Origin of the sequence: Sphingopyxis sp. USTB-05 (genome assembly GCF_023822045.1) — a bacterium.
Taxonomy (GTDB): domain Bacteria; phylum Pseudomonadota; class Alphaproteobacteria; order Sphingomonadales; family Sphingomonadaceae; genus Sphingopyxis.
Window position 1 is genome coordinate 1,823,980 of record NZ_CP084712.1, and the last position, 113,933, is coordinate 1,937,912.

The 113,933-nt window shown below is 63.5% G+C and carries 103 protein-coding genes, 1 tRNA gene and 1 pseudogene; 42 read left to right on the top strand and 63 right to left on the bottom strand.

Annotated features, from left to right (window positions below; all coding sequences use genetic code 11):
* Positions 1-81 precede the first annotated feature (81 nt).
* Positions 82-1,533: a magnesium transporter gene (mgtE, locus tag KEC45_RS08220; protein ID WP_152682358.1), complete on the bottom strand. Its 1,452-nt coding sequence runs from the start codon at positions 1,531-1,533 to the stop codon at positions 82-84.
* Positions 1,534-1,690: 157 nt separating this feature from the next.
* Here mgtE and KEC45_RS08225 point away from each other — a divergent pair, with 157 nt between their 5' ends.
* A complete protein-coding gene (locus KEC45_RS08225; RefSeq protein ID WP_062180859.1) occupies positions 1,691-2,137 on the top strand; it encodes a peptidylprolyl isomerase in 447 nt (148 codons plus the stop codon).
* A gap of 94 nt (positions 2,138-2,231) precedes the next feature.
* Here the strand turns inward: KEC45_RS08225 and KEC45_RS08230 are convergent, their stop codons facing one another.
* Positions 2,232-3,365 carry a nitronate monooxygenase family protein gene (locus KEC45_RS08230; protein WP_252171925.1) on the bottom strand — a complete coding sequence of 378 codons (1,134 nt, stop codon included), beginning with the start codon at positions 3,363-3,365 and terminating at the stop codon, positions 2,232-2,234.
* Positions 3,366-3,470: 105 nt separating this feature from the next.
* Here KEC45_RS08230 and nadC point away from each other — a divergent pair, with 105 nt between their 5' ends.
* The 3 genes from nadC (at position 3,471) to KEC45_RS08245 (ending at position 5,341) form a co-directional block, all read left to right on the top strand.
* Entirely contained in the window at positions 3,471-4,319 is an 849-nt protein-coding gene (gene nadC, locus KEC45_RS08235; RefSeq protein ID WP_062180854.1) for a carboxylating nicotinate-nucleotide diphosphorylase, read from the top strand.
* On the top strand, positions 4,306-5,022 hold the full coding sequence (locus tag KEC45_RS08240) for a ribonuclease T(2) (protein WP_062180851.1): 717 nt from the start codon (positions 4,306-4,308) through the stop codon (positions 5,020-5,022). The genes nadC and KEC45_RS08240 overlap by 14 nt, the downstream gene beginning before the upstream one ends.
* Before the next feature lie 94 nt (positions 5,023-5,116).
* Positions 5,117-5,341: a hypothetical protein gene (locus KEC45_RS08245; protein ID WP_062180848.1), complete on the top strand. Its 225-nt coding sequence runs from the start codon at positions 5,117-5,119 to the stop codon at positions 5,339-5,341.
* A 255-nt stretch (positions 5,342-5,596) separates the two neighbouring features.
* On the opposite strand, the gene KEC45_RS08250 is transcribed toward KEC45_RS08245, so the two are convergent.
* The 3 genes from KEC45_RS08250 to gyrA form a co-directional block, all read right to left on the bottom strand.
* Entirely contained in the window at positions 5,597-7,672 is a 2,076-nt protein-coding gene (locus KEC45_RS08250; protein ID WP_062180844.1) for an amidohydrolase family protein, read from the bottom strand.
* Between the two features lie 161 nt (positions 7,673-7,833).
* Positions 7,834-8,145 (bottom strand): DUF952 domain-containing protein, encoded by a 312-nt coding sequence (locus KEC45_RS08255; protein WP_062180841.1) that lies wholly within the window; start codon positions 8,143-8,145, stop codon positions 7,834-7,836.
* Positions 8,142-10,823, bottom strand: a complete 2,682-nt coding sequence (gene gyrA, locus KEC45_RS08260) for a DNA gyrase subunit A (protein WP_238586724.1) — start codon at positions 10,821-10,823, stop codon at positions 8,142-8,144. The genes KEC45_RS08255 and gyrA overlap by 4 nt, the downstream gene beginning before the upstream one ends.
* Before the next feature lie 305 nt (positions 10,824-11,128).
* Between gyrA and KEC45_RS08265 the strand changes: the two genes are divergently transcribed.
* Genes KEC45_RS08265 through KEC45_RS08275 form a run of 3 tightly spaced genes read left to right on the top strand, consistent with a single transcriptional unit; the run spans position 11,129 to position 14,696 of the window.
* Positions 11,129-12,343, top strand: a complete 1,215-nt coding sequence (locus KEC45_RS08265) for a hypothetical protein (protein WP_062180835.1) — start codon at positions 11,129-11,131, stop codon at positions 12,341-12,343.
* Positions 12,344-12,402: 59 nt separating this feature from the next.
* Positions 12,403-13,329, top strand: coding sequence for a hypothetical protein (locus KEC45_RS08270; RefSeq protein WP_062183908.1), 927 nt, complete (start codon positions 12,403-12,405; stop codon positions 13,327-13,329).
* The gene (locus tag KEC45_RS08275; RefSeq protein ID WP_062180833.1) at positions 13,326-14,696 is read left to right on the top strand and encodes a sensor histidine kinase KdpD; all 1,371 of its coding nucleotides are present in this window, start codon (positions 13,326-13,328) and stop codon (positions 14,694-14,696) included. The genes KEC45_RS08270 and KEC45_RS08275 overlap by 4 nt, the downstream gene beginning before the upstream one ends.
* A gap of 482 nt (positions 14,697-15,178) precedes the next feature.
* Here the strand turns inward: KEC45_RS08275 and KEC45_RS08280 are convergent, their stop codons facing one another.
* Positions 15,179-16,462, bottom strand: coding sequence for a citrate synthase (locus KEC45_RS08280; RefSeq protein ID WP_062180830.1), 1,284 nt, complete (start codon positions 16,460-16,462; stop codon positions 15,179-15,181).
* 38 nt (positions 16,463-16,500) lie between these two features.
* Positions 16,501-17,967, bottom strand: coding sequence for a glutamate--tRNA ligase (gene gltX, locus KEC45_RS08285; RefSeq protein ID WP_062180827.1), 1,467 nt, complete (start codon positions 17,965-17,967; stop codon positions 16,501-16,503).
* A 58-nt stretch (positions 17,968-18,025) separates the two neighbouring features.
* Here gltX and KEC45_RS08290 point away from each other — a divergent pair, with 58 nt between their 5' ends.
* A complete protein-coding gene (locus tag KEC45_RS08290; protein WP_062180824.1) occupies positions 18,026-20,185 on the top strand; it encodes a ComEC/Rec2 family competence protein in 2,160 nt (719 codons plus the stop codon).
* On the opposite strand, the gene lexA is transcribed toward KEC45_RS08290, so the two are convergent.
* From lexA to KEC45_RS08310, 4 genes are all read right to left on the bottom strand, one after another.
* Positions 20,139-20,822, bottom strand: coding sequence for a transcriptional repressor LexA (gene lexA, locus KEC45_RS08295; protein WP_062180821.1), 684 nt, complete (start codon positions 20,820-20,822; stop codon positions 20,139-20,141). The two genes, KEC45_RS08290 and lexA, sit on opposite strands and share 47 nt — an antisense overlap.
* Positions 20,823-20,887: 65 nt before the next feature.
* Entirely contained in the window at positions 20,888-22,078 is a 1,191-nt protein-coding gene (gene glp, locus KEC45_RS08300; protein WP_252171926.1) for a gephyrin-like molybdotransferase Glp, read from the bottom strand.
* Entirely contained in the window at positions 22,075-22,548 is a 474-nt protein-coding gene (gene moaC, locus KEC45_RS08305; RefSeq protein WP_062180815.1) for a cyclic pyranopterin monophosphate synthase MoaC, read from the bottom strand. The genes glp and moaC overlap by 4 nt, the downstream gene beginning before the upstream one ends.
* Positions 22,549-23,098: 550 nt before the next feature.
* A complete protein-coding gene (locus KEC45_RS08310; protein ID WP_062180809.1) occupies positions 23,099-24,370 on the bottom strand; it encodes an MFS transporter in 1,272 nt (423 codons plus the stop codon).
* 159 nt (positions 24,371-24,529) lie between these two features.
* Here KEC45_RS08310 and pgsA point away from each other — a divergent pair, with 159 nt between their 5' ends.
* Genes pgsA through KEC45_RS08325 form a run of 3 tightly spaced genes read left to right on the top strand, consistent with a single transcriptional unit; the run spans position 24,530 to position 25,804 of the window.
* Positions 24,530-25,102, top strand: a complete 573-nt coding sequence (pgsA, locus tag KEC45_RS08315; RefSeq protein WP_062180806.1) for a CDP-diacylglycerol--glycerol-3-phosphate 3-phosphatidyltransferase — start codon at positions 24,530-24,532, stop codon at positions 25,100-25,102.
* 10 nt (positions 25,103-25,112) lie between these two features.
* A complete protein-coding gene (gene moaD / locus KEC45_RS08320) occupies positions 25,113-25,367 on the top strand; it encodes a molybdopterin converting factor subunit 1 (RefSeq protein ID WP_202966795.1) in 255 nt (84 codons plus the stop codon).
* Positions 25,364-25,804 carry a molybdenum cofactor biosynthesis protein MoaE gene (locus KEC45_RS08325; protein ID WP_062180803.1) on the top strand — a complete coding sequence of 147 codons (441 nt, stop codon included), beginning with the start codon at positions 25,364-25,366 and terminating at the stop codon, positions 25,802-25,804. The genes moaD and KEC45_RS08325 overlap by 4 nt, the downstream gene beginning before the upstream one ends.
* A gap of 107 nt (positions 25,805-25,911) precedes the next feature.
* On the opposite strand, the gene KEC45_RS08330 is transcribed toward KEC45_RS08325, so the two are convergent.
* On the bottom strand, positions 25,912-26,817 hold the full coding sequence (locus tag KEC45_RS08330) for a hydrogen peroxide-inducible genes activator (RefSeq protein ID WP_062180799.1): 906 nt from the start codon (positions 26,815-26,817) through the stop codon (positions 25,912-25,914).
* Between the two features lie 134 nt (positions 26,818-26,951).
* Here KEC45_RS08330 and KEC45_RS08335 point away from each other — a divergent pair, with 134 nt between their 5' ends.
* The gene (locus KEC45_RS08335) at positions 26,952-27,419 is read left to right on the top strand and encodes a hypothetical protein (RefSeq protein WP_062183901.1); all 468 of its coding nucleotides are present in this window, start codon (positions 26,952-26,954) and stop codon (positions 27,417-27,419) included.
* 14 nt (positions 27,420-27,433) lie between these two features.
* Here the strand turns inward: KEC45_RS08335 and trmFO are convergent, their stop codons facing one another.
* A complete protein-coding gene (trmFO, locus tag KEC45_RS08340) occupies positions 27,434-28,780 on the bottom strand; it encodes a methylenetetrahydrofolate--tRNA-(uracil(54)-C(5))-methyltransferase (FADH(2)-oxidizing) TrmFO (RefSeq protein ID WP_062180796.1) in 1,347 nt (448 codons plus the stop codon).
* 75 nt (positions 28,781-28,855) lie between these two features.
* Here trmFO and KEC45_RS08345 point away from each other — a divergent pair, with 75 nt between their 5' ends.
* On the top strand, positions 28,856-29,521 hold the full coding sequence (locus tag KEC45_RS08345) for a lysoplasmalogenase family protein (RefSeq protein WP_062180793.1): 666 nt from the start codon (positions 28,856-28,858) through the stop codon (positions 29,519-29,521).
* Here KEC45_RS08345 and KEC45_RS08350 read toward each other — a convergent pair.
* Positions 29,518-30,039, bottom strand: coding sequence for a hypothetical protein (locus KEC45_RS08350; protein WP_152682357.1), 522 nt, complete (start codon positions 30,037-30,039; stop codon positions 29,518-29,520). The genes KEC45_RS08345 and KEC45_RS08350 overlap by 4 nt on opposite strands.
* A gap of 98 nt (positions 30,040-30,137) precedes the next feature.
* A complete protein-coding gene (locus KEC45_RS08355; RefSeq protein ID WP_062183898.1) occupies positions 30,138-31,007 on the bottom strand; it encodes a TauD/TfdA family dioxygenase in 870 nt (289 codons plus the stop codon).
* Between the two features lie 135 nt (positions 31,008-31,142).
* Here KEC45_RS08355 and KEC45_RS08360 point away from each other — a divergent pair, with 135 nt between their 5' ends.
* Positions 31,143-31,703: a peroxiredoxin gene (locus KEC45_RS08360; RefSeq protein ID WP_062180788.1), complete on the top strand. Its 561-nt coding sequence runs from the start codon at positions 31,143-31,145 to the stop codon at positions 31,701-31,703.
* A 175-nt stretch (positions 31,704-31,878) separates the two neighbouring features.
* Here the strand turns inward: KEC45_RS08360 and trpC are convergent, their stop codons facing one another.
* From trpC to KEC45_RS08385, 5 genes are all read right to left on the bottom strand, one after another.
* Positions 31,879-32,664, bottom strand: coding sequence for an indole-3-glycerol phosphate synthase TrpC (gene trpC / locus KEC45_RS08365; protein ID WP_062180785.1), 786 nt, complete (start codon positions 32,662-32,664; stop codon positions 31,879-31,881).
* Positions 32,661-33,659 carry an anthranilate phosphoribosyltransferase gene (gene trpD, locus KEC45_RS08370; protein WP_062180782.1) on the bottom strand — a complete coding sequence of 333 codons (999 nt, stop codon included), beginning with the start codon at positions 33,657-33,659 and terminating at the stop codon, positions 32,661-32,663. Before trpD ends, trpC begins: the two co-directional genes overlap by 4 nt.
* Positions 33,656-34,246 carry an aminodeoxychorismate/anthranilate synthase component II gene (locus KEC45_RS08375; protein ID WP_062180779.1) on the bottom strand — a complete coding sequence of 197 codons (591 nt, stop codon included), beginning with the start codon at positions 34,244-34,246 and terminating at the stop codon, positions 33,656-33,658. Before KEC45_RS08375 ends, trpD begins: the two co-directional genes overlap by 4 nt.
* 70 nt (positions 34,247-34,316) lie before the next feature.
* Positions 34,317-35,834, bottom strand: a complete 1,518-nt coding sequence (locus tag KEC45_RS08380; RefSeq protein ID WP_062180776.1) for an anthranilate synthase component I family protein — start codon at positions 35,832-35,834, stop codon at positions 34,317-34,319.
* A 7-nt stretch (positions 35,835-35,841) separates the two neighbouring features.
* Positions 35,842-37,788: a peptidylprolyl isomerase gene (locus tag KEC45_RS08385; protein ID WP_062180773.1), complete on the bottom strand. Its 1,947-nt coding sequence runs from the start codon at positions 37,786-37,788 to the stop codon at positions 35,842-35,844.
* 178 nt (positions 37,789-37,966) lie between these two features.
* Here KEC45_RS08385 and tpiA point away from each other — a divergent pair, with 178 nt between their 5' ends.
* The 4 genes from tpiA (at position 37,967) to KEC45_RS08405 (ending at position 41,740) form a co-directional block, all read left to right on the top strand.
* Positions 37,967-38,719: a triose-phosphate isomerase gene (tpiA, locus tag KEC45_RS08390; protein WP_062180770.1), complete on the top strand. Its 753-nt coding sequence runs from the start codon at positions 37,967-37,969 to the stop codon at positions 38,717-38,719.
* Between the two features lie 129 nt (positions 38,720-38,848).
* On the top strand, positions 38,849-39,292 hold the full coding sequence (gene secG / locus KEC45_RS08395; protein ID WP_062180767.1) for a preprotein translocase subunit SecG: 444 nt from the start codon (positions 38,849-38,851) through the stop codon (positions 39,290-39,292).
* A gap of 107 nt (positions 39,293-39,399) precedes the next feature.
* Positions 39,400-41,031, top strand: coding sequence for a CTP synthase (locus tag KEC45_RS08400; RefSeq protein WP_062180764.1), 1,632 nt, complete (start codon positions 39,400-39,402; stop codon positions 41,029-41,031).
* A gap of 25 nt (positions 41,032-41,056) precedes the next feature.
* Positions 41,057-41,740, top strand: coding sequence for a Crp/Fnr family transcriptional regulator (locus KEC45_RS08405; RefSeq protein WP_062180761.1), 684 nt, complete (start codon positions 41,057-41,059; stop codon positions 41,738-41,740).
* A 179-nt stretch (positions 41,741-41,919) separates the two neighbouring features.
* Here the strand turns inward: KEC45_RS08405 and KEC45_RS08410 are convergent, their stop codons facing one another.
* The 3 genes from KEC45_RS08410 to KEC45_RS08420 all read right to left on the bottom strand — a co-directional run bounded on the left by KEC45_RS08410 (position 41,920) and on the right by KEC45_RS08420 (position 43,945).
* Complete coding sequence (locus KEC45_RS08410; protein ID WP_062180758.1) at positions 41,920-42,621, bottom strand: DUF899 family protein; 702 nt, start codon at positions 42,619-42,621, stop codon at positions 41,920-41,922.
* A 93-nt stretch (positions 42,622-42,714) separates the two neighbouring features.
* Positions 42,715-43,293 (bottom strand): DUF2846 domain-containing protein, encoded by a 579-nt coding sequence (locus tag KEC45_RS08415; RefSeq protein WP_252171927.1) that lies wholly within the window; start codon positions 43,291-43,293, stop codon positions 42,715-42,717.
* Between the two features lie 13 nt (positions 43,294-43,306).
* On the bottom strand, positions 43,307-43,945 hold the full coding sequence (locus tag KEC45_RS08420; RefSeq protein ID WP_062180752.1) for a carbonic anhydrase: 639 nt from the start codon (positions 43,943-43,945) through the stop codon (positions 43,307-43,309).
* Positions 43,946-44,007: 62 nt separating this feature from the next.
* On the opposite strand from KEC45_RS08420, the gene lipA reads away from it, so the two are divergent.
* Both lipA and KEC45_RS08430 read left to right on the top strand, forming a co-directional pair.
* Positions 44,008-44,955, top strand: a complete 948-nt coding sequence (gene lipA, locus KEC45_RS08425; protein WP_062180749.1) for a lipoyl synthase — start codon at positions 44,008-44,010, stop codon at positions 44,953-44,955.
* A 7-nt stretch (positions 44,956-44,962) separates the two neighbouring features.
* On the top strand, positions 44,963-45,442 hold the full coding sequence (locus KEC45_RS08430; protein ID WP_062180746.1) for a type II toxin-antitoxin system RatA family toxin: 480 nt from the start codon (positions 44,963-44,965) through the stop codon (positions 45,440-45,442).
* Here the strand turns inward: KEC45_RS08430 and KEC45_RS08435 are convergent.
* Together KEC45_RS08435 and KEC45_RS08440 are read right to left on the bottom strand one after the other, a co-directional pair.
* The gene (locus tag KEC45_RS08435; protein WP_062180743.1) at positions 45,385-45,942 is read right to left on the bottom strand and encodes a CinA family protein; all 558 of its coding nucleotides are present in this window, start codon (positions 45,940-45,942) and stop codon (positions 45,385-45,387) included. The two genes, KEC45_RS08430 and KEC45_RS08435, sit on opposite strands and share 58 nt — an antisense overlap.
* Positions 45,943-45,945: 3 nt before the next feature.
* A complete protein-coding gene (locus KEC45_RS08440) occupies positions 45,946-47,124 on the bottom strand; it encodes a bifunctional 2-C-methyl-D-erythritol 4-phosphate cytidylyltransferase/2-C-methyl-D-erythritol 2,4-cyclodiphosphate synthase (protein WP_252171928.1) in 1,179 nt (392 codons plus the stop codon).
* A gap of 96 nt (positions 47,125-47,220) precedes the next feature.
* Here KEC45_RS08440 and dusB point away from each other — a divergent pair, with 96 nt between their 5' ends.
* The 7 genes from dusB to hflX all read left to right on the top strand — a co-directional run bounded on the left by dusB (position 47,221) and on the right by hflX (position 56,443).
* Complete coding sequence (gene dusB, locus KEC45_RS08445) at positions 47,221-48,219, top strand: tRNA dihydrouridine synthase DusB (RefSeq protein ID WP_062180737.1); 999 nt, start codon at positions 47,221-47,223, stop codon at positions 48,217-48,219.
* Positions 48,216-49,298, top strand: a complete 1,083-nt coding sequence (locus tag KEC45_RS08450; RefSeq protein ID WP_252171929.1) for a nitrogen regulation protein NR(II) — start codon at positions 48,216-48,218, stop codon at positions 49,296-49,298. The genes dusB and KEC45_RS08450 overlap by 4 nt, the downstream gene beginning before the upstream one ends.
* A gap of 5 nt (positions 49,299-49,303) precedes the next feature.
* On the top strand, positions 49,304-50,722 hold the full coding sequence (locus KEC45_RS08455) for a sigma-54 dependent transcriptional regulator (RefSeq protein WP_062183895.1): 1,419 nt from the start codon (positions 49,304-49,306) through the stop codon (positions 50,720-50,722).
* Positions 50,723-50,815: 93 nt separating this feature from the next.
* Positions 50,816-53,107 (top strand): ATP-binding protein, encoded by a 2,292-nt coding sequence (locus KEC45_RS08460; protein ID WP_238586645.1) that lies wholly within the window; start codon positions 50,816-50,818, stop codon positions 53,105-53,107.
* The gene (locus KEC45_RS08465; protein ID WP_062180728.1) at positions 53,097-54,476 is read left to right on the top strand and encodes a sigma-54 dependent transcriptional regulator; all 1,380 of its coding nucleotides are present in this window, start codon (positions 53,097-53,099) and stop codon (positions 54,474-54,476) included. Before KEC45_RS08460 ends, KEC45_RS08465 begins: the two co-directional genes overlap by 11 nt.
* Positions 54,477-54,593: 117 nt before the next feature.
* Positions 54,594-55,094 carry an RNA chaperone Hfq gene (hfq, locus tag KEC45_RS08470; RefSeq protein ID WP_062180725.1) on the top strand — a complete coding sequence of 167 codons (501 nt, stop codon included), beginning with the start codon at positions 54,594-54,596 and terminating at the stop codon, positions 55,092-55,094.
* Positions 55,095-55,102: 8 nt separating this feature from the next.
* Positions 55,103-56,443, top strand: a complete 1,341-nt coding sequence (hflX, locus tag KEC45_RS08475; protein WP_083435779.1) for a GTPase HflX — start codon at positions 55,103-55,105, stop codon at positions 56,441-56,443.
* On the opposite strand, the gene mazG is transcribed toward hflX, so the two are convergent.
* The 10 genes from mazG to KEC45_RS08525 form a co-directional block, all read right to left on the bottom strand.
* Entirely contained in the window at positions 56,421-57,194 is a 774-nt protein-coding gene (gene mazG / locus KEC45_RS08480; protein WP_062180719.1) for a nucleoside triphosphate pyrophosphohydrolase, read from the bottom strand. The two genes, hflX and mazG, sit on opposite strands and share 23 nt — an antisense overlap.
* 65 nt (positions 57,195-57,259) lie before the next feature.
* Positions 57,260-57,436, bottom strand: a complete 177-nt coding sequence (locus KEC45_RS08485) for a hypothetical protein (RefSeq protein ID WP_252171930.1) — start codon at positions 57,434-57,436, stop codon at positions 57,260-57,262.
* Complete coding sequence (locus tag KEC45_RS08490) at positions 57,433-58,197, bottom strand: MBL fold metallo-hydrolase (RefSeq protein WP_062180716.1); 765 nt, start codon at positions 58,195-58,197, stop codon at positions 57,433-57,435. The genes KEC45_RS08485 and KEC45_RS08490 overlap by 4 nt, the downstream gene beginning before the upstream one ends.
* A gap of 13 nt (positions 58,198-58,210) precedes the next feature.
* On the bottom strand, positions 58,211-58,987 hold the full coding sequence (locus tag KEC45_RS08495; RefSeq protein ID WP_062180713.1) for a TatD family hydrolase: 777 nt from the start codon (positions 58,985-58,987) through the stop codon (positions 58,211-58,213).
* Entirely contained in the window at positions 58,988-60,577 is a 1,590-nt protein-coding gene (gene metG / locus KEC45_RS08500; protein ID WP_252171931.1) for a methionine--tRNA ligase, read from the bottom strand.
* A 38-nt stretch (positions 60,578-60,615) separates the two neighbouring features.
* Positions 60,616-61,605 carry a DNA polymerase III subunit delta' gene (locus KEC45_RS08505; RefSeq protein ID WP_252171932.1) on the bottom strand — a complete coding sequence of 330 codons (990 nt, stop codon included), beginning with the start codon at positions 61,603-61,605 and terminating at the stop codon, positions 60,616-60,618.
* Positions 61,593-62,216: a dTMP kinase gene (gene tmk, locus KEC45_RS08510; protein ID WP_062180704.1), complete on the bottom strand. Its 624-nt coding sequence runs from the start codon at positions 62,214-62,216 to the stop codon at positions 61,593-61,595. The genes KEC45_RS08505 and tmk overlap by 13 nt, the downstream gene beginning before the upstream one ends.
* A 75-nt stretch (positions 62,217-62,291) precedes the next feature.
* The gene (locus tag KEC45_RS08515; RefSeq protein ID WP_193749148.1) at positions 62,292-63,200 is read right to left on the bottom strand and encodes a D-alanyl-D-alanine carboxypeptidase family protein; all 909 of its coding nucleotides are present in this window, start codon (positions 63,198-63,200) and stop codon (positions 62,292-62,294) included.
* A 72-nt stretch (positions 63,201-63,272) separates the two neighbouring features.
* A complete protein-coding gene (locus tag KEC45_RS08520; protein WP_062180697.1) occupies positions 63,273-64,247 on the bottom strand; it encodes a septal ring lytic transglycosylase RlpA family protein in 975 nt (324 codons plus the stop codon).
* Positions 64,231-65,226 (bottom strand): lytic transglycosylase domain-containing protein, encoded by a 996-nt coding sequence (locus tag KEC45_RS08525; protein ID WP_062183893.1) that lies wholly within the window; start codon positions 65,224-65,226, stop codon positions 64,231-64,233. Before KEC45_RS08525 ends, KEC45_RS08520 begins: the two co-directional genes overlap by 17 nt.
* 213 nt (positions 65,227-65,439) lie before the next feature.
* On the opposite strand from KEC45_RS08525, the gene KEC45_RS08530 reads away from it, so the two are divergent.
* Positions 65,440-65,529: transfer RNA gene (locus KEC45_RS08530), tRNA-Ser, on the top strand.
* Here the strand turns inward: KEC45_RS08530 and KEC45_RS08535 are convergent.
* The gene (locus tag KEC45_RS08535) at positions 65,530-66,615 is read right to left on the bottom strand and encodes a flavin reductase (RefSeq protein ID WP_062180520.1); all 1,086 of its coding nucleotides are present in this window, start codon (positions 66,613-66,615) and stop codon (positions 65,530-65,532) included.
* Positions 66,616-66,729: 114 nt separating this feature from the next.
* Positions 66,730-67,710, bottom strand: coding sequence for a nitronate monooxygenase family protein (locus KEC45_RS08540; protein WP_062180517.1), 981 nt, complete (start codon positions 67,708-67,710; stop codon positions 66,730-66,732).
* A gap of 121 nt (positions 67,711-67,831) precedes the next feature.
* On the opposite strand from KEC45_RS08540, the gene KEC45_RS08545 reads away from it, so the two are divergent.
* The 6 genes from KEC45_RS08545 (at position 67,832) to KEC45_RS08570 (ending at position 74,673) form a co-directional block, all read left to right on the top strand.
* Complete coding sequence (locus KEC45_RS08545) at positions 67,832-69,010, top strand: acyl-CoA dehydrogenase family protein (protein WP_062180514.1); 1,179 nt, start codon at positions 67,832-67,834, stop codon at positions 69,008-69,010.
* A gap of 108 nt (positions 69,011-69,118) precedes the next feature.
* The gene (locus tag KEC45_RS08550; protein WP_252171933.1) at positions 69,119-70,213 is read left to right on the top strand and encodes an acyl-CoA dehydrogenase family protein; all 1,095 of its coding nucleotides are present in this window, start codon (positions 69,119-69,121) and stop codon (positions 70,211-70,213) included.
* Entirely contained in the window at positions 70,210-71,415 is a 1,206-nt protein-coding gene (locus tag KEC45_RS08555) for an acyl-CoA dehydrogenase family protein (RefSeq protein WP_062180500.1), read from the top strand. Before KEC45_RS08550 ends, KEC45_RS08555 begins: the two co-directional genes overlap by 4 nt.
* 11 nt (positions 71,416-71,426) lie before the next feature.
* Positions 71,427-72,209 (top strand): SDR family NAD(P)-dependent oxidoreductase, encoded by a 783-nt coding sequence (locus KEC45_RS08560; RefSeq protein WP_252171934.1) that lies wholly within the window; start codon positions 71,427-71,429, stop codon positions 72,207-72,209.
* A 66-nt stretch (positions 72,210-72,275) separates the two neighbouring features.
* Positions 72,276-73,526, top strand: coding sequence for an acetyl-CoA C-acetyltransferase (locus tag KEC45_RS08565; RefSeq protein WP_062180494.1), 1,251 nt, complete (start codon positions 72,276-72,278; stop codon positions 73,524-73,526).
* 16 nt (positions 73,527-73,542) lie between these two features.
* Entirely contained in the window at positions 73,543-74,673 is a 1,131-nt protein-coding gene (locus KEC45_RS08570; RefSeq protein WP_062180492.1) for a CaiB/BaiF CoA-transferase family protein, read from the top strand.
* Between the two features lie 3 nt (positions 74,674-74,676).
* Here the strand turns inward: KEC45_RS08570 and KEC45_RS08575 are convergent, their stop codons facing one another.
* Complete coding sequence (locus KEC45_RS08575) at positions 74,677-75,378, bottom strand: acyl-CoA dehydrogenase family protein (RefSeq protein WP_062180488.1); 702 nt, start codon at positions 75,376-75,378, stop codon at positions 74,677-74,679.
* A complete protein-coding gene (locus KEC45_RS08580) occupies positions 75,375-76,514 on the bottom strand; it encodes an acyl-CoA dehydrogenase family protein (RefSeq protein ID WP_062180485.1) in 1,140 nt (379 codons plus the stop codon). The genes KEC45_RS08575 and KEC45_RS08580 overlap by 4 nt, the downstream gene beginning before the upstream one ends.
* 51 nt (positions 76,515-76,565) lie before the next feature.
* Between KEC45_RS08580 and KEC45_RS08585 the strand changes: the two genes are divergently transcribed.
* Complete coding sequence (locus KEC45_RS08585; protein WP_062180482.1) at positions 76,566-77,369, top strand: crotonase/enoyl-CoA hydratase family protein; 804 nt, start codon at positions 76,566-76,568, stop codon at positions 77,367-77,369.
* A 2-nt stretch (positions 77,370-77,371) separates the two neighbouring features.
* Positions 77,372-78,151, top strand: a complete 780-nt coding sequence (locus KEC45_RS08590; protein WP_062183888.1) for a tyrosine-protein phosphatase — start codon at positions 77,372-77,374, stop codon at positions 78,149-78,151.
* Between the two features lie 92 nt (positions 78,152-78,243).
* Here KEC45_RS08590 and KEC45_RS08595 read toward each other — a convergent pair whose 3' ends face one another.
* The 4 genes from KEC45_RS08595 to KEC45_RS08610 all read right to left on the bottom strand — a co-directional run bounded on the left by KEC45_RS08595 (position 78,244) and on the right by KEC45_RS08610 (position 83,336).
* Positions 78,244-79,578 carry an amidohydrolase family protein gene (locus KEC45_RS08595; RefSeq protein WP_062180479.1) on the bottom strand — a complete coding sequence of 445 codons (1,335 nt, stop codon included), beginning with the start codon at positions 79,576-79,578 and terminating at the stop codon, positions 78,244-78,246.
* Between the two features lie 73 nt (positions 79,579-79,651).
* Positions 79,652-80,272, bottom strand: a complete 621-nt coding sequence (locus tag KEC45_RS08600; protein ID WP_062180475.1) for a phosphatase PAP2 family protein — start codon at positions 80,270-80,272, stop codon at positions 79,652-79,654.
* A 131-nt stretch (positions 80,273-80,403) separates the two neighbouring features.
* A complete protein-coding gene (gene lpdA, locus KEC45_RS08605) occupies positions 80,404-81,801 on the bottom strand; it encodes a dihydrolipoyl dehydrogenase (protein WP_062180472.1) in 1,398 nt (465 codons plus the stop codon).
* A gap of 209 nt (positions 81,802-82,010) precedes the next feature.
* Positions 82,011-83,336, bottom strand: a complete 1,326-nt coding sequence (locus KEC45_RS08610) for a pyruvate dehydrogenase complex dihydrolipoamide acetyltransferase (protein ID WP_252171935.1) — start codon at positions 83,334-83,336, stop codon at positions 82,011-82,013.
* A gap of 160 nt (positions 83,337-83,496) precedes the next feature.
* Here KEC45_RS08610 and KEC45_RS08615 point away from each other — a divergent pair, with 160 nt between their 5' ends.
* A complete protein-coding gene (locus KEC45_RS08615) occupies positions 83,497-83,949 on the top strand; it encodes a universal stress protein (protein WP_062180463.1) in 453 nt (150 codons plus the stop codon).
* Here the strand turns inward: KEC45_RS08615 and KEC45_RS08620 are convergent.
* On the bottom strand, positions 83,946-84,335 hold the full coding sequence (locus KEC45_RS08620; protein WP_252171936.1) for a hypothetical protein: 390 nt from the start codon (positions 84,333-84,335) through the stop codon (positions 83,946-83,948). The two genes, KEC45_RS08615 and KEC45_RS08620, sit on opposite strands and share 4 nt — an antisense overlap.
* 117 nt (positions 84,336-84,452) lie before the next feature.
* Between KEC45_RS08620 and KEC45_RS08625 the strand changes: the two genes are divergently transcribed.
* Positions 84,453-85,235 carry a helix-turn-helix domain-containing protein gene (locus tag KEC45_RS08625; protein ID WP_062180457.1) on the top strand — a complete coding sequence of 261 codons (783 nt, stop codon included), beginning with the start codon at positions 84,453-84,455 and terminating at the stop codon, positions 85,233-85,235.
* Between the two features lie 11 nt (positions 85,236-85,246).
* On the opposite strand, the gene KEC45_RS08630 is transcribed toward KEC45_RS08625, so the two are convergent.
* The 4 genes from KEC45_RS08630 to phaR all read right to left on the bottom strand — a co-directional run bounded on the left by KEC45_RS08630 (position 85,247) and on the right by phaR (position 90,649).
* The gene (locus KEC45_RS08630; protein WP_062180455.1) at positions 85,247-87,577 is read right to left on the bottom strand and encodes a ribonuclease R family protein; all 2,331 of its coding nucleotides are present in this window, start codon (positions 87,575-87,577) and stop codon (positions 85,247-85,249) included.
* Positions 87,578-87,630: 53 nt separating this feature from the next.
* Positions 87,631-88,368, bottom strand: coding sequence for a hypothetical protein (locus KEC45_RS08635; RefSeq protein WP_062183885.1), 738 nt, complete (start codon positions 88,366-88,368; stop codon positions 87,631-87,633).
* Between the two features lie 169 nt (positions 88,369-88,537).
* Positions 88,538-90,064 (bottom strand): proline--tRNA ligase, encoded by a 1,527-nt coding sequence (gene proS / locus KEC45_RS08640; RefSeq protein WP_252171937.1) that lies wholly within the window; start codon positions 90,062-90,064, stop codon positions 88,538-88,540.
* Between the two features lie 42 nt (positions 90,065-90,106).
* Positions 90,107-90,649: a polyhydroxyalkanoate synthesis repressor PhaR gene (gene phaR, locus KEC45_RS08645; RefSeq protein WP_062180448.1), complete on the bottom strand. Its 543-nt coding sequence runs from the start codon at positions 90,647-90,649 to the stop codon at positions 90,107-90,109.
* A gap of 500 nt (positions 90,650-91,149) precedes the next feature.
* Here phaR and KEC45_RS08650 point away from each other — a divergent pair, with 500 nt between their 5' ends.
* Positions 91,150-94,131 carry a TonB-dependent receptor gene (locus KEC45_RS08650; RefSeq protein ID WP_062180445.1) on the top strand — a complete coding sequence of 994 codons (2,982 nt, stop codon included), beginning with the start codon at positions 91,150-91,152 and terminating at the stop codon, positions 94,129-94,131.
* A gap of 110 nt (positions 94,132-94,241) precedes the next feature.
* Here KEC45_RS08650 and alr read toward each other — a convergent pair whose 3' ends face one another.
* Complete coding sequence (gene alr, locus KEC45_RS08655; RefSeq protein ID WP_062180442.1) at positions 94,242-95,288, bottom strand: alanine racemase; 1,047 nt, start codon at positions 95,286-95,288, stop codon at positions 94,242-94,244.
* 43 nt (positions 95,289-95,331) lie between these two features.
* Positions 95,332-96,972: an MFS transporter gene (locus tag KEC45_RS08660; RefSeq protein WP_062180439.1), complete on the bottom strand. Its 1,641-nt coding sequence runs from the start codon at positions 96,970-96,972 to the stop codon at positions 95,332-95,334.
* Positions 96,973-97,214: 242 nt separating this feature from the next.
* On the opposite strand from KEC45_RS08660, the gene KEC45_RS08665 reads away from it, so the two are divergent.
* Positions 97,215-97,979 carry a cyclase family protein gene (locus tag KEC45_RS08665; RefSeq protein WP_062180436.1) on the top strand — a complete coding sequence of 255 codons (765 nt, stop codon included), beginning with the start codon at positions 97,215-97,217 and terminating at the stop codon, positions 97,977-97,979.
* A gap of 85 nt (positions 97,980-98,064) precedes the next feature.
* Here KEC45_RS08665 and KEC45_RS08670 read toward each other — a convergent pair whose 3' ends face one another.
* The 10 genes and pseudogenes from KEC45_RS08670 to KEC45_RS08715 form a co-directional block, all read right to left on the bottom strand.
* On the bottom strand, positions 98,065-98,472 hold the full coding sequence (locus KEC45_RS08670; RefSeq protein ID WP_083435766.1) for an MAPEG family protein: 408 nt from the start codon (positions 98,470-98,472) through the stop codon (positions 98,065-98,067).
* A gap of 111 nt (positions 98,473-98,583) precedes the next feature.
* Complete coding sequence (locus tag KEC45_RS08675; protein WP_062180430.1) at positions 98,584-98,955, bottom strand: tRNA-binding protein; 372 nt, start codon at positions 98,953-98,955, stop codon at positions 98,584-98,586.
* A 108-nt stretch (positions 98,956-99,063) separates the two neighbouring features.
* Positions 99,064-101,070, bottom strand: a complete 2,007-nt coding sequence (locus KEC45_RS08680; protein ID WP_062180417.1) for an acetyl/propionyl/methylcrotonyl-CoA carboxylase subunit alpha — start codon at positions 101,068-101,070, stop codon at positions 99,064-99,066.
* A gap of 5 nt (positions 101,071-101,075) precedes the next feature.
* A complete protein-coding gene (locus KEC45_RS08685) occupies positions 101,076-101,468 on the bottom strand; it encodes a lysozyme inhibitor LprI family protein (protein ID WP_062180414.1) in 393 nt (130 codons plus the stop codon).
* Positions 101,465-102,496 (bottom strand): biotin synthase BioB, encoded by a 1,032-nt coding sequence (bioB, locus tag KEC45_RS08690; protein WP_062180411.1) that lies wholly within the window; start codon positions 102,494-102,496, stop codon positions 101,465-101,467. The genes KEC45_RS08685 and bioB overlap by 4 nt, the downstream gene beginning before the upstream one ends.
* A gap of 19 nt (positions 102,497-102,515) precedes the next feature.
* Positions 102,516-102,962 (bottom strand): hypothetical protein, encoded by a 447-nt coding sequence (locus KEC45_RS08695; RefSeq protein ID WP_062180408.1) that lies wholly within the window; start codon positions 102,960-102,962, stop codon positions 102,516-102,518.
* The gene (gene scpA, locus KEC45_RS08700; protein WP_062180405.1) at positions 102,959-105,106 is read right to left on the bottom strand and encodes a methylmalonyl-CoA mutase; all 2,148 of its coding nucleotides are present in this window, start codon (positions 105,104-105,106) and stop codon (positions 102,959-102,961) included. The genes KEC45_RS08695 and scpA overlap by 4 nt, the downstream gene beginning before the upstream one ends.
* Positions 105,107-105,215: 109 nt before the next feature.
* Entirely contained in the window at positions 105,216-105,665 is a 450-nt protein-coding gene (mce, locus tag KEC45_RS08705) for a methylmalonyl-CoA epimerase (RefSeq protein WP_062180402.1), read from the bottom strand.
* A gap of 10 nt (positions 105,666-105,675) precedes the next feature.
* Positions 105,676-106,425: a hypothetical protein gene (locus KEC45_RS08710; protein ID WP_152682343.1), complete on the bottom strand. Its 750-nt coding sequence runs from the start codon at positions 106,423-106,425 to the stop codon at positions 105,676-105,678.
* 116 nt (positions 106,426-106,541) lie between these two features.
* A pseudogene (locus KEC45_RS08715) lies at positions 106,542-108,074 on the bottom strand (acyl-CoA carboxylase subunit beta).
* Positions 108,075-108,182: 108 nt separating this feature from the next.
* Between KEC45_RS08715 and KEC45_RS08720 the strand changes: the two are divergent.
* Entirely contained in the window at positions 108,183-109,592 is a 1,410-nt protein-coding gene (locus KEC45_RS08720; RefSeq protein WP_152682342.1) for a short-chain fatty acyl-CoA regulator family protein, read from the top strand.
* Here KEC45_RS08720 and KEC45_RS08725 read toward each other — a convergent pair.
* On the bottom strand, positions 109,589-110,485 hold the full coding sequence (locus KEC45_RS08725; RefSeq protein WP_062180394.1) for a LysR family transcriptional regulator: 897 nt from the start codon (positions 110,483-110,485) through the stop codon (positions 109,589-109,591). The genes KEC45_RS08720 and KEC45_RS08725 overlap by 4 nt on opposite strands.
* Positions 110,486-110,596: 111 nt before the next feature.
* Between KEC45_RS08725 and KEC45_RS08730 the strand changes: the two genes are divergently transcribed.
* Positions 110,597-111,382: an SDR family NAD(P)-dependent oxidoreductase gene (locus KEC45_RS08730; RefSeq protein WP_062180391.1), complete on the top strand. Its 786-nt coding sequence runs from the start codon at positions 110,597-110,599 to the stop codon at positions 111,380-111,382.
* A gap of 39 nt (positions 111,383-111,421) precedes the next feature.
* Here KEC45_RS08730 and KEC45_RS08735 read toward each other — a convergent pair whose 3' ends face one another.
* Both KEC45_RS08735 and gor read right to left on the bottom strand, forming a co-directional pair.
* Positions 111,422-112,438, bottom strand: coding sequence for an NAD-dependent epimerase/dehydratase family protein (locus KEC45_RS08735; RefSeq protein ID WP_062180388.1), 1,017 nt, complete (start codon positions 112,436-112,438; stop codon positions 111,422-111,424).
* A gap of 61 nt (positions 112,439-112,499) precedes the next feature.
* The gene (gene gor / locus KEC45_RS08740) at positions 112,500-113,846 is read right to left on the bottom strand and encodes a glutathione-disulfide reductase (protein WP_062180385.1); all 1,347 of its coding nucleotides are present in this window, start codon (positions 113,844-113,846) and stop codon (positions 112,500-112,502) included.
* Positions 113,847-113,933 lie beyond the last annotated feature (87 nt).

Genomic DNA, 113,933 nt, shown 5'->3' on the forward strand with positions numbered 1-113,933 from the left:
CGAATAAGTTCCCGAAAAAAATCGCGCCGATGAACTTTTTTTCGAAAATTTTTGAATCGCTTGGATTTCAGAGGCTTGCCCTCAGAGTGTCGTCAATCCGCTGAGCACTGCGAGGCCGAGGAAGGCCAGAAAGCCCATGGAATCGGTTGTCATCGTAACGAAAATCGAGCTCGCGACGGCAGGATCCTGATCGAGCCGGTCGAGCAGCAGCGGGATAGCGACGCCCGCCACGCCGGCCACAAAGATATTCACGATCATCGCCGCAGCGATCACCATGCCGAGCTCTGGATTGCCGAACCACAGCGCGGTCGCGGTTCCCGCGATCAACGCGATCGTCCCGCCGTTGAGCAGCGCGATCTTCATTTCGCGCCAGATCGCGCGCCAGCTATTTGAATCGGTGAGCTGGTTCATGGCGAGCGCGCGCACCGTGACCGCAAGCGTTTGCGTCCCGGCGTTGCCCCCGACACCCGCGACGATCGGCATCAGCGCGGCGAGCGCGACCATATGCTCGATAGCACCGCCGAAAAATCCGACGATCGATGAAGCCAGCAGCGCAGTGCCGAGGTTGGCGATCAGCCAGCGGACGCGCGCGCTATATGTTTCGCGGATCGGCTCGTTGATGTCGCCGTCGCCGGCGCCCGACAGGCGCAATATGTCCTCGCCAGCCTCTTCCTGAATGATGTGGACGATGTCGTCGACCGTGATCATGCCGACGAGCCGTCCGCTCTTGTCGACGACCGCCGCGGAAATCAGCGCATATTTCTGGAAACGCAACGCAACTTCTTCCTGGTCCATATCGACCGGGATCAACGTTTGTTCGCGCTTCATCACATCGCTGATCGCGATGTCCCGCGGCGTGCGGAGGATCCAGCTCAACTGGCACGTGCCGACCGGCCTGTGCATCGGATCGACGACGAAAATTTCCCAGAAATCGCTGGCGAGGTCGGCGTCTTCGCGCAGCCGGTCGATTACGTCCCCGACGGTGACATGTTCGGGCACCGCGACGAGGTCGCGCTGCATCAAACGCCCGGCGGATTCTTCGGGGAAGGAAAGGGCGTCCTCGATCGCGGCGCGATCTTCGGGTTCCATCGCCTGGAGGACGGCTTGCTGTTCGTCCTCCTCCATGTCCTCGATGATCGCGACGGCGTCGTCGGTGTCGAGTTCGGATGCGAGTTCGGCGACCTGCTCGGGCGCGAGGAGGTCGATCAGCTCCTCGCGGACATAATCGTTCATCTCCGCCAGCACGTCAGCGGAGAGCATGTCGCCGAGGACCGCGGCCAGCATCGGCCGCTCGTCAGTTCGCGCAAGCTCGAAAAGGTCGGCGATGTCGGCGGGGTGCAGGCGGCCGACGCGCTCGCGTGCGGCTTCGCCTTCGCCGGCTTCGGCCAATTCGATCACGTCGCGAACGAACTCTGGCTTCAGCCGGTCGTCTTCGTCGAGTTCGGTCTCGGCTTCGCGCGGCGTCTGTTCGCGATCGCGGTCGTCGGTGATGACAACATCTTCCGGCGGCAGGGAATCTTCGCGTTTGTCCATCGCGCGGTCCTCCCTGGTCTCTTGCGGCGCCCGAGCCTTGCCCTAGTGCCGCCGCCCGCCGAAGGCAACGCCGCGAACGCCTTTTCGAGATTTAATGCGTGGCTTTGCCGGCTCGCGCGGCTATGGGACCGCCAACATAGACTGCAGGAGTTCTACCATGTCCGACACTCTCACCCTTTCGCTGTCGACCGGCGATGTCGTCATCCGCCTCCGCCCCGACCTTGCTCCGCAGCATGTCGAGCGCATCACCGGCCTCGCAAAGGACGGTTTCTACGACGGCGTCGTGTTCCACCGCGTCATCCCGGGCTTCATGGCGCAGGGCGGCGACCCGACGGGCACCGGCATGGGCGGCAGCGATCTGCCCGATCTGCCGCAGGAATTCAGCGGCGAACCGCACGTCCGCGGCGTCTGCTCGATGGCCCGTGCGCAGAACCCGAACAGCGCGAACAGCCAGTTCTTCATCTGCTTCGACGACGCGCGCTTCCTCGACAAGCAATATACTGTTTGGGGCGAAGTGATCGAAGGCATGGAAAATGTCGACGCGCTGCCCAAGGGCGAGCCGCCGCGCGAACCCGGCAAGATCGTCAAGGCGACCGTTTCCTGACCTGCGTCCCCGCGAAGGCGGGGATACAGAGCGTTCTCGAACGACGTTAGCGCCGATGGCTCTGGGCCCCCGCCTTCGCGGGGGTTCAGTGATGCTAGTCGCCGATGAAACAGTTCAGCCGCTCGCACGCGGCGATCCAGTCCTCCTTGAATTCCTGTACGACCTGTCCGGCGCCCATCGCTTCATTCATCAGTCCGACGCCCTGGCCGACCCAGTAGGTTGCGAGCGCCTTGGCGCCTTCGTGGCCGCCCTCGGACAATTTATCGACCTTGCGTAGCGCGGGTTCGCTGACCAGCGATTGCAGCGGCATCGGCAATGGTTTGGGCGCGCCTTCGGCCTCCCATGCATCGGTCCAGGGCGAGCGGAGCTGGCGCGACGGCTTTCCCGTGCGGCTTTTCGACCGCACCGTGTCGCGCGAAGACGCGGCGAGCATCTTTTCCTTCACAATCGGGTTGGTTTCCGCCTCGGCCGTCGTCAGCCAGACCGAACCGGTCCACGCGCCGTGCGCGCCCATCGCCATCGCGGCCGCCATCTGGCGCCCCGTGACGATGCCACCGGCGGCCAGGATCGGGGTGTTCGCCCCGACCGCTTCGACCGCCGCAGCGACTTCGGGGACGAGCACCATCGTCGCGACTTCGCCGCAATGGCCGCCAGCTTCGCCGCCAGCGACGACAAGGATGTCGACCCCCGCGCGGACTTGCGCCAGCGCATGATCGCGGGTGCCGACGAGCGCCGCAACCGGGACATCATGTCGCTTGCCAAGATCGAGCATCAACTGTGGAGGGACGCCGAGCGCGTTGGCGATCATCTTGATCGGGTGTCGAAAGGCGACTTCGAGCAGCGCCGCGGCGCCATCGTCGCTCATATTATCGCCGAGGCTGGTGCGCGCCGCGCCCGGCGACGCGAGATCGTCGTTGTCGACGCCGTGCTTTTCCAGCAGGCCCGCGACGAACGCCTTATGTTCGTCGGGGATCGCCGGTGCCTCGCGCTGGACTTCTCCCTTGCCCGCAAAGCTGTTGGGTACGATCAGGTCGACGCCATAGGGACGGCCGCCGATATGCGCATCGATCCACGCGAGTTCCTCCTCCAACCGCTCGGGCGGCAGCGAAGCGGCGCCAAATACGCCCATGCCGCCCGCTTTCGAGACGGCAACGACGACGTCGCGGCAGTGCGAGAAGGCGAGCAGGGGGAATTGGATGTCGAGCATCGCGCAGATGGGGGATTGCATGAGGACCTCTCCGATGTTGGCTAAAGTGCCGCGTAGCGTGCATGTCAGCGCCAGTTGACGTAAACGTCAAGTTGATTTGCTGGGCAGGCAGATTATCGCGGGTTCATGACCCAGTTCACGCTCCCCGATTTCGACCTCGATGCCTTTGTCCGCTCCACTCTGGCCGAGGATTTGGGGGCGGGGGGCGACATCACCTCGATGGCCACGATTCCTGCCGACGCGCGTTTCGGCGGAGTGATGGACAGCCGCGACGCGATCACCGTCGCGGGATTGCCGATCGCCGAGCGATTCTTTCGTGCGCTCGAACCGGCCATGGAGATCGAAATATTGGTCGCAGAAGGGTCCGAAGTTGCCGTCGGCAGCGATCTGATGCGCCTGTCGGGCAATGCACGCGCGATGCTGACCGCCGAACGGTCCGCGCTCAATACGGTGCAGCATCTGTCGGGGATCGCGACCATGACGCGGCAATATGTCGACGCGCTTGCCGGAACCGGCGCGACCCTGCTCGACACGCGCAAGACGATCCCGGGCCTGCGGGTGCTCGAGAAATATGCGACGCGCATGGGCGGGGCGAAGAATCACCGCATGGGCCTGTGGGACGCGGCGATGATCAAGGACAATCATGTCGCGGTCGCCGGGTCGGTCGAGGAAGCGGTGCGGCGCGCGGTCGCGGCGGGGATCGCGGATATCATTGTCGAAGTGGACCGCGTCGCGCAGGTCGAACCTGCGCTCGCCGCCGGTGCGACGCACCTGCTGCTCGACAATATGGACGTCGCGGAATTGCGCGAATGCGTCAATCTGGTCGGGGGCAAGGTGCCCACCGAGGCGTCGGGCGGTGTCCGGCTCGACACGATCGGCGCGATCGGTGAGACGGGGGTGACTTATGTGTCGGTCGGGCGGCTGACCCAGTCTGCGCCGGCAGCGGATATCGGGCTCGACTTTGCGCTGGCTTAGCGCCGCTGCGCTGGCGTTAGTGCCGGTCGCGGGGCAGGCGCAATCGCTGGCGTGCTCGGCCCCCGACCGGATAGCGGTGCCGCGCCTCGAACAGCCGAAACGCGGCGAGCCCGTCCGCAAGCCGGCGATCACCGGCTATCTGCTCGCCATGAGCTGGTCGCCGCAGCATTGCGCCGACGTACGCAATCCAAAGGACGCGCGCGACCGTTTCCAATGTTCGGGCGCGAACGGGCGTTTCGGCTGGGTATTGCACGGCTTATGGCCTGAAACCGACAATCCGGGGTATCCGCAGTGGTGCCGCCCGGCGAAGATCGTGCCCCAGCCGGTGTTGAGACAGCATATGTGCATGACGCCTTCGGCGCAGCTCCTCCAGCACGAGTGGGCAAAGCATGGGACATGCATGAGCCCGAATCCTGCCGCCTATTTTCGTTCGGCCGAACTATTGTTCCGCGCGGTGCGATTTCCCGACATGAAAGCGCTCGCTGCAAGGCCGCAGACAGCGGCAAGCATCCGCCGCGCCTTTGCCGCGGTTAATCCGGGCGTGAGCGCCCCAATGATCGCGGTCTCTATCGACCGACAAGGATGGCTCGACGAAGTGCGCTTATGCCTTGGCCCGCGCATGAAACCCGCGCGCTGCAAGCCCTTTCAAGCTGGCGCGAAGGATGCACGGCAGCTTCGCGTGCGTCCCATGTCGACACGTTAAAGCACGCGCGAAAAAGCGTGCCAGTGCGGGACGCCGCCGCGTTAACACTCTTTTAACCTTATCGACTCGTTAACATCGCCCTAGCTTTGGGTTCATGGACTCGGACAATCATATCAATATTCGAACGCGCGTTCGCGAATATGGTGCGCGCCGGTTGGTCATTGCGCGGTTGAATGCACCCGCGGACTGGCAGAGTGAATTGCGGACGGCGCTTGCCGCGCACCGCGAACCGGCGACGATCTTTTCGAACAATGATTTCCGCCTGTTTCTTCAAAGCTTCGCAATCTTCTTTACCGCGGCGATGATGTTTTTGATTTAGCCACGGCTTCGACCGGAGGCGGCCCGTTCGAAGTCGAAGTCGGTGAGTGTGTCGAAAAAGCGGGATCCCGGGTCAAGCCCGGGATGACGAACGGGGAACCGACCGCAAGTTGTCGATAGAGAGGTGCGCCCGAGCTTTCGCCAAGGTGCACTTAGGCAACGCTAGCGTCCGAACATCACCCCAACGCTACACCAATATTGCCGGTAGGCGGGACGCCCCCCGATCTCGCCGGGGGGCGTACGGACGGCCTGCTCTTTACTTTGGCCGACCGCTATACCCCGCCGCCTTGCGTAGCGCGTCGGCGTCCATGACATAGCCGTCGCTGACCACCGTCACGACGCGGCGGAGTGCGCCAAGGTCGGTCGAGGGGTCGCCGTCGACCAGCACCATATCGGCCTCTTTGCCCACCGCGATCGATCCCGTGCGCTTGTCGGCGCCGACGATGCGGGCAGGGATGATCGTCGCGCTCTGAATCGCCTCGGCAGGGGTGAAGCCGGCCTGGCGGTAGATTTCCAGTTCGCGGACCAATTCGATGCCCCAGCCGTCGGTGCCCGCGACGATCGGCACGCCCGCCTTGTGCAGCCGGCCAACCAGATCGACCATCTTCGCATAGCTTTTGCGATAATCGTCGCGCGTCAGCCCCTCGACCAGTGGATAACCGGCGGAGGTAAAGACCGAGCGTTCGATGACGGGCGAGATGATGCCCATATAGGGGGCGTAAGCGGGCTGGGCTTTGCCGCCGTCCTGCGTCAGCATGCCTTCGAAGATGACGATCGTCGGATCGACGATGGTGTGTTTCTTCGCCAGGTCGGCGACGAAGCCCTTCATCAGCGGGGCGTCGAGATCGACATCCTTGAAGAAGCGTGCCGGCCCCTCCATCCGCATCCGCGTGTTCGCCTTGTCGATCACCTCACGCGGCATGGATTCCATCACGACGAAATTAAGATGGGTGAGTTCGTCATAACCCGCCGCGACCGCCTCGCTCGGCTTCATGCCCGCCGGGACATGGCCGTGGACGTGAAGGCCGAGCTTGTGCGCCTCGGCGGCGGCGGGCGCGATCCAAGCCGGGTTCATCGAGGTGTAGAATTTGACGCCCCACAGACCAGCATCCTTGACGCGTCGCACGGCGGCGATCGCTTCTTCGGCGCTGCTGACGACTTCAGACCCTTGCGCTGCCAGCGGATCCTTTTTGTCGACGATGACCGAGATGAAGGGCTCGCCCATCAACAGGGTGCCGTCAGCGCGGCGCTTTGTCGCATCGACCGCGCGGTCGAAGGTCGTTCCCGGGCTGCGGAAGCTGGTGATGCCGTTCGCCATGTTCGACAGCACATCCCAGTCGTCGCCGATATGCAGGTGGCTGTCCCAGATGCCCGGCACCAGCGTCTTGCCGCTGCCGTCGATCCGCTGCGCACCCGCCGGCGCCTTCAGCGATCCTGCGGGGCCGATCGCGGCAATCTTGCCATCCTGCGCCAGCACGGCGCGGCCTGTCAGAAATTCCCCCTTGTCGGCGTCGAACAGCCGGACATTGTCGAACAAAACGGGGGCCTTGGCGGCGGGGGTCAGGAATCGTTTCGCGACCCCCGCAACAGCTTCGGCCGTTGCCTTTTCCTGCGTGTCGCGCAGTTGTTTGAGCGCGCCTTCATATCCCGCGGGAATGACCGAGATGAAACTGATGTCGGCAAAATAGCGCCTATTCTCGTCGAGCCAGACCAGATAGGGCGACGGTAAAATGCCGCTGACGAAAGCAAGCTGGACGGTCTTGGGACCGGTCGGGCCCTGGATCACCTGCGTCGGGCCAAAGGTCATGCGTCCTTTGCCGCTGGGCAGGAAATCGATCCCCGCGTCGCCCGCGGCCGCGAGCGCATCAATCAGAGGAGCGCTGGCGATGCCAACGCCGCCTGCGGGAATGTACCAGCCGCCGGCGGGTGCTTCGCCGCTATCGGTTGCGGTCTTCCAGCTCGCGCGGCCGTCCGCCACGCGATATTCCTCCGCAGCGTCGCCAGACATGGTGACACCGCGCACGGTGGTCGCGGCGATTGTCCCACCGGGCGCGAAGGTCGTGACCTGATCCATCTCGGTGATCCAGCCGCGCAGTTCCTGCGACCAGCGATAGGCGGTGCGGCCGTCGGGAAGCTGCCAGCGCCACTGGTCGCCATGTTTGCCGGCTTCGGACACGACGACATAGTGCGCCGCGTCGGCAGGCGGCTTCAGCAAGTCTTCCTTGGGGACGGGTTTCGATGCCGCCGCGGAAGCGGGAGCTGCGTCATGCGCGAAAGCGGGAACGGTGGCGGTCGAGGCCAGTAGGGCGGCAGTCAAAAGCAGGCGCATCATCGTCTCCCCTGTGCGCGGACGTTGGTAATGTTCGACAATGGGTGGGGAATTTCTGAGCGCGAAGCAAGATGCGACCAACACCGATCGAGCGTCGATGAAAGCCGGTCGCTGTAGGTGTCAGCCTATCCGTCTAACGGCCCCCGCCTGGGCAGGGGCGGCGGTTATTGGTCGCGCCTTTGCAGCCCCACCACCGCATGCATCGGCAATTCGGCATAGATATGCGGAAACAGGTCGCCGCCGCGCGCCGGTTCCCAGCGCACCTTGTCGCCAAGGCAGACGAGGTCCACCTCGGCGATCATCAGGCCGGTCTGTCCGGCGAAATATTTGGCAATCGTGGTTTCGAGCTGCTCCGCGGTCGACAGGTGGATATAGCCGTCGGCAATATCCACCGGTGCGCCGCGGAACACGCGTTCGCGCTCGAAATCGACCCATTGCTGCTGGGTCAGCACCTTGAAGGCCGTCGACGCGGTCATTCGGAGGGCGCCTCGCTCGGGGTTTCGGCTGCGGGCGCATCGCCTTCGCCGACATCCACGCCTTCGACCTCTTCCTCGTCGCTCTCTTCGATCAGCGCGGCTGAAACGACATGCTCGTCCTTCGCGACGTCGAACAGGCGCACGCCCGCCGAACCGCGGCCGATGACACGCATCGAATCGAGCCCCATGCGGATCAGCTTTGCCTGATCGGTCACCAGCATCAACTGATGTTCCTTGGTGGCCGGGAAGCTGGCCACGACAAGGCCGTTGCGCGCAATATTGTCGATATTGGTGATGCCCTGACCGCCGCGGCCCGTACGGCGATATTCATAGGCGGACGAAATCTTGCCGTAGCCATTGGCGCAAATGGTCAGGATAAACTCCTCACGCGACGCCAGTTCGGCCATGCGCTCACCATCGAGCGTCGGTTCGTTCTCATTGTCCTTCCACGGCGCGGCGCGGAGATAGGCTTCGCGTTCGTCGCTGGTGGTGCCGACCTTATGGAGGATCGACAGCGAGATGACCTCGTCGCCGTCGGCGAGCCTCATCCCGCGCACGCCGGTCGAATTGCGGCTCTGGAATTCGCGCACGTCGTCGCCGGCAAAGCGGATCGCCTTGCCCTGGCGCGTGGCGAGCAGAACATCGTCGCTTTCGTCGAGCAGCGCGACGCCGATCAGGCGGTCGTCTTCGTCCTCGCCTTCGAACTTCATGGCGATCTTGCCGTTCGAGGGTACGTTGGTGAAGGCGTCCATGCTGTTACGACGCACATTGCCCTTTGCAGTTGCAAACATGACGTGCAGCTTGCCCCATTCGCCTTCGTCCTCGGGCAGCGGGAGCACGGTCGAGATGGTTTCGCCCTGCGCCAGCGGCAGCAGGTTGATCATCGGGCGGCCGCGCGTCGCGGGCCCGCCCTCGGGCAGGCGCCACACTTTCATGCGGTATACCTTGCCTGCGGTCGAGAAGAAGAGCACCGGCGTATGCGTCGAGGTGACGAACAACTCGGTGACGACATCCTCGTCCTTCGTGGCCATGCCTGCGCGCCCCTTGCCGCCGCGGCGCTGGGCGCGGAAGGTGTCGAGCGGAGTGCGCTTGATATAGCCGTCGAGGGTAACGGTGACGACCATCTCTTCGCGCTCGATCAGATCCTCGTCGTCGATGCCGTCGGCAGCGGGGGCAACGAGCGTCCTGCGCGGGGTGGCAAATTCTTCGCGTACTGCGACGAGTTCCTCACGCATCACGCCATAAAGCTTGACGCGGTCGGCGAGGATCGAAAGCAGCTCCTCAATCTCGGTCGCCAACTCACCGAGTTCCTTGCCGATTTCGTCACGGCCGAGCGCAGTCAAGCGGTGGAGGCGAAGGTCGAGGATCGCCTTTACCTGCACTTCGGACAGGCGATAGGTCGCGGATTCTTCCATCTCGCCCTCGATCGCCTCGACGAGGCGGATGTAGGGGGCGATTTCACCGATCGGCCATTCGCGTGCGAGCAGAGCTTCGCGCGCCGCCGCGGGCGAGTTCGATCCGCGAATGATGCGGACGACTTCGTCGAGATTGCTGACCGCGACGACGAGGCCGAGCAAGATATGCGCGCGGTCGCGTGCTTTCGCGAGTTCGAATTTGCAGCGCCGCGTGATCACTTCCTCGCGGAACGTGATGAAGGCCGACAATATGTCCTTCAGGCCCAGCATTTCCGGGCGGCCGCTGCGGATTGCGAGCATGTTCGCGGGGAAGCTCGATTGCGCGGGCGTGTGACGCCACAGTTGGTTGAGCACGACTTCGGCGGTTGCGTCGCGCTTCAGTTCGACGACGACGCGCACGCCTTCACGGTTTGACTCGTCGCGGATGTCGGCGACGCCCTCGATGCGCTTGTCGCGCGCCGCCTCGGCGATTTTCTCGACGAGGCCCGATTTGCCAACCTGAAACGGAATCGACGTTAAAACAATCGATTGACGGTCATTCCTGCCTTCTTCGATGATATGCGTTGAGCGCATCATGATCGAACCGCGTCCGGTGGCATAGGCGTTGCGCGCGCCGCCCTGGCCGAGCATCATCGCACCGGTCGGGAAGTCGGGGCCGGGGACGATCGCCATCAACTCCTCGAGCGTGATGGCCGGGCCGCCTTCGAGCTGGCGATCGATCATCGCAAGCGTCGCGTCGACCACTTCGCCAAGGTTGTGCGGCGGAATGTTGGTCGCCATGCCGACCGCGATACCGCCCGCGCCGTTGACGAGCAGATTCGGGAAGCGCGCCGGGAGCACCGTCGGCTCATCGCGGCTCGCGTCGTAGTTTGGCTGGAAGTCGACCGTATCCTTGTCGAGGTCGTTCAGCAGCACCATCGCGGTCTTCGCGAGCCGCGCTTCGGTGTAACGCATCGACGCCGGCGGATCGGGGTCCATCGACCCGAAATTGCCCTGACCGTCGATCAGCGGCACGCGCAGCGACCAGTCCTGCGTCATGCGTGCAAGCGCGTCGTAGATCGCGCTGTCGCCGTGCGGGTGATAGTTACCCATCACGTCGCCGACGATCTTCGCCGACTTCTTGTACGGACGGCCCGGAACGAAGCCGCCTTCCTGCGCGGCATAGAGGATGCGGCGGTGCACCGGTTTCAGGCCGTCGCGCACGTCAGGCAGCGCACGGCTGACGATCACGCTCATCGCGTAATCGAGGTAACTGGTCTTCATTTCGTCGACGATATTGATCGGCGAAACGCCATCGTCGGACGGCGGAACAGGCGTATTTTCTTCGGTCAAGACCCGGCCTTTTTTCTGCTTATCGGGAGATGGATCGGGCCTAGCCCATGGGGGCGGTAAAGGCCAGCGATTCGGTAGTTTTCCGGGCAATTTTTTGCGCGCGAAAATGACCTGGAAAGTACCGGAAAACAGGGTGAAGGCGTGACGTCGCCGCGCGCATTTTCGGGGGCTTGCCAATCGCTTCACCGGCCCTAAAGCTGCGCATCGATGACCGCTGCTGAAAACCCGCGGCGCCAATGGCGCTGATTGCGCTGGTCGGCGCCAGCGAGACGCTGCCCGACGGGTCGCTTCGCGCGCTCGTCACCGTGGCGGGCGAAACGCTGATCGAGCGGCAGGCGGCGCGCCTTTCGGACGTCGGGGTGACACATATTGCCGTCGCGGTCGCCGCGGTCCCCGCCGAGCTTGTGGCAACTTGCGACCGTATCCGCCGCCGCGGCGTGAAGGTGACACCGGTGCGGTCGGCGGGCGACCTGGTGCCGCTGGTCGAAGCCGATGATCGGATTATCCTCGTCGCCGACGGCCTCCGCGCCGGGGGCACCCATTATGCGGCGATCGCCAAACCCGGCTCGCCCGCGATCCTCGTCACCGGCGACACGATGCTGACGCAGGGATTCGAGCGGATCGACGCGACGCGGCGATGGGGCGGGCTCGCATCAATCTCGCAGCCGATGGCCGCCGAGCTTGCAGCGATGCCGGGCGAGTGGGACATGATGCTCACGCTGCTGCGGCTCGCCGTGCAATCGGGTGCGCGGCGGCTCTATTGCGAGCCCGCGCTGTTCGAACAGGGGGAGATCGCGATTGTCACCGATCGCCCGACTGCGGCGCTGATCGAGCAGTCGAGCCTGCAGCAGGTCGAATATGGCGGCATGGGGCTCGGCCGATCGGCGATTATGATGCCGCTGATCCGGCTGGCAGGGCCGTTGCTCGTGAAATCGCCGATGACAGCGAAATATCTGCCTTGGGTCACCGGCCTGCTGTGGGTGATGGTCGCGCTACTCGCGGCGAGCGGGCTTGCCGCCGCCGGAGCGCTGGTCGCCATTTTCGGCGGACTGGGGCTTGCCGCGATGCGCTTCCTCTCTGCCTTTCGCGCGGAAAGCGCGGCGCAGGACCGTGCGCGCGATATCATCCGCATCTTTGCATGGGTACTGCTCGCGCTGTTCCCCTGGCTTCTATCGCTCGGCGGGCAGGGGCACAGCATGCCGCCGTTTTCGGAAGCCGCACTTGCACCGTGCCTTGCGGCAACGATCCTGCTCGCTCGCGCGCTTTACGAGGATTCCGGGGAACGCCGGCGGTTTCACTGGCTGCTGCCCGATGCCGATCAGGCGTGGATAATGCTCGCGCCGGCCTTGCTCTTTGGCTTTGCGCCACCGATGTTCGCAGTTCTCCCGCTGCTCGCGCTGTTCCAGATTCTGCTCTGGCTACGGCTCGCGCGGCGTCCGGAAACCCGTTAAAACTTATACGCTTGAAGGTTTAACGCCTATTAACGCTATGCTGTTATTGGCGGATGCGCATGAATGAATCCGTCTCCCCTCCCGGCATCGACACGCCGTCGCCGACGCTGTCGGCGCGTCTGCGCGAGTTGGCGGGTTATCTGGCGGCGCCCGCTGCCGGACGGTTGACCGAAGAGCAGCGCGCGCTTTCGCTGGGCATTGCGCGCCGACTGGTGATCGACGTCGCGGCTCGGCTCGATCCCGGAATCGATCCGGGCAGTCTGTGGGAAGATTGGCTGCGTGGCGGATTGCCGTGCGCAACACGGCTTGCCGGCATCTGTTTCGCGCGCGCCGAGGAGCATCGCTGGCGCGAGCAATCGGCGCTGCGGACGAGCCCACCTCCGATCCTGTCCGAGCCCGATCTTTCGAATGGCGAGGCGCCCGCGGTCGGCGCTCCGCTCTCCGATGTCGACCGCGCCTATCTTGCGCTGCAGATCGCCGACCGCCGCCGCTTCGACGCGCTGGGCAATCCCGCGCTCGCGCTGGCCGATGTCGATCGCGAAATTTTCCGCGCGCTGCTGCTCGATATCGCCGCCTGGCGGCTGTCTGAGTTGAGCGGCGACAAGCGGCGCGCCGCAGGCTTGGGCGAAGCGGTGCGGATCGCGACCGAACGACAGGCCGCCGAAACGGGAATGACGGAGGCCGGGCAGGCCTATTGCGAAATTCTGGGCACCGCATTGCCTGACGCGGCGGCGACGGCAATTGCGCGCCACAACTGGCCGACGCTGATCGCGCTCGCCGCATCGGCGCATCGCCGCACGTATGACGATATGGCGATGGCGCTGCTGACGGCGGAGAGCGCGACGCTGCCTTCGCTGCTCTCGCCCCTGCGCCTCGACCATGCAGCGATCGCACCGCTCGAAGCCTCACTGGCCATGCTGCCCGCGCGCGCGGTCGCCGACGCGGGGCATATGGAGTTTTCGGCGTCTGGAGCGACGCCGCGATGAGCGAACGCATCATCCGCGGGCGAGTCGATCGGGCAGGGGCTTTGATCAGCGCCGATACGCCGCTGCTCCGCCTGCAACAGCGCGCGGGCTCGGGCCTCGAAAAGCCGCTGGCGCTGCCACATCTCGCGCGGCTCGTCGCGCTGGCGCAACGGCTTCACCGCGACATCAGCCGGCCTCTTTACGCCGCCGACGATCACAGTGACATCCACGCGCTCGTTCGCATCGTGCCCGATGCCGACGGCGCGAGCCTGGAGATCAGCGACTGGCGCACGCGTCCCGTGACGCTGCCACAGGTGCCGGCGATCGCCGACGGCGCCGCCGTGCCGCAAAGTTGGACATGGGAATGCGATCCGCAACTGCGCTTGGTCGCATTGCGTGCCGGCTCGGATGCACCCGCCATCCCCGACGGCTGGGAGGGCCGCTCGCTCTCCGAGTTGTTCGAACTACAGCCTGACGAGGACGGGCGCTTTCCCGTGCTGCGAGGGTTGGCGCGGCAATCTCGCTTCGAAAGCCAGCGCGTGCACGCGGCGGGAATGGCGATGAACCTGTCGGGCGAAGCCCAGTTCGATGCCACTGGACGTTTCACCGGATTCCGTGGGCTTGCCGCGGTGGCCGAAGGCGAAGCTATCGTAGAGCCCAAAGCTGCCGGAACACTCGTCGACCCCGCGTTCGGATCGCTTCCGCTGTCCGATCCCCAATTCGGTCGCCGCATCGACGGCGCGCTGCGCGGGCCGCTCAGCCGCATTATCGCGACGGCTGAGACGATTTCGGGACAGTTCGACGGCCCCATTCGTGCCGATTATGCACGTTACGCGGGCGATATCGCGCATGCCGGACGACATCTGCTCGGCCTCGTCGACGACCTCGCCGATCTGCAGAATATCGAACGCCCTGGCTTCAAGGCGGCACGCGACGAAATCGATCTTGGCGATCTGGCGCGCCGTGCCGTCGGCTTGCTTGGCATGAAAGCCGAGGAAAAGGGCATTCGCATCGACGCACCGCGTACCGACGATCGCGCGCCCGCCACGGGTGAATTCCGCCGGGTGCTGCAGGTGCTGCTCAACCTGCTCGGCAATGCGATCCGCTATTCGCCTGAAAGTTCGCAAATCTGGATCCGCGTCGACCGCGAAGACGACCGCGCGATGGTCACTGTCGCCGATCAGGGGCAGGGGATCGACGCGGACCAGCAGGCGGTGGTGTTCGAAAAGTTCGAACGGCTGGGGCGTACCGACAGCGGCGGTTCGGGCCTTGGCCTCTACATCGCACGCCGACTCGCGCGTGCGATGGACGGTGACCTGACCGTCGACAGCGCCCCGGGGCAGGGTGCGCGTTTTACGCTGAGCCTGCCGGCGCGGGATGTCGCTTAGTCTGCTTTGTCGGTTTCGGGGTGGGGAGCTGTCGTTACCCTCTTTGGACATCGCCCGGCTGGATATTCCAAAGTTCAGGAAAGTTCAGCCCTATGAGCGCCCCCATTTGCAAGTCGGGGAGCGCTGGATGTGCGCGGCACGTCCGATCATGGTTGAACCCGCAAGCGAGGCAGCGACCGCATTCTGTTCACCGAATGAAAGAGCCGGATGAGGGCTGGCACAGCCGGATAATGTAGGAAAGGCCTATTTGAAGGCTATGTCTGTTTGGGGTGGGGAGTTTCCGCTGCTTCCCTATCTTTAGTCATCCCGGACTTGATCCGGGATCCCGCTTTTTTGCGCCTCGACCGGTTTCGACTTCAAGCGGCACCCCGGATCAAGTCCGGGGTGACGATATTGAGAAGTCAGCTATCGGTCGTTAACGGCCTCTGCGCAAAAAAAAGGGGCCGCGGAACGGCCCCTTTTCCTATTTTCGGTAGAAGCGTTTAGCGCTTGTCGACCGGAACGAACGGACGATGCGTCGGGCCGGTGTAGAGCTGGCGCGGGCGGCCGATCTTCTGCGCGGGGTCCGAGATCATTTCGTTCCACTGCGCGACCCAACCGACGGTGCGGGCCAGGGCGAAGAGCGCGGTGAACATCGTCGTCGGGAAGCCGATCGCCGACAGGATCACGCCCGAATAGAAATCGACGTTCGGGAAAAGCTTCTTCTCGACGAAATAGGGATCGTTGAGCGCCATTTCCTCGAGCTGAAGAGCGACTTCGAAGACCGGATCGTTGACCTTCAGCGCGTCGAACACTTCGCGCACGGTTTTTTGCATCACCGTCGCGCGCGGGTCGTAATTTTTGTAAACGCGGTGACCGAAGCCCATCAGGCGGAACGGATCGTCCTTGTCCTTTGCGCGCGCGATATATTCGGGAATGCGCTCCGGACGTCCAATTTCGCGCAGCATGTTGAGCGCCGCTTCGTTCGCGCCGCCGTGCGCGGGCCCCCACAGGCAGGCGATGCCCGCTGCGATGCACGCGAAGGGATTGGCGCCCGACGAACCGGCGAGGCGGACCGTCGAGGTCGACGCATTCTGCTCGTGATCGGCATGGAGGATGAAAATGCGGTCGAGCGCGCGCTCGACGGCAGGAACGACCTCATATTCCTCGGCGGGAACGCCGAAGGTCATGCGCAGGAAGTTGCCAGTGTAGCTCAGCTTGTTGTCGGGATAGACGAACGGCTGGCCGACCGAATATTTATACGCCATCGCGGCGATCGTCGGCATTTTCGCGATCAGGCGGTGGCTCGCGATCATCCGCTGGTGCGGATCGTGAATCTCAGTCGAGTCGTGATAGAAGGCGCTGAGTGCCCCGACCACGCCGCACATGACCGCCATCGGGTGCGCGTCGCGGCGGAAACCGCGATAGAAGGTCGCGAGCTGTTCGTGCAGCATCGTGTGGCGTGTGATCGTATTGTCGAAATCGGCCAGTTCCTGCGCGTTCGGCAGTTCACCGTTCAGCAGCAGGTAGCAGGTTTCCATGAAGCTCGAATGTTCGGCGAGGTCGCCGATCGCATAGCCGCGGTGCAGCAGGACGCCTTCGTCGCCGTCGATGTAGGTGATCTGCGATTCGCAGCTCGCGGTCGAGGTGAAGCCCGGATCATAGGTGAAAGCACCGGTCTGCGCATAGAATTTGCGGATGTCGACGACGTCCGGGCCAACGGTGCCCGACAGGACAGGGCTGTCGACAGTCTTGTCGCCCAGCGTGATTTTTGCGGTGTCGGTCATATTTTGTTCCCTGTACTGACGGCGGGGAGAGAGAGTGGCTACGCCCCTGCCGGATAATGTTGCGCTGCGTCAAGTCGCGCCAGACTCACATCGCGTCCGAGCAACAGCAGCACGTCGAAAATTCCCGGGGAAACGGTTCGGCCGGTTAGTGCAGCACGTAGGGGTTGCGCCAATTTTCCGAGCCCCAGTTCGGCGGCTTCGGCTTCGGCGCGCACGGCGGCATCCAGCTCTTCTGTCGTCCAATCGTTTAGCCCACGAAGTCGCTCCGTGACGGCAGCGAGCAGGCCTTCGGGCGCGGCCTTTAGCACCTCGGCGGCCTTTTCGTCCACCGGCAACGGATCGGGCTGGAACAGGAAAATTGCGCCATCGGCGATTTCGTCGAGCGTCTTGGCGCGCGGTTTCAGCGACTCCATCGCACGCGTCAACAAGTCGCGATCGGCGCCGTCGAGAGCGCGCCCGACAAGCTTCTCCACCCGCGGTGCAATCAGTTCGGCGAGCCGGGCATCATCGGCTTCGCGCAGATAGTGACCGTTGAGATTTTCGAGCTTTTTGAAATCGAAACGCGACGGTGAACGGCCGACATGGTCGAGGTCGAACCACTCGGTCGCCTGTTCGCGGCTTATGATCTCGTCGTCGCCATGTCCCCAGCCGAGGCGAAGCAGATAATTGTTCACCGCTTCGGGCAGATAGCCCATCTCGTCGCGATAGGCATCGACACCAAGCGCACCGTGGCGTTTCGACAGTTTCGCTCCGTCGGCGCCGTGGATCAGCGGGACATGCGCATAAACGGGCTCACGCCAGCCCATCGAGCGGATGAGCGCAAGTTGGCGGAACGCGTTGTTGAGATGGTCGTCGCCGCGGATGACGTGCGTCACGCCCATGTCGTTGTCGTCGACGACGACGCTCAGCATATAGGTCGGTGTGCCGTCGCTGCGCAGCAGGACGAAATCGTCGAGTTCGGCATTCTGGACGGTGACTTCGCCCTGAACCTTGTCGGCGATGGTCACCGCGCCCTCCTGCGGAGCACGCAGCCGGATCACATGCGGAACCGATGGGTCGCCATCATCACGGTCGCGCCAGGGGCTGCGGACGCGGAAGGGAAGCCGCTTTTCCTGCGCCTCGGCGCGCATCGACGCGAGTTCGTCCTGAGTCAGGTAGCAGCGATAGGCTTCGCCCTTTGCGAGCAGTTCGTTCGCGACTTCGGCGTGGCGCGGCGCACGCGCGAACTGGAACACGGTCTCGCCATCCCAGTCCAGATCGAGCCATTGCATCCCGTCGAGAATCGCGTCGATCGCGGCATCGGTCGAGCGTGCGCGGTCGGTGTCCTCGATGCGGAGCAGGAATTTACCGCCGTGATGGCGGGCAAACAGCCAGTTGAACAAGGCAGTACGGGCGCCGCCGATGTGCAGATAGCCGGTCGGCGATGGTGCAAAGCGCGTAACGACATCCGCTCCCGTCGCTTCGGGGGGCGTTGCTTCCACTTTGGTCTGGTTTTCGGTTGCCACTCCGGCCTCTTTCACTCAATTTGCCGCCTTCCGGGCGGGGATCGGGGGAGCCCCTAGCATGGCGACAAGGCTGCTTCAAACGCCCATTGCTGCTCGTTGGGCAACAATCTGGCACCGGACCGGCAACGCGCTGGAGGCACGGCTCGAAGTCGAACGCGAACGGATCGGGCTCTGGCTGCCGGTCGCGATGGGCGCCGGCATTGCAGCCTGGTTCGCCTTACCCGGCGAAGCACAATGGATCGGGTTCCTCTTGTCGCTTGCGGGTGGTTTGTGCGCGGGCCTCCTGATCGGCTGGGATAGCCGGTTCGGGCGGATGGTCGTGGTTGGATGCGGCGTGATGGCGGTGGGCATGTTGTTGATCTGGACGCGCGCCGTCTGGGTCGCGGCGCCGGTGCTCGCGGCGCCCGTGATGACTGAATTTTCCGCGATCGTCGAGCGGGCCGAGCCGCTGCCGGCCAAAGGGCAGATCCGTATTCTCGCATTGCCGCAGAAGCGCAGCGACCTGCCGCCGCGGGTGCGATTGACGCTAGGTAGCGAGCAGGCGGTGAGCCTCACCGACGGTGAAATGATCGGCGTCCGAGCGCGATTGATGCCGCCGCCTACGGCCAGCCTTCCCGGGGGCTATGATTTCGCGCAGCGCGCGTGGTTCGACAGGATCGGGGCCGTTGGGACTGTGCTCGGCGACATCTCTCGGACGTCGGCGTCCGGGCCGACTATGCCGCCGCTGCGTACGCGGCTCAGTGCGCATATACACGATCAGATCGAGGGTTCGTCCGGCGGCATTGCCGCCGCGCTGGTAACGGGCGACCGCGGCGCGATCAGCGAGGCGGATGAGGAGGCGATGCGGCGCAGCGGGTTGGCGCATCTCCTGTCGATCAGCGGGCTGCATGTGACCGCGGTCGTCGGATTTGCGATGTTCCTGACCCTGCGCCTGTTTGCGTTGAGCCGGCGGCTGGCGCTCGCCGGCTATGTCCTGCCCCTCGCCGCTGCTGCCGGGGCGCTGGCCGGCGGCGGCTATACATTGCTCGCAGGGGCGGAGGTGCCGACGCTGCGGTCGTTCATCGCCGCCTTGCTCGTGCTCGTGGCGTTCCTGATGGGACGCGAAGCGCTGACGCTGCGACTGGTTGCGGCGGGCGCGCTGATCGTGCTGGTCTGGCGCCCCGAATCGCTTGCGGGTCCAAGCTTTCAACTGAGCTTCGCGGCTATCACCGCGATCATTGCGCTGCATGAAAGCCGCCCGATGCGCGCATTTCTGGCACGCCGCGATGAACCGTGGCCTTTTCGAACCTTGCGCGCTGTCGCGGGGCTCTTGGTCACCGGACTGGTCGTCGAAGTCGCGCTGGCGCCGATTGCGTTGTTTCATTTCCATAAGGCGGGGGTTTATGGGGCCATGGCCAATGTGGTGGCTATTCCGCTCACGACCTTTGTCATCATGCCGTTCGAGGCGCTTGCGCTGCTGTTCGATTGCATCGGGCTTGGCGCGCCCTTGTGGTGGGTGACTGAGCAGGCGCTGCGCCTTCTGCTCGGGCTCGCGTATGTTGTCAGCGATGCACCCGGGGCCGTCGCTACCTTGCCAAGCTTTCCGCCCTGGGGTTTCGCGCTCGCGGTCTTTGGCGGGCTGTGGGTTTTGCTCTGGCAAACGGGCTGGCGCCGGGCAGGCTTCGTTCCGCTCGCGATCGGCGCGGCGACATTGCTCTTTCAGCCGCGCCCCGATCTGCTCGTCACCGGCGACGGCCGCCATATTGCCGCGGCGCTGCCCGATGGCAGCTATGCGCTGCTGCGCGACCGGTCGGGCGACTATATTCGCGACACGATGGCGGAAGCCGCAGGGACCGATATGCCGCTCGCGAGCCTGGCCGACCTCGATCATGTCGAATGCAATCGCGATTTCTGCCGCTGGAGCCAGGGGCAGGGGGCCGCGCGTCATGTCATTCTCGCCTCGCGCGGGCGCGACCGGATCGAGGGTGCAGATATGGCCGATGCCTGCGCCGCGGCCGATATCGTTATCAGTGACCGCTGGTTACCGCGCGAGTGCGCCGGGCGCTGGATGACAATCGATCGCGACAGTCTCGCTACCAGCGGCGGCCTTGCAATCTACCTCGGCAAGGTACCCGAAGCCGTCGCCACGCTTAAGGCGGGCGACGGCCATCCCTGGCGGCTGCCGCAGCAGCTTAGTGGTAACGACGAAGCAGTCCCGACAGGCGGCCCTGAACGATGACGCGTTCGGCGGGATAGCGCTGCGGTTCATAGGCCGCGTTCGCCGGGTCGAGACGGATCATCTGCCCCTCACGGCGGAAATATTTGAGCGTCGCATCCTGCCCGTCGACGAGCGCAACGACGATGTCACCTTCGCGCGCGGTGCTCGCTTTCTGGATCAGCGCATAGTCGCCGTCGAAAATCCCCGCTTCGACCATCGAGTCGCCCGATACTTCGAGTGCATAATGTTCGCCCGAGCCGAGCAGCGCGGCGGGAACGGCAAGGTTGTTGTGATCCTCGAACGCCTCGATCGGGACGCCTGCAGCAATCTTGCCGTGGAGCGGGATCTCGATAACGTCGTTCGCAGCGATCGGCTTGAGCGCCGGGGCTGGCTTGCGGAGCGGGACGATATTGTCGCGATCGTTACGCACGACAGGTTTCGCGGCTTCGGGCACCTTGAGCACTTCGAGAGCGCGGGCGCGATTTGGAAGACGGCGGAGAAATCCCCTTTCTTCCAAGGCGCTTATCAGTCGATGTATACCCGATTTCGATTTGAGGCCCAGCGCCTCCTTCATCTCCTCGAACGAGGGCGAGATGCCGCTCGAATCGAGGCGTTCCTGGATGAAGTGGAGCAGTTCATGCTGCTTCGCGGTCAACATCGGTCGTTCTCCATGATGCCAATTCCGGACATATTGAGAACGATAGTGGAACAAAGCGGAACTTGTCAAGCGATGACAAGATAATCCGCGATGTCGCCCACATTGCGTGGGGGCGCGCCGATATCGCGGATCAGCAGCGCGTTCGCCGAGGCAAGGGGCAGGGTGCGGCCGCTCTCCTGCCCGATCATTGGCGTCAGGCGACCGCTTTCGAGTCGCGCGCGAAGATAGTCGCGGCGCGTACCGCCTTCGGCGAGGGGAGCGGCTAACGGCGCCCGATGGACAGGCGGCAGAGGCGCGCCCGCGCCCGCAAGGTGGCGGACGAGAGGCAAGAGGAACAGCGTAGCCGTGACGAAGGCCGACGAGGGGTTGCCCGGCAGGCCGAGCAGGATTGCGTCGCCGAGCGTTCCGGCGATCAGCGGCTTGCCGGGACGCATCGCGATCTTCCAGAAATCGAGCTGCCCGCCGGCATCGTCCAGCGCGCCGCGTACATGGTCGTGATCGCCAACCGACGCACCGCCGACGGTCACGATGACGTCGTGACGTCGCGCCAACTCCTTGAGAATCTTCGCAAGGGTTTCGCGGTCGTCGCGGACGTGATGCGGAAGAACCATATCCTCGACCTCGCCCGCCAGCATCGCCGCGAGCATCACGCCGTTGCTGTCGGGGATCTGCCCTGGTGTCAACGGGCGTCCGGGCTGGACGAGTTCGTCGCCGGTGGTGAGGATCGCGACCCGCGCGCGCCGGCCCACCGCGAGTTCGCTCGCGCCGCTCATTGCCGCAGCAGCGATCGCGCCGGGGGTCAGGCGGGTACCTGCGGGGAGCAGGCAGTCGCCGGCTGCGAAATCGGCGGCTTGCGACCGGATATGGCGCCCGCGCGTGCCGGGGCCGTCACCGGTCAGCCGCAGAGTATCGCCTTCACGCGCGACATCTTCCTGAACGATCACCGTGTCGGCGCCGGCAGGAACCATCGCGCCGGTGAATATCCGCATCGCTTCGCCGGGCCCGACCGCCTGGTCGGGCGCAGCGCCCGCGGCGGTTTCCCCGATGACGGCCCACGGACCCGGAAGGTCGCCGAACCTGATCGCATAGCCGTCCATCGCCGATAGCGCTGCGGCGGGCTGATCGCGCTGGGCCGTCACATCACGCGAAAGATAGCGACCAAGCGACTCGGAAAAGGCGATATTTTCATCGCCAAGCGGTGCGCGCAACGCGAGCAGCCGGGCCTGCGCTTCCTCGACGGGAAGCAGCGCGCTCATTCGGCGCGCCAGTCGCCCGAGCGGCCCCCGCTCTTTTCGAGCAGGCGGATATCGCCGAGGACCATCGCGCGGTCGAGCGCCTTTGCCATGTCGTAGAGCGTGAGTAGCGCGACCGAGGCGGCGGTTAGCGCCTCCATCTCGACCCCCGTCGGGCCGTTCGTTTGAGCGACAGCTATGACTGCGATACCACTGTCTTCCCACGTAAAATCGACGCCGACCTTGGTCAGCGCGAGTGGGTGGCAAAGCGGGATCAGGTCGGCGGTGCGTTTCGCGGCCATGATCCCGGCGATCCGCGCGGTCGAGAGCACATCGCCTTTCGGAGCATTGCCGCTGCGGATCGCTTCGAGCGCCGCGGCAGACATTGCGATGCGCCCGCCGGCGACTGCGCGGCGCTGCGTTGCGGATTTTGCGCCGACATCGACCATGTGCGCGGCGCCCGTTTCGTCCAAGTGAGTCGGTTTGAGTGTCATCGCCTGGGATCGAAGCAATGCGGGGCGGGAAAGGCAAGGAGATAGCGCGGAGTTTGGACGGCCGATTGCGACCGGTTGCTGCCCTCCACATCCTCGTCACCCCGGACTTGATCCGGGGTGACGAGGATGTGGGGGCCGGTCGATGCGCAAGAAAAGCGAGATCCCGGGTCAAGCCCGGGATGACGAAGTTCGGGTAACGACCGATTGCGGACATGCAATCAAGGCGGTAGCGTTCAGAAATGCGCGGATCGACGGATAGGAAGCCCTCGGAGCGGGCGATTGGAGCGCGGGTTCGCATCAAGCCTGCTCACCAAGCCGAGATTGAGGCGTTATTCGATGAAGTGATGATCGTCCCAATCTACAAGGAAGTGAGAACGGACGGAAATGTCTCTTACTGGTTTGGTAAGAATCAGATCTCAGAGCTTGCGGAAGCATGTGTGCTGGAACGGATACCACTCCACTGTTGGGCTCACCACGCGGTAATCGACCAACCGCCGATCATCGACTGAAGCTAACGCCCGCTCCCCATCCCAAACCGGCCGAGGGAGCCTTAGTCGCACGCCTTGTGCAGGCGCCAGGCCAGCGCTGCCGAGCCGACGCACATGGCGGCGACCATCAGCAAAGTGTCGTCGATGGTCAGGCCGAGGCCGATCAGCACGCTAAGGAGCAGCGTCGCGGCGACCATGAAACCCGAATTGACGATATTGTTCGCGGCGACGGTACGCGCCGTCTGCGATTTGGGGACGGTCGTCGTCAGGAAAGCGTAAAGCGGCACGACGAACATGCCGCCCGCGATTGCGATGCCGAGCAGGTCGAGGATGATGCGGTCGCCAGCGGTCAGCGACAAGAATTCGCGCCAGCCCATCAGGCCGGTACCGATATGCTCCCATCCCCGCACATTCCACCACAGGTCGAGCACGAACAGCCCCATGACGATCACCGATCCCGGCGAATAACGCGCCGAAACATGGCCTTTCAGCAAGCGGTTGACGACGATCGATCCGATCGCGACGCCGACCGAGAAGATGGCGGTGAACAGCGTTGCGACGGTCTTGTCGGCGCCCAGCGCATTTTTGACCAGCGGTGGAAATTGTGCGGCGAGAATTGCGCCGATCGCCCAAAAGAAGCTGATCGAAATGATCGCGAGGAAAAGCCGCGGGATATGCATCGTGCCGTTGACCAACTGCCAGGACGATCGAAACACATTATGATCGATGACCAGCCCCTCGGCGTCCTTTTCGGGAGGTGCGGCGGGGACATAGTTCGCGGTCAGGCGGCCGATCACGGCGACGACGATGATCCCGGGTATGGCGAAATGCGGAGGAGTCAGCCCGCCGACGATCGTACCGCCGAGGATCGCGATATAGGTTCCCGCCTCGACCCAGCCAGTCCCGGCAAGAACCTCGTCCTCCTCCAGATGCTGCGGCAGAATCGCATATTTGATCGGGCCGAAGAAGGTCGAATGCATTCCCATCGCGAACAGCGCGAGGAGCATGACCGGCACGAGGTGGAACCAGATTCCGATCGCGCCAATAATCATGATGAAAATCTCGGCGGTCTTGATCAGGCGGATCATCCGCGTCTTGTCGGTGCTGTCGGCAAGTTGCCCCGCAAGCGCCGAAAAAAGGAAGAAAGGCAAAATGAAAAGACCGCCCGCGAGGGCGTTGAACCATGCCTCGGTCGCCGGATCCTTGTAGATGGTAAAGGTGACGAGGATCACCATCGCCATCTTGTAGAAATTGTCGTTGAAGGCGTTGAGAAACTGCGTCGCGAAAAGGGGCAGGAACCGGCGTTGCTTCATCAGCGCAAAAGAACCGGTCATTGAAAATCCACTTTTATCACCCGACATCCCGACCACGCCGATGCCGTCCGATTTTTCCGGAGGCAATATTGTTGTCGCACGGGCGACTTATCGGTTAGGGCTTGCCGGGTCAAAGCCGATTTTGGGCCCCATTTTCGAACGGACACGCCGACAGGGATCATGCTGAGCCTACCGAACATCCTGACATTGTCGCGCATCCTTGCGGTGCCCATTCTGCTTTTCCTGTTGTGGCCGGGAGTGGTCGAAGGGTCGGCTCAGCCCAAACCGATCGACTATGCGCTCGCTTTCGGCCTCTATTGCCTGATGGGCATTACAGATTATTTTGACGGCTATGTTGCACGCTCACGCGGGATAGTGTCGCGGCTCGGTGCGTTTCTCGATCCGATCGCCGACAAGATCATGATCGCCGCGGTCATATTGCTGCTCGTCTTTACGCGCGACATCACCGGCTATCATGTCATCGCAGCGCTGATGATCTTGCTGCGCGAGATCATCGTGTCGGGTCTTCGCGAATTTCTGGCGACGCTGCAGGTGTCGATGCCCGTGACGCAGCTCGCCAAGTGGAAAACGACCTTTCAGCTTGTCGCTTTCGGCGCGCTGATCCTTGCGGGGGCATTGCCCGCGATGGTCTGGATAAAGACCGTCGGGCTCATCTCGCTTTGGGGGGCGGCGCTGCTGACGCTGATTACCGGATGGGATTATCTGCGTGTCGGTCTGAAGCATATGGATTGAGCGTGGGGTGATGCTGAAAATCGCCTATTTTTCCTGGGTCCGCGAACGGATGGGAGTACCCGACGAGGCGGTCGAGCTCCCGGCGAGCGTTACCGATATCGGTACGCTCATGGCATGGCTCGCCGCGCGCGACGCACGCGGGAAAACGACTTTCGAAGAGCCGGGACGCATTCGCGCGGCGATCGACGGTGTGATGATGGGCCCTGAAGCGCCGCTTGCTGGCGCGCGCGAAGTCGCGCTTTTCCCACCGGTAACGGGCGGATGATCCGCGTCGCGATCCAGCCGGCAGCGATCGACATCGTCGCCGAATTCGATCTTCACGATGCGGGCGGGCATGGGGCGAGCGCCAGCTTCATCGGGCGAGTGCGCGGTGACGGCGACCTGACCGAGCTTTTCCTGGAGCATCATCCCGTCATGACCGCGTCGGGGCTTGCGGACCTTGCACATGCGGCTTCGGATCGTTGGCGTCTTTCAGCGCTGACCCTGATCCACCGCGTCGGCGCGATGACGCCCGGCGAGACGATCGTCCTTGTCCTGACAAGTAGCCCGCACCGGACCGAAGCGCTCGCTGCGTGCGAATTTCTGATCGACCGGCTGAAGACCGATGTCATGCTGTGGAAACGCGAAACCTTTGCCGACGGGCGGGTTCAGTGGGTCGAACCGCGCGAAGGGGATCATGATCGCGCGGGGCGCTGGGGTTAGGCCGTCGAGCCCGGGCTTGACCGGGGATCCCGCTTTTTTGACGCACCCACCGACTTCGGCTTCAAGTGGGACCCCGGATCAAGTCCGGGGTGACTAATCTTCGGTGATCAATCCCCCCTATGCTTGCGGAAGATATCCGCGAGCATCCGGAATTCTTCGGCCCGCGGACTGCCCTTTCGCCACACCAGCGCGATCGTGCGCCAATCATGGTCCGAATCGAGCGGGCGCGTGTCGATGTCGGTGTGATCGAGTATGCCCGCCTCAATGGCCATTTGAGGAAGCATTGTGATGCCAAGGCCGTTGTCGACCATCTGCACCAGCGTGTGGAGCGACGTTCCCATCATCCGCGCGCCGGCGCGCAGTTCGGGGCGGTTGCACGCCGCGAGGACATGATCCTTCAGGCAATGCCCGTCCTCGAGCATCAGCATCTGCGACGGGTCGATCTGGTCCGCGCTGACCATCGCGGGGAGATCCTCCGACTGGTCGCCGGGAAAGGCGACGAATAGCGCGTCGTCGAACAACGGCTCGCTCTCGACATCACCGCATGCATAGGGGAGCGCGAGGAGGACGCAGTCGACGGTACCGTGATGGAGCGATTCGCAAGCCTGCGCGCTCGGTTCCTCGCGAAGGAACAGCTTGAGCGAGGGGCGTTCCTTGCGCAGCCGCGGGAGGAGGCCGGGGAGGAGGAAGGGGGCGATCGTCGGGATCACGCTCATGCGCAGTTCGCCGACAAGCGGTGCGGCGGCGGCGGCGGCCATATCGGCAAGCTCCTCCGCCTCGCGCAGCACGCGATGTGCTTTTTCGACGATTGCATTGCCGAGCATCGTAAAGCGCACGACGCGGCGCGTGCGCTCGACCAGCGTCTGGCCGAGCAGGGTTTCGAGTTCGCGAATTCCCGCCGACAGCGTCGATTGGGTGACGTTGCACGCATCGGCGGCGCGGCCGAAATGGCCGTGTTCGTGCAGCGCCACGAGATATTGCATCTGTTTCAGCGAGGGCAGGTAATTGTGCATTGATCGGATATAGCAATGATTGACTGAACTTTGAACAGTCTGGTCGATTAAAAATCGTCGCCATTGTGGCGCCGTTCGCTGTCGCCGTTCAGATCGCCGTGGTAGCAGGTCGCATCAACCACGCGGAGGGGCGGATGGCAGTTTCCCGTTTTCTGATTGGCGGCGTGGCGAGTGCGCTGTTGCTGACCGGCGGGCTTTTCATGTGGAAGGGCTATACGCAGATCGCCGACGAAGAGGTGCTGCCCGATCCACCGCCAGCCTTGCCGGCGGTCCCCGTTGCCGCGGCCGGGGCGCCCAAACGCGGGCCCGCACCGCCGGCACTGCCCGCGGCCAAGGAGGCGTCGCGCGAGGAACGGCGCTTCAACCGCTTCGACCGGGACCGCAACGAGAGGATCAGCCGCGTCGAACTGATGTCGTCGCGCACCGCGGCTTTCCGCAAGCTCGACAAGGACGGAAATAATCTGCTGACGTTCGAGGAATGGGCCGCGGCAACGGGGCAGCGTTTCGCTGGGGCCGATGGCGACAAGTCGGGCGACCTCACGCGCGCCGAGTTTGCGACGACAGCACCAAAACAGGCGGCAAAGCCCAAGTGTAGCTGTTAGGCGATCGCATCAGGTCAGGCGGCGACGCCTTCGGCTTGCCTGATCCATTCTGCCAGCGCGGTTCCCGCCCGCTGCGTATAGCCAAGCTTGCGGTCCTTCTTTCGGACATCCTCGGCGAGCGGCGGGAAAAGACCGAAATTGACGTTCATCGGCTGATAGGAGGCCGCATCTGCGCCGCCGGTGATATGGCCAAGCAGCGCGCCGAGCGCAGTCTCGGGCGGCGGCGGGGGCAGTGTGCGGCCGCCAAGCTCGGCGGCGGCGAAGCGCGCGGCGACGAGGCCGATCGCGGCGCTCTCGACATAGCCTTCACAGCCGGTGATCTGCCCGGCAAAGCGGATATGCGGCGCCGATTTCAGACGAAGCTGCTGGTCGAGCAGTTCGGGCGAGCGGATGAAGCTGTTGCGATGAAGCCCGCCAAGACGTGCGAATTCCGCCTTTTCGAGCCCCGGGATCGTACGGAATAGTTCGACCTGGGCCGCATGTTTCAGCTTGGTCTGGAACCCGACCATGTTCCACAGCGTGCCGAGCGCATTGTCCTGCCGCAGTTGGACGACCGCATAGGGCCAGCGCCCGGTGCGCGGATTGTCGAGGCCGACGCCCTTCATCGGACCAAAGCGCAGCGTTTCGGGGCCGCGCTCGGCCATAACCTCGATCGGCATGCAGCCCTCGAAATAGGGCGTGTCCTTCTCCCAATCCTTGAACTCGGTCTTGTCGCCGTCGACCAGCCCCTGGACGAAAGCGTGATACTGGTCCTTGTCCATCGGACAGTTGATATAATCCTTGCCGTCGCCGATCGGCCCGACCTTGTCCCAGCGGCTTGCCATCCACGCGATGTCCATGTCGATGCTGTCGCGATAGACGATGGGGGCGATGGCGTCGAAAAAGGCGAGGGCGTCCTTGCCCGTCGCGTCGCCGATGCTGGAGGCAAGGCTCGCCGCGGTGAGCGGACCGGTCGCGACGATCGTCAGGCCTTCGGACGGAAGCGAGTCGACGCGTTCGCGGACGATGGTGATGTTTGGATGGTCGGCCAGCGCTTTCGTCACGCCGCCCGAAAAAAGGTCGCGGTCGACCGCGAGCGCGGAACCGGCGGGGACCTTGTGCACGTCGGCCTCACGCATGATGATCGAGCCCAGGGTGCGCATCTCGCGGTGGAGTAAGCCGACAGCATTGCTGTCACCATCATCGCTGCGAAAGCTGTTCGAGCAGACCATCTCCGCAAGCGTGTCGCCCTGATGCGCCGGGGTCATGTCGCCGCCGCCGCGCATTTCGGAGAGGCGCACGCGATAGCCCGCCTCGGCGAGTTGCCATGCGGCTTCGGACCCCGCGAGGCCGCCGCCGATGATGTGAATGTCGTGGCTCATTTACGCTATCCGTTGACTTGCACTTGTGGAGCCGCGCACTAGGCCCATTGAAAGCAAGATGCAAAGGGGCGGGCGATGAGTGGCGAACAAGGGTGGGATCGGGCGCGCTGGTTGTGGCTGCTGGCACTCGCCGGCGGGATCAGCTTTTTCGGTGCTGTCTATCTGCGGCTCGACGGTCCGGCGATCTGGGCATGGAAGACGAGCGGTGTCGGATTGCTGGCGCTGTGGGCCGCAGCGAATGCGCGCGGACGTGACGGCTGGATGATCGCGGCGGTACTCGCTTTCGGCGCGCTCGGTGACTGGCTGCTCGACGCGAAAGGGCTTGTTACCGGAGCCGCGGCCTTCGCGGTGGGGCATCTGATCGCGATTACGCTGTATCTGATGAACAGGCGGCCTCAGATGACACCCTCGCAACGCCTGCTCGGCTGGCTGACGATGCCGGCGACGCTGGCGATCGTCTGGGGCATGCTGAGCCCTGCTCCCGGCTGGTGGCACGCGGCAGTCTATTCGCTGTTCGTCGCGGCGATGGCGGCCGCGGCATGGACCAGCCGCTTCCCCCGCTATCGCACCGGCATCGGCGCGATGCTGTTCCTTGCGAGCGACCTGTTCATCTTTGCGGGCGAGGGCGCGATCCTGTCGAAGGATGTCACGCTTTGGCTCGTGTGGCCGCTCTATTTCGGGGGGCAGGCGCTGATCGCGTGGGGCGTGGTCGGCACGCTGGCGCGGGAAGCGAAGGCCTAGTCCTCACCGCGCGCGCACGCCGCTATCCACGCCTTGTCGTCGGCCTCCGGGCCTTCGCCACCGAGGCTGCGGACTTTGGGCATTCCGGCGGCGGGGCGTGCATCGGCGCACGAAAAAGGCTGGTTGCTGTCGGCGCCATAGAGGCGGGCGCCGCAGGCATGAAGAGTCCGGTTCGAGCTTCCCCAGCCGACTTTCTCGGCACCCGCCGGCGCTTGCCCGGCGCACCAGGTATCAGTTTCGGAGCCCGGATCGCCGCAGATGCGGTCGATGCTTGCGCTCTTTCCTTCCGCTGTCGCGACAAAACGCTGCGTATAATCCGCGTTGGTCGCAAAATCGCGCTGGACGCCACAAACGCGCGTGCCGGTCTGCATCATCAGCGTGTAAGAACAGATGCGTGCGCCCTGATAGGTTTCGCAGCTCATCCATGCACCATCGAAGGGCCGGCGCACGGGTTCAGGCGCAGCTCCGCCCGTCATTAATGCGGCGAAGGGAAGGAGGGCGAGAGAGGCGAGACGCATGGGAGATTGCTTTCGTGAGGGAACGCGGGGATCTATCCTCAGACCGGCGCGCTTTACAATGCCGGTGATCACAGGTCGCGCAAATATTCCTTATCTTTTTAGGATGTTGTCGCCTTCCCATCCCACGCCGCGATCGTCGTGCGGTGAAGCAGCCGGTCGTGACCGTCGTAGCCGCCGGTGGCGCGGTGGAGGACCGAGCGATTGTCCCACATGATAAGCATGTCGGGTTCCCATTGGTGCGAGTAGCGAAACTCGTCGCGACCCTGCCACTGGATCAATTCGTAGAGCAACGGCAGCCCTTCATCGTCGTCGACCCCATCGAAGCCGATGATATAGCCCGCGCAGCCGAACAGGCCGAGGCGACCGGTCTCCGGATGTGCTCGTACGAACGGATGGAACTGCGTTTGGAGCGCTTCGTCGTCCGAGCGAATATCCATGCTGCGGCCGCTTGGTCCTTTGGGATCATTGGCGCCATACATGCCGGTCGGCGCATAGCCGTTGCGCGCGCTGTGGATCGCCTGAAGTCCCTCGACCCGCGCACGAAGGTCGGCGGGCATCGCGTCAAGTGCCGCGTGCTGGTTCGAAAATTCGGTATTCCCGCCCACCGGCGGAATGGTGATCCCGAAGAGGCAGGTACCCGCGGGCGGACGGGCCTGAAAGCTCCAGTCGCTGTGCCAGTTTTCTGCGAACAGCGGGGCGGTTTCGTCGGCCTTGCGTTTCACAGCGATGATATGATCGTGGCCGGGGATGGGGCGGATGAAGGGATCGTCGCCGAAGCCGCCGAAATAGCCGGTGAAGCGCTCGAGATCGTCCTCATTCATCTTCTGGTCCGGAAAGGCAAGGACATGATGGTCGAGCCAGGCTGCGCGAATATCGGCGATGGTTTCGGGGGCAAGCGGCCGCGTCAGGTCGACTCCGGTAACGCGCGCGCCGCACGCCTGTCCGCTGGGAGTGATGTTTAGCGTCATCGCGCCATGCTGCGCCGTCCGGAACACAAGGTCAATCGGGCGAGCGCCGCCCAGGCGGAGGATCGATGTAGACGCAGCAACTTTTATCCATCATCCTCATTCCCGGCAGCGCTTGCCGAAGGTGGAGAACCGCAGATGAAAACCCTGATGAAGATTGCGATGTCGGTCGGCCTTGGCCTGTCGCTCGTGGCCATTCCGGTACAGGGTATCGCCGCCCTTCAGAAAGGCGCGAAGGCGCCCGAATTCACGCTGAACGCGGCGCAGGGCGGCAAACCCTTTGTCCTGTCGCTGAAGCAGACGTTGAAAAAGGGGCCTGTCGTCCTCTATTTCTTCCCCGCGGCCTTCACCCCGGGCTGCACGATCGAAGCGCATCTGTTCGCCGAGGCGAGCGACGATTTCAACAAGCTGGGCGCCCGCGTGGTGGGCGTGACTGCGGGTAATATCCATCGCGTCGAGGAGTTTTCAAAGTCCGAATGCCGCGACAAGTTCGCCGTCGCTGCCGATCCGGGCGCGAAGATCGCAGCGAAATATGATTCGACGATGCAGGGCGCAAATGGACAACCGCTGTCGAACCGGACATCCTATGTGATTGCGCCGAACGGCACGATCCTGCTGAGCTACACTGACAGCAAACCGCAGGCGCATATCGAAAAGACGATGGCCGCGGTTCGGGCTTGGAAGGCGCGTCAGCGGTAAGACACGGATATTTAAACGGGCGGCCGATTGGCGGGCGCTACGTTGTTCCGGTAAAGACCTAAGTCGGTCGTCGCTCGCGGCGGGGCCTGTCGGCTTAGCGCTAGCTCTCCAGCGGCTCCCCCCTTTGCGGAGGGGGCGGTTATCGCGAACGTGCCAGCCTATCCCAAAGCCGTCTTCAGCCTTCGAGCAGGGCCTTTGTTGCCGCCGTGACGTCGGGCTGCCGCATCAGGCTTTCGCCGACGAGGAAGGCGTGGACGCCGCTGACCGCCAGCCTTTCGCAGTCCTTATGGCTTGCTATGCCGCTTTCGCCGACGAGCAGCGTTCCGGGCGGGACGAGCTTTGCCAGGCGCTCCGTAACCGCGAGGTCGGTTTCGAAGGTGCGCAGATCGCGGTTGTTGACGCCGATCAGGCGCGACTGGAGCTGCGTGAGCGCGCGGTCTAGTTCGATCTCGTCATGCACCTCGACAAGCACGTCCATGCCGCGTTCGAAAGCTGCGGCCTCGATTTCGCGCATCGCGCCGTCTTCGAGCGCGGCGACGATGATCAGAATCGCGTCGGCGCCGATGGCGCGTGCCTCGGCGACCTGCCAGGGGTCGACCATGAAATCCTTGCGAAGCGCGGGCAGGCCGCAAGCGGCGCGCGCCGCGACCAGATAATCCTCATGCCCCTGAAAATATGGCGCGTCGGTTAGGACCGACAGGCACGCAGCACCACCGGCGGCATAGGCGCGCGCATGATCGGCAGGGTCAAAATCAGGCCTTATCAGTCCCTTGGACGGCGAAGCCTTTTTTACCTCGGCGATCAGGCCAAAGCCGCCAGCGTCGATCTTCGCGCGAAGCGCCGCGGCGAAACCGCGCACCGGGCCTGCGTCGATCGCGTCGAGATCGGCGAGCGAGCGTATGGCGCGGCGTTCGGCGACCTCATCAGCCTTGGTGGCAAGAATTTGCGTCAGCTTGTTCATTTGTAGGCGATCCAGCAATTGAGCAGCGCGTTGGCAAGGCCCTTGTCGATTGCCTCGGCGGCTTCCTCGACGCCGTCGCGCAGGGTTTCGACCGCGCCCGCGACGACGAGCGCTTCGGCGGCATTATAGAGCACTGCGTCACGGTAGGCGCCCGGCTCTCCTTCGAGCAGGCGGCGCAGCGCTTTCGCATTATATTCGGCATCGCCGCCGCGGATTTCGCCGAGCGAGCGCGTCGGCAGGCCGGCGTCGGCGGCGACGCTGCGCTGCATGCGCACACCCTCGGGCAGGACCACCGCGACCTCGTTGCCGCCTGCGAGGGATAATTCGTCGAGCCCCTCATCGCCCGATATCACGCGCGAATGTTCGGTGCCGAGCCGGTGCAACGCCTCGGCATAAACGGGGACATAGGCCGGGCGCGCGATACCCACGAGCTGGCGCGTAACACGCGCAGGGTTGGCGAGCGGGCCCATCAGGTTGAAGATCGTCCGCCGTCCGATCGCCCTTCGGATGGGCATGATGCGCTTCATCGCGGGGTGCCGCGTTCCGGCGAAGAGGAAACAGATACCGAGGTCGGCGAGCTGCTCCTCCGCCTGCCGGTCGGCGCGCTCCATGTCGAGACCGAGCGCTTCCAACGTATCGGCCGCGCCCGATTTCGAAGAAGCGGCACGATTTCCATGCTTTGCGACCGGAACCTCGCACGCCGCGACGACGATCGACACGGCGGTCGAGACGTTGAGCGTATGATGGCCGTCGCCGCCGGTGCCGCAGACGTCGATCGCGCCCGCAGGCGCATCGATCGGAATCAGCCGGTCGCGCATCGCCTGCGCCGCTGCGGCGATTTCGACCATCGTTTCGCCCCGGTCAGAAAGCGCGTTCAGGAATTCGATGATATTGTCGTCGCTCGCCCCGCCGTCGAGCATCGTCGCGAACGCATCGGCCGCCTCGTCGTGATCGAGCAGGCCGGCGGGGTCGGGAAACGGACCGAAGCGGCTCATGCGGCCTTCCGTTCGCCGACCGGCAACCCCGCGATTTTCAGGAAGTTGGCGAGCATCGCATGGCCATGTTCGGTCGCGATGCTTTCGGGGTGGAACTGGACGCCGTGGATCGGCAGGTCGACATGGCGGAAACCCATCACCGCGCCATCGTCGCTCGTCGCATTGATCACCAGAGTCGCGGGAATGTCGACAACCTCTAGGCTGTGATAGCGGGTCGCCTGAAAAGGTGAGGGCAGGCCCGCGTAAAGCCCGCTGTTGTCATGACATACGGGCGAGGTCTTGCCGTGCATCAGATGGCCGCGCTGGACTGTGCCGCCGAAATGCTGGCCGATCGCCTGGTGGCCAAGGCACACACCGAGCAAGGGGCGGCGCGCTTCGGCGCAGGCGGCGACGAGGTCGAGGCTGATGCCCGCCTCGTTCGGCGTGCAGGGGCCGGGTGAAATCAGGATCGCATCGGCGCCGGTCGCGAGCGCGTCGGCCGCGGTCAGCGCGTCGTTGCGCTCGACGCGCACGTCGACGCCCAACTCGATCAGATAATGAACGAGGTTGAAGGTGAAGCTGTCATAATTGTCGATGACGAGGATCATGGCGGCGGCCCTAACGTTTTTGCGGCGGCGGGGGAAGCATTAGGAACTATTCGTCCGTCAAGCTCTGCTGTTACTGCCCGTACCCCGGCGTTCCGGCGAGCCGTACCGCCTCTCGCGCCGCGGCGAAGAGCGCGCCGGCCTTTGCCTCGCATTCGCGCTGTTCATAGGCGGGATCGCTGTCCGCGACGATGCCTGCACCCGCCTGAACGTGCATTTCGCCGTCCTTGACGATCGCGGTGCGCAGCACGATGCAGCTATCCATATTGCCGTCGGGTGCGAAATAGCCGACGCCGCCCGCATAGGGCCCGCGCGCATCGGCTTCGAGTTCGGCGATGATCTGGCACGCGCGCACTTTCGGCGCGCCGCTGACGGTTCCTGCGGGGAAGCCCGCGAACAGCGCGTCGATCGCGTCCTTGTCTGGCGCGATGCGGCCGATCACGTTCGAGACGATGTGCATGACATGGCTATAGAATTCGACGGTGTAGCTGTCGGTCACGGCGACCGATCCGCCAATGGCAGCGCGGCCGACATCGTTGCGGCCGAGATCGAGCAGCATCAGATGCTCGGCGCGTTCCTTGGGGTCGGCGAGCAGGCTTTCGCGATTCTCGACATCCTCCGCGCTCGTGCGTCCGCGCGGGCGGGTGCCGGCGATCGGGCGGATCGTGATCTCGTCATCGCGCACCCGCACGAGGATCTCGGGAGACGATCCGATCAGCGCAAAGCCGGGCAGGTCGAGGAAATAGAGGAAGGGCGAGGGGTTGATGCGGCGGAGTGCCCGGTACAGGTCGAAGGGCGGCAGGTCGAACGGGGTAGAGAAACGCTGCGACAGAACGACCTGAAAAATATCGCCCGCGGCGATATAATCCTTCGCGGTTCTGACCATTTCGGCAAAATGTGCGGGCGTGGTCGCCGGGTTCGCCGCGATGTCGGTCGGCAGTGCGTCGGTCGACGCGCGCTCGGCATGGGCGCTGACGCTCGACAAGCGCGCGGCGATCGTGTCGAGCCGGTCCTGTGCCGTCTCGATCATCCGGTCGATAGCGCCATCGGCATCGGGCCAGATCGGTGCGATCAGGAACAGTTCGTCGGCGAGGCGGTCGAAGACGAGGATCGTCGTCGGGCGCACGAACACCATGTCGGGCAGGCCGAGCCCCGCGCCCGGCGCGCGCGGGATGCGCTCGACAAGGCCGATGGTTTCATAAGCGAAGAAACCGACGAGCGTCGCGAGCGCCTTGGGCAGCCCGTCGGGCACGTCGAAGCGGCATTCGGCGACGAGGTCGCGCAATGCCTGAAGCGCGGGAGTAGCGAGCGGCTGGAACGCCTCGCGGTCGGTGCGCCAGTCACGGTTGATGCGCGCGGCGTCGCCGGAGACTTCGAACATCAGATCGGGATCGAGCCCGAGCAGGCTGTAGCGCCCGCGCGTCTCTCCGCTCTCGACCGATTCGAGCACCCAGTCGCCACGCCCCGGCTCGATCAGCTTGAACGCCGCCGACACCGGGGTTTCGATGTCGGCGATAAGCCGCTGCCAGACGACCGCGCCGCGCCCCTGCGCCAACGCCTCGAGCGCGGCGGCTCTGCCCTCCAGCGCCATTGCCGGTTTATTCGGCGACCGGCGCGTTGCCGGTCAGCTCGGCGCGCAACTGGTCGACGAGCTTTTTGTTGATCGTGACGCCGACACGGCGCTTTGCTTCGGCGGCGAGTTGTTCGATCAGCTCGTTGCCGAAGGCGGGCGCGAGCGGTTGCGCGATCGCGGCGACGCGCGCCGGTTCGATCGTCTTCGGGTCGGGGCGCTGAACATCGTTGAGCGCGATTACCATCCAGCCGCGGTTGCCGGGGATTTCGAGCGTCTTCACGCTGCCCTTGGCCATCGAGAAAAGCAGCGAGAGTTCGGGCGGCACGGGCTTTCCGCCCGCACCGAGTTCGGCACGGCGGCCGCCGATCGTCTGGACATTGCCGATGTTCGGGCCGGCTGCGGCGACGGCTTCGCTCAGGCCCTTGCCGCCTTCGACCGCCTTGACGATCGCGCGTGCCTTGTCGCGGGCGACTTTCTGGCCCTCGGCAAAGCGCCATTCGCTGAGCAGATCGGCGCGCACCTGCGCGAACGGCGGCGGCGCGGCTGCGACGATCGACTTCACCGCATAGACGGCGAATTTTTCGTTCTCGACGAGCGTAGCGATATGGCCTTCGCCTTCACCGGCGGCCTGGAATGCCTGCGCGACGAGCGGCGCGAGTTCGGGGGCAGGGACGAATGCGGGTTGTTCGGGCGCGCGACCGCTCGGCAGGATCGCAGGGGTTTCGACGAGCTGGAGCTTGCGATCGGCGGCGATTTCCTCGGCCGATGCGCCGCCGTTCACGGCGTCCTGGATCGCATTGTAATAATCGACGATCGCTTCGTTCGCCTTGTTCTTTGCGAGTTCGGTGCGGATCTCGGCGCTTGCGTCGGCAAGGCTGCGCGCGGGTTTCGCCGTCACGTCCTCAACGCGTGCGATGGTCCAGCCAAGGCCGGTCTGCGTCGGGCCGATCAGGTCACCGCGCTTGGCGGCGAAGGCGGCTTTAGCGGCCGCGGCGCTGGTCGTTGCGGCATAGGCCGACTGGGTGAGGTCGCCCGTCGTCGAGGCAGAGAGGCCCGCTGCCTGCGCCGCGGCGGCGAGCGAAGTGCCGCTGCGAACTTTCGCGGCGAGCGCGTTCGCGGCCGCCTGATCGGGGACGATCACCTGCGCAAAGCGGCGCGTCTCGCTCGCAGCGAACTGCGCGGCGTTATCTTTATACACCTTGGCGATTTCGGCGTCGGTGACTGCCGGAACCGGCACTGCGCTGCGGTCGAACAGCGCGTATTGGATCACGCGGCGTTCGGGCACCGTGAACTTCGCCTTGTTCTGCGACAGGAAGGTCTTCAGCGCGGCATCGCCGGGGTCGGCGGTCGGCGCGAAGGGACTGGACGGAATGAAGGTTGCCTGGCCGCGGCGCTGCTCCATCAGGAGAGCGGCATAGGGCTGGGCCATGCCCGGCGCGATCCGGGGCATCATCGCGATCGGCGCGGCGAGCTGTTCGAGCAGAAGCTGTTGGCGCAGGTCGCGGCGGAGCTGGGTTTCGGTGATGCCGTTCTGGCGCAGGAAATTCTCGAAGACCTTTTGGTCGAACTTGCCCGACACGCCGGCAAAGGCGGGCAGGTCGGCGATGCGGCCATCGATCAGTCGCTTGCTGACGCTGAAGCCCAGGCTCGTCGCGAACTGGTCGAACGCACTGCCCTCGACGAGCTGATTGAGCACCTGATCGAGCCCGCCTCCTTCAACGAAAGCCTCCATCGTCAGCCCCGGCTGCCGCTGGCGCGCCTGATCATAGGCCTGCCGCGCGCGGTCGCGCAATTCACCGACACCGATCTGTTCGCTGCCGACCTTCGCGACATTGGCGCCGCTAAGCCCGCCGAAGTTCGAGTTGCCAGTTATATCGCCCATCGCGAAGGCGAGGCCGACGAGGACGACGAAGGCAAGGGCGAGGACTTTGCCGATCGTCGAGGAAAACATGGCGCGGATGGCGGTAATCATGAACGGGCATTCTTTCGGCAAGGCGCTGATGAAGCGCGATAGCGCGCTGCTTTAGGCGGGAGCCGGGGCGGCATCAAGGCCGGAAAGGGGCTTTTCATGCGTGCGCGACGCTGCTTGCCTATGGCGCCCATGCGCCGCTAGGGCGAGGGCAAGGTTCGAACGAAGGGAGAGGCGGTACATGACGCGGCGCAAATATGTGGTCGGCAACTGGAAGATGAACGGGCTTTCTGCCGCGATCGGCGAAGCGCAGGCGATATTCGCCGCGGCGGATGATCATCCCGCGGTCGATGTCGCGATCTGCCCGCCCTTCACGCTGATCGGCGCGATGGTTGCTGCGGCGCCGGGCAAGGCCGTCGGCGGGCAGGATTGCCACAGCGCCGTATCGGGCGCGTTCACCGGATCGGTCGCCGCCGGGATGCTCGCCGACATTGGGGCGAGCGTTGCGATCGTCGGGCATAGCGAACGGCGCGAGGGGTTCGGGGAAAGCGATGCCGATGTGCGCGCCAAGGCCGAAGCGGGCCTCGCCGCCGGGCTGTCGGTGATCCTATGCGTGGGCGAACCGCGTGAGGTGCGCGAATCGGGCGGCGCGATCGATCATGTGCTTGCGCAGATTGCGGGATCGGTGCCCGACGACTTCGATCCGCACCGGCTTGCCATCGCTTATGAGCCGATCTGGGCGATCGGCACGGGGCTTGTCCCGACCGTCGCCGATGTCGCCGCGATGCACGGTGCGATCCGCGGCGCTCTTGGTGCGCGCTTTGGCAGCCCGGCGGAGGATATGCGCATTCTTTACGGCGGTTCGGTCAATGGCGATAATGCCACCGAGCTGTTGGATGCAGCCGATGTCGATGGTGCGCTCGTCGGCGGCGCAAGCCTAACCGCCGCGAAGTTCGTGCCGATTGTCGCAGCGGCGGCGACACTTGCGGGTTGAGCATTACCCGTCGCCTTCGTGGGGGCGACGGATTGTTTCTGAGGTGACGTATGGGTTGAAGCGAAGCCGCTTCGTCTCTATGTGCGCCGCGAGCGCGGTCCGTGTGAGGCCGCGCAAGTTCGGGAAAATATGATGTCCAGCCTTTTCACCTTTCTGCTTGTCGTTCAGGCGCTCGTTGCCGCGACGATGATCGGCGTCATCCTGATGCAGAAGTCGGAAGGTGGCGGTTTGGGCGTCGGCGGCAGCCCTGCGGGCCTGCTTTCGGCGCGCGGCGCGGCGGATTTCATGACGCGCGCAACGACGATCCTCGCGACGGCATTCGTCGCGCTGTCGATTGTCCTTGCAGCGATGGCCTCGGTCGGCCGCAGCGGTTCGACGATCGATACCTCGCTTTCGAAAACGGCTCAGCCGGCGAGTGCTCCCGCCTCGTCGCTGACGGGTCCGGCACAGCAGGCCCCGGCCAATGCAGCGCCCGCCCCCGCGAGCGACGATCCGCTGGCGGCCGCTGCCGCAGCGGCGGCAAGCCAGGAAACCGCTCCGGCTCCCGCGCAGGCACCTCCCGCCAAGAAATAACCGGCGGCTTCGGCCTCCACCGTAACCCGCCCGGCGGAAAATATTTCCGCCGGATGCGATTCGACGGCTTGCGCCGTCCCCCTCCCGTTGAGTAAGTCTTTCCTCCCATGGCGCGGTTCATTTTTATCACCGGCGGCGTGGTCTCCTCGCTTGGCAAAGGTTTGATGGCGGCTAGCCTCGCAGCCTTGTTGCAGGCGCGTGGCTATCGTGTCCGTATCCGGAAGTTCGATCCCTATCTGAATGTCGATCCGGGCACGATGTCGCCCTATCAGCACGGCGAGGTCTATGTGACCGACGACGGCGCCGAAACCGACCTCGACCTCGGCCATTATGAACGCTTTACCGGCGTTGCCGCGCGGCAGAGCGACAATGTCACCTCGGGCCGCATCTATCAGGGCATCATCGCCAAGGAACGCCGCGGCGACTATCTGGGCGCGACGGTACAGGTCGTTCCGCACGTCACCGACGCGATCAAGGAATTCGCGCGCGCCGAGATCGACGATCTCGATTTCGTGCTGTGCGAAATCGGTGGCACCGTCGGCGATATCGAATCGCTGCCGTTTATCGAGGCGATCCGCCAGCTCAAGAATGAAGAGGGACGCGAAAACGCGATCTCGGTCCACGTCACGCTGGTGCCTTATATCGCGGCCGCCGGCGAGTTGAAGACCAAGCCGACACAGCACAGCGTGCGCGAACTGGCGTCGCTTGGCGTCCAGCCCGATATCCTGCTCTGCCGCTGCGAAAAGCCGCTGCCCGAGAGCGAGCGCGCCAAGATCGCGCTTTTCTGCAACGTCCGCAAGGAAGCGGTAATCCCCGCGCTCGATGCCGACAGCATCTATTCGGTCCCAGTCCAATATCATGGCGAAGGGCTGGACAGCGAGGTCCTGCGCGCGTTCGGCATCCATGACGCGCCCGCGCCCGACCTGTCGCGCTGGTACGACATCATGGACCGCAAGCAGCATCCCGAGGGCGAGGTCACGATCGGCGTCGTCGGCAAATATGTTTCGCTGCCCGACGCCTATAAGTCGCTGAACGAAGCGCTGGTTCACGGCGGCATGGCGCACCGGGTCAAGGTGAATATTCGCTGGCTCGATGCCGAAATGTTCGAACGCGACGAGGATCTGGCCGCCAATCTTGAGCCGATGCACGGGATTCTTGTACCCGGTGGTTTCGGCGAGCGAGGGTCCGAAGGCAAGATTTCGAGCGTGCGCTTTGCGCGCGAGCGCAATGTGCCTTTCTTCGGCATCTGCCTTGGCATGCAGATGGCGTGCATCGAAGGCGCGCGGAACACAAGCGGTATCGCGGACGCATCGAGCACCGAATTCGGCCCGACCGATGAGCCCGTCGTCGGCATGATCACCGAGTGGATGAGCGACGAAGGCCTGCAAAAGCGCGGCGCCGACACCGACCTTGGCGGGACGATGCGGCTTGGCGCCTATGAGGCGAAGCTGTCGCCGAACAGCCATGTCGCGAGCGTATATGGCGCGAACGACATCAGCGAACGCCACCGTCACCGCTATGAGGTGAACAACGCCTATCGCGAGCAGCTCGAAAAGGGCGGTCTCGTCTTTTCGGGCATGTCACCCGACGGCATGTTGCCGGAAATCGTTGAGCGCCCGGACCATCCGTGGTTTATCGGGGTGCAGTTCCATCCGGAACTCAAGTCGAAGCCGTTCGACCCGCATCCCTTGTTCGCGGGTTTCATTGAAGCGGCGGTGAAGCAGAGCCGGCTGGTCTAGGCCGGGCAAAAGGGGTGTAGGGGCAATGGATCACGCGAGACTCGCCGAATTGCAGGGCCCCGACAGCATTTTTTCCGGACTGACGGTCGAGGATTGGGCCGAAATTGCCAGCCGCGCGGTGCAGGTCAATTTCGTCAAGGGCAAGGAATTGCTTGTCCAGGGCGACCCGGGCGACATGATGTTGATCCTGACCGAGGGCACCGCGCGCGTATCGATGCTGACCTCTGGCGGGCGCGAAATCGTGCTCGCTTACGCCGAGCCCGGTGCGATATTGGGCGAGATCGCATTACTCGACGGCGGCGAACGCACGGCCTCGGTGACCGCAACGAGCGCGGGGAGCGCGCTCCAGCTTGGCCGCAACGCGCTCAAGGATTTCGCGGCGAGCCATTCCGAATTTGCCTGGTCGTTGATGCAACAGCTCGCGCGGCGGCTGCGCACCGCCGACCAGACGATCGAAAGCGACCGCGCCTATGCGTCAGGGCCGCGGCTTGCGCGTTATCTGAAGCGGCTGATCCGCAAGGATGTCGAGGCGTCGCAGCGCGTCGAGCTCAGCCAGACCGAACTTGGCAATTTCGCGGGCATGAGCCGCGAGCATATCAACCGCCAGCTCAAGAGCTGGGAAGAATCGGGCGTGATCTCGCTCGAACAGGGCCGCGTGCGCGTGCTCGACACCGATATGCTTGAGGATATCAGCGAAAGCGAAGGGTAGGGGGCGGGTTTCGACCCGAAGCGGACCTCTTTATCCTCGTCATCCCGGGCTCGACCCGGGATCCCGCTTTTCGAATGTACCGGCTCGCTTCACAAAATAACGGGACCCCGGATCAAGTCCGGGGTGACGAAAGTGGGGTTAAGTTGCGGCAGCTCCCACCCCAAAAAGGCCGTCCACCTTCAATATTCCAGCGACGGATACCAGTCGGTCCCGCGGCCCGACGGCGTCAGATCCAGGATATTCCACAGGCTGGCGATATCGGGCGCGTCGCGCGGGTCCTGCCCCGGATCGGCCATTTCTGGGGTCATCTCGCTCTTCCAGAACAGGCGCACCTCGTTACCGATCTTCTTGAACACCGCGAGCGCCGGATTCTCGCTTCCGTCCGCGTTGAGCAAACGGAAGTCGCGGGCATAATCATCGCCGACGGTTTGCAGGAAATCGAGTGCCTGCCATCCGCGTTCGAGCGCGAAGGCCTTTTGCCGCTCGACCGGACTGCGGCCGAAAACCTTGAACGCGACGCGCTGTTTCAGATCGTTCGCATTGCCGTCGACCGAGCCTAGCCAGTTGGTGCACATCGGGCAGGGGCGCTCGCGGTCGGGGCCGTACATCCAGAAATAGCTGACGAGCGTGTCGTGCCCGGCGAACAGATCTGCGAGTCCGAGTTCGGCGCCATTGGCATCCTTGAACCGATAATCCTTCATCACCGGCCCCGGCGGCAGGGCACGGCGCTGTTCGGCGATCCGCGTCATCTTGCGGCGCAGGTCGATCTCTTCGGCCAGCAGCGACTTTCTTGCCTTGGTATAGGATTCATCTTCGCCGGGAAATGCACGTCTACGGGAAGCAAGTGCCGGCGCAGCCGACAGGGTTTGGCGAAGGGCCATCCAATTCTCCTTTTCTGGGAGAACGTGTGATTCGGGCGATTGTTGCAGGGGCGGGTCACAATTGCCCGCAGCCGAGCCTCGCTTCGTCGCCGGTCAGGCGGGTTCGACTTCCCACAGGATCAGCTTGGTCGCCTGGACATTCTCACGTGCCTTTGCGCCTTCCAGCCGCGTGAGCTTGGCATCGCCCTTCAGCGCGCTCATTTCGAACATTGCATCGACAACGACCACCTCGCCCGCGCCAACCTCGATCTCCAACGTGCCGGCATGCGCCATGATGCCCTTGGCCATCGCGGCGTGCAGCCGGTGCGTGCCAGGTGCCACATCGGCCATCAGCATCTGCCCCGACTTGATCTGACCCTTTGCCGTCTCGTCGAGCGTGACGTTCATGCCCTGCAGCGCGGCGACGAAGCCGCGGCGCGTCACATAGATGCGGGCCTTGCCCTCGGGCGCGCGCATAGCCCGGGCGTCGGCGAGGGTCGCGGTATCGGCTTTCTTGCCCGACTTGTTGTTCGACAGCGACCAGACGATCAGCCCGACGATCGCGACGAGGGTGACGACCGAAAAAGTCAGCATCGCCCCGGTAGAGAGCGATTGGGCAAGAGCGGGTCCCAGAAACGCCCCGACGATTGCCGCGACGAAAATCATGGTCACCCAGAATGTATTCTTGCTCATGTCGCCCTCCTGTTCAGGCGGGAGAGAAGTCCCCCGTCGCCTCATCCATCAGATGCAAGACCCCGTCGCTGATCGCGAAAAAGGCGCCGCGCAGGGTCAGCGTACCGCGCCGCACCTTTTCCTGAATGCACGGAAAAGTCATCAGATTGTCAAGGCTTACGCGAACTGCCGCAAGTTCCATCGCGCGGCCGGCGTCGCGATTGTCGATATTGGGATGCTCGCTGCGCACCCGTTCGCTCGCATCGTCGAGCATCGCGATCCAGTCGGCGATGAACCCGCCGCGGCCGGGCTCGGCGCCCGCCATCGAGCGGTGCAGCGCGGCATGGCAGCCGCCGCACAGACCGTGCCCCATGACGACGATTTCCTCGACCTTCAGGAATTGCACCGCGAACTCAAGCGCGGCCGAGACGCCGTGACGGCCCGGCGTCGTCTCGAACGGCGGGACCAGCGCGGCCACGTTGCGAACGACGAAGATTTCGCCCGGATTGGTATCGAAAATCTGCGACGGTTCGGACCGGCTGTCCGAACAGGCGATCACCATCACCTTCGGCGATTGCCCTTCCGCAAGCTGTCCCCAGCGTTCGCGTTGCTGCGCCCAACCGCCGTTACGGAAACGGCGGTATCCCTCGATCATGTCTGCAAAGTGAGTCATGGAGGCGCCTTAGCATAGGTAGAGAGGTTGAGAAGAGGCGCGTGCACGACTATGTGGGCGGCATGAACGCTCCCGCCCAGCCTCAATCGGCCTCCGCCACCACTCCCAGCCAGCGCAGCCGCAAGCCCGACTGGATCCGCGTCAAGGCGCCGACCAGCCCCGGTTACGCCGAAACGCGCAAGCTGATGCGCGAACTCAACCTGCATACGGTGTGCGAAGAAGCGGCGTGCCCAAACATCGGCGAATGCTGGACCAAGAAGCATGCCACGGTGATGATCCTTGGCGACACCTGCACGCGCGCCTGCGCCTTTTGCAACGTCAAGACAGGGATGCCGCGCCCCGTCGATCCGCTGGAGCCCGAACATACGGCAATCGCGGCGGCGAAGATGGGGCTCAGCCACATCGTCATCACCTCGGTCGACCGCGACGATCTGCCCGACGGCGGCGCGAGCCAGTTCGTCAAGGTCATCAACGCGCTGCGCCGCGAGACGCCGCAGACGACGATCGAGATCCTGACCCCCGATTTTCGCAACAAGCCCGAAAGCGCGGTTGCGGCGATCGTCGATGCGCGTCCCGACGTCTATAACCATAATCTCGAAACCGTGCCGCGGCTCTATCCGACAATCCGCCCCGGCGCGCGCTACTATGCCTCGCTGCGCCTGCTCGAAAGCGTCAAGCGCCGCGATCCGTCGATCTTTACCAAGTCGGGCATCATGCTCGGGCTCGGCGAGGAGCGGATGGAGGTCCATCAGGTGATGGACGACATGCGCAGTGCCGACATCGATTTCATGACGATGGGCCAATATCTACAGCCGACACCGAAGCATGCGAAGGTCGCCGAGTTCGTGACCCCGCAGGCGTTCGACGCCTATGCGCAGATCGCGCGCGCCAAGGGCTTCCTGCAGGTCGCCTCTTCGCCGCTGACTCGTTCCAGCTATCACGCCGGCGACGATTTCGAGCGGATGCGCGCGGCGCGCGAGGCGCAACTGGCGCGCGTCAAGGCGGGCTGAGCGCCCCTTGCCGAGGCATCACGAAACGCGCGAACTTCCATACAGCGACGAACAGATGTTCGCGCTTGTTACCGATATCGCGCGTTATCCCGAATTCCTGCCGTGGGTCGTCGCGCTGCGCCTGCGCAGCGACAGCGAGCATGAGGCGGTTGCCGACATGATCGTCGGCTTCAAGGGGCTGCGCGAAAGCTTTTCGTGCCGCGTCCACAAACAGCGGCCGCGCGAAGTCATCGTCAGCTATATCGACGGTCCGATGAAGCATCTCAGCAACGAATGGCACTTCCAGCCCGCCGAGGGTGGGGGCTGCCGCGTCGATTTCATGGTCGATTTCTCGTTCCGCAGCCGCGTGTTCGAGGCTCTTGCGGGTCAGATGTTCGACAAGGCGCTCAGAAAGATGATCGCCGCGTTCGAAACGCGCGCCGACGATCTTTACGGGGCGGGGAGGGCGATATCCTCCGACGGCCGCAGCCCATCCTTTTCAGGCTGAAGCAGATCGAGCGCGAACAGCGTCGCCGCCTGCCGGATCGCCGCGCGATCGGTTGATTCGAATTGTACTCGCTGGGTGAAATAATCGTCGGGATCCTGCCCGCGGAGCGCGCGTGCGAACACGACCTGTCCCACCGGCTTCTTCTCCGACCCGCCACCGGGGCCAGCGATCCCGGTGATCGCCACCGCGACATCGGCGTCGCTGTTGGCCAGCGCCCCCGCTGCCATCGCCCAGGCGGTCGCGAGCGACACTTCGCCGAAGGTTTCGATGATCTCGCTGCTGACGTCGAGTTGGCTCTGCTTGGCGTGCGCCGAATAGGTAACGAAGCCGGCGCTGAATACGTCCGAGCTTCCGGCAATATCGGTCAGCGCGACCGACACCATGCCCCCGGTGCAGCTTTCGGCGACCGCGACCCTGCGACCCGCGGCGCGGTTGTTGGCGAGGACGCGAGTGGCGCGCTCGTCGCGCGCGGCGAGGCGCGCTTTTTCGACAGACTGCAAGGTTCAATTCTCCGGAAGTTGTAAAGTGGCAACGGCCTGCGCCGCTATCCCCTCGCGGCGGCCGGTAAAGCCCAGCCGCTCTGTCGTTGTGGCCTTCACACTAATCCGTTCGCGTGGAATCGCAAGGATTTCGGCAATGCGCGTGCGGATCGCATCGCGATGCGGGCCGATTTTCGGTGCTTCGGCGATGATCGTGAGGTCGACATGATCGATTCGCCCGCCACGGGCCGACACCCGCTCGCCAGCGAAGGCGAGGAAGCGGTGCGACGCCGCGCCGCGCCATTGCGGGTCGCTCGGCGGAAAATGGTCGCCGATATCGCCATCGGCGAGCGCGCCAAGGATCGCGTCGGTCAGCGCATGAAGTGCGACGTCGGCATCGCTATGCCCCTCAAGCCCATGACTATGCGCGATTTCTATCCCACCGATCCACATCGGCTTGCCGGTAACTAGACGGTGGACGTCATAGCCCATGCCGACCGCTGTTCGTGTCATCGTGCCGATCCCCAAAAGCCCCGCAAGGATCGCCATATCCTCCGCATATGTCAGTTTGTGCAGCCGCGCGTCGCCAGGAACGGCTGTCACGGCGATACCGAGCCGGCGCACCAGTTGTGCATCGTCGCTCGCCGCCGCCTCGACCGCTTCCCCATGCGCACGGCGCAAAACCCCCAGGCGAAAGGCCTGCGGCGTCTGAACACGCGCCAGAACGCTGCGATCGACGACATCGCCAGCCTCGCCATGCGCCTGTTCGACGAGCGTATCGGGCACAGGCAGTGCAGGGATCGCAGCATCGGAACCCTGCAGCGCCGCAAGCAACCGGTCGATAACATCCGCGCCGACACCCGGACGCGCAGCGTCGTGGACCAGCACATGCGCATCGTCAGCCCAATCCGCCAGCGCCGTGAGGGCATTGGCCACCGACTGCTGCCGCTCGGCGCCGGGTTCCGCGAAAATCCAGCCTGCGGGCAATGGCTCCACTGCGGCCATCACGTCGGCGTTCGCCACCAACACGCCGCCCGCAATCGACGGATGCGCCGTGAAGGCATCGATGCTCCAGCACAGTATCGGCTTGCCGCCAAGCGGCTCGAGCTGCTTCGGTCGTTCGAAACCCGCGCGCGCGCCAACCCCGCCGGCAAGCAGCACGACCGCAACGCGCGGAGAAGAGGATGGGGCGGACTCGGTCATAGCCGCGCCGGTTAGCGCAGCCGCGCCTTGCGGGAAAGCGGCTTAGCGTGTAGGGGCTGCTCAAAATTTAGGCAATTTTGACGAAAGCTCCCCGCCATGGCGCCGCTGCGGCCCATCCAGATCGGCAACATCACCATCGCGGATCCCGTGATCCTCGCGCCGATGACGGGCGTCACCGACCTGCCGTTCCGCAAGCTTGTCCGCTATTACGGCTCGGGGCTCAACGTCACCGAGATGATCGCAAGCCAAGCTGCGATCCGCGAAACGCGCCAGTCGATCCAGAAAGCCGCATGGGACCCCGTCGAGGAACCGGTATCGATGCAGCTTGTCGGTTGCACTCCCTATGAAATGGGCGAGGCGGCGAAGCTCAACGAAGACCGCGGCGCGTCGATCATCGACATCAACATGGGCTGCCCGGTGCGCAAGGTCACCAACGGCGACGCGGGCTCGGCGCTGATGCGCGACCTGAAACTGGCGGCGGCGCTGATCGACAGCTGCGTGGAGGCCGTATCGGTCCCGGTGACGGTCAAGATGCGCATGGGCTGGTGCCACGACAGCCTCAACGCGCCCGAACTTGCGCATATCGCCGAAGATCTTGGCGCAAAGCTGGTCACCGTCCACGGCCGGACGCGCAACCAGATGTATCGCGGAGAGGCCGACTGGGGTTTCGTGCGCAGCGTCAAGGACGCGGTGTCGATCCCCGTTATCGTCAATGGCGATATCTGTTCGGCGGAAGACGCGAAAACCGCGCTCACGCAAAGCGGCGCCGACGGCGTGATGATCGGCCGCGGCGCTTATGGCCGTCCCTGGCTGTTGGGACAGGTGATGGCGGCGCTGCGCGGCGAAGCCGAACGCCCCGACCCCGGCCTCGACGAACAATATGACGTCATCACATCGCACTACCGCGCGATGATCGATCATTATGGCGAGATGACCGGGGTCAATATGGCGCGCAAGCATCTCGGTTGGTACGTCAAGGGGCTGCACGGCTCGGCCGAGTTCCGTAACAAGGTCAATCAGATTCCCGACAGCAAGGGCGTGCTCGACGCGCTGGAAGCCTTTTATGGCCCGCACCTGACCAGGGCGGCTGCGTGACCGCGCTCACGTCGAGCATCCCCGTTTTCGACCATGACGAGCTGATCCAGTCGCACCCCGTCCCGACACTGCTGATCGACGACGGCGGGGTCGTGCTATTCGTCAACGCTGCCGCCGAGCAGCTCTGCAATGTCAGCCGCTCGGCGATGGTCGGGCGCGTCATCTATGACGTCATCGAGATGGACCGCAACTATCGTCAACGGATGAGCGACGCCGCGACGTCGGCGCTCTTCGCGCACCGTACCGAGATTTCGGCGGGGGGCAGGCGGTCCTTCTTCGTTGACATGCAGATGGTCCCCTATGGCCAGAGCGGCCACCGTATCCTTGCGCTCGTGCCGTCGCAGAGCGATGCCGAACTGATGGGCGGGGCGATCGGGCGCTCAGGGCGCGCGGCAGGCGCGGCCGCCTCTATGCTCGCGCATGAGATCAAGAACCCGCTCGCGGGGATCAAGGGCGCGGCGCAATTGCTCGCGCGCAAGACCGATGCTGGAGGCGAACGGTTCACGACGCTGATTTGCGCCGAGGTCGATCGCATCGCGACGTTGATCGATCAGATGGAGCATTTCTCGCGCGGGCAGCCGATCGCCTGCGGCCCGATCAACCTCTATCAGCCGATACACCAGGCAATGGAGACGGCGCGTGCGCGCCAGTTCCCCGGCGTGCGCTTTGCCGAGGATTTCGATCCGTCGCTGCCGCTCGTCCACGGGAATCATGACGCCATGGTGCAGATATTGCTCAACCTGCTGACCAATGGTTGCGAGGCGCTCGGCGGGCGCGACGATGGCGTGGTGCGCCTGACCACCGCCTATCGCCACGGCCTGTCGATCGACAATGGCGATGGGCGCGGCCGCATCGCGCTGCCCATCGAGGTTAGCGTCAGCGACAATGGCCCCGGCGTTCCCGCCGACATTCGCGGCGACCTGTTCGATCCGTTCGTGACGACCAAGCGCGAGGGGCGGGGACTTGGCCTCGCTCTCGTCGCCAAGCTCGCACGCGACATGGGCGGCACGGTCCAGCATATCCGCGATGGCGAATGGACGCGCTTTCGCGTTCACCTGCCCGTCGCGCAAAAGGGATGAACCAGGTGAGCAAGGGCAAGACGATCCTGTTGGTCGAGGACGATCCCGCGATCGCGATGATCATCCGCGAAACGCTCGTCGGCGAGTGCGCCCATTTCGCGTCGGTCGCGAGTCTGGCCGAACGCAATGCCTGGCTTGCGGATAACCGCCCCGATCTCGTCATTACCGACGTTGTGCTTCCCGATGGCGACGGCATCGATTCATTGTCGCGCTCCGCGATCGATCCCACGACGCCGGTGATCGTGCTGTCGGCGCAGAATACGCTCGACACGGCGGTGCGCGCCACGGGGATCGGCAGTTACGATTATCTTCCCAAGCCCTTCGATCTCGATGAACTGACCGCCAGCGTTCGTGCCGCATTGCAGCGGCGAGCAGAGCCTGCCGCCAGGGAGGCCGCGGTCCCCGCCGACAGCCACGGACTGGTCGGCCGAGCGCCCGCGATGCAGGCCGTATACCGCACGATCGCGCGACTCGCGTCGAACGATCTCGCGGTGCTGATCCTTGGGGAATCGGGTACGGGCAAGGAGGTCGTCGCACGTGCGATTCACGCGACGGGCCTCCGCCGCAGCGGCCCCTTCGTTGCGATCAACATGGCCGCGATTCCGCGCGAGCTGATCGAGGCCGAATTGTTCGGGCATGAGAAGGGGGCCTTTACCGGCGCGCATAGTCGCAATGCCGGGCGTTTCGAGCAGGCCGCGGGCGGCACACTGTTTCTCGACGAAATCGGCGACATGCCGCTGGAGGCGCAGACGCGGCTGCTGCGGGTGCTCCAGAGCAACGAATATTCGACCGTCGGCGGCAATCAGGCGCTGCGCGCCGACGTGCGCGTCATCGCGGCGACCCACCGCGACATGCGCACGCTCGTCGCCGATGGCCGGTTCCGCGAGGACCTTTTCTACCGGCTCAACGTCATTCCGGTGACGCTGCCGCCGCTGCGCGACCGACGCAGCGACATCGCCGCACTGGTGCGCCATTTTGTCGAGGTCGGACGCGGCTCTGGGCTACCCGATCGGCAGTTTGCGCCCGCTGCGATGCAATGGCTCGAACGCTATGACTGGCCGGGCAATGTTCGCGAACTCGGTAACGTTGTTCAGCGACTCGCGGTCCTGTCGCGCGACATCGTCGTGACCGTCCGCGATGTCGAAACCGTCCTGCAGGATAATGGCGAGGGCGGCGGAATGGTCGAACCCGCGGCGCTTATCGCCCGCGCGGTCGACGATTGGACGCGCGAGAAGATGGCGGACGCGGCGGGCGACGGACATATCCACGAACAGCTCGAGGCAATTGTCGAAGCGGCGCTTTTCCGTCGGATATTACGCGATGTTCGCGGCAATCAGCTTGAGGCGGCGCGGCGGCTGGGCATCAACCGCAACACGTTGCGCAAGCGCCTTGGACAGCTCGATATCGACCCGGCGCATCCTTGATCTGGAACGGCAATCGAAAAATCGGCGCGATCGGGCGATGGCCGCGCAGTTTGTGTGTTTTCTATGCAACAGGATTGTCGTAACGTAGCAACAATGACGCTATCCCCCCCTCTGGCTGTCGATACGGATTCGGACGACCAGGTGGCGCGCTCGGGCTTCTGGCGTTTTGCCGCCCCAGAATATTACACGCTCGCACTCATCATCAGTTTTGCGATCGCTACCTACATCTTCGTGACGGGCGATGCGCAGAGCGAACGGCTGCTGACCCCTGCGCTCGTCGCTGCGATCATGGTCGTCAATTTGGTGCCGGCGATGGCGCTGATCGTGCTTATCGGCAGCCGCGTCGCACGCGCCCGCGCGGTGCGGTCGATGGCGGGCGGTAACGGCCGTCTGCACGTCAGGCTTGTTGCCCTCTTTTCGCTGATTGCCGCGGCACCTACCTTGCTCGTCGTGATCTTTGCGTCGCTGCTGTTCCAGTTCGGCGTCGATTTCTGGTTCTCGGATCGCTCGCGCGGCATGTTCGAAAACGCCGCCAATCTGGCCGAGGGTTATTATCAGGAAAACCAGCGTCAGGTCGGCGCGAACACCTTTGCCATGGCCAACGACCTTGGCAAGCAATTGAGCCTCGCCCCGATAGATAGCCCGGTCTTTAGCAACTATTATCTGCAACAAGTTGTCGTGCGTAGCCTGAATGAATCGGCCATTATCGAGATCGGCAGAGATGGCGTTTCGCGGACGGCAACGGCGATCAATCCCGATAACAGGGCGGCCGAGAACCGCCTTAGCTCGGCGATGGTCGGTCGCCTCGACGCAGGCGAGGACGTCGTTGTCGTCCGCCAGCCGAACCGGATCGAAGCTGCGGCGCGGCTTCCCGGCACGGGCCGCGCCTACGTCTATGCCTCACGCGACACCAACGTTCCGGGCTTTCAGCAATCGGCTCGCGCGAGTGCGGTGCTCGCTGACTATAATGGCTTGTTCGAACGCTCACAGCAGCTCCAGCTGCAATTCAACGGCGCCCTCTACCTCGGGTCGCTTTTGCTTCTTGCGCTCGCCGTTATTGCGGCAATCGTCGTGGCCGACCGAATCGTCCGCCCGCTCGGCACGCTGATCGGCGCGACGCGAACCGCTGCGGAGGGCGACCTTTCGGTGCGGGTCACGCCGCCGGCGCGCGACGACGAAATCTCGGTGCTGACCCGAGCATTCAACCGGATGACCGAGCAATTGCAGGGGCAAACCGGCGCGCTGGTCAGCGTGAACGAACAGCTCGAAGCGCGGCGCAGCTTCATCGAGGCAGTGCTCAGCGGTGTGTCGTCGGCGGTGGTGTCGGTAGACGCCGACCGCCGCATCCTGCTCGCCAACGCAGCAGCGGAACGGCTGATCTGCCAATCGGCCGAATGCCTGACTGGCCAGCCGCTCGACGACGTCGCTCCAGAACTGGCACGCCTGTTGATCAGCGACGAGCGCGAGGCGATCGTTCAACTGTCGCGCAAGGATGCTGAACCCGCGACGCTTGCGGCGAAAGCCGTGGCGCAGGGCGATGGCTTCGTCCTGAGCTTCGAGGATATCACGCAGCAATTGCTCGATCAGCGCCGGGCGGCCTGGTCCGACGTCGCACGGCGCATCGCGCACGAAATCAAGAACCCGTTGACCCCGATCCAGCTGGCGGCCGAAAGGCTCCAGCGGCGGTTCGGTGACAAGGTGGAGGGCGACGAAGCCACGTTCCGCAAGCTGACCGATACGGTGATCCGGCAGGTTCACGATATGCGGCGCATGGTCGATGAATTTTCGAGCTTTGCACGGATGCCGAAACCGACTTTCGGGGTCGAGGATGTCCGTGACATCGTGCGTCAGGCGGTCTTCCTCTTCGAAGTGGCAAAGCCCGACATCGCCTTTGCCGTCAAAACGCCCGCCGAGATCGAGCCGCTCGTTTGCGACCGCCGCCTGCTGTCACAGGCGATCACCAATATCGTGAAAAACGCGGTCGAGGCGATTGAAGAGAAATATAGAAATTCCGATTCCGTCGCCACGGGACATATCGCGGCGGAACTCGTTGTCGGCGCAGGGGGCGAGTTCATCATTCGCGTATCCGACGACGGTATCGGACTGCCGGAAGCGCGCGACGCGATCGCCGAACCCTATATGACGACGCGCCAGGGCGGGACCGGGCTCGGGCTCGCGATCGTCAAGAAGATCGTCGAGCAACATTATGGCGAGCTAGAATTTTCCGACAATCCGACGGGGCAGGGGACATGCGTGACCCTGACGCTCCATCCCGAACGGCTCAGGCCATTGGCCGGAAAGGGCGGCGAACAGGGAATGGGGCAAATTGAATCGGTTCCCGGACGCATCCGGAACCGACAGGACAGAGAAGATCATGGCGCTTGATATTTTGATCGTCGACGACGAACGTGACATCTGCGAACTCGTCGCCGGCGTCATGGAGGACGAAGGTTATGAGGCGCGCACCGCCTCCGACAGCGATTCCGCGCTCGAAGCGATCCGGCAGCGACGCCCGTCGCTCGCGCTGATCGACGTCTGGCTTCAGGGCTCGCGGCTCGACGGTCTCGGGCTGGTCGAGGCGATCAAGGCCTTTGACCCGACGCTGCCGATCATTGTCATTTCGGGGCATGGCGGGCTGGATACCGCGGTTGCAGCAATCCGCCGCGGCGCGTTCGATTTCATCGAAAAGCCGTTCGAGGCATCGCGTCTGCTCCACCTCGTCGCGCGCGCGACCGAGAATGAGCGGCTGAAGTTCGAATATGAGCAATTGCGTGAAAAGGCAGGCCCCTCTGACGAACTGACCGGGACCAGTGCGGCAATCAACAATGTCCGTGCGACGCTGAAGCGCGTCGCAGGAACCGGGAGCCGCGTGCTGATCACAGGCGCGCCGGGCGTCGGCAAGGAAGTTGCGGCGCGCGTGCTGCACGGATGGAGCGGCCGGCAGAATGCGCCCTTCCGCGTCATTTCCTCCGCGCGGATGGATCCCGAAACGGTCGAGACCGAATTATTCGGTTCCGAGGCCGAGGACGGCTCGATCCGCGTCGGACTGCTCGAACAGGCGCATGGCGGGACCTTGTTCCTCGACGAAGTCGCCGATATGCCGCTGACCACGCAGGGCAAGATCCTGCGCGTCCTGACCGATCAGAGCTTCGCCCGGGTGGGCGGCCGGACAATGATCCGCGTCGATGTCCGCATCATTTCAGGTTCGGCGCGCGACCTGATGACCGAAATCGCCGAAAACCGGTTTCGCGAAGATCTCTATTACAGGCTCAATGTCGTACCCGTGCATATCCCGCCGCTGCGCGAACGCCGCGACGATATCGCCAGCCTTTGCGATCACTATATCCGCCGCTATGCCGCCGATCGTCGCGTCCCACCGCCCGAAATCAGTTCGGAAGCGATGGCGGCGCTCCAGGCGCACGAATGGCCGGGCAATGTCCGCGAACTGCGCAACGTGATCGAGCGTGTCATGATCCTTGCACCCAGCGACCGGCTGAATCGTATCGACGCCGATATGCTGCCAGCCGAACTGGTCCGCGGCGGCGCCGATATCCTGCCCAACTCGGAATCGATCACGGCAATCCCGCTGAAGGAAGCGCGCGAGAATTTCGAACGCGAATATCTGCGCATCCAGATCAACCGCTTTTCGGGCAATATCTCACGCACCGCGACCTTCATCGGAATGGAACGTTCCGCACTGCACCGCAAACTGAAACTTTTAGGCCTTACCGAGAGTTCGGACGGCGAGGGATAGCGGCTTTGCGCTAGACCTCGCGTGTCCTTTGCCGCATATTGCGGGCGCGAAGAAGGTCTTAAAACCGGAAAACCGGCACCATACCCGCGGTTACACCGCCAAAAACAGGAGGCAAATGTGTCCGATAAAAATCAGAATCTCCAGGATATTTTCCTAAACGCCCTTCGCAAGAGCAAGACGCCGGTGACGATGTTCCTGGTCAAGGGTGTCAAGCTGCAGGGCATCATCACCTGGTTCGACAACTTCTCGTTGCTTCTTCGCCGTGATGGGCAATCACAGCTAGTTTACAAGCATGCGATCTCGACGGTGATGCCGTCGCACGACTTCGACCTCTCGCTGCTTGGTGACAGTCTGCGCGACGCACCAGCAAGCAAGGGCAAGGCGCTGCAGGACGTGTTCCTGAACGCGGTCCGTCGTTCCGACGAGTCGGTGACGATGTTCCTTGTCAACGGCGTCATGTTGCAGGGCGATATCGTCGCTTTCGACCTGTTCTGTATGTTGCTCGAGCGCGAGCGGCAGGTCCAGCTTGTCTACAAGCACGCGATTTCGACTGTCCAGCCGAACGGGCCGATCAACCTGACCGACAGCGAGCCGGACGCAGAAGCGGATAACGCCTGATCGACCCGATAATCGACAATGAAGACGAGGTAACGCGCGGCGCCGCCGCGCTTATCGTCGTGCCCGAATGGCATAGCCAGCGCCTCGCGCGGGACTTAGACGCGCGCGCCGAGGAGGCGAGGGGGCTTGCGCTTGCGATCGGGCTAGACGTCGTTGCGGTCCACACGCTCCGGTTACGGCAGACGCGCGCTGCGACGTTGTTGGGTGTCGGGCAAATCGAAGCGATCGCGCCCGACATCGCGGCAAAGGGTGTTCAACTGGTCGTCGTCGATGCGGCGCTCAGCCCGATCCAGCAGCGCAACCTTGAAACCGCATTCGGCACCAAGGTAATCGACCGGACGGGCCTGATCCTCGAAATTTTCGGCGAACGAGCCGCGACAGCCGAAGGGCGGTTACAGGTCGAACTCGCACATCTCGACTATCAGGCGGGGCGGCTGGTGCGCAGTTGGACCCACCTTGAGCGCCAGCGCGGTGGCTTTGGCTTCCTCGGCGGCCCCGGCGAAACACAGATTGAGGCTGACCGGCGGATGATCCGCAACCGGATGGCCCGCATCCGCCGCAGCCTCGAAGACGCGCGGCGCACGCGGCAGTTGCAGCGGTCGAAACGCCAGCGCGCGCCATGGCCCGTGGTTGCGCTCGTAGGCTACACCAATGCCGGGAAGTCCACCTTTTTCAATCGGTTGACGGGAAGTGACGTCATGGCGGAAGATATGCTTTTCGCCACGCTCGACCCAACGATGCGCGAAATCCGGCTCCCCGGAATCGACAAGGCGATCCTGTCGGACACCGTGGGTTTTGTCTCCGACCTGCCTACCGAACTGGTCGCGGCGTTCCGCGCGACGCTGGAGGAAGTCACAACCGCCGATCTGATCGTACACGTCCGCGACATTGTCCATCCCGACAGCGACGCCCAATATGACGATGTGCGCGCCATATTGGAATCGCTGGGTGTCAATGGACCACAGGACGACGGGGAGGGCGATGCGCCACCGGCGATCCAACAAATCGAAATCTGGAACAAGATCGACACGGCCGATGACGAAAGCCGCGCGGCTATCGAGGATATGGCAGCGCGTCGCCCCGATGTCGCCGTGATCTCCGCGGCAACGGGCGAGGGCGTCGAAGCTGCGCGGACACTGATGGCGTCACAATTGACTGCACTGCACAAGGTTCAGCGCATTTACCTGAGCTATAGCCAGGGTGAAGCGGCGGCGTGGCTTCATGCGCGAGGCGAAGTGCTGGCCGATGAGCCTGAGGCTGAAGGCCATATTCTCACCGTACGCCTCGATCCCGCCGACAGCGCACGCTTCGAACGGCTTTGGCCGACTACGGACGCTCCGACGCCTTAACGGCCAACCAATGGCTTTCCTGTACGTCGAGCGACAGGCCCGACAGGCTGCCGCCGGCGCGATCTTCCATGGCGGCAAAGCGCCGCGCGAACTTGCCATTGGCGTCGCGCAGAGCTCCTTCTGCGTCGACGCCAAGGTGTCGGGCATAGTTGACCACCGCTAACAACAGGTCGCCGATCTCCTCATGCTGCTCGGCCTCGCTGGTCGCAGCCGCGACCTCGGCGAGTTCCTCGACAATCTTGGCGCGCGGGCCTTCGATGTCGGGCCAATCGAACCCGACACGCGCCGCACGGTCTTGCAGCTTTTGTGCGCGAAGTAATGCGGGCAACGACTGCGCAACGCCGGCAAGCGCGCTTGCCGGACCGTCGGTGGCGCGTTCGGCCGCCTTGATCTGCTCCCACTGCTGGCGGACGTCGTCAGTCTTTCTGTCACCGAAGATATGAGGATGGCGGCGCTCCATCTTGTCGCTGATCGCGTTGGCGACATCGTCGAAACCGAACAAGCCGTTGTCGGTGGCAATCTGGCTGTGAAAAACCACCTGGAGCAACAGGTCGCCAAGCTCATCGCAGATGGCTACGGGATCGCCGCCGGCAATGGCGTCGGCGACCTCATAAGCTTCTTCGATCGTGTACGGTGCGATGGTCGAAAAATTCTGCGCCAGATCCCATTCACAGCCGCCGTCGGGATTGCGGAGCTGGCGCATGATCGCAAGCAGGCGATTGATGGGGGACTGGGCTACGGTTTCGGCCATGAAATTATCCGATAATATATATTATGTTAAATATAAGAATGTACGGGGAGAAAGTGCCCCTCTCGCTATGTTACAGCCTGCCATGTCCGGATAACCAGAAACACCAGTCCGAAAATCGCCACCCACGCCAGCGCCATCTTGATCCAGTCGGCCATCGGCAGCCGCCGCGCCAGCAGCGAACTGAGCACCAGCGTGAATGCGCCGGCAAACCACAGGATTTGAACAGTCGTGTCGCCGTTCATAGCTGCACCTCCAACCCGTCATATCCAGGCTCGACGCCTGGCGGCAATTCCGCCGCAAGGTCGTCATAATCCATCGTATTGTCCATATGCGTAATGATCGCGCGCGGATTGCCGACTTTGCCCAGACCCTCAAGCGTCATTGCCAAATGTGGGTGCGTTGGATGCGGATAACGGCGCAGCGCGTCGATGACGAAGAGGTCGACGCCTTGGAAAAATTCGACCATCTCATCAGTAAACTTAGAAAAATCAGTGGCATAGGCGATCTTGTGGGCGCCATCGCTAAAGATCAGGCCCGTAGCCTTGATCGGGCCGTGCGGCATTTCGATCGCGGATACTTCGATGGGGCCGATCGACTGATGATCGTGAAGATCGATTGGATCGACCGATGCCGGATAGCCGGCGTTGCCCGCAAAGGCATAGGTAAAACGCCATTTCAGGATGTCGAGTACATGATCGCGCGCATAGACCGGTACTGCGGAGCGCCGGAGATGCATGACTTGTCGAAGATCGTCGAGACCGTGCGTATGGTCGGCGTGCTCATGCGTCCAGATCACGGCATCGATCTCGCCGACGCCCGCGTCTAGCAGTTGCAACCGCATATCAGGACTGGTGTCGACGAGGATACGAAAACCGCCCAGCGAGACCATGATTGAGGCGCGGCTACGCAGGTTTCGGGGATTGTCGGGGTCACACGCACCCCAGTCGTTACCGATCCGCGGAACGCCCGAGGAGGTACCGCTGCCAAGGATCCTTAGCTTCATGAAGCGCGCGACGTCATGCTACCGCCTTATTGAAAAGCGAATAGAAATTGGCGCTCGTCGCCGATGCAAGCGCGTCGGGATCTTCGTCGCGAAGCGTTGACAGAAACGCGAGAGTATCGGCGACAAAAGCCGGCTCACCGGCCTTGCCGCGATGCGGGACGGGGGCAAGGAAGGGGGAATCGGTTTCGATCAGCAGCCGGTCCTGCGGCAGCCATTTGGCTGTCGACTGGAGATCGGCGGCGTTCTTGAACGTCACTATGCCCGAGATCGAGATAAAGAACCCAAGGTCGAGCGCCTGCCGCGCGAAATCATCACTGGCGGTGAAGCAGTGGATCACGCCTGGGAAGGTAGCCCTGTCCATCTCTTCGCCGAGCAAGGCCAGAGTATCAGCTTCGGCATCGCGCGTGTGAACGATGATCGGCAGGCCGGTTTGTTGCGACGCGTGAATATGACGGCGGAAGCTATCCTGCTGCCGCATGCGGTCGCTCTTGTCGTAATAGTAATCGAGCCCGGTTTCGCCGATCCCGATCACTCGCTGATGCCTCGCGCGTTCGACAAGCTTGGCGGTATCGACGTCGGGGTGGTGGTCCGCATCATGCGGATGGATGCCGACACTGGCCCAGACGTCGGCGTTCGCTTCGGCGACGGCAAGAACATCGTCCCATTCGCTTTCGCGCGTCGCGATGTTGAGCATGGCGGTGACGCCGCGCGCACGGGCGCGTTCGAGCACTTCATCCTGCTGTTCGGCGAGGCCCTTATAGTTGAGGTGGCAGTGCGAATCGACGAGCATTCAGGCCTCCCCTTCCCCCCCATTGTCCTCGGCTGGCAGTTCCAGGCGTGGGAAGATCGGTACGGGCTGACCGACCACAAAGCCGCTGGCAACGAGCTTCGCGAACCAGTCGTTGTCTGCCAGCGCGTCAAAATCGCGCGCGTCGTCGGCAATGCCCATCTGGTCGAGTAATGCGTCGGCGGCCGCCGGTACGACGGGCCGGATGGCGATCGCGAGCGTCCGCACCGCTTGAAACAAGGTCATCAGCACGGCGCGCATGCGTTCGGGGTCGGTTTTACGCAGCGCCCAGGGGGCCTGCGTATCGACATATTGGTTGCAGGCGAACACCGCGCGGATCCAGTCCTCGATACCTACCGAGAAAGCGAGTTGCTCGAATTCGCGCGGCAAGCGGATCGCCGCCATTTCGGCGAGATCTGTGAGCAGGTCGACGTCATCCTGCGCCGGTGAATAGTCGGCCGAAATCTTGCCGTCCAAATTCTTGAAAATCATCGACAAGCTGCGCTGTGCAAGATTTCCGAAGCTGTTCGCGAGGTCGGCGTTCGCGGTGCGCACGATCGCCTCGGCCGAATAAGTACCATCCTGTCCGAAGCTGACTTCGCGGAGCAGGTAATAGCGCAGCGCGTCGACGCCGAACTGATCGGCAAGCACCATAGGATCGACCACATTGCCGAGCGATTTCGACATTTTCTCGCCGCGGTTGAGCAGAAAGCCGTGGCCGAACACCTGTTTCGGCAGCGGCAGGTTCGCGCTCATCAGGAAGGCCGGCCAGTAAACCGTATGAAAACGAACGATATCTTTGCCGATCATATGGATATTCGCCGGCCAGAACTTGCTGAAATCACTGGCGGGGTTCGGGTAGCCCAATCCTGACAAATAGGTGGTCAGCGCGTCGACCCACACATACATCACGTGCCCCGGTGAACCCGGCACCGGCACGCCCCAGTCGAAGCTGGTGCGCGAGACGCTGAGGTCCTTGAGACCGCCTTCGACGAAGCGCATGACCTCGTTGCGACGGCTTTCGGGGCGGATGAAATCGGGTTGCTCGTTGTAGAGCGCGAGTAGTTTGTCCTGATATTTGGACAGACGGAAGAACCAGCTTTCCTCGACGGTCCATTCGACCGGCGTACCTTGCGGCGATAGGCGAACGCCCCCTTCCCCGTCGACCAGTTCGCTTTCGTCGTAAAAAGCCTCATCGCGGACCGAGTACCAGCCCTCATAACGGTCGAGATAGAGGTCGCCGTTCGCCTCCATCGCGCGCCAGATCGCCTGCGACGCTTCATGGTGAGCGGCATCCGACGTACGCATGAAATTGTCATAGCTGATATTCAGCCTGGCATACATCTCACGGAAATATCCCGACATTTCGTCGGCGAGATCGATCGTAGCGCGGCCTTGGTCACGCGCGGTCTGGAACATCTTAAGCCCATGTTCGTCGGTCCCGGTGATTAGCCGCACGTCGCGGCCGCGCGCGCGCTGGAAGCGGGCCATGACGTCGGTCGCGATTGCTTCATAAGCGTGACCGATATGCGGGCGGCCATTGGGGTAGCTGATCGCAGTGGTGATATAGAAGGGGTCTTTGTTTTCGGACATGCGCGCGCCTTAGCCGCTGGGGCGCGCGAGGGAAAGCGTCAGCGTGTCGTCTGCCCTGTCCTTGGCGCCAATTCGGCGAGGCAGTTACCTATTTCGAACCCCACCATCGCACCGTCGTAGGAACCTCGGATCGCATCACGGACCGTGCGCTGGACGCGGTCCCATTGGGCGAGAACGGGCGCGATCTCCGCAACCGGACGGTCGCGTGCGAGGCGCGCCAGCAGCCCCGGAACAATGTCGATCACCAGTTCGAGCCGGGCGCGATTGCTTGTCCCGCCAACTTCGCGAGCGAGCGCCTCACGCAACCGGTTCTCGGGATCGCCGCTCGCCGCAATCGCAAGCAGCTTTTTTTCCATCGCCGCGACATCGCTGTCGATCAGCGCGAGCGCCTTGCCCGGCACACCGCCCGAAGCGGCAACGATCGCGCGTACTTCGGCGATTTCGAGCATCGGGCGCAACTCGCCCAGCCACGCTGTCATGACGTCACGATCAACCGGCTGAAAACGTAGCATTCTGCAGCGCGACCTTATGGTCGGCAACAAGCGTCCAGGTGAATGGCTGACGAGCAGGAACAGCGTCTTTGCCGGCGGTTCCTCGAGCGTCTTTAGCAATGCGTTGGCGCCGTCGGTTTCCAGATCGTCGACCGCATCGACGATGATCACGCGCCACTCGCCGAGCGACAGAGACAGATGAAGGCGGCGGATCATCTGCCGCACCTGCTCGATCGTGATGTTGCGAGCGAGCTCCTTCGCCTTGTCCTTGGGCTGGCGTGCGAGACGGAGGATTTCGGGGTGGTTTCCGGCGTCGACAAGCCGGGCCGCGGCATCGTCGCCGTGGTCGTCGAGGGTCACCGATTGTCCGTCGCCGCCGCGTCCGTGGGTGACGAGAAAGCGTGCTACACGTTCGGCAAAGGCGCCCTTCCCCATCCCCTGCGGCCCGGCCAGAAGCCAGGCGTGGTGAAGACGTCCGCCTTGCCAGGCCTCGACAAAGGCCTTTTCGGCGTCCTGATGGCCGATCATGGCAGCCATTCCGCAAGCTCAGCGAGGATCGCCGCAGTCACCCGTTCAGCGGGAGCGTCGGCACCGACGATCCGCCAGCGAGCAGGCTCCGCCTCCGCCATTTCGACAAAACGTGCCGCGAGCCGCGCCTGATAGTCCGCAGGCTTATTGCCCATGCGGTCGCTGCCGCCACGTTCGGTCAGCCGCCGCGCCGCCTCGTCGGCACTGACGGTGAGCAGAAAGGTCCGGTCGGGCAACAAGCCCATCGAACCGAAGCCGTGAAGCGTCAGGAGGTCGGCGTCGGTGATGCCGCCGCCGCCGCCCTGATAGGCGCGGCTCGAATCGACGAAGCGGTCGCAGAGCACCCACGCGCCGCGATCAAGCGCCGGGCGGATCGTGCGTGCGACATGGTCGGCGCGCGCCGCGGCAAAAAGCAATGCCTCGCTCCGAGCGTCCCAGCGATCGTCGCTTCCCTCCATGAGCAGCGTGCGGATCGCTTCGGCGCCCATGCTACCGCCAGGTTCGCGCGTCGCGACTGTCTCGATACCAAGCGCCTCGAGCGCGGCAGCAAGTGCGCGAATTTGCGTCGATTTACCGACCCCTTCGCCGCCCTCAAGCGTTATAAAACGACCGCGCGTCATGTCGCTAACCCAAAGAGCTGGTGGATGGGATGCTGCCCGTGCATCGGTCGGCGGTAGCCCGCCTTGGGACCTTTGTCATCTGCGCGTAGCGGCTGCCCGGTCTTTCGACGCAGCGGAGCGCCGGTCCTGTACAGTTGTCCCGGCGCCGCCATCGGCAAAACCCCAGCTCATCAGCCGCTCGGCCTCGTCGCGGCGCGCTTTTTCGGTTGGCATGCCGGCAACAATCATGATCAGCCGACGCCCATCGCGCTTTGCCGAGCCGAGGAAACAATAGCCCGCCTCCGACGTATGTCCTGTCTTCAGGCCATCGGCCCCCGCGAAGCGGCCGAGGATCGGATTGCGGTTCGCCTGGATGATCGGTTTTCCTTCCGGCGAGGTGCCATGCCGGAACTTCGGAATCGAAAAATAGCGCGCATAGTCGCCCGGATGGTCGCGGATCAGCCGCTCGGCGAGCAGGACCATATCGCCTGCGCTGACTTTGGTCACTCCGCCGTCAGGCCAACCGCTCGGCGTTCCGAAATTACTCGACGACATACCAATTCGCGTCGCTATCCCATTCATTCTTTTGACGAAAGCGGCCTCGCTGCCGTCGATGCCGACCGCGAGAACCGCTGCGGCGTCGTTCCCCGAAACGGTGATCAATCCTTTGAGCAAATCGTCAACCGAGACCTTTTCGCCCGCGCTCAGAAACATGCTCGAACTGCGGCTCCGCGCGCTCCATGTCTTCCATGTCGCCTCTTCGACAGTCAGAAGCTTGTCGCGCGACAATTGGCCTCGTTTGACGAGGTCGAGGACGACATAGGCCGTCATCACCTTCGCCATAGACGCCGGAGCAAAGCGCTTGTCGGCGCCGCGGGAAAACAGCACTTTTCCCGTATCGAGATCCTTGAGCATCACGATCGGGGCCTGCGTAACATAGGCCGCAGGTGCCGCCGGCGCGCTCTTTGGGCGAACGTCTTCGGCTGCTGCCGCCGGAAGGTTCAAGATTAGCGCAAGCAGGCCCAGCGAGGCTGCGATGCCTCTCAAAACGGTGGTCGGCCTGCCCATACCTGCCCGTCAGCGATCGCGCTGGACGACCGCATCGCGGAAGCCCTTCGCCTTCACTTTGCCGAGCGCGCCGCGCGCTTCGGCGTCGCTCGCGAAAGGACCGACGCGCACACGCCACAGATTGCCTGCTTTCGTCACGTGGCCGCCGACCGATTTCGCCGCTGCGTCGGCGCGGCTTTCCACGCTGAAGGCGCCGACCTGCACCACAAACTTCCCGGCGACAGCGGGGGCTGGTTTAGTGGTAGGCTTGGGCGCCGCCTTGGTCGTTCCCGGACCTTCGACAACAAAGCGGTCGTCGCCGGGTTTGGCCTTGCCCGATGCGATCGGCGCAGCGGGCTGCGCGGTAACGGGTGCGGCAACAACCGCCGCTTTCGGAACGGGTAGCGCCTTTGCCTTGTTACGCAGAATTGCCAGCAGCGATTCGGGCGTCGCGATGCGTTCGGGAACGGGTTTGCCCGAGCGAAGCTGCGCGCGTTCGGCGACGGGCGGGTTAGTCCGACGCACCCGCACGGCGGAGAGGCCGTCGGTGAGCCCGAGTTGTTCGGCGGCGCCGCGTGAGAGGTCGATCAGCCGGTCGCCGACCATCGGCCCGCGATCGTTGACGCGCACCAGAATCGTCCGTCCGGTATCGAGCGCGGTGACCTCGACATAGCTCGGCAACGGCAGCGTCTTATGCGCCGCGCTGATTGCCGCAGGATCGAACGCCTCGCCATTGGCGGTCGGCTTTCCGGCCAATTCCTCGCCATACCAGCTTGCATAGCCGACATCATCATAGTCAGGGATGTCGGCGGGCGTATAGGTCACGCCGCCGATCGTGTATGGATCGCCGAGCTTTACCGGAACATCGACAACACCGTTTGCGGCCGTCGCCGGCGTCGGACTTGCCGTCGGGCCGCCTTCGCGCTTGCCATCCGTAATGCCACAGCCGGCGAGCATCAGCATCGCCCCGGCCATCAGGCCCCCGCCCTTAACGATCGATTTCATCCGCCAGCAACCCCACAGACAGTGCGTAAAAATTGGAACAATTATAGTCCAATATCGCGCGATAGTTACCGGTCAGCAAATAAGCGGTGCGACCGGGGCCGTCGGGTTCGAGCAGCGTCGCCTGTACATTGCCGTCGGGCCAGCGGCCGCCGACCGGTTGGATACCGTCGGCGCGCCATTCCGCCATCGAACGCCAGCGGCTGTGCCGGTCGAAAACGCGCGGACAGCGCGTGGGGGTCAGGCGATTGGCGACCGCGCTGCGGTTGAAACCCGCAGGTACGGTCACTGCGACGCCCCATGGCTGGCCTGCGCGCCAGCCAGCGCGGCGAAGGTAGGAACCGATCGATTCGATGGCGTCGGCCTCACTTGACCAGATACGCGCGACGCCGTCGCCGTCGCCGTCCTCTGCGACCTGTAGATAGACCGAGGGCAGGAACTGCGGATAGCCGAACGCGCCGGCCCAACTGCCCTTCAGCGCGCTGCGCGGCACGCCGCGCTCGACCATTACCATCGTCGCGATAAGCTCGGGTTCGAAGAGGCTGCGACGGCGGCCTTCATAGGCGAGCGTCGCAAGCGCTTCGGGCAAGTCGAAATTGCCCGTCACCTGTCCATAGGCGGTTTCATGGCCATAGATTGCGATCATAATGCTCGTCGGGACGCCCGTGCGCGCCTCGATGCGCGACAGCAGCGGCAGCAGCCGGTCGTGGACGCGGCGCCCGCCGCCAATGCGCGCGGCATCGACATGCTTCGCCTTATAGGGGGCGAATGACGGGATCGGGGTGTTCGGGCTCGGTGGGCTGCCGAGATTGTCGCGGTCGAGCGCAACGACGCGCGCGTTGTACGCGAGCCCTGCCGTCACGCGGTCGAAGGTGGTGCGCGAGACGCCGCGCGCCTGCGCCTTTGGCCACAGCGACTGAACATAGGCGTCGAAGCTGCCGTCGACGCCCTGCGCGTGAAGCGGGGCCGAGGCGGTGAGCATCCATGCCGACAGGAACGCCGTAGCAAATTTGAAAAGGCGTCCGATTCTGAAACGTATAGCGTGCATCATGTCCCCACCCATAGGACGGGTGTCGCACAGATGCGAGCGGCTTGGCTAGGTCGCGGCGGGATGAGCCGATTCATTCGCGCGATGGATCGAGCCCGCAAGGTTTCGCTTGCCGCTGGGCGCCCGCGCGCTATGGGGGCGGCGCAAGGACAGGTGGCCGAGTGGTTTAAGGCAGCGGTCTTGAAAACCGCCGTGGGTGCAAGCTCACCGTGGGTTCGAATCCCACCCTGTCCGCCATCAGCCGAAATGCAGGCGACGGTATTTTCCGCGAAAATAGAGCAAGGGGTCGCGATGCGGCTCGAACTGCGCGCGCACTACCCGACCGACGAGGATGAAATGGTCGCCCGCTTCGTGCAGCGATTCGTGCTGGCACTCGAACGAGACGAGCGAGCTGCCTAGCAGCGGCACGCCCGTCTGACCCGGGGCCCACGGCTGGCCTGCGAACCGGTCTTCGCCCTTTGCCGCAAAACGGTTCGATGTCGGCTGTTGGCCGATCTGCAGCACATTCACCCCAAAATGCGCGGCTTGGCGTAGCGCGGGCGCGGTTCCGGCGGTGTTGGCGATGCACACGAGCAGCAGCGGAGGATCGAGCGAGACCGACGTGAAACTGTTCGCGGTGAGTCCGACGGGGGCTCCTTCGGCATCGAGGGCGGTCACGATCGTGATGCCCGTGGCAAAGCAGCCCATTGCATCGCGCAGCGTGCGCGGATCGGATCCCGCCTTGAATTCCATCGCCTCGCGCGGCTGCCGACGTTCGAGGAACTCGAGAAGCTGTCCAAGCAGCGCTTCCCGGCGATCTGACGCCAGTTCAAGGTCGCAATCATTGATGTCGGCGCTCTGTCCGAGCGGCAACGCCGCGATGAAGGCATCGCTGTGAGCGCTGGCCTGCGCGGGAGAAAAGCCGCCGCGAACGACGAGGGTCGGCAGCGCGAGGCGCGCTGCGACGCCGCTTGCTCCGTCGCCGTCATCAGGGGGCATGTCGACGAGCACAAGGCCGGCGGCGAGATGCGCCCCATCATCAAGGCCGAGCGCGCGCGTTGCGATCCAACTGCCGCGTCCCGCCGCGACCACGACCGGCCGCGATCCCATCTGCGCAAGAACAGCGCGCAAATCCTCAATATGCGGCGCGAGATCGGCGCCATCCCGAAGGTCGAGATTGACGACGCGGCGCCCGGAAAGCACAAGAGCCTCGGCGACATCCCGCCAGCTTGCGCGGTCCTGCCCGATTTCGGGGACGAGGAGCACCGCTGGGTCATTTTCGTCGCCCAGCATGTCGGCCGCCAGAACAACGCCGCCGAAACCCTTGTATTCGATAAGGCTCAAAAATCCCCCTTGCCGCGCCGGCGGGCGGTTGCGCCGGCGGCATTCGATATGATCAGATCGTGATGAATCGGACCATATCGAAAGCGCGTGCGCTGCGCCAGCACGGCGGACGTGTCAGGCGCGCATCGACGCGAGCCGCCCGTCGACGATCGCGTCGGCATCGGCGATGATCCGGTCGATCAGTTCCTTACAGGTGGGGATGTCGTGGATAAGCCCCTGCACCATTCCGGCCCAGAAAACGCCTTTCGAAAGGTCGCCGGTCTCCAGCAACTCGCGGCCCGCCTTGCCGTTCACCAGTTCGGCGACGTCGGCAAAGGTCGCATCGGGGACAGCAAGGCGGCGCACAACCTCCTCGCTCACTTCGCTCTTTCCGACGCGCGCAGTGTTCTTAAGGCTGCGGAAGATCAGGAAGCTGCCGCGCTCGTCGTTGTCGATATAGGCCTGTTTCACATTCGCGTGGATCGGCGCCTCGACCGTCGCGCAGAAGCGCGTGCCCATGTTGATCCCTTCCGCACCCAAGGTAAGCGCAGCAACGAGACCACGCCCGTCGCCGAAGCCGCCCGAGGCAAGCATAGGAATCTTCACCTTGTCGGCAGCGGCGGGGATCAGGATCAGGCCGGGGATATCATCCTCGCCCGGGTGGCCCGCGCATTCGAAACCATCGATCGAAATGATGTCGCAGCCCGCGCGTTCGGCCGACAGCGCATGGCGGACCGCCGTGCATTTGTGGAGGATCGTGACGCCATGGGGCTTCAGCATTTCCCAAATCTCGCGCACGGCCTGTGTACCCGCGGTCTCGACAATCTTGACTCCGCCGTCAATGATAGCCTGAGCATAGGCCTTGTAATCGGGGGCATTGATCGTCGGAAAAACGGTCATATTCACGCCGAAAGGCTTGTCAGTCATCGCGCGGCAGCGCTCGATTTCGGCGCTGAGTGCGGCGGGGGTCGGCTGGGTCAGCGCGGTGATAATGCCCAGTCCGCCAGCATTCGACACGGCGCTGGCAAGTTCGGCATAGCCGACGCTCTGCATGCCGCCCTGGACGATCGGATGCTCGATACCCAGCATTTCGGTGATGCGTGTCTTGAAAGCCATCCTCTGTCCCTTCTCGGTTGTCCTGCCCCTACGGCATCTTCGCTTCGACCCATGAAATAACTTGACGCTTACGTCAACGTCGGGTTGAGCGATTATATAGATAGCGAAGGGAATCGGGATTATGACAAGCGAAGGTATATCGGATCGGGCACTGGCCATTGCCGCCAAGGTCGAAACCTTCGTTCGCGAAATTGTCGTTCCTTATGAAAAAGACCCGCGCCGCGACCACCACGGCGCGCCGACTGACGAACTTGTGATGGAAATGCGTGAGCATGCGCGTGCAGCAGGGGTGCTAACCCCGCACATCCTGGGCAACGGCGATCATCTGAACCAGCGCGAGACGGCGGTCGTTCTCATCAAGAGTGGCCTCTCCCCGCTCGGCCCGCTCGCTTGCAACACCATGGCACCCGATGAGGGCAATATGTACCTCCTTGGCAAGGAAGGCAGCCCCGAGCTCAAGGAACGGTTCCTGAAGCCGATGGTGGCCGGTGAAGTGCGCTCGGCCTTCTTCATGACCGAGCCTGCTGACGAAGGTGGCGCGGGGTCCGACCCGTCGATGATGAAGACGACCTGTCATCTTGATGGCAATCATTGGGTGGTGAACGGTCGAAAGACCTTCATCACCGGTGCAATGGGTGCGCGCGTCGGTATCGTGATGGCAAAGTCCGAGCAGGGCGCATGCATGTTCCTCGTCGACCTGCCCGATCCCGCAATTCGCATAGACGACGTGCCGAATACGATCGACAGTTCGATGCCCGGCGGCCATGCGACGCTGACCATCGACAATCTCCGCATCCCCGCCGACCAGATGCTTGGCGAGGCAGGCGAAGGCTTTCGTTATGCGCAGGTGCGCCTGTCCCCTGCCCGCCTGTCGCACTGCATGCGCTGGCTGGGCGCTTGCATCCGTGCGCACGAGATCGCGACCGACTACGCCAACCGCCGCGAGGCGTTCGGCAAGCCGTTGATCGACCATGAGGGCGTCGGCTTCATGCTCGCCGAAAATATGATCGACCTTAAACAGGCCGAGTTGATGATCGACTGGTGCGCGGGGGTGCTCGACACCGGATCGCTTGGCACGGTTGAAAGCTCGATGGCGAAGGTCGCGGTGTCGGAAGCTTTGATGCGCATCGCCGACCGCTGCGTCCAGGTAATGGGCGGGACCGGCGTGACCGACAAGACGATCGTCGAGCAAGTGTTTCGCGAGGTCCGCGCCTTTCGCATCTACGACGGCCCCACCGAAGTCCACAAATGGAGCCTCGCGAAGAAGATCCGCCGCGACTGGAAGTCTGGGCTCGCCTGACACGCTCGTCAGTTGCGGCGTGAAAAGCGTAGCGTCAAAGTGCTTGACGTTTACGTCAACGTCCGGTTCATTGGCCGCAACGAGATAATGGGAAGGACGGGTGCAGGCATGACCATCCTCTACGACGAAGGCCAGCAGGCGATCGCGACCGAGTCGCGGCGCGTATTGGAGGCGCGGATCAACAAAGACGCACTGTTGCCACTCCTCGAAACCGTCGGCGAATATCATCGCCCCTTCTGGGACACTGCAAAGGAACAGGGCTGGACCGCGCTTGCACTTCCTGAAGCCGAGGGCGGCCTGGGCCTCGGGCTGATCGAATTGGGCCTGATCGCGCACCAGGCCGGGCGCAGCATCAGCGGCGCGCCGTTTCTGACTGCAGGTTTCGGCGTAGCCAAGGCGATCGAGCTTTTCGGGTCCGATGCGCAAAAGGCGCGCTGGCTACCCGGATTGGCGAGCGGCGAAACCATCGGCGCTATCGCCTTTGCGGCGGGTCCCGACGCCCTTCCCGCCCGTCCCGATGTGACCTTTACCGGCGACCGGCTCGACGGCACCGTACGCAGTGTTTCTGCGGGACTCGTCGCGGATATCGCCATCGTTTTTGCGAACGGGCCGGGTATGCCGGTGCTCGCGCTGGTCGAACTCGCCGGAGCAAAGCGCTCCGCCGTCCCCAGCTTCGACAATAGCCGCCTGATTGCCGATATCGGCTTTTCGGGCGTGCCAGCAGAAACGCTCGCCGTCGGCAGCGCCGCGCGCGACGCAGCGCTTCATATCCTGGCTTTACAAGCCGTCGTCACCGCGCACGAGCAGACCGGCGGCGCCGAGGCGCTCATGGAGATTGCACGCGATTATGCGCTGACACGCAAGGCATTCGGCCAGCCGATCGGCGCTTTCCAGTCGGTGAAGCATCGCATCGCCGAACTCTACGGCCTTGTCGAACTGGCCCGCGCGAACTGCATTCATGCCGCAGCCCGCGAAGGAGCCGCCGATTTCATCACCGCTGCCGCGGCCGCGCGCCTGTCGGCGACCGAGGCCTATGACACCGCAGCGCGCGATTGCATCCAGATCCATGGCGGCATCGGCGTTACGTGGGAAATCGGGCTGCATCTCCATATGCGCCGGGCGCGCAGCCTCGCCATCGAACAGGGTAGCAGCCTGTTCTGGGAGGACGTCCTCGTCGACCAGCTAGCGGGAGAAGGTGCATGAGCGATCTTGAAGCCTATCGCGCCAAGGCCGCGGCCTGGCTCCAGTCGATGGCGCCGACATTTGGCCGCGAGGCGCGCAAGGGCCTGTCCGAGGCCGACGATCTGGCCCTCGGCCGCCAGTATCAGAAAGCGAAGTTCGACGCGGGTTATGCCGGGATCAACTGGCCAACCGAATATGGCGGCCAAGGGCTCAGCCATCTTGAAAAGGTGACTTTCGACGCCGAGGAAATGAAGCACGGCTTCCCGAGTTTCTATTTCGGCATCTCGCTCGGCATGCCCGTACCCGTGCTGATGCAGTTCGGCAGCGACAAGGAGTTCGTGAAGGAGCGCGTCCTCAAGGCGTTGCAGGGCGAAGAAATCTGGTGCCAGCTTTTTTCCGAGCCGTCCGGCGGATCGGACCTCGCGGGCCTGCGCACCAAAGCCGAGCCTGACGGCAACGGGTGGAAGATTAACGGCCAGAAGGTGTGGACGAGCTGGGCGCATTATAGCGACTACGGCGTCATTGTTGTGCGTACCGACCCGACCGTCGCGAAGCACAAGGGCCTCACCTATTTCTGGGTCGACATGAAGGCGCCGGGCGTGACGGTTCGCCCGATCAAGCTTGCGGGCGGCGATAGCCATGTCAACGAAGTCTTCTTCGACGATGTGAAGATCACCGACGACCATCGTATGTCGCCGGTCGGTGGCGGCTTCGCGGTCGCCATCGCGACGCTGATGATCGAACGCTATGTCGCGACCGACAGCGCGGGATTCGGTCCGCATCTCGACCTGTTCGTCGAACTGGCTAAGGATGTTCAGTTCAATGGCCGCCCGGCGATCGAGGATGGCCGGATCCGGCAACAGATCGCGCGCAACTATGCGATGCGCTCGGGGCTCGATTCGATCAATGTGCGCGCGCGGCTGATGATGCAGGCGGGGATGATGCCGGGTCCCGAGGGCTCGCTCAACAAGCTGGTCGCGGTCCGCTCGCGCCAGAAACTGTCCGAACTCGCGCTCGATCTGCAAGGCAGCAACGCCTTCTTTTTCGACGAACATGCCTCGCAAAAGGAAGATTGGGCGGCGAGCTGGATCAACGCCCCGACGGGCCGCATCGCGGGTGGGTCGGACGAAACATTGCTCAATACGATCGCCGAGAAGGTGCTCGGCCTGCCGCAGGATCATCGCCCGGACAAGGGCATCCCCTTCAACCAGATTCCCGCCTGAGGAGCCTCGCCATGAAGATTGATTCCACCATCGCAGCGGTTGTCACCGGCGGCGCCTCGGGACTTGGCCGGGCCACCGCCGAAGCGCTGGCCGCGTCGGGCGTGAAGGTCGCGATCTTTGACATCAACGATGCGCTTGGCGAAGAGGTCGCGGCATCGATCGGCGGACTGTTCGTCCATGTCGATATCACCGACGAGCAATCGGTGCTCGATGGTTATGCCAAGGCACGCGCGGCGCATGGACAGGAGCGCGTCTGTGTCCATTGCGCGATGACCTCGCGCCGCGGCAAGACGCTTGCCTATGACAAGGAAACGGGCGGCTATCGCCGTACACCGACCGCCGACTACGCCTTTGGCGTCGAAGGCATATTGACCGCGAGTTATCGTGTCGCGTCGATCGCAGCTGAGGGCATGGCGGCGCTTCCCGAAATGGAAGATGGCGAACGCGGCGCAATTGTACTGACCGCCTCGGTCGCGGCGCAGGATGGCCAGATCGGTCAGGTCATCTATGGCTCGGCGAAAGCCGGCGTGAACGGCCTTGTCCTGCCGATGGCGCGCGACCTGATGGACCTTGGCATCCGCGTCAATTCGATCATGCCGGGCGTGTTCGGTACGCCGCTTCTCAATAATATGAACCCGAAGGTGAAGGAGAGCCTTGAGGCCTCGGTCCCCTTCCCCAAGCGTCTCGGCAAGGCCGAGGAATATGCGAGCCTGGCGATGGAGATGGTTCGCAACACCTATTTCAACGGGCAGGCAGTGCGCCTCGATGGCGCGATAAGGATGGCCCCCCGCTAACCCCCCGCCAAATCTCTTTTCAATCGACCGACGACCCTCAAAGCTCTCCACGAAAGGATATCCACCATGGCCGAGGCCTATATCATCGACGCCGTTCGCACCCCTCGTGGGGTGGGCAAGCCCGGCAAGGGTGCGTTGTCGCACCTTCACCCGCAGCATCTCGCCGCAACGGTTCTCGCCGCGATCCGCGACCGGAACAATCTCGACACCGCTACCGTCGACGACATCGTCTGGTCGACGTCGAGCCAGAACGGCAAGCAGGGCGGCGACCTTGGCCGCATGGCAGCGCTGTCGGCAGGCTATGACACCAAGGCCAGCGGCACGACGCTCGACCGTTTCTGTGGTGGCGGGATCAGTTCGGTGAACTTTGCCGCCGCAAGCGTGATGAGCGGCATGGAAGATTGCGTGATCGCCGGTGGAACCGAGATGATGAGTTATACGACTGCCCACGCGGCCGAACAGGCGAACGCGGGCCTGCCGCCGCGCCTGATGGGATCGGGCCACGAGGCGCTCGACGAACTTCACCCGCAGTCGCATCAGGGCGTATGCGGCGATGCGATCGCGACGATCGAAGGCATCAGCCGGGAAGACCTCGATGCGCTCGCCCTCGTCAGCCAGCAGCGCGCCGACCGCGCAATCAAGGAAGGCCGCTTTGCTAAGTCGGTTGTGCCGGTACTCAATCCGGACGGCAGCGTGGCACTCGACCATGAAGAATTCCCGCGGCCCGAAACGACGGCGGAGGGGCTTGCCTCGCTGAAGCCCGCGTTCACCGGCCTTGCCGATTTCGACCTTGGCGGCGGCTTTACTTTCCGCAAGCAGATCAATCGCCGTTATCCCGATGTCGAAATCCAGCATTTCCATCACGCCGGCAATTCGTCGGGCGTTGTCGACGGCGCCGCAGCGCTGCTGCTGACGTCGAAGGATTATGCCGACAAGCATGGCCTGAAACCGCGCGCCCGCGTCGTCGCCTATGCCAATATCGGCGACGACCCGACGCTGATGCTCAACGCACCGGTTCCGGCGGCGAAGAAGGTGCTCGAAAAAGCCGGGCTGAAGAAGGAAGACATCGACGTCTGGGAGATCAACGAAGCGTTTTCGGTTGTCGCCGAGAAGTTCATCCGCGACCTCGACCTTGACCGCGAAAAGGTGAATATCAACGGCGGCGCGATGGCGCTGGGGCATCCGATCGGTGCGACCGGCTCGATCCTGATCGGCACCGCACTCGACGAACTCGAAAGGTCGGGCGGCCGCTATGGCCTCGTCACCATGTGCGCCGCCGGCGGCATGGCGCCCGCGATCATCATCGAACGTATCTGAGGAACAGGAGAGCATCATGACCGGTCCGCTGAAGGGCATCAGGATTATCGAATTTGCCGGCATCGGTCCCGGCCCCTTCTGCGGCATGATGCTCGCCGACCATGGCGCCGAGGTGATCCGTATCGATCGCCCCGGCGGCTTCATGGACCCGCGCGATCCGCTGAGCCGCAACCGCACCTCGATCGTGCTCGACATGAAGAACCCAGAAGCGGTTGAGGTTGCGCGCGATCTTTGCAAAAGCGCCGACGGGATCATCGAAGGCTATCGGCCGGGCGTGATGGAGCGGCTGGGCCTTGGCCCCGAGGTATTGCTCGCGGACAATCCGAAGCTCGTTTACGGCCGCATGACCGGTTGGGGGCAGTTCGGTCCCTATGCGCAGGCGGCGGGCCACGACATCAATTATATCTCTCTGTCGGGCGTGCTCCACGGCATCGGGCGTGCGGGTGAAAAGCCCGTTCCGCCCGCCAATTATGTCGGTGATTTCGGCGGCGGGGGGATGATGTTGGCGTTCGGCATGTCGAGCGCGCTCGTCCACGCAGCGCGCACCGGCGAAGGACAGGTAATCGATTGCGCGATGACCGATGGCTCGGCGCTGCTCGCTGGCATGAGCTGGTGGTTCCATGCCGCCGGGCGGCTGCAAGACCAGGCGGGCGTCAACATGCTCGACGGCGGCGCGCATTTCTATGACAGCTATGCCTGCGCCGACGGCAAGTTCATCTCGATCGGATCGATCGAACCGCAATTTTATGCGCTTCTGCGTGAGAAGACCGGCCTCACCGATGACCCCGATTTCGATGCACAGATGGATCCCGCGCAATGGGGTCCGCTGAAGCACAAGTTGACCGCGCTGTTCGCCACGAAGACGCGCGATGAATGGTGTGCGATCATGGAAATGACCGACGTCTGCTTTGCCCCGATCCTGTCGCTTGGCGAAGCACCTCAGCATCCGCACAATGTCGAGCGCGAGACGTTCCTAACGGTCGGGGGTGCAGTCCAGCCTGCGCCCGCGCCGCGCTATTCGGCCACGGTCAACGATACCCCGCGTCCTGCACCGACGGTAGGTGCCGATGGCGAAGCGGTGTTGGCAGGTCTTGGCTATGAAGCCGCAACGATAGCGGCGCTGCGCGAGGGCGGCGCGGTTCGCTGACGCTCAGGCGCCGCGCGCAGTCATCGCTTCCCAGAGGCCGCGCCCGCCGAGGCCGCTAACCTGGCGGCCGAGGCGCTGCGCCCAATAGGCGTCGTTGCCGTGGGCGCTACGCCAGCGCATGAGCGGGATCGTCACGCGGTGGAGGTCATATTCCTCTGTAAAGCCGATCGCGCCATGAACTTGATGTGCGACGGCCGTGACGACGCCGACTGCGCGATTGGCGCGTAGTTTGGCTGCCGCAATCTCAAGGTCGGCGGCGGCGACGTCGAGTTGTACCGCGTCCAGCCGCGCAGCGAGCGCCGCCACCGCGGCCTCGACCGCGCGCACCTCGCACGCCATCACGGCGAGCGACTGTTGCACCGCCTGGAATTTGCCGAGCGCGCGGCCGAATTGCTGACGGGTGTTCACATGCTCGATCGAGAGCGCGAGAGCCTGCCCCATCGCGCCGGCCATCAAGCTAACCGTCGCCGCGGGTTGGAGCGCTTCACCCGCAACCAGCTCGGCGACCGGAAGATCGGGCGCCAGCACGCCGGCGATCTGCAGCACTGCATTTGCATCGCCCCAATCGCCGCCAAAACCGCCCTGCTCTTCCGGTATCAGCAACAGCCCGAAACCCGCTTCCTCGATCGGCGCGATGCCTGCGGTCACCGCTTCGCCAAATACCGCACGCGCGGTATCGCAGAGCATGTCGCGCCCTGCGCTCATCTGAGGCCCAATCCGCGTGCGATGATTCCGCGGATCACCTCACGCGTTCCGCCGCGCAGCGAGAAGCTGGGCGAGGCAATGAGCAACGCACGAAGCAGTTTGGCGAGATCATCTTCATCATCCCATCCGCAGTCGACGATCGCCTGGACACGGCGCGGCATATCCTGTTCGAAGGCATTGCCCAGTTCCTTGACCACCGACGCCTCGACCATCGGATCCTCGCCCGCCGCAAGCTTGGCCGCGGTCGACATGGAGAGTTGACGCAGCGTCCACATCTCGGCGGTCAATTCGCCGATCAACCCGGCAATCGCTGGCGCTGGGGCGGGGCCAGCTGAATCGATCAATGCAACAAACAGCGCGTGGCTCGACAGATAGCGTTCGGGGCCCGAACGTTCGAGCCCGAGTTCGGCGGTGACTTGTTTCCATCCCTGTCCGGGCTCACCGACAAGGGCGCCGTGCGGGACGAGCACATCGTCGAAGAAGACTTCATTGAAGTCGTGATGGCCGGCCATGTCGATGATCGGGCGGATCGTGATTCCCGGCGTGTCGAGGTCGATCAGCAGTTGGCTCAACCCCGCGTTACGCTCGCTGCCTTCTTCTGTGCGAACGAGCGCAAGCATGATGTGCGAGAAATGCGCGCCGGTGGTCCATATCTTCTGACCGTTGATGCGCCAGCCTTCCGCCGTTTCGCGTGCCGATGTGCGCACGGCCGCAAGGTCGGACCCGGCCCCCGGCTCGGACAGTCCGATACAGGCGTAAAGCTCACCCTTGGCGATGCCTGGCAGGTGACGCTGGCGCTGCTCCTCGCTGCCGTAACGCAGGATAAGCGGTCCGGTCTGCCGGTCCGCGATCCAGTGCGCGCCGACGGGCGCCCCCGCCGCGAGCAATTCCTCGATCACCACATAGCGTTCGAGCGGATGACGGTCGCCGCCGCCATAGCGCCCCGGCAATGTCATCCCGATATAGCCAGCGGCGCCGAGCAGGCGGCTGAAGTCAGGGTCGAAACTCGCCCAGCAATTCGCCCGCGCGACCACGTCGTCCTGCGGCTGATTTGCCGCAAGCCATCTCCGTAAATCGGCGCGCAGTGCGACAATGTCGCCGGGCGGATCAAAAGGATAGAGCGCAAAGCCTTGCATGTCGCACCAGCCATGCAATAGCTTTGGTTAGGCAGCAAAGGATAATTGAAGATGGGCGAATTTTTGAGTGTCGAGCGGCGGGGCAAGATCGCGATCCTGACGATGATCAAACCCGAAAGCATGAACGCGATCGGCACGCATGAGGATTGCCAGGACATCATCGACACGCTCCGCACCCTTGGCGATGACCGGGGCGTCAGTGCGATCATCCTGACCGGCAGCGGTAAGGCATTCAGCGCCGGCGGGAACCTGAAAGGCATGCAGGACCGGACCGGCATCGGCGTACTGGACCAGCCCGATTCCACCCGCGCCAATTACCGCAAGGGTGTGCAGGCGGTTATCCGCGCGCTGATGGATTGCGAGGTGCCGATGATCGCCGCGGTCAACGGCCATGCGATCGGGCTCGGCGCCGATCTCGCCTGCACCTGCGACATTCGCATCGCCGCCGAAAGCGCGAAATTCGCGTGCAGTTTTATCAAGGTCGGGATCGTCCCCGGCGACGGCGGGGCATGGCTCCTGCAAAAGATACTCGGATATCCGCGTGCCGCCGAACTGTTCCTGACCGGCGACCGCTTTGACGCGCAGCAGGCAAAGGAATATGGTCTGGTCACGGACGTCGTGCCCGATGCGGAACTGCTCGACCGTGCAATCGCCATTGCCGAGCGGATCGTCTGCAACCCGCCCCGCGCGCTGCGCCTGACGAAACGTCTGCTCCGCGAGGCGCAGCACAGCCGGATGAGCGATATTTTGGAACTGAGCGCAGCCTATCAGGCGATCGTCCACGAAACCGCGGATAACCGCGAGGCGATCAATGCCTTCGTCGAAAAGCGTCCCCCGGTGTTTACAGGAGAATGATGATGATTGCCGAACGCGTCCTGCCGCTGTCCGGCGTCCATAATTTCCGCGACTATGGCGGCTATTCCGTCGAAGGTGGCGGACGGCTGCGCGACGGGACGCTGTGGCGTTCGGCGCACCATGAGGCGGCGACCGACGACGATCTTGATGCGCTCGACGCGTTGGGGCTGGAGACGGTGATCGACCTGCGCGGCGACGATGAGCGCGAATTGCATCCGTGCCGGCGGTCGGAGACTTTTTCGGCGCGTGTGCTATTCGCGGGCGGGATCACGGCGGGCCTCGCGCCGCATCTGCAGGCGGCGGGCGGGACGATCGATGTCGAGACGGCGCGCGAACGTATGATCGATACATATGCCGGCATGCCCTATCGTCCCGCGCTTGTCGCGACGCTGCGGCTCTATCTGTCCGCACTCGCCGAATATGATGCGCCCAGCCTTGTTCACTGCGTCGCGGGCAAGGACCGCACCGGATTTGCCGTCGCGATCGTTCACCGACTGCTCGGGGTCCATGACGACGATCTGATGCAGGATTATCTTCTCACCAACACGGCAGGCAAGATCGAGGAACGCATTGCACAGGGCGCGGCGCATATCCGTTCGCGCTACGGCGCCGAAATCCATGACGACGCGATCCGCGCGTTGATGTCGGTCAACCCCGCCTATCTTGAAGCCGCACTCGCGACAGTCCGGCGCGATCATGGCGATATCCCGACCTATGCCGAGGCCGTTCTGAATTTCACCCCTAACATGCGCGACGCATTGGTCGACCGGTTGGTGGTCTGAACAATCCGTCGTCCCTGCGAAGGCGGGGTCCGTTGTCGGCATCGCGCTAGGTTGCCAGCGGTTCCCGCCTTCGCGGGGGGCGGGGCCGATACTTATTCCCCCCTGACGAGTACCCCGCCTTTCACTACCGCGTCGACGCTTTCGAGCTGACGCACATCGGTGAGCGGATCGCCGTCGACCGCGACGATATCGGCATAACGACCGACTGCGATTGCGCCGACATCCTTTTCGCGGCCGAGTGCCTCGGCGGCATTCTTGGTCGCGGCCTGGATCGCCTGCAGCGGAGTCATTCCATATTCCACCATGACGCGGAACTGTTTGCCGACGTCGCCGTGCGGCATCACGCCCGCGTCCGAACCGAAGACCATGCGCACGCCAGCCTTTACGGCCTTGCGGAAATTGTCGCGCTGGATCTGGGCAACTTCGCGGTCCTTGCGAAGATTATCCTCCAGCACGCCGTTCTTTGCGCCTTCGGCCTGCGTATATTCGGTGTTGTAGATGTCCATCGAGAACCACACCGGCTGCTTGCGTGCAACAGCCATGCGAATGCCCTCGTCATCGACGAGGCTGACATGCTCGATCGTATCGATCCCGGCAGCAATAGCAGCCCGGATGCCCGATGCGCCGTGCGCATGCGCGGCAACGCGGAGACCCCATTGATGCGCTTCGTCGGCGATCGCGGCGAGTTCCCTTTCGGATACCTGGAGCTGCCCCGGTTCGGTGTTCCGCGAAAAGACGCCGCCGGTCGCGCAGACCTTGATCACTTCCGCACCATATTTGCGCTGGCGGCGCACCTGATAGCGCAGTTCCTCGGGCGTATCGCCGATCCCCTCTTCCTTGCCGTCCTTCTTTTCGAGGCTGGGCGGAAGGAAAGTGCTGTCGCAATGGCCTCCGGTGGCGCCGAGCGCATAGCCCGCAGGCACGATACGCGGACCCGTCGCATAGCCGGCATCGATCGCCTGCTTTAGGCCGATGTCGTTGCGGTCGCTCGAACCGACGTTACGCACCGTTGTGAACCCTGCGCCGAGCATGTCATTGGCGTTCTTGACCGCGGTCATGCCCCAGAAGCTGTCGGTAAATTCGAGCCCGCGATAACCGCCGATGTCGGCGGGACCGTCGAGGTGAACGTGCATGTCGATCAGGCCAGGCAGCAATGTCTTGTCGCCTAGGTCGACATGTTTGACATTCGCACCCCAACGAACCGTGCGCGCATCGGCGATGTTCGTGATGCGGCCATCGGCGCCGACGAAGATCGCGGGATATTCAACCGTCTTGCCGCTCAGCACATCGATGTAGCGAGCGGCGGTGATGACGGTTTGTCCGGCGCCGTCCTGTGCCTTTGCGGGGGTGATCGAGGCGATGAAAAGCGCCGTCGACCCCAAAGCGATTCCCCGCAGAAAACTGCCGAACTTCATTCGCGATTGCATGTTGTACCTGCCTGTTGTTGGTGCCCACGAACTGGATGGCAAAACAGGACTTAATAGGACAGCAGAAAATGCGTCAGGCTGAATTCTGCTGCCTTGCCACCCACCACGCACCGAGCAGCGCGAAGGCGGTGCCGAGCATCGTGCCGCCAACGATGTCGCTCGCCCAATGGACGCCGAGCATGATCCGCGAGAAGCCGTTGAGGATGATCATCGCCGCGGCGAGCGTCCACGCATAGGGGCGCCAGCGCGGCGGTGCGAGCCAGGCGAGGAGGAGGTAGACGACAGCGGCGCTTGTCGCATGGCCGCTGGGGTAGGAGTAGCTCGTCTGATGGTCGAGGTGATCGATCAGATCCGGGCGAGCGCGGCCGAAGCCGAGTTTGAGCAGGCTCGACGCAAGGTTCGACAGCAGCGAGGCTCCACCGAGTGCGACAGCGCAGCGTGGGCCGCACCAGTGCCAGACAAGCCCGCAGAGCAGGATCACGATGACCCAGCGCGGTGTGCCGCCGCCGATCCAACTCGCGCCTTGCATGAAGGCGATGAAGGCAGGGCTGCTTTCGTCAACGCGGATCGCGAGGCTATGCGAGATTTGCCAATCGGCGGCCTCGGTCCAGCCCGCTCCGACCGCGAAGCCGAGAAGGACGAGGGCGAGGAGGAGCGCCGCCGCTATGGCTGGAAAGCTTGAACGTCGAAGCAAGAAAATCCTCCCTGTGGCACAATCATGGGGAGGTGGCGGTCCCGCAGGGGCCGACGGAGGGGCCCCTCCACCACTCGCCAGCGGCGAGCGGTCCCCCTCCCCATCGCTTCGCGACGGGGAGGATCAGATCGTCAAATATGCAGCGGCCGTCCGAACGCCGCCAGCACGCCCTCATGCATGGTTTCGCTGAGCGTCGGATGGGGGAAAACGGTGCCGATGAAATCATCCTCGACCAGTTCGGCGGTCTTGCCGATCGTATAGCCCTGAATGAGTTCGGTGACTTCGGCGCCGATCATGTGCGCTCCCAGCAGTTCACCGGTCTTCGCATCGAACACGGTCTTGGTGAAACCTTCGGCCTCGCCCAGAGCAATTGCCTTGCCGTTGCCGATGAAGGGGAAGGTGCCGGACTTGACCTCGTAACCGAGTTCCTTGGCCTTTGCTTCGGTCAGTCCGACGCTGGCGATCTGCGGGCGGCAATAGGTGCAGCCGGGGATGTTGCGCGGGTCCATCGCGTGCGGGTGGTTGCCCGCGATCGCTTCGACCGAAATCACCGATTCATGCATCGCCTTATGCGCGAGCCATGGCGGCGCGGTGACGTCGCCGATCGCCCAGATGCCGGGGATGTTGGTGCGGCACATCGCGTCGGTGTCGATATGGCCCTTGGTCGTCTTCACGCCGAGCGTTTCAAGGCCGATATTCTCGGTGTTCGGGACGATGCCGATCGCGACGATTGCGTGGCTGAATTCGGCGCTTTCGGTCTTGCCGTCCTTCGTCTTGATCTTCGCGGTGACGCCGGTTGCGGTGGCCTTCAGTTCCTCGACGCCCGCGCCGGTGAAGATCGTCATGCCCTGTTTCTTGAGCGCCTTTTCGAGGAAGGCCGACACATCGGCATCCTCGACGGGGACGAGGCGGTCGAGCATTTCGACGACGGTCACATCGACGCCCATGTCGCTGTAGAAGCTCGCAAATTCGATGCCGATCGCACCCGATCCGATGACGAGCAGTTTCTTCGGCATTTCGGGCGGGACGAGCGCGTGACGGTAGGTCCAGATGCGCTTGCCGTCTGCGGGAGCGAACGGCAGGTCGCGCGCGCGGGCGCCCGTCGCGACGATGATATTCTTGGCGGAGAGGGTCTCTGTCCCCTTCTCGCCCTTCACCTCCAGCTTGCCCGGCGCGGTCAACTTGCCTTCGCCCATATGGACGGTGATCTTGTGCTTCTTCATCAGGAAGGCGACGCCTTGGCTGAGCTGCTTCGCAACGCCGCGGCTGCGCTTCACGACGGCATCGATATCGGCGCTGATCTGCGCCGCGACGAGGCCATAGTCGCCCGCATGCTGCATATAATGATAGATTTCGGCCGAGCGGAGCAAAGCCTTGGTCGGGATGCAGCCCCAGTTGAGGCAAATGCCGCCAAGATTTTCGCGCTCTACGATTGCGGTTTTCAGCCCAAGCTGCGCCGCGCGGATCGCCGCGACATAGCCGCCGGGGCCTGAGCCGAGGACGATGAGGTCGTAGTTGGTATCGGCCACAATATTCTCCTTATCCGCCGGGCTTTGTACGTTGCCTCATGATCAGCTCGCGTAACGCGAGAACGACCATGACCACATAGGCGGCGATCCAAATCCAATGCGAAGCGGTGGGCCAGACTAAGCTGGCCGCAGCCGCGACGAACGCCGTGGCGAGCAGCCCGATCAACAAATGAACAATTTGCCGAACGAAGCGCATCACCCTGGTCCGATCAGGCGACCAGCCCCAGCGGGTTCTCCACCAGTTCCTTGAAGGTCTTCATCAGCAGCGCGCCGTCGGCGCCGTCGATCGCGCGGTGGTCGAAGCTGCCGGTGGCCGACATGACGGTGGCCATCGCAAGCGCGTCATCGACGATGTAGGGGCGTTTCTCGCCCGCGCCGATCGCCATGATCATCGCTTGCGGCGGGTTGATCACTGCGGTGAACTGCTTGATCCCCATCATGCCCATGTTCGAAATCGAGGCAGTTCCGCCCTGATATTCATTGGGCTGAAGCTTGCCTTCCTTCGCCTTTGCCGCGAGCTCGGACATTTCGGTCGAGATTTTCGACATCGACTTGCCACCCGCGTCGACGATGATCGGGGTGATCAGGCCGCCCGGGATGCTCACCGCGACCGAGATGTCGGCACGGCTGTACTTGCGCATCACGTCGCCGCCGAACGAGACATTGCACGCCGGCACGCGTTCGAGCGCGACCGCGAGCGCCTTGATCAGCATGTCGTTGACGCTGAGCTTGACGCCGCGGCTTTCGAGGCTGGCGTTGAGTTCGCCGCGCAGCTTGAGCAGCGCGTCGAGGCGGATGTCGACGGTCAGGTAGATGTGCGGCGATTGCTGCATCGATTCCGTCAGGCGACGCGCGATCGTCTTGCGCATGCCCGACAGCTTTTCGTCCTCGTGCGGGATGCCGAAATCAGGGATCGTGCCGGCGGTAGCCGGTGCCGGGGCTGCTGCAGGAGCGGCGGCGGCCGGAGTAGCCGCACTCGGCGCCGCTGCGGGCGCCGCGGGCGCGCCGGTTGATGCGCCGTCAAGGTCATCCTTGACGATGCGGCCACCGGGGCCCGTGCCCGTGACGGTCGAAAGGTCGATTCCGCGCTCGGCGGCCAGACGCTTGGCTAGCGGGCTGGCCTTGATGCGATCACCCGATGCGGCGGGAGCGGCGGCGGCCACTGCGGGCGCCGGGGTGGGTGCAGGTGCAGGTGCAGGAGCGGCGGGTGCTGCGGCGGGCGCTTCAGCTTTGGGTTCTGCGGCAGGGGCCGGAGCCGCCGCCGGAGCAGCCTTGACGCTGCCCGCATCTTCGTCTTCGCCCGCGATCACGGCGATGACGGTGCCGACCTTCACATTGTCGGTGCCTTCGGCGACCAGGATTTGCGCAATCGTGCCTTCGTCGACCGCCTCGAACTCCATTGTTGCCTTGTCGGTCTCGATCTCGGCGAGCAGGTCGCCCGATTTGACCGTGTCGCCTTCCTTGACCAGCCATTTGGCAAGGGTGCCCTCCTCCATCGTCGGCGAGAGAGCGGGCATTTTGAGTTCGATTGGCATATTCAGGCTTGTCCCTGTCAGTCTTGCAGGCACAGGCCTGCCGCTACGGATTCTTCTTCGCCATAAGCCTTGCTTCGATCAAGGTCCAGCGGGCCAGCTTGCGTTTCATACGAATGTGACGCACTCTTTACCCCAAGCAAAAACACGAGGGGTCGGGGTGATGCGGACTTATTTGGTGGTGATCGACGACAGTCCGGAAGCGTCGCTGGCGCTGCGCTTTGCTGCGCGGCGCGCGGCGCGGACGGGCGGCGGCGTCATCGTGCTGGCGATCATTCCGCCGCAGGATTTCGTCGCATTCGGCGGGGTCCAGGCGACGATCGAGGCCGAGGCGCGGGAGCATGCCGAGGAGCTTGTCGCGGCGGCTTCCGACGCGGTGGTTCAGGAAGGCGTGACGCCGCAGGCCATGGTCAAATTGGGCAAACCCGCCGAGGTCGTGTGCGAGGTGATCCGTGCCAATGACGAGATTGCCGCGCTGGTGCTCGCAACCGCGGCGAGCGGAGCACCGGGGCCGCTCGTGACCTTCTTCACCGGACAGGATGCAGGATCGCTGCCCTGTCCGGTGATGCTGGTGCCGGGCGGGATCGATATCGCCCGGCTCGATGCGCTGAGTTAGACGACGAGCGAACGCGGCACGCCCGCGTCTTTCCATTCGAGGATCGCAAAGCCGAGCACGCCCAGGGCCTGCGCGGCGACAACAGCAATGCCGAGGCCGGACATCTGCGCCGCGAAGGTCGCGAGAACTGCGAAGCTTGCCGCTACCCAGCCAAGATTGCCGAGCGCGATGAGCTTGACCAGCGCCGCGTTCGGCACCGACTGCCGCGCCGCGACGATCATCAGCAGCGCTGCGGCAAGGCAGATCCAGCCGCCGATCGCGACGACATTCGAGGGCAAGCCGAGCAGCGCGCCCACCGGCCCAGCGGCGAAGAGGACAATGGCAAAAACGCCTCCGCAGGTGATGGCGTCGGCGATGAGGATATTCTTGAGGTTGAGGATCGACATTCGGGTTCTCCTTTCGACCCCGTCCAATTGGACGCCTGATTGAATGACGTCGATTACTCCGGAGGTAATGGAAAAGAGGAAGGCGAAGGTATAGCTCTCTGGACGAAGGAGACGAGCATGCAAGTCGCAACGCTCGGCGAACAATTGCGCGAATGGCGCACGCGCCGCCGGATGAGCCAGATGGACCTCGCGCTCGATACCGAGATTTCGACGAGGCACCTGAGCTTCATCGAGACAGGTCGGTCGAAACCGAGCGCGCAAATGTTGCAACGGATCGCCGACTGTCTCGAAGTGCCGCATCGGGCGCGCAATGCGCTGCTGCTTGCGGCGGGCTATGCGCCGGATTACCAGGAACGCGCGCTCGACAGCGACGAAATGGCGGGGATGCGCGCGATCGTCGAGCATGTACTGAAAGGGCACGAACCCTATCCCGCGCTCGCGGTCGACCGGCACTGGAATATGATCGCGGCGAACAGCGCCGTCGAGATCCTCGCTGGCCTAGCGGCGCCGCATCTGTTCGAACCGCCCGTCAACGTGCTCCGCATCGCGCTGCATCCCGAGGGGCTGGCGCCGCATATCGTCAATCGCGGCGAGTGGCGCGCGCATCTGCTCGAACGGCTCGATCATCAGGTCGATGCGAGCGGCGATGCCGGGCTGATCGCGCTGCGTATGGAACTGGCGGCCTACCCCATCGCGGAAGACTCGCACCATCGCAGCGCAGCGAACGGCATTGCGGTACCGCTAATCCTGAACACGCCAATGGGGCAGATCCGCTTCGTCTCGACGATGACGATTTTCGGTACGCCGGTCGATATCACGCTATCGGAGCTCGCGATCGAGGCGTTTTTCCCGGCGGATGCGGAGAGTGCGGCGCTGTTGCAGACGCTGTCCGAGCGATAACGCCAAATGGGTTAGCGCCGCTTGCCCTTATGCTTGATGTTCGCGGGGCGGCCGCGCTTGCCGACCATATGCTTGCCCGCCTTGTCTTTCCCAGGCCCCTTCCCTGGGCCCTTCGCCTTTATCCCGTCGCGCCGTGGCGGACGGTTCCGGAAACCGCCTTCGGGCGCATCGGGCAGTTCGAAGCGCAGTGCGCCGCTGACCGGATTGGCGTCCATCAGGCGCAGTTCGATACGCTGCCCCGTCGTGTAACTGACGCGGCCATGTTCGCTGTCGAGGCTCCGCGCCGCTTCGTCATAGAAAAAACGTTCGCTGCCGAGCGTGGAAACCGGAACCAGACCGTCACCACCGAGCCCGTCGACGGTCGCGAAGAAGCCGAAGGGTTGTACGCCGGTGATCCGCGCGACGACGATCTCGCCCGTCTTGGTCGCAAGATAGGCGGCGACATAGCGGTCAACAGTCTCGCGCTCGGCCTCCATCGCACGGCGCTCGAGCGCGCTGATCGCTTCGCCGATACGTGACAGCCCCTTGGCGTCGGCTTCGCCAAGCCCGGTGCGTGCGGGCAGGTCCTTGGGCTTGCCCGGCACTTCGAGTTTATAGCTGTCGACCAGCGCGCGGTGGACGATGAGGTCGGCGTAGCGGCGGATCGGCGAGGTGAAATGCGCGTATGAGCCAAGCGCGAGACCGAAATGGCCCGCGTTGGCGGGGCCGTAATAGGCCTGCGTCTGGCTGCGCAGTATCGCCTGCATGATCTCTGGCAACCGGTCGTCTTCGGAAAAGCCGTCGATGAGGCGGTTGAACACTGCCGGGGTGATCACCTGCCCAAGCGAGAAGCTTCGCTCAAAGGTTTCGAGATAGTCCTTGAGCCCAACAAGCTTCTCGCGGCTTGGTGGTTCGTGAATGCGATACATCACGGGCGATTTCTTGGCCTCGAGCGCCTTTGCGGCGGCGACGTTCGCCGCGATCATATAATCCTCGATCAGCCGCATCGAATCGAGCCGGTCGCGGACGCGGATTTCGGCAATGCTTCCCTGTTCGTCGAGGATCACCTGACGTTCGGGCAGGTCGAGATCGAGTGGATCGCGCGCGGCGCGCGCCTTGGCGAGGAGCGCCCAGCAGGCCCACAGATTCTTTAGCGTCGGGAGCACGTCCGCATCCCAGTCTTCGCGCGGCGTATCGGCGTCATAAGCCGCCTGCGCATGTTCATAGGCGATGTTCCCGCGCAACCGCACCAGAGCGCGGGCGAAGCGCCATGACGTCACTTTCCCATGCTTGTCGATGATGAGATGGCACGCCATCGCCGCACGATCCTCGCCGGCCTTGAGCGAGCATACGCCCGCCGACAAAGTCTCCGGAAGCATCGGGACGACCCTGTCGGGGAAATAGACGCTGTTGCCGCGGCGCCGCGCCTCGCGGTCGAGATCGCCGTCGGGGCGAACATAATAGCTGACGTCGGCGATCGCGACGATCGCGCGGAAACCGTCCTTGTTGCCCGGTTGGTCGTCGGGGATCGCCCAGACCGCATCGTCATGATCGCGCGCGTCGATCGGGTCGATCGCGACGATCGGCAAGTCGCGCAAATCCTCGCGTCCGTCGGGCGTGAGCGGCAGCTTTGCCGCCTTTTCAGCCTCCGCGATGGTTTCGGATCCGAAAACATGCGGAATTTCATGCCGCGCGATTGCGATCATGCTCAAAGATCTGGGCGCAAAGGGATCGCCGATGCGGTCGATGACCTTCGCCTTGATCGCGGCGCCGCGCCCAGTGAGTTCGGCTCGGACAAGGTCGCCTATATCGGCATCGCCCTTGTCGGCGACCGCAAAGTCATAGCGCGCGCGCTTGTCGGCGGGTCGCAGCCAGACCATCGGCTTACCGCCGGGGCCGACGTCCTCGACGAGCACGCCGATCACCATTTCGGCGCTGGCCTGAAGACGCTTCATCGGGTGCGCGACATGCCCGCTGCCGCGTTCCTCGGTGCGCGCGAGGATACGGTCGCCGACGCCAAGCGCGCCCTTGCGGCCTTGCTCCATTACGCGCAGGCGCGGCGCGGGGCCGGTGCCTTCCCAGCGATCGGGCACCGCCCATAGATTGCTGCCCTCAATCGCAACGATACGAAGGACGGTCACGCGCGGCAGGCCGCCATGCTTGTGAAAGGCGCGTCCGGGAGCCAGGTCGACCAGCCCCTCATCGGTCATGTCCTTGAGCAGCGCCTTCAGCGCGATCTTGTCATTGCCCTGGAGCGCGAAATGTTTCGCGATCTCGCGCTTCCCCACCGCGTCCTTGCTCTCTTCGATAAAGCGGAGGATTTGCTCGGGCGTCGGCAGACCATGTTGTTTTTTTCGGACCATCGCCCGCTGATAGGGGGTGGCGAGCGACCCGTCACCCCCTCACGATACGTCGATCAATAGGGCGAAATGTTGATCACCTGCCCAGATGCCGTCGCGGTGCAGGTCGACCGATAATGTCCTGTCGCGATGGTGAAGACATAATTGCCCGATCCATCGCCACGCTGGCTGACCGCGACGCTGCTGCCTCCGGGGGCATTTTGATACTGGTCGCCGCGTGCCTCGCACGCCGCCTTTGCCGCATCGGGCCCGCCGCGCGCATAGGGGCGATTGGCCGCGCGACGGTTCGATGCCTCGGTCTCGCCCGCCATGAATCCGTCGTGATAGGCCTCGCTGTCGTTGCGGTCATATTGACCGCCATAGAGGCCGTCGTTGTATCCGCGGCCATATTCGCTGTCGTGATCGCCGCCGGGGTCGTTGCCGTGCTTCTTCTTGTGGCTGGCGAGCGCGGCGATCAGACCGATGGCTGCGACGCCCGCGATCGCGGCGCCGGCACCCGAACCGCCGCCATCGCTATGTCCGCAATCGCTCGCGTCGGTCTTGTCGACGCTGGCATAGCGGCCATTTGAAACGACGATGCGCGCGCAGGTCCTTGTTCCGCTGTTCCACCAATATTGCCCGCCGCCCTTGGTGCTTTGCATCGAATAGCCGCGGCTCTGCATCTGTGTTTCTGCGCCGGCTGCGCGGGCGCCGACGAGGTCGGAGACGTCCGAGGGCGGCTTGGCAAATGCGGGCGCGGCGGGGCCGAGCAGCAACGCACAAATTGCGGCCGAGCCAATAATTTTCCGTTTCATCACGATCACTCCCCTGCTGAATCGAAGGCGATATGCGACCTGCCGCGGCGAGACAGCCGGCGAGCGAGCCCGATGAACGAGCTTCTGCGCCGCCAGCGTATCAGAAATACGACTGGCGGCGAATGACTTTCAGGGTTGATGCAGCGCTAACCGGACCGGAAGCGTTGTCTCAATAGGTCCGCCCGATGAGCACGCGTTCGACCGCGGGCTCGCCGGTGAAGAAACAGGCGCCATCGGCGGGGGCGGCATCGAGCGGCGTGTTGCGCATAGTGAGCTTGAGCGATTTCAGCTTCTCGACAATCCCATCGAGGACGGCGCCGGTCGGGCGCGACCATTGCACCTCGACCCAACCGGTGAACTTGTCCTCACCTGCATAATGCGCAGCAAGGTCGGTGACGTCGCGGCGGATATTAGCGTGAAGACGCTCCCTCGCCTCGGCATAGAGATTGTCCTGAATCTCGCCGAGCGTCGCGACGGCGGCAGCGACGAAATCGCCGCGCGGCACGAAGGCGCTGTTGAGCTTGCCGTCGTGCTTGTACAGCCGATCCCGGCGGATCACCGCGACATTGCCGCCGGCAACGTCGCGCGGACCGATTTCGAGGATGATCGGCGCGCCCTTCTTGACCCAGCCCCAGCGCTTGGTCTGCGCCTTGTTGGCATTGGTGTCGAGCAGCACGCGCACGGGTTCGCGGAAGGCGTCGAGCGCCTTCAATTCCTTTTCGAGCGACGCGCAATAGTCCAGGATCGCCTGATCCTCGTCATTGTCGCGCAGCATCGGGACGATGACGATCTGGTGCGGCGCGATGCGCGGCGGGCAGCGGAGACCATCGTCGTCACCATGCGTCATAATGACGGCGCCGATCGTGCGGGTCGAGAACCCCCAACTGACCGTATGACAGAGGCTGTGGCCGCCTTCCTTGTCCTGAAAGCGGATATTCGCAGCCTCGGCGAAACCGGTGCCGAGATAGTGCGACGTGCCGGCCTGCAGCGCCTTGCCATCCTGCATCATCGCCTCGATCGAATAGGTCGCGGCGGCGCCCGGGAAACGCTCATTCTCGGGCTTCTCACCCGCGATCACGGGCAGCGCGAGCGCCTCTTCGGCGACGCGGCGATAGAGTTCGAGGGCGCGCATCGTTTCGGCGACCGCGTCTTCCTTGCTGTCGTGTGCGCTATGGCCTTCCTGCCACAGGAATTCGGCGGTGCGCAGGAACATGCGCGTACGCATTTCCCAGCGCACGACATTGGCCCACTGGTTGACGCGCAGCGGCAGGTCACGCCACGACTGGACCCAGCGGCTCATCGCGGCGCCGATCACGGTTTCCGACGTGGGACGGACGATCAACGGCTCTTCCAGCTTCGCCTCGGGATCGGGGATCAGCTTGCCCTTGCCGTCCTGGATCAGCCGGTGGTGCGTTACGACCGCCATTTCCTTTGCGAAACCATCGACATGGTCGGCTTCCTTCTCAAAGAAGCTCAAGGGAATGAAGAGCGGGAAATAGCAGTTCTGGACGCCCATGTCCTTGATGCCAGCGTCCATGATGGTCTGGATGCGTTCCCAGATGCCATAACCCCACGGCTTGATCACCATGCAACCGCGAACGCCCGATTCCTCGGCGAGGTCGGCTTCGGCAATGACATCCTGATACCAGGCCGCGAAGTCGGCCTGCCGGGTTACGCTGAGCGCATGCTTGATCATGATAATCCGATTTCTGTCGTTGAGGCTGGGCGAGCGCCCGGCCTAGTTCTTCTTTGCGAGCTCGGCCTTGAGTTCGGCCACTTCGGCCCGGAGGGCGGCGATCTCCGCATCCTTGGCCTTTCCACCGCTTGCGCCTGGGATGAAGGCCCCCGCCGCCTGCTGGAACATTTCCATATTGCGACGCGTGAGTTCGGCAAGCGGGTTCGACCCCAGCGCCCCTTCGAATGCGGAGCGGACATCTTGCTGGTTCTTGCGGAATGCGGTCATCGAAGCTTCGAGATATTGCGGCACCATCGACTGCATCTTGTCGCCGTACATGCCGATCAGATGGCGGAGGAAATTGACCGGCAACAGGGTTTCGCCGCGCGTTTCCTCGTCCATGATGATCTGCGTCAGGACATTATGGGTAATGTCGTCGCCGCTCTTGGCATCGACGACGCGGAATTCGCGACCATCCCGAACCATGGTCCCAAGATCCTCGAGCGTGATGTAGCAGCTACGCTCGGTATCGTAGAGGCGCCGGTTGGCGTATTTCTTGATCGTGACGACGCCATCTTCCGTCGCCCCCGCCTTGGACTTCGCCATCTTGACCTGCGCTCCTTGTGTTCCCAGGCGGTGCGATCGCGCCGCCGGGTATCAAACCCTGCATTAGCATCAAATAATGATGCGTCGCAACATGCGCGGATTCGCGGCTCCACAGGGCGGGACCGACGCGATTCGCAAGCCCTGCGCGGCAGGCAGGGCAAGGAAGAACGTTCACATAAGCTGGTTCGACAGGCCACGGGCTTTGCGACCTCCCAAGAGGCGTGAACGCAATATAGTTGCAGAGGAAATCAAAACTATAGCATATTTTACGGCTTAGAGGGCCGCCTAAGGTCGTTCGTTTCACGGGTCAGCACTTTGATTTCAAGTCGACATCGCCTCTTCGGGGCCAATCTGTTGCGAAAAAGCCACAGCGACACATCTGAGTCTGCCGAGTGTCAGAAAAACTTCATCAAAAGCTTGTGCCCCCGAAAATTTCGGTCTTGATTGGTGTCAATCCGTTCAAGTCTCATTTTTTGAACGGACAACCGGGGAATTAAATCATGAAGAAGACTAGCCTGCTAGTGCGGGGCTCTGCCCTGACTCTTGCCTTGTTTATTGCCGCGCCTGCCATGGCGCAAAGCGAAACGGCCCAAACCGAAAAGACTGCCGAAAATGCCAATGACGGCGCGATCGTTGTCACCGGCTCGCGCATCCGTCGTGACGAATTCTCGGTCGCTGAGCCGATCACGGTCGTCACTGCCGAGGAAATCACGCAGGCGGGTTTCAACAGTGCGGCCGATGCGCTGCAGAGCAATGCGGTCACGCAGGGTTCGGGCCAGATCAACAACTTCTACGGCGGTTTCGTGACCGACGGTGGTACCGGCGCCAACACGCTGGGCCTGCGCAACCTCGGCCCGAGCCGTACGCTGGTCCTGCTTAACGGCCGCCGCCTGGCACCGGGCGGCACGCGCGGTTCGGTTCTCGCAGCCGACCTTAACGTCCTTCCGACCGCAATCGTCAGCAGCATCGAAGTGCTGAAGGCGGGTGCTTCGTCGATTTACGGTTCGGACGCCGTCGCCGGCGTTGTGAACATCATTACCGACAACAAGCTGCGCGGCCTGGTCCTCGACGCGCAGGTGAACGTGCCCGAAGTCGGCGCGGGCGTTGACAAGCGCGTCGCCGCCTCGTTCGGTTTCGAAACCGACCGCCTCAACATCATCGGCTCGGTCGAATATCGCAAGCGCGACCAGCTCTCGCTGAATGACGTGCCGTGGCTCAAGTGCCCGATCGGCGGCTTCCTGGACGGCGAAGGGTCGGAGTTCGGATCGGGCGACGCTTTCCCGGTCGGCGATCCGCGGAACTGCTTCACGCTCGACAATGGCGGCGTGACGATCAACACGCTCGGCGTTTCCGCACGCCAGGCAATTGGCCGTACGAGCGGTACCGTCGGCACCTTCAACCGCTTCGTCCCCTCGCCGGGCACGGGCGGCCCGCTCCCGGGCTATCTCGGTGTCGGCACCTATGATCGCGACACGTTCGACCCTGCATCGCAGGAAGAGCCGCTGATCACGAGCGCCGAAATCTACACCGGCTATCTTTCGGGTACCTATAACACCGACATCCTTGGCAATGCCGAAGTCTATGGCGAAGTGCTCGTTACCCGCCGCAAGTCGTCGTCGCCGCTGTATCGCCAGTTGTCGCTGGACTATGTCCGCGGAAGCGAACTGCTGCCCGTCGAGTTCCGTCAGGGAACGCGTCTCCTGGCACCGAACGAAACCTCGGGCGGCCGCGACGTCATGGCCCGTGCCTTCATCGGCTTTGGCCTGACCGACTCGCGTCAGCAAGTCGACTATGCTCGCGTGTCGGGCGGCATTCGCGGCGACTTCTTCCTGCCCAGTTGGCGCTATGACGCCTATGTCGGCAAGTCGTGGAACGATGGCCGTTACGAAATCGAATCCTTCCTGATCGATCGTCTGGCCCAGTCGCTCGACGCCGTCAGCAACGGCAACGGCACCTTCCGCTGCGCCAGCTCGGCAACGAACCCGAACTGTATCGCTGCTCCGGCTCTCTCGGCGGATGTCATCGGCGGCCGCCTGCCGCAGAACTTCAAGGACTGGATCCTTGTCAACACGATCGGCAACACCAAGTTCCGCGAAACGACCTTCGCGTTCAACGTCGACGGTCCGCTGTTCGCGATGCCCGGCGGCGATGTCCAGCTCGCGCTGGGCGCCGAATATCGCAAGCAGAGCATCAACGACCAGCCCGATCCGAACTCGATCAACGGCAACCTGCTTGGCCTGACCGCCGGCACGCCGACGGTCGGCAAGGACAGCGTCAAGGAAATCTACGGCGAAGTCTTCGTGCCGATCCTTGCCGACACGCCCGGTTTCTATCGCCTCAACCTGACCGCTTCGGGGCGGTATACCGACTATAAGTCCTATGGTTCGGACACGACCTTCAAGGTCGCGGCCGAGTGGGAACCGATCCGCGGGTTCGGTCTCCGCGCCAGCTATGGCACGTCGTATCGCGCCCCGGCTCTCGCCGAACAGTTCCTCGGCGCGACGAGCGGCTTCCTTGGCAGCACGCTCGATCCCTGCGATGATCTGCCGCCCCCGGCCAGCCAGTCGCCGAACGAGCAGATCATCTCGGCGAACTGCCTTGCCATCGGCCTGCCCGCCGGGTTCCAGCAGACCAGCGGTATCACCACCTTCCGTGTCGGCGGTGCCGATGCCGGTCTCGAGGCAGAAACCTCGAAGAACTGGTCGGTCGGCGTTGTTATCCGTCCGGTCCTGCCTGAATCGGTTGGTCAGCTTTCCTTGTCGCTGGATTATTTCAACATCAAGGTCAGCAACGGCGTCGCGGACCTCGATGCCACGACGATCCTGAATCGCTGCTATGGCGACCCCAACTTCAATGCGAGCGAGGGTTTCTGCCGCTTTGTCGAACGCGATGCGAACAACGCGCTGACCGTTACGAGCAGCTTCGTCAACCTTTCGGAAGACATCCGCAAGGGCTTCGAGTTCAACGGTCGTTACTCGCGTGACCTGTTCGGCGGCCGCTTCACGCTGAATGCCAACATCACGAAATATACCGAACAGTCGAGCCGCCTCTTCCCCGAAGAGTTCCTGACCGACATGAATGGTACGGTCGTGAACCCCGACTGGGTTGGCACCTTTGACGCAACGTACCGTTTCAACAACGTGACGCTGCGCTACGGTCTCGACTGGATCGATGGCGATCGTGATCGGACGTACAAGTTCTTCGCTTATGACGAACTGACGGGCGTTTCGGATCCTGACCTGGTTCAGGCCTATCGCGATAGCTACTATCTCGAAGCCCCGAACTACTTCCTGCACTCGGCTTCGGTCCAGTTCAACATTGCCGAGAAGTATGAAATCACGGCTGGTGTTCAGAACCTGTTCGACAAGAAGCCGCCGCGTATTTCGGCGATCGGTTACACGACCATCGGTAACGCGCCGCTCTATTCGGGCTACGACTATCGTGGCCGTACGTTCTTCGTGAACGCCTCGGCCAAGTTCTAATCCTTCGGATTGGACAAGAATTTGGGCCCCGAACGCAAGTTCGGGGCCCTTTCTTTTGCTATTCGGAGAGATATGCCGGGCGGAGCGGGGCGCCTTTTCCCGAGCGCCTCCTAAGCCCAGCGGCGCTCAAAGCGCGCGCCGAGGCCCGTCAGCAATTCATATTGCGACAGACCGCTAGCCACCGACACTTCGGGAAGATCATATTCGAGCGCAAGCCAGTCGCCTTCAGCCACCGGTTCCGCGTCGCTGGCGTCGAAGGCGATGAGGTCCATCGACACCCGGCCGATCAACGGTAGGTCGTGCGCTTGCCACATCGCGTGCCCCGCTCCGGCGTGGCAGCGCAGATAACCGTCGGCATAGCCCATATTGGCCACCGCGATCCGGCTTTCTCGCTTCGCAGTCCAGGTCGCATTGTATCCGACCGTTTCACCCTGGTGCAGGTTGCGGACCTGCAGCACGCGCGTTTCGGGATAGACGACTTGCCGGATATATCCCCGCGCCTCCCCACGCGGCGTACCGCCGTAAAGTGCGATGCCCGGGCGCGTCAGGTCGAACGCATAGTTGGTGCCGAGGCAGATGCCGGCGCTGTTTGCAAGGCTGTATCGCCGCGCCGGAATCGACTGGCGAATGGTCCGGAAGGCCGTCAGTTGGTTCGCATTCTGCTCGCTGTCCTCGTCGGCCGAAGCAAGATGGCTGAGCAGGGTTTCGATCGAAAGCCCATCGAGCGCGCCGCCCATGGCTTCATCGACACGCAGACCGAGGCGGTTCATCCCGGTATCGACCATCACGTCGCATGGCCGCCCTTCGCCGGCCGCACGCCAGCGCTGAACCTGCTCGACGCTGTTGAGCACCGGGCGGGCCGGCAGCGTTCGCGCGGCGATCATGTCGCTCACGCCGACGCCGTGCAGGACCGATAACGACACGCCCTCGGGCAAAGGCATCAGTGCCGCCGCCTCGCGCCATGTCGCGACAAAGAAATCGCGGCAACCGGCAGCGACAAGATGCCGCATCACCTCACGCGCGCCGAGGCTGTAACCGTCGGCCTTGATCGCGGCGCCGCACGCCGCCGAGCCACTTTGCGCGGCCAGCCAGCGCCAATTGGCGACAAGCGCATCGCTGTCGAGACGAAGACGGAGCGGCGACGGGACTTCTATCATCCCGCTGCCCCTATACCGGTTCAATCGCCGCGCCAATGGGGGTTCAGGCCGTCGGCGCAGTGCCCCGGGCCGGCTTGTCCCACTGCCCCTCGACCGGATCCTTGAGCATGAAGGCCGTCACGAGGAAGGCGACGAGCACCACGCCCCACGTATACCACAGCCCGGCATAGGCATTCCCCGTCTTTGCGATGATGAAACTCGCGATCAGGGGCAGGAAGCCACCGAAATATCCGGTTCCAAGATGATAGGGAATCGACAGCGACGAGTAGCGCACGTGCGGCGGGAACATCTCAGACAACAGCGCCGCGACCGGGCCATAGGTGAAGCCCGAGAGCGCGCTGAGGCCGAGCAGTGCGATGATGATTACCGCGATGCCGAGTATGTCCGGAATCTGCTTTTCGAAATTATAGCCCATCGCCTCGAGCGCAGGTTTCAGGACCGCGGGATCTTCGCCGGCGACTTCGCGGCCACCTATCGTCACGCGCACGCTGTCGAAACGGCTGCCGCGATCGACGACCTTGTACGGCACGCCCAGCTTGGTAAGTTCGCCGAGCGTCTTTCCGCAGGCGGTTTCCTGTTTCTGCGCAAAGGGATCGAAGCTGCACTGCGACCCGGTGACAACCACCGGCGCCTTTTCGGCTGCCCCCGTCAGCGCGGGATTGCCGACGCTACCCATCAGCCAGAAGAGCGGGAAGAGAAGCACGAGCGTTGCGGCATATCCCCAAACGATCGGCTTTTTCCGCCCGACCCGATCGGAGATGCGGCCCGCCCAGATGAAGAAGCCCATGCCAAGCGCGGCTGCCACGCCGACGATGATTTCGGCCGCCGTATCCTCAACCTTCATCGGCCCTTTGAGGAAGGCGAGGCCTGAAAACATCGCAGTATACCAGATCACGGTCAGACCCGCGGCGATGCCGAACAGCGCGATGAAGATGCGCCTCAGATTGCCTGGGTAGGTGAAGCTCTCCTTCACCGGGTTCTTCGCAATCTCGCCCTCGGCCTTCATCGCCTGAAATACCGGACTTTCCGACAGTTTGAGGCGCATCCACAAAGAGATGGCGAGCAGGATCAGCGACAGCAGGAACGGCACGCGCCACCCCCAGCTTTCCCAGACCGCATCGGGCATCAACGCCTTGCAGCCGAGTACGACGATCAGGCTCAGCACAAAGCCGCCAACCACGCTTGCCTGGATGAAGCTGGTATAGAAACCACGTTTACCCGGCGGCGAATGTTCGGCGACATAGACGGCGGCGCCGCCATACTCGCCGCCGAGCGCGAGCCCCTGCAGCACACGGAGCAGGATGATGATGATCGGCGCCGCGATGCCGATGGTTGCAGCCGAGGGGATCATGCCGACCCCCGCGGTCGCAATGCCCATCAGGGTGACGGTAACGAGAAAGGTATATTTGCGGCCGAGCCGGTCGCCGAGAAAGCCAAAGAGAACGGCGCCGAGCGGGCGGAAGCCGAAACCGACCGCAAAGCCCGCCCAGACGAGCAGGATTTCGAGCGTCGCATTGTCGCTGGGGAAAAAGGCCTTGCCAATGATCGCCGCGAGCGTGCCGTAGATGAAGAAATCATACCATTCGAACACGGTACCCGCCGACGACGCGGCGATGACCATTCGAATATCTTTCGCGGTCGGTTCATAAACGGCGCCGGGTCCGGCGACGGCACTTTCTGTCATACACTCTCCCTTGCCCCTTTTGCTTGGGGCTTATTCAATCCCGGTCGGGCATGAAAGATCGCCCAAGGTCGCGGGCGTCAGTAAAGAAGACGCACGCAATCCGACTTCATTCAAGGCGCCCCAATATTTCTTTCGTATCGGCGTGTCGTTGAAAATCGCAAAGCTTTGCTGCATCTCTACCGGGCAAGCGCCGCCGCGCAAGCCTTCTTGGCGTAGCGTCAATCCGGTGGCAGGATGCCTGAATGCAGTTCATCGACCTTTCGATCCCGATCACCAACGACGTCGTATCCGACCCGCCGGTGATGCGTCCGAACATCACCTATATGACCCACGAGAATACGTGGGAGCAGATCGCGATGTTCTTCCCCGGCCTGACGCGGGAGGATCTGCCCGACGGCGAAGGCTGGGCGGTCGAGATGCTGTCGCTCAGCACGCACAATGGTACGCATATGGATGCGCCCTGGCATTATCACTCGACGACCGACAGCGGCGTTTCCCCTGCCCCATCGATCGACGAGGCACCGCTGGACCTGTTCTTCCGTCCGGGGGTGAAGCTCGACTTTTCGGACCGCCCGCACGGCCATGTCGTGAGCGGCGCCGAGGTCGAGGCCGAACTCGCACGCATTGGGCACGATCTCCAGCCGCTCGACATCGTGCTCGTCCAGTCGGGTGCGATCTACGGCACTGACAATTTCACCGATCAGGGTTGCGGCATGGGCGCAGAGGCGACGCTTTATCTGACGGCGCGCGGCGTGCAGGTCGTCGGGACCGACGCGTGGAGCTGGGACGCGCCGTTCAGCCACACCGCGAAGCGCTGGGCCGAAACACGCGATCCGTCGATTATCTGGGAAGGTCATAAGGCGGGGCGAATCCGGCCCTATTATCAGATCGAGAAGCTGACCAATCTGACAGCCATTCCGGCGACCGGGTTTACCTTTAGTTGCTTCCCGGTGAAGATCGAGCGGGCGAGCGCGGGTTGGATCCGCGCGGTGGCACTCGTCGACTAACCTTCTTCGTCACCCCGGACTTGATCCGTGGTCCATAGCCCCGCGGCAGAAATGGATGCCGGATCAAGTCCGGCGTAACGAAGGTTCAAAGATTTCTGGTGAGTAGGATCCACAGCGTCCAACCGGCGAGCACCAGCAACGCCCCGAAGGTCGCGAGCACACCGACCTGGCGCCCCAGCGGCGCTTTCCCCGGTTCCGACGGCGTGTAGAGCCCGATGACGTGCGCGACGCGGCCGATGAGGAAGATCGCACCGACGATCATCAGCCCCATATGATTGGCGCGCGCGGTTTCGAGCAGCCCGAGCAGGATGATCGTGATCGGCGCATATTCGGCGAGATTGCCGTGTGCGCGGCTGGCGCTGATCAGCTTGGCATCGCCATGGTCGCCGAACGCGGCCTTTACGCGCAACCGCTGGCGTACGGTGTCAATCGCTGTGATGAGCAGCAGCAAGGCGCAAATGGCTGCAACGAACGCGGTTACGGGTAATGTCATGCCCTCTCTCCCCCAGCTTCCCCGTCCGCCGTCATTGCGAGCGTAGCGAAGCAATCCAGAGCGGTTTACGCTACTCTGGATTGCTTCGCTACGCTCGCAATGATGTGGGGCTCAGAAGAGGCGCGAGCCGTTGGGAACCTTGCGATCGGGTGCAAATAGGATGACCGCGCCTTCTTCGTCGGCGAAACCAAGCGTCAATACTTCGGACATGAACTTGCCGATCTGACGCGGCGGGAAGTTGACGACGGCAGCCACCTGCCGCCCAGGCAGTTCTTCCAGCGCATAGCGGTCGACGATCTGCGCGCTACTTTTCTTCTCCCCGATCGCGGGACCGAAGTCGATCTTCAGCTTGAATGCGGGTTTGCGCGCCTCGGGAAAGGGTTCGGCCTCAACGATCGTGCCGATGCGAATGTCTACGCGGAGAAAATCGTCGAAGCTGATCGTCTCTGCCGCTGCTGCATCTTGATCGTGGTTGACGTGCATATTCCAAACTCCGTTCGCCTTGGGCTTGTCGAAGGGCTGCCCTTCTCGCCAACGCCGTAAAAGGAAGGCGGGTGCTTCGACAAGCTCAGCACGAACGGATTTCGAATATCACTCCATTTCGAGGATAACCGCATCGACCGCCAAGCTGTCGCCTTGCGCGGCGTTCACGGTTTTCACGACACCCGATTTTTCGGCGCGGAGGATATTCTCCATCTTCATCGCCTCGACAGTCGCGAGCGGCTGGCCGGCTTCCACCTTGTCGCCTTCGCCCACGTGCAGCGTGACGAGCAGTCCCGGCATCGGGCAGATGAGGAATTTCGAAAGATCGGGCGGAATCTTCTCGATCATATGCGTCGCCAGCGGTGCGACGTGCCAGGGCAGCACGCGGACATCGTGGATGTGTCCGCGCGTTGTCATCTTCCAGCCGGTACGCGTCTTCGCGACCTTTACCGCCAGTTCGCTATCGTCGATATCGGCAACGACGAGCCGGTCGCCCGGCGTATACTCCAGCGCGATGTCGATCCGGTCGCCTTCGACCTTGATATGCTTGTCGCCGATCTTGACCTTGTGCGGCGCGCCGTCGATCGACACTTGCCATTTTGAAGGCGGTTCGAGCCGGTCGCCGAGCTGGCCGTCGGTTCGGCGCGCGCGGTCGGCCTCGGCGCTAGCCATAAAGCCCGCGATAGCCGCGAGCGCACGTGTCACATCGCCATTCGTCGGTGCGCCGTGGAATCCCTCGGGATATTCCTCGGCGATGAAACCCGTCGTCAGTTCGCCCGAGCGGAAACGCGGGTGCTGCATGATGGCGGAGACGAAATCGATATTGTGCCCGAGCCCTTCGAGCTCGAAGCGGTCGAGCGCCGCGATCTGCAGGTCGGCGGCTTCGTCCCGCGTCTTGCCCCAGGTCACCAGCTTGGCGATCATCGGATCGTAAAAGATCGACACTTCGCCGCCTTCCTCTACCCCCGCATCGACGCGCACGCCATCGACGCCGCGCTCTTCGCCTTCCCAGGCGGGAACGGGCGTTCGGTAACGGACAAGCCGCCCGGTCGAGGGCAGGAAGCCGCGATAAGGATCCTCTGCATAGACCCGGTTCTCGATCGCCCAGCCGTCGATCTTCACATCGTCCTGCGTGATCTCGAGCTTCTCGCCCGCCGCGACGCGGATCATCTGCTCGACCAGATCGATGCCGGTGATCGCCTCGGTCACCGGATGTTCGACCTGAAGCCGCGTGTTCATTTCAAGGAAGTAGAAACTCTCGCCCGTCGGATCGGCGCCCGAGACGATCAGTTCGACGGTGCCCGCGCTGTAATAGCCGACGGCTTTCGACAGCGCGACGCACTGCTCGCCCATCGCCTTGCGCATCTTTTCGGTGACGAACGGTGACGGCGCTTCCTCGACCACCTTCTGGTGGCGGCGCTGGATGCTGCACTCGCGCTCGTTGAGGTAGAGCACATTGCCGTGCTGGTCGCCCAGGATCTGGATTTCGATGTGGCGCGGGTTCAGGATGAACTTCTCGATGAAGACGCGGTCGTCGCCGAAGCTGTTGAGCCCCTCGCGCTTCGTCGCTTCAAATCCCTCGCGAACATCCTTTTCGTCATAGGCGAGGCGCATGCCCTTGCCGCCGCCGCCCGCCGATGCCTTCATCATCACCGGATAGCCGATCTCGTTCGAGATGCGCACGGCATGTTCGGTATCGTCGATCTCACCGACGAAGCCCGGGACGACGTTGACGCCCGCTTCCTTCGCGAGCTTCTTCGACTCGATCTTGTCGCCCATCGCCGCGATCGCGTTTACCGGCGGGCCGATGAAGGCGATATTTTCTTTGGCCAGTGCCTCCGCAAAGCTGGTGCGTTCGGACAGGAAGCCATAGCCCGGATGCACCGCCTCGGCGCCCGTCGCCTTGCACGCCGCGATGATCTTGTCGGCGATCAGATAGGATTCGGATGCGGGCGACGGCCCGATATGCACCGCCTCGTCGGCCATCTGCACAAAGGGCGCGCGCGCGTCGGCGTCCGAATAGACGGCGACGGTCGCGACGCCCATGCGGCGCGCGGTCTTGATGACGCGGCAGGCGATTTCGCCGCGATTGGCGATCAGGATTTTCTTGAACATGGCCCTCAATATTCCTCAATCAGATCTTTGAGTTGTTTGGTACGCGCATCGGTGAGTTGCGTCTGGCAACCGCTGATCACCATCGGTTCGGCCGAGCCGCCACGCATCGTGTAGCCTTCGCTCGCGCATTGCTTGTCGCGGTAGGTCAGCCAGGCGCGCTGCGCCGCGAGCAATGTGTCGAAATAACCGGGGCGATTGTCCTGCGTGCGGTCGAACTCGGCGTCGATCGCTTTCATGCGCGCCGCCGTCACCTTCCACTGCGCGTTCATCGCAGCATCCGCGCGCTCGAATTCCTTGTACGCGCATGCGTTGAGTTCGAACTGCGCCATCGCATTGTCGCAATCGATCTCGGGATCCTGGGCGGCCGCCGCCAATGCCAAGAGGGCCGAAAGGATCATTCCGCCGCTTCCATTTGCGCGCGCATCGGCTCTTCGCTCACCATCGGCACGATCCCCAGCTTCGCGAACAGCGCCGCGTCGGCATTGTCGCCGCGGTTGCCGGTGGTGAGCAGCTTGTCGCCGGTGAAGATGCTGTTCGCGCCCGCCATGAAGCACAGCGCCTGCGTCGCCTCCGACATGCTCTCGCGCCCCGCTGACAGGCGGACCATCGATTTCGGCATGGTGATGCGCGCGACGGCGATCGTGCGGACGAACTCGATGTCGTCGATCTTCGCGAGCGGGGTGTCGGCGAGCATGTCGCCGAGCACGGTGCCCTTTACGGGCACCAGCGCGTTCACTGGCACGCTTTCGGGATGGCGTTCGAGCGTCGCCAGCGCGTGGATGAAGCCGACACGATCCTGCCGGTTCTCGCCCAGCCCGACAATCCCGCCCGAGCAGACGTTGATCCCGGCGTTGCGGACTTCCTCGAGCGTATCGAGGCGGTCCTGAAACGTCCGTGTCGAAATGATATTCCCGTAATTCTCGGGAGAAGTGTCGATATTGTGGTTATAATAATCGAGCCCCGCGACCGCGAGCGTCTGCGCCTGTTCCTTGGTCAGCATCCCCAGAGTCATGCAGGTTTCCATGCCCATCTGGCGCACGCCCTCTATCATCTCGACGATCGCAGGCATGTCGCGGTCCTTTGGGTTGCGCCAGGCGGCACCCATGCAGAATCGCTTCGATCCCGAATCCTTCGCCTGCGCTGCCGATTGCAGGACCGCGCGCACATCCATCAGCTTCGTCGCCTTCAATCCGCTTTCGGCGCTTTTCGACTGCGAGCAATAACCGCAATCCTCGACGCAGCCGCCGGTCTTGATCGACAGCAAGGTGCAAAGCTGGACTTCGCCGCGCGCGTGATGGCGGCGGTGGACGCCCTGCGCCTCCCACATCAGTTCGTCGAACGGCAGGTCGAACAGCTCGGCGATTTCCTCGCGCGTCCAGTCGGTACGCACCTGATCGTCTTGCGGGGCAGTTTGGGAGAGGTTCATGGATTTCGGCCCTTTGATGTTATTTGCAGAAGCGCTCTAGAGCGGCGCCGTAAAATTCGATCGTCGGCGTTTCGCCGAACATGTCCTGATAATTGCCTTCCGCCCACGGCCGACGGTCGCCATAGCTGATCGTCACCTGCCGTCCGGTTTCGGCGTTGCCATATTCGCCGACGCCGTAAAGCGTGAAGTCGATATCGGCTTCGGGATCGTCGCAATTCAGACGGATCAGCCCCTTGTTCACATATTTGTCGCTCGTCTCGAAATAGATGTCGCGCCAGGGGCCGTCGCTCTTTTCGACGCGGCCATACCAGTCGGTGAAATAGACGTCGTCGATCTGCTGCCGATAGATCAACTCGACAGGGACATTCTTGCGATATTCGCTCGGACGGCTGGCGGGTTCGGCGTGCGCCGCCGTTCCGCTCATGGCGGCCACCCCTGCAAGCATCAGGCGAAGCAGATGGTTCAAGCAGCATCCTCCAGCGGTGGCATATTGTGGCCGAGCAGGCGCAGCACGTCGGCGGCACATTCGACCACATTGCTGCCGGGGCCGTAGATGCCCTGGACGCCCGCGTCGCGGAGATAGTCGTAATCCTGCGGCGGGATGACGCCGCCTGCAATGACCTTGATGTCGTTACGGCCGGCTTCGCGAAGCTTGTTGATGAGTTCGGGGATCAGCGTTTTGTGCCCCGCGGCAAGGCTCGATGCGCCGACGACATCGACGCCGCTGTCGAGCGCCAGCACCACCGTTTCCTCAGGCGTCTGGAACAAGGGGCCGGACACGACATCAAAGCCCATGTCGCCAAAGGCCGAGGCGATGACGTTCGCGCCGCGATCATGCCCATCCTGACCCATCTTGGCCACGAGCAGCTTGGGTTTTCGGCCCATACGGCGTTCGACCGCCGCGACACCGTCAAGCACCTGCTGCCAGCGCGCATCGCCTTCATAGGGCGCGGCATAGACGCCCTTCACCGGGGTCGGCTGGGTGCCGTAACGGTCAAAGCTTTCTTCCATCGCCGAAGAAATTTCGCCGAGCGTCGCGCGCGCGCGCGCAGCATCGACGGCGTGGGCAAGCAGGTTATTCTCGATCGACTGCTCGCCCGCGGCAGCATCGCGCAGCGCCTTCAGCGCCGCCTGACAGGCCGCTTCGTCACGAGCCGCCTTGGTCTTGTTGATCCGCGCGATCTGCGCCTCGCGCACCTTCGTGTTGTCGACCTCCAGCGTTTCGAGCAAATCCTCGTTCGCCAGGCGATATTTGTTCACCCCGACAATCACGTCGTCGCCGCGGTCGACACGCGCCTGACGCGCTGCTGCTGCGGTCTCGATCATCGCCTTGGGCCAGCCCGCCGCGACGGCCTTGGCCATGCCGCCTTCCTTCTCGACGCGTTCGATAATCTCCCACGCCTTGTCGACCAGTTCCTGCGTCAAAGCCTCGACATAATAGGAGCCGCCGAGCGGATCGACGACCTTGGTCATCCCGGTCTCTTCCTGGATGACGATCTGGGTGTTGCGCGCGATGCGGGCCGAAAAGTCGGTCGGCAGCGCGATGGCCTCGTCGAGCGCGTTGGTGTGGAGGCTCTGCGTGCCGCCGAGCATCGCCGCCATCGCCTCGATCGTCGTGCGCATGACGTTGTTGTATGGGTCCTGCTCGGTGAGCGAGACGCCCGACGTCTGGCAGTGGGTGCGCAGCATCTTCGACCGCTCGTCCTTGGCACCAAGATTGGTCATCACGCGGTGCCACAACACCCGCGCGGCGCGAAGTTTAGCGATCTCCATGAAGAAATTCATGCCGATCGCGAAGAAGAAGGACAGGCGCCCGGCGAACTTGTCGATGTCGAGCCCCGATGCGACGCCATAGCGCACATATTCGGCGCCGTCGGCGATGGTGAATGCCAGTTCCTGCACCTGCGTCGCCCCGGCTTCCTGCATATGATAGCCGGAGATGGAGATGCTGTTGAACTTGGGCATCTCGCGCGACGTATAGCCGAAGATGTCCGAGATGATCCGCATGCTCGGTTCGGGCGGGTAGATATAGGTGTTGCGGACCATGAACTCCTTGAGGATGTCGTTCTGGATCGTCCCGTCGAGCAGCTTGCGCTCGACCCCCTGCTCCTCGCCCGCGACGATGAAGAAGGCGAGGATGGGGATCACCGCGCCATTCATCGTCATCGACACCGACATCTGATCGAGCGGGATGCCGTCGAACAGGATCTTCATATCCTCGACGCTGTCGATCGCGACCCCCGCTTTACCGACGTCGCCGACGACGCGCGGATGGTCGCTGTCATAACCGCGGTGCGTCGCGAGGTCGAAGGCGACCGACAGGCCCTTTTGGCCCGCCGCCAGGTTGCGGCGATAAAAGGCGTTCGATTCCTCGGCGGTCGAAAAGCCTGCATATTGACGGATCGTCCAAGGGCGTCCGGCATACATCGACGCGCGAACGCCGCGTGTGAACGGCGCGAAGCCAGGCAGGCCGGGATCGGTCTGCACGTCTTCGGCCGTGTAGAGCGGCTTGACGTCGATACCCTCGGGCGTCGCCCAAGTGAGGTCCTTGCCCTTCACTTCCTTTTCCGCGGCGGCGGCCCATTGGTCGAGCGTTGGCTTGTCGGTCATATGCAGTCTCTACTCTCTTTTCGTCATGCCGGACTTGATCCGGCACCCCGCTTTGCGACGCCCGCCAGCGGGACCCCGGATCAAGTCCGGGGTGACGATGAAATGAACGTCAGTGGTCGCCCTTCGGCGTCTCCATAATCTCGGTCAGCACCCCGCCCATATCCTTGGGGTGCAGGAAGAAGATCAGCGTCCCATGCGCCCCGATCCGCGGCTCGCCGAGCACGCGCTTGCCCATCGCCTCGAACTCGGCCTTGGCGGCATGGATATCGGGAACCTCGTAGCACAGATGATGCTGCCCTCCTGCCGGGTTCTTTTGCAGGAAGGCCGCGATCGACGCATTACCCGGCAATGGCTCGATCAGCTCGATTTGTGTGCCGTTCAGCCCCCCAAGCCCTGAAGAGTCGGTCGGCGTATCGACGAAGCACACTTTCACGCCCTGTTCGGGCAGATCGAAAGGTTCATGAATCTGCGTCGCCCCCATCACATCGCGGTAAAAGACGATGCTGTCGGCGATCGACGGCGTGGCGACGCCGATATGGTTGAGGCGACCCAGTTTCATCTCATTCTCCTCAGCAGCCCGGAATCTGGTCCTTGCCGACCAGTTCATATTTGCCATTTTTGAACAGATATTGCTGCTTGATCGTGCGTGTCCCGGAATAGGTGACGGTAAAGCTCTTGTCGGGAACGGCCGCGGTGATCTGCCCGTCGAAGCCCTGTTCCTTCTGGTTCAGGCCGCCACCCGAGCTCATGCTGTCGGTGAAGCTCGCGCGATCCGCCGGCGCGTCGGGCGCCAGTTCGGTCAGCGTCGCGCTGCTGATCGCGCAGCCCTGCCAAACGCCGCCGCCCGAGGTAATGAGATAGGGATTTTTGCCGATTGCATCGCTGAAGGCCCAGGCGGTCGCGGCGTTGCCGACGCTGCCGACCGAACCGAGGTCGAGCCACTCGCCCTTGCGCTGCCAGCCAGACGGGCCGCCCTGCAGATAATGGATCGCGTTGACCCCGCCCTCGCTGTGCCCCGCTTCGTCGAGGCTGCCGAGGCTCAGCAGCACGCCGACATTGTTCGGGAGCAGATGGATCGCGGCGGGACGGAATGTGTAAGTGCGACCGTCGATCTCACGCGTTGCGGTCGGCTCGGCGCCCTTGGCAAGGCCGAACGCGGTCCGGAACGCAAGGCCGATCGTCGTGTCTTCCTCGCTGCCGAGCGTCACTGGAAAGGCGGGCTTCGGCTTACCCACCGGCGTATCGGGATCGAACGCCGACGCTGCCGGCGCGGCGAGAAGAACGGGAGCAATCAGGGTAGCAAGAAGGAGTTTACGCATCTTCAAACCTCATTTGGAATCAAGGACATCGCGGTTTTAGCCGCTCGCTGTCCATGGCTCCAGTCCGGTGCTTCATATGTGCCGGACATCACATATGACGACAAAAATGCTCGCGATCAGAGCGGAATATTGTCGTGCTTCTTCCACGGGTTTTCGAGTTGCTTGTTCCGAAGCTTACGCAACCCCAGCGCGATCCGCTTGCGGGTATTATGCGGGTGGATCACCTCGTCGATATAGCCGCGCGACGCCGCAACGAAGGGGTTGGCGAAGCGGGCTTCATATTCCTTCGTACGCTGCGCGATCTTTTCGGGGTCGCCGATGTCGCTGCGAAAGATGATCTCGACCGCGCCCTTTGCACCCATCACCGCAATCTCTGCGGTCGGCCAGGCATAGTTGAGGTCGCCGCGCAGATGCTTGGACGCCATCACGTCATAGGCGCCGCCATAGGCCTTGCGCGTGATCACCGTGATCTTGGGAACCGTCGCCTCGGCATAGGCGAAGAGCAGCTTGGCGCCATGTTTGATGATGCCGTTATATTCCTGTGCGGTGCCGGGCAGGAAGCCGGGGACATCGACAAAGGTTATGATCGGAATCTCGAACGCATCGCAGAAACGGACGAAGCGCGCCGCCTTCTTCGACGAATTAATGTCGAGCACGCCCGCAAGCACCAGCGGCTGGTTCGCGACGATGCCGATCGTGCGGCCCTCGATACGGCCGAAGCCGCAGATGATGTTCGCGGCGTGCGCCGGCTGCACTTCGAAGAAATCGCCTTCGTCGACGGTTTTGCGGATCAGCTCGTGCATGTCGTACGGCTGGTTCGCATTCGGCGGGATCAGCGTGTCGAGGCTGGCCTCGGCGCGGTCGTAGGGGTCGCTCGTCGGGCGGACGGGAACGCCGCTGCGGTTGTTTTCGGGCAGGTAATCGAAGAAATCGCGCGCAGCGAGCAGCGCCTCGATGTCGTTCTCGAACGCCAGATCGGCGACCGAGCTTTTGGTCGTATGCGTGATCGCGCCGCCGAGTTCCTCCTGCGTCACAACCTCATTAGTCACCGTTTTGACAACATCCGGACCAGTGACGAACATATAGCTGCTGTCCTTCACCATGAAGATGAAGTCGGTCATCGCGGGGCTGTAAACTGCCCCGCCCGCGCACGGGCCCATGATCAGCGAAATCTGCGGCACGACGCCTGAGGCAAGCACGTTGCGCTGGAACACCTCAGCATAGCCGCCGAGCGAAGCGACGCCCTCCTGAATGCGTGCGCCGCCACTGTCGTTGAGGCCGATGACGGGCGCGCCGACCTTCATCGCATTATCCATCACCTTCATGATCTTCTCGGCATGCCGTTCCGACAGCGAGCCGCCGAAGACCGTGAAATCCTGGCTGAAGACATAGACGAGGCGGCCGTTGATCGTGCCCGATCCGGTAACGACACCATCGCCGGGGACGATCTGGTCCTACATCCCGAAATCGGTGCAATTATGTTCGACATAGGTGTCGAGCTCTTCGAACGACCCTTCGTCGAGAAGTACGTCGAGCCGCTCTCTCGCGGTCAGCTTGCCCTTGGCATGCTGGGCATCGATGCGTTTTTGTCCGCCGCCCAAGGCGGCAGCGGCCCGGCGGCGTTCCATTTCGGCGATATTGGCGGACATGCGGCTCTCCGATAGTGTCGAACGCGCCGTCTGCCCCCGCTGGCGTCCCGATGCAAATGCGAATTTGCAAAGTTGCAAAGTGCATATTTGCAAAGTAGCATGAGCGCCATGCAGCCAACCCGTCTCTACGCTGGGCGACAACTTCGTCAACTTCGGGAAACCCGCGCCATCCGTCAGGCCGATTTCGCGACGCGGCTCGGCATCTCGGCCTCTTATCTCAGCCAGATCGAGCATGACGATCGCCCGCTGACGCCCGCTTTGCTCGATCGGTTGCAAAAACTGTTTCCGCTCGAATGGGAAGAAGTCGCAGCGGACGCGGGCGACCGCCGTGCAGGCGCCCTTCGCGAAGCTGCGGCTGACCCGCTTTTCGCGGCGTCACCCCTTGCGCCCGAACAGCTCGAACGTGCCGCGCTCCAGCAACCGCAACTCGCCGACCAGTTCGTCGCGCTTCATGCGGCTTACCGCCGCGCGGGGCAGCGGCTCCAGATCATCGACGAGGCACTGACTGGCGGCACCGCCGAGGGCAGCCGCCTACCGTGGGAAGAGGTGCGCGACTGGTTTCACGACGCGGGGAACTACGTCGACAGTATCGACCGCGCGGCTGAGACATTGGCCGGGCAGCTGAGGGGTAAGGAGCCCTCGCCTGCAATCGAAACAATCGAACGGAGGCTACGCGACGCGCTCGGCATCTCGATCGTCTATAACCAGACGCAGGCGCTGCGCGATTTCGATGCGACGATGCGGCATCTGGTGATCGATCCATCGCAGCCCGCCGAAAGCCGGCGCTTCCAACTCGCGCACCAACTTGCCGCGCTCGCGCTTGCGAGAGAAATTGCGGCGGTGGTCGAAGCATCGCCCCTGCGCACTGCGGCGGCGCGCCAATTGCTCCACGTCGGGCTTGCCAACTATGCCGCCGGCGCAGTGCTGATGCCCTATGCGCCGTTCCGCGCCAGCGCGCGCGCCGTACGGCACGACATCGACAGGCTACGGATGCAATATGGGGTCAGCTTCGAGCAGGCCTGCCATCGTCTTTCGACGCTTCAGCGCCCCGGCGCGCGGGGTATCCCGATGTTCTTCTGCCGCGTCGATATGGCAGGCAACATTACCAAGCGGCACTCGGCGACGCGGCTCCAATTCGCGCGTTTCGGCGGTGCATGTCCGCTGTGGATCGTACATGAAGCGGCTGCGATCCCGGACCGCATCCTGTTCCAGCTAGCCGAGACGCCCGATGGCCTGCGCTATGTGTCGATGGCGAAGGGGCTCGTAAAACCGTCGGGCAGCTATGCGCGCAGCCCGCGTCGATACGCCGTCGCGCTGGGCTGCGAGGCGCAATATGCAGGCGATTTCGTCTATGCCGACGGGGTCGATGTCGCGGCGCCGCAGGCGGCGACACGGATTGGCCTCTCCTGCCGCATCTGCCCGCGCGACGATTGCGACCAGCGCGCCTTCCCACCAAGCGACCGCCCGATCCTGGTCGATCCCGACCGGCGCGACGTCGTGCCGTACCGGATCGGCTAGCGTTCGATCACCAGTTCCTCGTCGAGAAAGTCGAGAAAGGCGCGGATACGCGCTGCCGCCCGATCCTCGGCGGCGTAAAGCGCATGAATATCCTCGCCGTCCTTGGGATTGAAATCGGGCAGCACTTCGACGAGGCGGCCCGCCGCAAGATCCTGTGCCACGTGAAAGCGCCCATGCCGGGCGATGCCGCCGCCCGCGACTGCCATCTGGCGCACGACCTCGCCCGAATTGCCAAAGAAGCTGCCATGGACGGGGCGTTGGACGATTTTGCCGCCAATGAGAAAGGGCCAACTGTCAACCGAGCGGCGGAAACTGAAGCGCAGGCAGTCATGCGCTTCGAGATCGTCAGGTGCTTGCGGCGTTCCGCGCCGCGCGAGATAATCGGGGCTCGCGACCAGGACCATACGGCTATGACCGAGCTTCTTCGCGTGCAACCGGGTGTCACGCAGCGGGCCGATACGGATCGCGATGTCGGCGCGATCCTCGACAAGATCTACGATCGCATCGGATAGTGTGAGATCGACGGTGACTTCCGGATACCGCGCTGTGAAGCGAGGCAGGATCGGCAACAAGCCCATGGTGCCGATCGACGGTGAAGCGTTGATGCGGAGCAGCCCGCGCGGACCCTGCCCTTCTTGCCCCAGCCCCGCCTCAACCGTCGCGATATCAGCCAGCAGCACGCTCATCCGGTCGCGATAGGCGGAGCCTTCCGACGTCAGCGCGAGCGAGCGGGTCGTCCGGCGCATCAATGTGACACCGAGGCGTTGCTCAAGTCGTGCTATGCTGCGACTGACGGCGGAGGGCGTAAGACGCAGCACCTTTGCCGCGGACGCGAGGCTGCCGCCATTCGCCACCGCCAGAAAGGTTTCGATATCGCCAAACCGGTTATCCATTGTCATTCCTGATTTTATATCATCACTAAAGTGACGAAGCGCATTCTAATCAACAATCGGTCGGCGCGCTATCTTCGGCTCATCTACTAGAACCAAGGAAGGAGACCGTTCATGGACCTTAAACTCAAAGGCAAGACTGCCCTCGTCACCGGATCGACCGCTGGCATCGGTTTTGCGATCGCCAAGCGCCTCGCCGAAGAAGGCGTCGATGTCGTTATCACCGGCCGCAACCAGCAAAAGCTGGACGAGGCGGCCGCCGAACTGGCCCAGTCGGGCACCATCCGCGCCGTCCTTGCCGATCCCGCTACCGCTGAAGGTGCCGAGGCACTGATCGCTGCTGTTCCCGCGGTCGATATCCTCGTCAACAATCTGGGCATTTATGAAGCCAAGCCTTTTGCGGAGATCAGCGATGCGGACTGGCACAATATCTTCGAGGTCAATGTCGTAAGCGGCGCACGCCTGTCGCGGCATTACTTCCCCAAGATGCTCGATAAAAACTGGGGCCGGGTGATCTTCATCGCGAGCGAAAGCGGCCTGCTGCCGCCCGCCGAGATGATCCATTACGGCATGACCAAGACGGCACAGCTCACCATCGCACGCGGGCTTGCCGAGCAGACCAAGGGAACGGGAGTTACCGTCAACAGCGTGCTGCCGGGACCGACGCGCTCGGAAGGCATCACCGATTTCATCCGCTCGGTCGTGTCGAACCCCGACGCGCCCGAAGCCGAGCGCGAAAAGGCGTTCTTCGAGGAACTGCGCCCGCTGTCGCTGATCCGCCGCCTGATCGAGGCCGACGAGATCGGCGCAATGGTCACCTACCTGGCAAGCCCGCTCGCGGCGGTCACCAACGGCGCGGCCATCCGCGCCGAGGGTGGGATCGTCCCGACGATTGCATAAAGCTTCGCCTCCCCTCCCGCTTGCGGGAGGGGAATCAGGCTATACCTTCACGATCCCGCGCTCGATCAGGCTATGCGCCGTCGCGAGGATCGCCTCTTCGGGTGGGCGCATCGTCCAGCCGAGCGTCTGCATTGCATGGCTGCTGTCGCCGCCGCGGACGTTACCGAGTTCGGCGACGAGCTGTTTAAGTTCGGGCCGCACCAGCGCGAACAGCTTGAGCAGCCAGTCGGGCATCTTGCGTGTTGGCACCTTCCTCGCCTTGTCGCCAAGTTTTGCGGTCAGGATATTGGCGACATCGATCATCTTCAGGAACGGCCCCGAGCAGACATAACGTTCATCGCTTATGCTCGGCGCGGTCAGTGCGCGATAATGGAGATCCGCGACATCGCGGACGTCGATGATCCCGAAACCGATGTCGGGGCACATTGGTACCTTGCCCTCGAGCAATTGCTTCACCAGCTCGATCGAGGTCGAGAGGTCGTCGGACAGCAACGGTCCAAACACCGCGGCGGGGTTGACCGAAGCGAACTCCATATCGCCGCCCTCGGCCGCAACCCAGTCGCGCGCCGCTCGCTCAGCTATGGTTTTCGAGCGCGGATAGGGCATGACCTCCGGATTATCGAGGTTCGTCCAGTCGGCTTCGTTGTAAATGTCGCGCGACTTGCCATGGCCGTAGGCTATCGCCGCCATCGACGAGGTGAGGACGAAGCGCCTGACTCCCGCCGCACGCGCGAACCGCAGCGCGCGAAGCGCGCCTTCGCGCGCGGGGACCACCAACTCGTCTGCGTGTTTGGGAACGCCGAGCGGAAAGGGTGACGCAACATGCGCGACGTGGCTGCAGCCGACGATCGCTTCGGCCCAACCCGCGTCGTGTTCCAGGTCGGCGGCGAAGAAAGCGAGCCGGTCGTTATCGACGCCCAGCCAGGCGCGGACTTCAGGTTCGCGTTTCAGGTTGCGGACGGTGGTATGCACCATCCAGCCATTGTCGATCAGCTGCCGGATCAGGAAGCCCGCGATATAGCCGCTGCCCCCGGTGACCAATGCCGTTCCCGCCATGCACCCCTCCTCTCACGCCTAATGCAAGGAAGATAGCGCATGCGGGTTGCAGGCCGAAACCTTATTTGAGGAGTACCAGTTCCTCGGCCATGCTCGGGTGCAACGCGACCGTCGCGTCGAAATCGGCCTTCGTCAGCCCCGCCTTCACCGCGATGGCGGCCGCCTGCAGGATTTCTGGCGCGTCGGGGCCAATCATGTGCAGCCCGACGACCTGATCCGTCGCGGCATTCACGATCATTTTATACAGCGCGCGCTCGTTGCGGCCCGCGAGGACATTCTTCATCGCCCGGAAATCGCTAGTGTAAACGCGGATCGAACCAAGCTTGTTGCGCGCCTCAGCCTCAGTCATCCCGACCGCGCCGATCGGCGGATGGCTGAACACGGCACTTGGGACATTGGCGTAGTCGACGACGGTCGGCTTGCCCCCGAACACCGAGTCCGCAAACGCCTGCCCCTCACGGATCGCGACGGGAGTCAATTGTATGCGGTTGGTGACGTCGCCAACCGCATAGATGCTCGGCACTGACGACTGGCTTGTTTCGTCAACCTTGATCGCGCCGTCCTTGTCGAGTTCGACCCCGACCTCTTCAAGCCCGATGCCCTTGCTGTTCGGCACGCGGCCCGCGGCAACGAGCACCGCATCGGCATGGATCGGATCACAACCTTCGAGATGGACAGTCAACGAACCGTCTTCATTCTTTTCGATCGACTGGAACGGCGCATTAAACTTGAAATCGATGCCCTTGGTCATCGAAATCTGGAGCAGCCGGTCGCGGATCTGCTCGTCGTAACCGCGCAGGATCGTGTCGCCGCGATTGACGATCGTCACCTTGCTGCCGAATTCGTTGAAGATGCCAGCGAATTCGTTGGCGATATAGCCGCCACCCGCGATCACGACGCGCTTTGGCAGCGTTTCGAGATGGAAGACTTCGTTCGAGGTGATCGCATGTTCACTGCCCGGGAATTCAGGGACGTGCGGCCAGCCGCCGGTCGCGATCAGGATGCGTTCGGCGGTAAGCTCGGTCCCGTCGGCGAGGCGTATCTTCTGGGGGCCGATGACGGTCGCACGCGTCTTGAGGACGGTGACTTTATGGTTGTCGAGCGTCTGGCCGTATAGCCCCTCGAGCCGGTCGACCTCCGCGAGCACATTGTCGCGCAGCACGGGCCAGTTGAACTTGCACTCAGGCACGTCCCAACCGAACTTGCGCGCGTCGTGGATGTCCTCGGCAAAATGGGCGCCGTAAACGAGCAGTTTCTTAGGCACACAGCCCCGGATCACGCAGGTGCCGCCGACCCGATATTCCTCCGCCACCGCAACGCGAGCGCCGTGCGAGGCCGCGATGCGTGAAGCCCGCACACCGCCCGAACCGGCGCCGATGACAAACAGGTCATAGTCGAAATCGCTCATGGATTACCCCTGAATTGGACAGGCAGGCATTCGTGCCGGGCGCCTATGTGGTTACACGGGCGCAGCTTGCCAATCGAAATTTACGGT

Excerpts from the sequence above, each read along its gene's own strand:
- mgtE (WP_152682358.1), bottom strand. The coding sequence starts at position 1,533 with ATGGACAAACGCGAAGATTCCCTGCCGCCGGAAGATGTTGTCATCACC.
- KEC45_RS08225 (WP_062180859.1), top strand. The coding sequence starts at position 1,691 with ATGTCCGACACTCTCACCCTTTCGCTGTCGACCGGCGATGTCGTCATC.
- KEC45_RS08230 (WP_252171925.1), bottom strand. The coding sequence starts at position 3,365 with ATGCAATCCCCCATCTGCGCGATGCTCGACATCCAATTCCCCCTGCTC.
- nadC (WP_062180854.1), top strand. The coding sequence starts at position 3,471 with ATGACCCAGTTCACGCTCCCCGATTTCGACCTCGATGCCTTTGTCCGC.
- KEC45_RS08245 (WP_062180848.1), top strand. The coding sequence starts at position 5,117 with ATGGACTCGGACAATCATATCAATATTCGAACGCGCGTTCGCGAATAT.
- KEC45_RS08250 (WP_062180844.1), bottom strand. The coding sequence starts at position 7,672 with ATGATGCGCCTGCTTTTGACTGCCGCCCTACTGGCCTCGACCGCCACC.
- KEC45_RS08255 (WP_062180841.1), bottom strand. The coding sequence starts at position 8,145 with ATGACCGCGTCGACGGCCTTCAAGGTGCTGACCCAGCAGCAATGGGTC.
- gyrA (WP_238586724.1), bottom strand. The coding sequence starts at position 10,823 with ATGAAGACCAGTTACCTCGATTACGCGATGAGCGTGATCGTCAGCCGT.
- KEC45_RS08265 (WP_062180835.1), top strand. The coding sequence starts at position 11,129 with ATGGCGCTGATTGCGCTGGTCGGCGCCAGCGAGACGCTGCCCGACGGG.
- KEC45_RS08270 (WP_062183908.1), top strand. The coding sequence starts at position 12,403 with ATGAATGAATCCGTCTCCCCTCCCGGCATCGACACGCCGTCGCCGACG.
- KEC45_RS08275 (WP_062180833.1), top strand. The coding sequence starts at position 13,326 with ATGAGCGAACGCATCATCCGCGGGCGAGTCGATCGGGCAGGGGCTTTG.
- KEC45_RS08280 (WP_062180830.1), bottom strand. The coding sequence starts at position 16,462 with ATGACCGACACCGCAAAAATCACGCTGGGCGACAAGACTGTCGACAGC.
- KEC45_RS08290 (WP_062180824.1), top strand. The coding sequence starts at position 18,026 with ATGGCGACAAGGCTGCTTCAAACGCCCATTGCTGCTCGTTGGGCAACA.
- lexA (WP_062180821.1), bottom strand. The coding sequence starts at position 20,822 with ATGTTGACCGCGAAGCAGCATGAACTGCTCCACTTCATCCAGGAACGC.
- glp (WP_252171926.1), bottom strand. The coding sequence starts at position 22,078 with ATGAGCGCGCTGCTTCCCGTCGAGGAAGCGCAGGCCCGGCTGCTCGCG.
- moaC (WP_062180815.1), bottom strand. The coding sequence starts at position 22,548 with ATGACACTCAAACCGACTCACTTGGACGAAACGGGCGCCGCGCACATG.
- KEC45_RS08310 (WP_062180809.1), bottom strand. The coding sequence starts at position 24,370 with ATGACCGGTTCTTTTGCGCTGATGAAGCAACGCCGGTTCCTGCCCCTT.
- pgsA (WP_062180806.1), top strand. The coding sequence starts at position 24,530 with ATGCTGAGCCTACCGAACATCCTGACATTGTCGCGCATCCTTGCGGTG.
- moaD (WP_202966795.1), top strand. The coding sequence starts at position 25,113 with ATGCTGAAAATCGCCTATTTTTCCTGGGTCCGCGAACGGATGGGAGTA.
- KEC45_RS08325 (WP_062180803.1), top strand. The coding sequence starts at position 25,364 with ATGATCCGCGTCGCGATCCAGCCGGCAGCGATCGACATCGTCGCCGAA.
- KEC45_RS08330 (WP_062180799.1), bottom strand. The coding sequence starts at position 26,817 with ATGCACAATTACCTGCCCTCGCTGAAACAGATGCAATATCTCGTGGCG.
- KEC45_RS08335 (WP_062183901.1), top strand. The coding sequence starts at position 26,952 with ATGGCAGTTTCCCGTTTTCTGATTGGCGGCGTGGCGAGTGCGCTGTTG.
- trmFO (WP_062180796.1), bottom strand. The coding sequence starts at position 28,780 with ATGAGCCACGACATTCACATCATCGGCGGCGGCCTCGCGGGGTCCGAA.
- KEC45_RS08345 (WP_062180793.1), top strand. The coding sequence starts at position 28,856 with ATGAGTGGCGAACAAGGGTGGGATCGGGCGCGCTGGTTGTGGCTGCTG.
- KEC45_RS08350 (WP_152682357.1), bottom strand. The coding sequence starts at position 30,039 with ATGCGTCTCGCCTCTCTCGCCCTCCTTCCCTTCGCCGCATTAATGACG.
- KEC45_RS08355 (WP_062183898.1), bottom strand. The coding sequence starts at position 31,007 with ATGACGCTAAACATCACTCCCAGCGGACAGGCGTGCGGCGCGCGCGTT.
- KEC45_RS08360 (WP_062180788.1), top strand. The coding sequence starts at position 31,143 with ATGAAAACCCTGATGAAGATTGCGATGTCGGTCGGCCTTGGCCTGTCG.
- trpC (WP_062180785.1), bottom strand. The coding sequence starts at position 32,664 with ATGAACAAGCTGACGCAAATTCTTGCCACCAAGGCTGATGAGGTCGCC.
- trpD (WP_062180782.1), bottom strand. The coding sequence starts at position 33,659 with ATGAGCCGCTTCGGTCCGTTTCCCGACCCCGCCGGCCTGCTCGATCAC.
- KEC45_RS08375 (WP_062180779.1), bottom strand. The coding sequence starts at position 34,246 with ATGATCCTCGTCATCGACAATTATGACAGCTTCACCTTCAACCTCGTT.
- KEC45_RS08380 (WP_062180776.1), bottom strand. The coding sequence starts at position 35,834 with ATGGCGCTGGAGGGCAGAGCCGCCGCGCTCGAGGCGTTGGCGCAGGGG.
- KEC45_RS08385 (WP_062180773.1), bottom strand. The coding sequence starts at position 37,788 with ATGATTACCGCCATCCGCGCCATGTTTTCCTCGACGATCGGCAAAGTC.
- tpiA (WP_062180770.1), top strand. The coding sequence starts at position 37,967 with ATGACGCGGCGCAAATATGTGGTCGGCAACTGGAAGATGAACGGGCTT.
- secG (WP_062180767.1), top strand. The coding sequence starts at position 38,849 with ATGATGTCCAGCCTTTTCACCTTTCTGCTTGTCGTTCAGGCGCTCGTT.
- KEC45_RS08400 (WP_062180764.1), top strand. The coding sequence starts at position 39,400 with ATGGCGCGGTTCATTTTTATCACCGGCGGCGTGGTCTCCTCGCTTGGC.
- KEC45_RS08405 (WP_062180761.1), top strand. The coding sequence starts at position 41,057 with ATGGATCACGCGAGACTCGCCGAATTGCAGGGCCCCGACAGCATTTTT.
- KEC45_RS08410 (WP_062180758.1), bottom strand. The coding sequence starts at position 42,621 with ATGGCCCTTCGCCAAACCCTGTCGGCTGCGCCGGCACTTGCTTCCCGT.
- KEC45_RS08415 (WP_252171927.1), bottom strand. The coding sequence starts at position 43,293 with ATGAGCAAGAATACATTCTGGGTGACCATGATTTTCGTCGCGGCAATC.
- KEC45_RS08420 (WP_062180752.1), bottom strand. The coding sequence starts at position 43,945 with ATGACTCACTTTGCAGACATGATCGAGGGATACCGCCGTTTCCGTAAC.
- lipA (WP_062180749.1), top strand. The coding sequence starts at position 44,008 with ATGAACGCTCCCGCCCAGCCTCAATCGGCCTCCGCCACCACTCCCAGC.
- KEC45_RS08440 (WP_252171928.1), bottom strand. The coding sequence starts at position 47,124 with ATGACCGAGTCCGCCCCATCCTCTTCTCCGCGCGTTGCGGTCGTGCTG.
- dusB (WP_062180737.1), top strand. The coding sequence starts at position 47,221 with ATGGCGCCGCTGCGGCCCATCCAGATCGGCAACATCACCATCGCGGAT.
- KEC45_RS08460 (WP_238586645.1), top strand. The coding sequence starts at position 50,816 with ATGACGCTATCCCCCCCTCTGGCTGTCGATACGGATTCGGACGACCAG.
- KEC45_RS08465 (WP_062180728.1), top strand. The coding sequence starts at position 53,097 with ATGGCGCTTGATATTTTGATCGTCGACGACGAACGTGACATCTGCGAA.
- mazG (WP_062180719.1), bottom strand. The coding sequence starts at position 57,194 with ATGGCCGAAACCGTAGCCCAGTCCCCCATCAATCGCCTGCTTGCGATC.
- KEC45_RS08485 (WP_252171930.1), bottom strand. The coding sequence starts at position 57,436 with ATGAACGGCGACACGACTGTTCAAATCCTGTGGTTTGCCGGCGCATTC.
- KEC45_RS08490 (WP_062180716.1), bottom strand. The coding sequence starts at position 58,197 with ATGAAGCTAAGGATCCTTGGCAGCGGTACCTCCTCGGGCGTTCCGCGG.
- KEC45_RS08495 (WP_062180713.1), bottom strand. The coding sequence starts at position 58,987 with ATGCTCGTCGATTCGCACTGCCACCTCAACTATAAGGGCCTCGCCGAA.
- metG (WP_252171931.1), bottom strand. The coding sequence starts at position 60,577 with ATGTCCGAAAACAAAGACCCCTTCTATATCACCACTGCGATCAGCTAC.
- KEC45_RS08505 (WP_252171932.1), bottom strand. The coding sequence starts at position 61,605 with ATGGCTGCCATGATCGGCCATCAGGACGCCGAAAAGGCCTTTGTCGAG.
- tmk (WP_062180704.1), bottom strand. The coding sequence starts at position 62,216 with ATGACGCGCGGTCGTTTTATAACGCTTGAGGGCGGCGAAGGGGTCGGT.
- KEC45_RS08520 (WP_062180697.1), bottom strand. The coding sequence starts at position 64,247 with ATGAAATCGATCGTTAAGGGCGGGGGCCTGATGGCCGGGGCGATGCTG.
- KEC45_RS08525 (WP_062183893.1), bottom strand. The coding sequence starts at position 65,226 with ATGCTCACCGCCTCGGCCCCGCTTCACGCGCAGGGCGTCGACGGCAGC.
- KEC45_RS08540 (WP_062180517.1), bottom strand. The coding sequence starts at position 67,710 with ATGGCTTTCAAGACACGCATCACCGAAATGCTGGGTATCGAGCATCCG.
- KEC45_RS08545 (WP_062180514.1), top strand. The coding sequence starts at position 67,832 with ATGACAAGCGAAGGTATATCGGATCGGGCACTGGCCATTGCCGCCAAG.
- KEC45_RS08550 (WP_252171933.1), top strand. The coding sequence starts at position 69,119 with ATGACCATCCTCTACGACGAAGGCCAGCAGGCGATCGCGACCGAGTCG.
- KEC45_RS08555 (WP_062180500.1), top strand. The coding sequence starts at position 70,210 with ATGAGCGATCTTGAAGCCTATCGCGCCAAGGCCGCGGCCTGGCTCCAG.
- KEC45_RS08560 (WP_252171934.1), top strand. The coding sequence starts at position 71,427 with ATGAAGATTGATTCCACCATCGCAGCGGTTGTCACCGGCGGCGCCTCG.
- KEC45_RS08565 (WP_062180494.1), top strand. The coding sequence starts at position 72,276 with ATGGCCGAGGCCTATATCATCGACGCCGTTCGCACCCCTCGTGGGGTG.
- KEC45_RS08570 (WP_062180492.1), top strand. The coding sequence starts at position 73,543 with ATGACCGGTCCGCTGAAGGGCATCAGGATTATCGAATTTGCCGGCATC.
- KEC45_RS08575 (WP_062180488.1), bottom strand. The coding sequence starts at position 75,378 with ATGAGCGCAGGGCGCGACATGCTCTGCGATACCGCGCGTGCGGTATTT.
- KEC45_RS08580 (WP_062180485.1), bottom strand. The coding sequence starts at position 76,514 with ATGCAAGGCTTTGCGCTCTATCCTTTTGATCCGCCCGGCGACATTGTC.
- KEC45_RS08585 (WP_062180482.1), top strand. The coding sequence starts at position 76,566 with ATGGGCGAATTTTTGAGTGTCGAGCGGCGGGGCAAGATCGCGATCCTG.
- KEC45_RS08590 (WP_062183888.1), top strand. The coding sequence starts at position 77,372 with ATGATTGCCGAACGCGTCCTGCCGCTGTCCGGCGTCCATAATTTCCGC.
- KEC45_RS08595 (WP_062180479.1), bottom strand. The coding sequence starts at position 79,578 with ATGCAATCGCGAATGAAGTTCGGCAGTTTTCTGCGGGGAATCGCTTTG.
- KEC45_RS08610 (WP_252171935.1), bottom strand. The coding sequence starts at position 83,336 with ATGCCAATCGAACTCAAAATGCCCGCTCTCTCGCCGACGATGGAGGAG.
- KEC45_RS08615 (WP_062180463.1), top strand. The coding sequence starts at position 83,497 with ATGCGGACTTATTTGGTGGTGATCGACGACAGTCCGGAAGCGTCGCTG.
- KEC45_RS08620 (WP_252171936.1), bottom strand. The coding sequence starts at position 84,335 with ATGTCGATCCTCAACCTCAAGAATATCCTCATCGCCGACGCCATCACC.
- KEC45_RS08625 (WP_062180457.1), top strand. The coding sequence starts at position 84,453 with ATGCAAGTCGCAACGCTCGGCGAACAATTGCGCGAATGGCGCACGCGC.
- KEC45_RS08630 (WP_062180455.1), bottom strand. The coding sequence starts at position 87,577 with ATGGTCCGAAAAAAACAACATGGTCTGCCGACGCCCGAGCAAATCCTC.
- KEC45_RS08635 (WP_062183885.1), bottom strand. The coding sequence starts at position 88,368 with ATGAAACGGAAAATTATTGGCTCGGCCGCAATTTGTGCGTTGCTGCTC.
- proS (WP_252171937.1), bottom strand. The coding sequence starts at position 90,064 with ATGATCAAGCATGCGCTCAGCGTAACCCGGCAGGCCGACTTCGCGGCC.
- phaR (WP_062180448.1), bottom strand. The coding sequence starts at position 90,649 with ATGGCGAAGTCCAAGGCGGGGGCGACGGAAGATGGCGTCGTCACGATC.
- KEC45_RS08650 (WP_062180445.1), top strand. The coding sequence starts at position 91,150 with ATGAAGAAGACTAGCCTGCTAGTGCGGGGCTCTGCCCTGACTCTTGCC.
- alr (WP_062180442.1), bottom strand. The coding sequence starts at position 95,288 with ATGATAGAAGTCCCGTCGCCGCTCCGTCTTCGTCTCGACAGCGATGCG.
- KEC45_RS08660 (WP_062180439.1), bottom strand. The coding sequence starts at position 96,972 with ATGACAGAAAGTGCCGTCGCCGGACCCGGCGCCGTTTATGAACCGACC.
- KEC45_RS08665 (WP_062180436.1), top strand. The coding sequence starts at position 97,215 with ATGCAGTTCATCGACCTTTCGATCCCGATCACCAACGACGTCGTATCC.
- KEC45_RS08670 (WP_083435766.1), bottom strand. The coding sequence starts at position 98,472 with ATGACATTACCCGTAACCGCGTTCGTTGCAGCCATTTGCGCCTTGCTG.
- KEC45_RS08675 (WP_062180430.1), bottom strand. The coding sequence starts at position 98,955 with ATGCACGTCAACCACGATCAAGATGCAGCAGCGGCAGAGACGATCAGC.
- KEC45_RS08680 (WP_062180417.1), bottom strand. The coding sequence starts at position 101,070 with ATGTTCAAGAAAATCCTGATCGCCAATCGCGGCGAAATCGCCTGCCGC.
- KEC45_RS08685 (WP_062180414.1), bottom strand. The coding sequence starts at position 101,468 with ATGATCCTTTCGGCCCTCTTGGCATTGGCGGCGGCCGCCCAGGATCCC.
- bioB (WP_062180411.1), bottom strand. The coding sequence starts at position 102,496 with ATGAACCTCTCCCAAACTGCCCCGCAAGACGATCAGGTGCGTACCGAC.
- scpA (WP_062180405.1), bottom strand. The coding sequence starts at position 105,106 with ATGACCGACAAGCCAACGCTCGACCAATGGGCCGCCGCCGCGGAAAAG.
- mce (WP_062180402.1), bottom strand. The coding sequence starts at position 105,665 with ATGAAACTGGGTCGCCTCAACCATATCGGCGTCGCCACGCCGTCGATC.
- KEC45_RS08710 (WP_152682343.1), bottom strand. The coding sequence starts at position 106,425 with ATGCGTAAACTCCTTCTTGCTACCCTGATTGCTCCCGTTCTTCTCGCC.
- KEC45_RS08720 (WP_152682342.1), top strand. The coding sequence starts at position 108,183 with ATGCAGCCAACCCGTCTCTACGCTGGGCGACAACTTCGTCAACTTCGG.
- KEC45_RS08725 (WP_062180394.1), bottom strand. The coding sequence starts at position 110,485 with ATGGATAACCGGTTTGGCGATATCGAAACCTTTCTGGCGGTGGCGAAT.
- KEC45_RS08730 (WP_062180391.1), top strand. The coding sequence starts at position 110,597 with ATGGACCTTAAACTCAAAGGCAAGACTGCCCTCGTCACCGGATCGACC.
- KEC45_RS08735 (WP_062180388.1), bottom strand. The coding sequence starts at position 112,438 with ATGGCGGGAACGGCATTGGTCACCGGGGGCAGCGGCTATATCGCGGGC.
- gor (WP_062180385.1), bottom strand. The coding sequence starts at position 113,846 with ATGAGCGATTTCGACTATGACCTGTTTGTCATCGGCGCCGGTTCGGGC.